This window comes from Achromobacter veterisilvae, assembly GCF_037619525.1.
Classification (GTDB): domain Bacteria; phylum Pseudomonadota; class Gammaproteobacteria; order Burkholderiales; family Burkholderiaceae_B; genus Achromobacter; species Achromobacter veterisilvae.
Map to the genome: position 1 here is coordinate 3,844,442 of NZ_CP148753.1, position 110,895 is coordinate 3,955,336.

Annotated in this window: 114 protein-coding genes (2 of these 114 only partly in view); 60 read left to right on the plus strand and 54 right to left on the minus strand. The window is 67.6% G+C overall.

From position 1 onward, the window contains the following. The 4 genes from WHX56_RS17860 to WHX56_RS17875 form a co-directional block, all read left to right on the plus strand. Positions 1-720, plus strand: the end of a protein-coding gene (locus tag WHX56_RS17860) for a methyl-accepting chemotaxis protein (RefSeq protein WP_338878539.1). Its footprint begins 1,143 nt before the window's first position; 720 of the gene's 1,863 nt are visible here — the last part of the coding sequence; the start codon falls outside the window, past its left edge; the stop codon is at positions 718-720. Between the two features lie 28 nt (positions 721-748). After that, on the plus strand, positions 749-1,216 hold the full coding sequence (locus tag WHX56_RS17865; RefSeq protein WP_129247153.1) for a hypothetical protein: 468 nt from the start codon (positions 749-751) through the stop codon (positions 1,214-1,216). 135 nt (positions 1,217-1,351) lie between these two features. Continuing rightward, a complete protein-coding gene (locus WHX56_RS17870; RefSeq protein ID WP_129247155.1) occupies positions 1,352-3,079 on the plus strand; it encodes a methyl-accepting chemotaxis protein in 1,728 nt (575 codons plus the stop codon). A 284-nt stretch (positions 3,080-3,363) separates the two neighbouring features. Then, the gene (locus WHX56_RS17875) at positions 3,364-4,959 is read left to right on the plus strand and encodes a methyl-accepting chemotaxis protein (protein WP_338878540.1); all 1,596 of its coding nucleotides are present in this window, start codon (positions 3,364-3,366) and stop codon (positions 4,957-4,959) included. Positions 4,960-5,491: 532 nt separating this feature from the next. On the opposite strand, the gene fliR is transcribed toward WHX56_RS17875, so the two are convergent. From fliR to fliF, 13 genes are all read right to left on the minus strand, one after another. Next, positions 5,492-6,280 (minus strand): flagellar biosynthetic protein FliR, encoded by a 789-nt coding sequence (gene fliR, locus WHX56_RS17880; protein WP_129247157.1) that lies wholly within the window; start codon positions 6,278-6,280, stop codon positions 5,492-5,494. Positions 6,281-6,314: 34 nt separating this feature from the next. Further along, complete coding sequence (gene fliQ / locus WHX56_RS17885) at positions 6,315-6,584, minus strand: flagellar biosynthesis protein FliQ (protein ID WP_129247159.1); 270 nt, start codon at positions 6,582-6,584, stop codon at positions 6,315-6,317. Between the two features lie 19 nt (positions 6,585-6,603). Continuing rightward, the gene (fliP, locus tag WHX56_RS17890; RefSeq protein WP_208742484.1) at positions 6,604-7,395 is read right to left on the minus strand and encodes a flagellar type III secretion system pore protein FliP; all 792 of its coding nucleotides are present in this window, start codon (positions 7,393-7,395) and stop codon (positions 6,604-6,606) included. A 27-nt stretch (positions 7,396-7,422) separates the two neighbouring features. Further along, complete coding sequence (gene fliO, locus WHX56_RS17895) at positions 7,423-7,746, minus strand: flagellar biosynthetic protein FliO (protein ID WP_287755132.1); 324 nt, start codon at positions 7,744-7,746, stop codon at positions 7,423-7,425. A gap of 13 nt (positions 7,747-7,759) precedes the next feature. Continuing rightward, positions 7,760-8,296: a flagellar motor switch protein FliN gene (gene fliN, locus WHX56_RS17900; protein WP_129247163.1), complete on the minus strand. Its 537-nt coding sequence runs from the start codon at positions 8,294-8,296 to the stop codon at positions 7,760-7,762. Beyond that, positions 8,289-9,296 (minus strand): flagellar motor switch protein FliM, encoded by a 1,008-nt coding sequence (fliM, locus tag WHX56_RS17905; RefSeq protein WP_129247165.1) that lies wholly within the window; start codon positions 9,294-9,296, stop codon positions 8,289-8,291. The genes fliN and fliM overlap by 8 nt, the downstream gene beginning before the upstream one ends. A gap of 2 nt (positions 9,297-9,298) precedes the next feature. Next, positions 9,299-9,913: a flagellar basal body-associated FliL family protein gene (locus tag WHX56_RS17910; protein WP_129247167.1), complete on the minus strand. Its 615-nt coding sequence runs from the start codon at positions 9,911-9,913 to the stop codon at positions 9,299-9,301. 170 nt (positions 9,914-10,083) lie between these two features. Further along, entirely contained in the window at positions 10,084-11,463 is a 1,380-nt protein-coding gene (locus WHX56_RS17915; RefSeq protein WP_338878541.1) for a flagellar hook-length control protein FliK, read from the minus strand. A gap of 24 nt (positions 11,464-11,487) precedes the next feature. After that, entirely contained in the window at positions 11,488-11,937 is a 450-nt protein-coding gene (fliJ, locus tag WHX56_RS17920; protein WP_129247200.1) for a flagellar export protein FliJ, read from the minus strand. Next, positions 11,930-13,408 (minus strand): flagellar protein export ATPase FliI, encoded by a 1,479-nt coding sequence (gene fliI, locus WHX56_RS17925; protein ID WP_422393599.1) that lies wholly within the window; start codon positions 13,406-13,408, stop codon positions 11,930-11,932. Before fliI ends, fliJ begins: the two co-directional genes overlap by 8 nt. Then, complete coding sequence (gene fliH / locus WHX56_RS17930) at positions 13,405-14,148, minus strand: flagellar assembly protein FliH (protein ID WP_338878542.1); 744 nt, start codon at positions 14,146-14,148, stop codon at positions 13,405-13,407. The genes fliI and fliH overlap by 4 nt, the downstream gene beginning before the upstream one ends. After that, on the minus strand, positions 14,141-15,151 hold the full coding sequence (gene fliG / locus WHX56_RS17935) for a flagellar motor switch protein FliG (RefSeq protein WP_129247204.1): 1,011 nt from the start codon (positions 15,149-15,151) through the stop codon (positions 14,141-14,143). Before fliG ends, fliH begins: the two co-directional genes overlap by 8 nt. Next, a complete protein-coding gene (gene fliF / locus WHX56_RS17940) occupies positions 15,141-16,814 on the minus strand; it encodes a flagellar basal-body MS-ring/collar protein FliF (RefSeq protein ID WP_129247206.1) in 1,674 nt (557 codons plus the stop codon). The genes fliG and fliF overlap by 11 nt, the downstream gene beginning before the upstream one ends. Positions 16,815-17,145: 331 nt before the next feature. Between fliF and fliE the strand changes: the two genes are divergently transcribed. After that, entirely contained in the window at positions 17,146-17,478 is a 333-nt protein-coding gene (fliE, locus tag WHX56_RS17945; protein WP_338878544.1) for a flagellar hook-basal body complex protein FliE, read from the plus strand. 27 nt (positions 17,479-17,505) lie between these two features. Here the strand turns inward: fliE and WHX56_RS17950 are convergent, their stop codons facing one another. The 7 genes from WHX56_RS17950 to WHX56_RS17980 form a co-directional block, all read right to left on the minus strand. Beyond that, positions 17,506-18,309 (minus strand): flagellar brake protein, encoded by an 804-nt coding sequence (locus WHX56_RS17950; protein WP_338878545.1) that lies wholly within the window; start codon positions 18,307-18,309, stop codon positions 17,506-17,508. Positions 18,310-18,333: 24 nt separating this feature from the next. After that, entirely contained in the window at positions 18,334-18,651 is a 318-nt protein-coding gene (locus WHX56_RS17955; protein WP_338878546.1) for an EscU/YscU/HrcU family type III secretion system export apparatus switch protein, read from the minus strand. Continuing rightward, positions 18,651-19,991, minus strand: a complete 1,341-nt coding sequence (locus WHX56_RS17960; protein ID WP_338878547.1) for a flagellar hook-length control protein FliK — start codon at positions 19,989-19,991, stop codon at positions 18,651-18,653. Before WHX56_RS17960 ends, WHX56_RS17955 begins: the two co-directional genes overlap by 1 nt. Continuing rightward, entirely contained in the window at positions 19,988-20,341 is a 354-nt protein-coding gene (locus WHX56_RS17965) for a flagellar protein FliT (RefSeq protein ID WP_338878548.1), read from the minus strand. Before WHX56_RS17965 ends, WHX56_RS17960 begins: the two co-directional genes overlap by 4 nt. A gap of 46 nt (positions 20,342-20,387) precedes the next feature. Beyond that, positions 20,388-20,816 carry a flagellar export chaperone FliS gene (fliS, locus tag WHX56_RS17970; RefSeq protein WP_129247186.1) on the minus strand — a complete coding sequence of 143 codons (429 nt, stop codon included), beginning with the start codon at positions 20,814-20,816 and terminating at the stop codon, positions 20,388-20,390. Between the two features lie 18 nt (positions 20,817-20,834). Next, positions 20,835-22,226 carry a flagellar filament capping protein FliD gene (gene fliD, locus WHX56_RS17975; RefSeq protein WP_338878549.1) on the minus strand — a complete coding sequence of 464 codons (1,392 nt, stop codon included), beginning with the start codon at positions 22,224-22,226 and terminating at the stop codon, positions 20,835-20,837. A gap of 142 nt (positions 22,227-22,368) precedes the next feature. Then, the gene (locus WHX56_RS17980) at positions 22,369-22,746 is read right to left on the minus strand and encodes a flagellar protein FlaG (RefSeq protein WP_287753735.1); all 378 of its coding nucleotides are present in this window, start codon (positions 22,744-22,746) and stop codon (positions 22,369-22,371) included. 143 nt (positions 22,747-22,889) lie between these two features. Here WHX56_RS17980 and WHX56_RS17985 point away from each other — a divergent pair, with 143 nt between their 5' ends. Beyond that, positions 22,890-23,627: an IclR family transcriptional regulator gene (locus WHX56_RS17985; protein ID WP_287753737.1), complete on the plus strand. Its 738-nt coding sequence runs from the start codon at positions 22,890-22,892 to the stop codon at positions 23,625-23,627. 25 nt (positions 23,628-23,652) lie between these two features. Here WHX56_RS17985 and WHX56_RS17990 read toward each other — a convergent pair whose 3' ends face one another. The 4 genes from WHX56_RS17990 to WHX56_RS18005 form a co-directional block, all read right to left on the minus strand. Further along, the gene (locus WHX56_RS17990; RefSeq protein WP_129247177.1) at positions 23,653-24,819 is read right to left on the minus strand and encodes an acyl-CoA dehydrogenase family protein; all 1,167 of its coding nucleotides are present in this window, start codon (positions 24,817-24,819) and stop codon (positions 23,653-23,655) included. Beyond that, positions 24,819-26,042, minus strand: a complete 1,224-nt coding sequence (locus tag WHX56_RS17995; RefSeq protein WP_338878550.1) for a CoA transferase — start codon at positions 26,040-26,042, stop codon at positions 24,819-24,821. Before WHX56_RS17995 ends, WHX56_RS17990 begins: the two co-directional genes overlap by 1 nt. After that, on the minus strand, positions 26,039-27,010 hold the full coding sequence (locus WHX56_RS18000) for a Bug family tripartite tricarboxylate transporter substrate binding protein (protein ID WP_129247174.1): 972 nt from the start codon (positions 27,008-27,010) through the stop codon (positions 26,039-26,041). The genes WHX56_RS17995 and WHX56_RS18000 overlap by 4 nt, the downstream gene beginning before the upstream one ends. 67 nt (positions 27,011-27,077) lie before the next feature. Next, positions 27,078-27,494 (minus strand): cupin domain-containing protein, encoded by a 417-nt coding sequence (locus WHX56_RS18005; protein WP_338878551.1) that lies wholly within the window; start codon positions 27,492-27,494, stop codon positions 27,078-27,080. Between the two features lie 165 nt (positions 27,495-27,659). Between WHX56_RS18005 and folC the strand changes: the two genes are divergently transcribed. The 4 genes from folC (at position 27,660) to purF (ending at position 31,858) form a co-directional block, all read left to right on the plus strand. After that, positions 27,660-28,970: a bifunctional tetrahydrofolate synthase/dihydrofolate synthase gene (gene folC / locus WHX56_RS18010; protein WP_338878552.1), complete on the plus strand. Its 1,311-nt coding sequence runs from the start codon at positions 27,660-27,662 to the stop codon at positions 28,968-28,970. A gap of 63 nt (positions 28,971-29,033) precedes the next feature. Continuing rightward, complete coding sequence (locus tag WHX56_RS18015) at positions 29,034-29,819, plus strand: SPOR domain-containing protein (RefSeq protein ID WP_338878553.1); 786 nt, start codon at positions 29,034-29,036, stop codon at positions 29,817-29,819. After that, entirely contained in the window at positions 29,819-30,307 is a 489-nt protein-coding gene (locus WHX56_RS18020; RefSeq protein ID WP_062684746.1) for a CvpA family protein, read from the plus strand. The genes WHX56_RS18015 and WHX56_RS18020 overlap by 1 nt, the downstream gene beginning before the upstream one ends. A 30-nt stretch (positions 30,308-30,337) precedes the next feature. Continuing rightward, positions 30,338-31,858 (plus strand): amidophosphoribosyltransferase, encoded by a 1,521-nt coding sequence (gene purF, locus WHX56_RS18025; RefSeq protein ID WP_287755935.1) that lies wholly within the window; start codon positions 30,338-30,340, stop codon positions 31,856-31,858. A gap of 124 nt (positions 31,859-31,982) precedes the next feature. Here purF and WHX56_RS18030 read toward each other — a convergent pair whose 3' ends face one another. The 8 genes from WHX56_RS18030 to map form a co-directional block, all read right to left on the minus strand. Further along, a complete protein-coding gene (locus WHX56_RS18030) occupies positions 31,983-33,491 on the minus strand; it encodes a tripartite tricarboxylate transporter permease (protein WP_338878554.1) in 1,509 nt (502 codons plus the stop codon). 12 nt (positions 33,492-33,503) lie between these two features. Next, positions 33,504-33,926, minus strand: coding sequence for a tripartite tricarboxylate transporter TctB family protein (locus tag WHX56_RS18035; RefSeq protein ID WP_129239050.1), 423 nt, complete (start codon positions 33,924-33,926; stop codon positions 33,504-33,506). A gap of 259 nt (positions 33,927-34,185) precedes the next feature. Beyond that, positions 34,186-34,704 (minus strand): YgjP-like metallopeptidase domain-containing protein, encoded by a 519-nt coding sequence (locus WHX56_RS18040; protein ID WP_129239031.1) that lies wholly within the window; start codon positions 34,702-34,704, stop codon positions 34,186-34,188. Between the two features lie 2 nt (positions 34,705-34,706). Continuing rightward, positions 34,707-35,303 (minus strand): nucleotidyltransferase family protein, encoded by a 597-nt coding sequence (locus WHX56_RS18045; RefSeq protein WP_287755931.1) that lies wholly within the window; start codon positions 35,301-35,303, stop codon positions 34,707-34,709. A gap of 5 nt (positions 35,304-35,308) precedes the next feature. Continuing rightward, the gene (locus WHX56_RS18050) at positions 35,309-35,794 is read right to left on the minus strand and encodes a disulfide bond formation protein B (protein WP_287755930.1); all 486 of its coding nucleotides are present in this window, start codon (positions 35,792-35,794) and stop codon (positions 35,309-35,311) included. A gap of 82 nt (positions 35,795-35,876) precedes the next feature. Continuing rightward, positions 35,877-36,590, minus strand: a complete 714-nt coding sequence (locus tag WHX56_RS18055; protein WP_338878555.1) for a MarC family protein — start codon at positions 36,588-36,590, stop codon at positions 35,877-35,879. 81 nt (positions 36,591-36,671) lie between these two features. After that, positions 36,672-39,278 carry a [protein-PII] uridylyltransferase gene (locus WHX56_RS18060; protein ID WP_338878556.1) on the minus strand — a complete coding sequence of 869 codons (2,607 nt, stop codon included), beginning with the start codon at positions 39,276-39,278 and terminating at the stop codon, positions 36,672-36,674. A 19-nt stretch (positions 39,279-39,297) separates the two neighbouring features. Further along, positions 39,298-40,119, minus strand: a complete 822-nt coding sequence (gene map / locus WHX56_RS18065; RefSeq protein ID WP_129239027.1) for a type I methionyl aminopeptidase — start codon at positions 40,117-40,119, stop codon at positions 39,298-39,300. Positions 40,120-41,008: 889 nt separating this feature from the next. Here map and rpsB point away from each other — a divergent pair. The 18 genes from rpsB (at position 41,009) to WHX56_RS18155 (ending at position 57,693) form a co-directional block, all read left to right on the plus strand. Beyond that, a complete protein-coding gene (gene rpsB, locus WHX56_RS18070; protein WP_062684737.1) occupies positions 41,009-41,758 on the plus strand; it encodes a 30S ribosomal protein S2 in 750 nt (249 codons plus the stop codon). A gap of 181 nt (positions 41,759-41,939) precedes the next feature. Then, a complete protein-coding gene (gene tsf / locus WHX56_RS18075) occupies positions 41,940-42,818 on the plus strand; it encodes a translation elongation factor Ts (protein ID WP_129239026.1) in 879 nt (292 codons plus the stop codon). Between the two features lie 94 nt (positions 42,819-42,912). Beyond that, positions 42,913-43,629, plus strand: coding sequence for a UMP kinase (gene pyrH, locus WHX56_RS18080; protein WP_043542852.1), 717 nt, complete (start codon positions 42,913-42,915; stop codon positions 43,627-43,629). Positions 43,630-43,644: 15 nt separating this feature from the next. Beyond that, on the plus strand, positions 43,645-44,205 hold the full coding sequence (frr, locus tag WHX56_RS18085) for a ribosome recycling factor (protein ID WP_129239025.1): 561 nt from the start codon (positions 43,645-43,647) through the stop codon (positions 44,203-44,205). A 174-nt stretch (positions 44,206-44,379) separates the two neighbouring features. Beyond that, positions 44,380-45,144: a polyprenyl diphosphate synthase gene (uppS, locus tag WHX56_RS18090; protein WP_129239024.1), complete on the plus strand. Its 765-nt coding sequence runs from the start codon at positions 44,380-44,382 to the stop codon at positions 45,142-45,144. A 57-nt stretch (positions 45,145-45,201) separates the two neighbouring features. Next, positions 45,202-46,059: a phosphatidate cytidylyltransferase gene (locus WHX56_RS18095; RefSeq protein ID WP_129239023.1), complete on the plus strand. Its 858-nt coding sequence runs from the start codon at positions 45,202-45,204 to the stop codon at positions 46,057-46,059. After that, positions 46,056-47,255: a 1-deoxy-D-xylulose-5-phosphate reductoisomerase gene (locus tag WHX56_RS18100; protein ID WP_338878557.1), complete on the plus strand. Its 1,200-nt coding sequence runs from the start codon at positions 46,056-46,058 to the stop codon at positions 47,253-47,255. The genes WHX56_RS18095 and WHX56_RS18100 overlap by 4 nt, the downstream gene beginning before the upstream one ends. Before the next feature lie 54 nt (positions 47,256-47,309). Beyond that, positions 47,310-48,641 carry an RIP metalloprotease RseP gene (gene rseP, locus WHX56_RS18105; protein WP_287755925.1) on the plus strand — a complete coding sequence of 444 codons (1,332 nt, stop codon included), beginning with the start codon at positions 47,310-47,312 and terminating at the stop codon, positions 48,639-48,641. Between the two features lie 53 nt (positions 48,642-48,694). Beyond that, positions 48,695-51,028 (plus strand): outer membrane protein assembly factor BamA, encoded by a 2,334-nt coding sequence (bamA, locus tag WHX56_RS18110; RefSeq protein WP_129239020.1) that lies wholly within the window; start codon positions 48,695-48,697, stop codon positions 51,026-51,028. Between the two features lie 107 nt (positions 51,029-51,135). Continuing rightward, positions 51,136-51,696: an OmpH family outer membrane protein gene (locus WHX56_RS18115; RefSeq protein WP_129239019.1), complete on the plus strand. Its 561-nt coding sequence runs from the start codon at positions 51,136-51,138 to the stop codon at positions 51,694-51,696. 16 nt (positions 51,697-51,712) lie between these two features. Beyond that, positions 51,713-52,810: a UDP-3-O-(3-hydroxymyristoyl)glucosamine N-acyltransferase gene (gene lpxD / locus WHX56_RS18120; protein WP_338878558.1), complete on the plus strand. Its 1,098-nt coding sequence runs from the start codon at positions 51,713-51,715 to the stop codon at positions 52,808-52,810. 67 nt (positions 52,811-52,877) lie between these two features. Continuing rightward, a complete protein-coding gene (gene fabZ / locus WHX56_RS18125) occupies positions 52,878-53,333 on the plus strand; it encodes a 3-hydroxyacyl-ACP dehydratase FabZ (RefSeq protein ID WP_129239017.1) in 456 nt (151 codons plus the stop codon). Then, positions 53,334-54,128: an acyl-ACP--UDP-N-acetylglucosamine O-acyltransferase gene (gene lpxA, locus WHX56_RS18130; RefSeq protein ID WP_338878559.1), complete on the plus strand. Its 795-nt coding sequence runs from the start codon at positions 53,334-53,336 to the stop codon at positions 54,126-54,128. Then, complete coding sequence (gene lpxB, locus WHX56_RS18135; RefSeq protein WP_338878560.1) at positions 54,125-55,321, plus strand: lipid-A-disaccharide synthase; 1,197 nt, start codon at positions 54,125-54,127, stop codon at positions 55,319-55,321. Before lpxA ends, lpxB begins: the two co-directional genes overlap by 4 nt. Then, entirely contained in the window at positions 55,308-55,916 is a 609-nt protein-coding gene (rnhB, locus tag WHX56_RS18140) for a ribonuclease HII (protein WP_422393600.1), read from the plus strand. Before lpxB ends, rnhB begins: the two co-directional genes overlap by 14 nt. Then, the gene (locus WHX56_RS18145; RefSeq protein ID WP_338878561.1) at positions 55,913-56,698 is read left to right on the plus strand and encodes an RNA methyltransferase; all 786 of its coding nucleotides are present in this window, start codon (positions 55,913-55,915) and stop codon (positions 56,696-56,698) included. Before rnhB ends, WHX56_RS18145 begins: the two co-directional genes overlap by 4 nt. Further along, on the plus strand, positions 56,695-57,087 hold the full coding sequence (locus tag WHX56_RS18150) for a hypothetical protein (protein WP_338878562.1): 393 nt from the start codon (positions 56,695-56,697) through the stop codon (positions 57,085-57,087). Before WHX56_RS18145 ends, WHX56_RS18150 begins: the two co-directional genes overlap by 4 nt. A gap of 126 nt (positions 57,088-57,213) precedes the next feature. After that, on the plus strand, positions 57,214-57,693 hold the full coding sequence (locus WHX56_RS18155; RefSeq protein ID WP_129239012.1) for a DUF2846 domain-containing protein: 480 nt from the start codon (positions 57,214-57,216) through the stop codon (positions 57,691-57,693). Between the two features lie 43 nt (positions 57,694-57,736). On the opposite strand, the gene ppsR is transcribed toward WHX56_RS18155, so the two are convergent. Continuing rightward, positions 57,737-58,564: a posphoenolpyruvate synthetase regulatory kinase/phosphorylase PpsR gene (gene ppsR, locus WHX56_RS18160; protein WP_129239011.1), complete on the minus strand. Its 828-nt coding sequence runs from the start codon at positions 58,562-58,564 to the stop codon at positions 57,737-57,739. 181 nt (positions 58,565-58,745) lie between these two features. On the opposite strand from ppsR, the gene ppsA reads away from it, so the two are divergent. Next, positions 58,746-61,112 (plus strand): phosphoenolpyruvate synthase, encoded by a 2,367-nt coding sequence (gene ppsA, locus WHX56_RS18165; protein WP_129239010.1) that lies wholly within the window; start codon positions 58,746-58,748, stop codon positions 61,110-61,112. 286 nt (positions 61,113-61,398) lie between these two features. On the opposite strand, the gene WHX56_RS18170 is transcribed toward ppsA, so the two are convergent. Both WHX56_RS18170 and WHX56_RS18175 read right to left on the minus strand, forming a co-directional pair. Beyond that, complete coding sequence (locus WHX56_RS18170; RefSeq protein ID WP_287752945.1) at positions 61,399-62,244, minus strand: bifunctional transcriptional activator/DNA repair enzyme AdaA; 846 nt, start codon at positions 62,242-62,244, stop codon at positions 61,399-61,401. A 105-nt stretch (positions 62,245-62,349) separates the two neighbouring features. Beyond that, positions 62,350-63,087 (minus strand): glutamine amidotransferase, encoded by a 738-nt coding sequence (locus WHX56_RS18175; protein ID WP_129239008.1) that lies wholly within the window; start codon positions 63,085-63,087, stop codon positions 62,350-62,352. A gap of 168 nt (positions 63,088-63,255) precedes the next feature. Here WHX56_RS18175 and WHX56_RS18180 point away from each other — a divergent pair, with 168 nt between their 5' ends. The 3 genes from WHX56_RS18180 (at position 63,256) to WHX56_RS18190 (ending at position 65,928) form a co-directional block, all read left to right on the plus strand. Continuing rightward, complete coding sequence (locus WHX56_RS18180) at positions 63,256-63,690, plus strand: NfeD family protein (protein ID WP_129239007.1); 435 nt, start codon at positions 63,256-63,258, stop codon at positions 63,688-63,690. Positions 63,691-63,787: 97 nt separating this feature from the next. After that, positions 63,788-64,714, plus strand: a complete 927-nt coding sequence (locus WHX56_RS18185) for an SPFH domain-containing protein (protein WP_129239006.1) — start codon at positions 63,788-63,790, stop codon at positions 64,712-64,714. Between the two features lie 26 nt (positions 64,715-64,740). Then, the gene (locus WHX56_RS18190; RefSeq protein ID WP_338878563.1) at positions 64,741-65,928 is read left to right on the plus strand and encodes a GGDEF domain-containing protein; all 1,188 of its coding nucleotides are present in this window, start codon (positions 64,741-64,743) and stop codon (positions 65,926-65,928) included. 1 nt (position 65,929) lies between these two features. On the opposite strand, the gene smpB is transcribed toward WHX56_RS18190, so the two are convergent. Then, positions 65,930-66,403 (minus strand): SsrA-binding protein SmpB, encoded by a 474-nt coding sequence (smpB, locus tag WHX56_RS18195; RefSeq protein ID WP_129239004.1) that lies wholly within the window; start codon positions 66,401-66,403, stop codon positions 65,930-65,932. 236 nt (positions 66,404-66,639) lie between these two features. On the opposite strand from smpB, the gene WHX56_RS18200 reads away from it, so the two are divergent. The 7 genes from WHX56_RS18200 (at position 66,640) to WHX56_RS18230 (ending at position 72,103) form a co-directional block, all read left to right on the plus strand. Continuing rightward, the gene (locus WHX56_RS18200) at positions 66,640-67,074 is read left to right on the plus strand and encodes a type II toxin-antitoxin system RatA family toxin (protein WP_129239003.1); all 435 of its coding nucleotides are present in this window, start codon (positions 66,640-66,642) and stop codon (positions 67,072-67,074) included. After that, positions 67,064-67,411: an RnfH family protein gene (locus WHX56_RS18205; protein WP_338878564.1), complete on the plus strand. Its 348-nt coding sequence runs from the start codon at positions 67,064-67,066 to the stop codon at positions 67,409-67,411. Before WHX56_RS18200 ends, WHX56_RS18205 begins: the two co-directional genes overlap by 11 nt. A 187-nt stretch (positions 67,412-67,598) precedes the next feature. Further along, a complete protein-coding gene (locus WHX56_RS18210; protein ID WP_129239001.1) occupies positions 67,599-68,753 on the plus strand; it encodes an acyl-CoA dehydrogenase family protein in 1,155 nt (384 codons plus the stop codon). Continuing rightward, complete coding sequence (locus WHX56_RS18215; protein ID WP_129239000.1) at positions 68,750-69,925, plus strand: enoyl-CoA hydratase/isomerase family protein; 1,176 nt, start codon at positions 68,750-68,752, stop codon at positions 69,923-69,925. Before WHX56_RS18210 ends, WHX56_RS18215 begins: the two co-directional genes overlap by 4 nt. Positions 69,926-70,006: 81 nt before the next feature. Beyond that, positions 70,007-70,897: a 3-hydroxyisobutyrate dehydrogenase gene (gene mmsB / locus WHX56_RS18220; RefSeq protein WP_129238999.1), complete on the plus strand. Its 891-nt coding sequence runs from the start codon at positions 70,007-70,009 to the stop codon at positions 70,895-70,897. Between the two features lies 1 nt (position 70,898). Beyond that, positions 70,899-71,336: a PaaI family thioesterase gene (locus WHX56_RS18225; RefSeq protein ID WP_129238998.1), complete on the plus strand. Its 438-nt coding sequence runs from the start codon at positions 70,899-70,901 to the stop codon at positions 71,334-71,336. 77 nt (positions 71,337-71,413) lie between these two features. Then, positions 71,414-72,103 carry a VIT family protein gene (locus tag WHX56_RS18230; protein WP_338878565.1) on the plus strand — a complete coding sequence of 230 codons (690 nt, stop codon included), beginning with the start codon at positions 71,414-71,416 and terminating at the stop codon, positions 72,101-72,103. Between the two features lie 13 nt (positions 72,104-72,116). Here WHX56_RS18230 and WHX56_RS18235 read toward each other — a convergent pair whose 3' ends face one another. Continuing rightward, a complete protein-coding gene (locus WHX56_RS18235; protein WP_338878566.1) occupies positions 72,117-73,118 on the minus strand; it encodes a folate-binding protein in 1,002 nt (333 codons plus the stop codon). Positions 73,119-73,271: 153 nt separating this feature from the next. Between WHX56_RS18235 and mltG the strand changes: the two genes are divergently transcribed. The 12 genes from mltG (at position 73,272) to WHX56_RS18295 (ending at position 84,787) form a co-directional block, all read left to right on the plus strand. Continuing rightward, on the plus strand, positions 73,272-74,327 hold the full coding sequence (gene mltG, locus WHX56_RS18240) for an endolytic transglycosylase MltG (RefSeq protein ID WP_338878567.1): 1,056 nt from the start codon (positions 73,272-73,274) through the stop codon (positions 74,325-74,327). Then, positions 74,324-74,947, plus strand: a complete 624-nt coding sequence (gene tmk, locus WHX56_RS18245) for a dTMP kinase (RefSeq protein ID WP_338878568.1) — start codon at positions 74,324-74,326, stop codon at positions 74,945-74,947. The genes mltG and tmk overlap by 4 nt, the downstream gene beginning before the upstream one ends. Positions 74,948-75,033: 86 nt before the next feature. Next, on the plus strand, positions 75,034-76,053 hold the full coding sequence (gene holB, locus WHX56_RS18250; protein WP_338878569.1) for a DNA polymerase III subunit delta': 1,020 nt from the start codon (positions 75,034-75,036) through the stop codon (positions 76,051-76,053). A gap of 68 nt (positions 76,054-76,121) precedes the next feature. Next, complete coding sequence (locus tag WHX56_RS18255) at positions 76,122-76,892, plus strand: TatD family hydrolase (RefSeq protein WP_129238992.1); 771 nt, start codon at positions 76,122-76,124, stop codon at positions 76,890-76,892. Positions 76,893-76,930: 38 nt separating this feature from the next. Continuing rightward, positions 76,931-77,794, plus strand: coding sequence for an ankyrin repeat domain-containing protein (locus WHX56_RS18260; RefSeq protein ID WP_338878570.1), 864 nt, complete (start codon positions 76,931-76,933; stop codon positions 77,792-77,794). Positions 77,795-77,980: 186 nt separating this feature from the next. Next, the gene (locus tag WHX56_RS18265) at positions 77,981-78,727 is read left to right on the plus strand and encodes an IclR family transcriptional regulator (RefSeq protein ID WP_338878571.1); all 747 of its coding nucleotides are present in this window, start codon (positions 77,981-77,983) and stop codon (positions 78,725-78,727) included. 105 nt (positions 78,728-78,832) lie between these two features. Continuing rightward, positions 78,833-79,576: a transporter substrate-binding domain-containing protein gene (locus tag WHX56_RS18270; RefSeq protein ID WP_129238989.1), complete on the plus strand. Its 744-nt coding sequence runs from the start codon at positions 78,833-78,835 to the stop codon at positions 79,574-79,576. Then, a complete protein-coding gene (locus tag WHX56_RS18275; protein WP_129238988.1) occupies positions 79,573-80,241 on the plus strand; it encodes an amino acid ABC transporter permease in 669 nt (222 codons plus the stop codon). Before WHX56_RS18270 ends, WHX56_RS18275 begins: the two co-directional genes overlap by 4 nt. Positions 80,242-80,276: 35 nt before the next feature. Continuing rightward, positions 80,277-81,038, plus strand: a complete 762-nt coding sequence (locus WHX56_RS18280; protein ID WP_165360046.1) for an amino acid ABC transporter ATP-binding protein — start codon at positions 80,277-80,279, stop codon at positions 81,036-81,038. Continuing rightward, positions 81,035-81,982, plus strand: a complete 948-nt coding sequence (gene hutG / locus WHX56_RS18285; protein ID WP_338878573.1) for a formimidoylglutamase — start codon at positions 81,035-81,037, stop codon at positions 81,980-81,982. The genes WHX56_RS18280 and hutG overlap by 4 nt, the downstream gene beginning before the upstream one ends. A 318-nt stretch (positions 81,983-82,300) precedes the next feature. After that, positions 82,301-83,218 carry a CAAX protease gene (locus WHX56_RS18290; protein WP_338878574.1) on the plus strand — a complete coding sequence of 306 codons (918 nt, stop codon included), beginning with the start codon at positions 82,301-82,303 and terminating at the stop codon, positions 83,216-83,218. A gap of 279 nt (positions 83,219-83,497) precedes the next feature. Then, entirely contained in the window at positions 83,498-84,787 is a 1,290-nt protein-coding gene (locus WHX56_RS18295; RefSeq protein ID WP_129238984.1) for a Glu/Leu/Phe/Val family dehydrogenase, read from the plus strand. A 98-nt stretch (positions 84,788-84,885) separates the two neighbouring features. Here the strand turns inward: WHX56_RS18295 and WHX56_RS18300 are convergent, their stop codons facing one another. The 6 genes from WHX56_RS18300 to WHX56_RS18325 all read right to left on the minus strand — a co-directional run bounded on the left by WHX56_RS18300 (position 84,886) and on the right by WHX56_RS18325 (position 89,033). After that, positions 84,886-85,704 (minus strand): RsiV family protein, encoded by an 819-nt coding sequence (locus tag WHX56_RS18300; protein ID WP_338878575.1) that lies wholly within the window; start codon positions 85,702-85,704, stop codon positions 84,886-84,888. A 33-nt stretch (positions 85,705-85,737) separates the two neighbouring features. Continuing rightward, positions 85,738-86,514, minus strand: coding sequence for a lipoate--protein ligase family protein (locus tag WHX56_RS18305; RefSeq protein WP_287754818.1), 777 nt, complete (start codon positions 86,512-86,514; stop codon positions 85,738-85,740). Continuing rightward, positions 86,511-86,786, minus strand: a complete 276-nt coding sequence (locus WHX56_RS18310) for a lipoate protein ligase C-terminal domain-containing protein (protein ID WP_338878576.1) — start codon at positions 86,784-86,786, stop codon at positions 86,511-86,513. The genes WHX56_RS18305 and WHX56_RS18310 overlap by 4 nt, the downstream gene beginning before the upstream one ends. A 35-nt stretch (positions 86,787-86,821) precedes the next feature. Further along, positions 86,822-87,286 carry a GNAT family N-acetyltransferase gene (locus tag WHX56_RS18315; RefSeq protein ID WP_129238980.1) on the minus strand — a complete coding sequence of 155 codons (465 nt, stop codon included), beginning with the start codon at positions 87,284-87,286 and terminating at the stop codon, positions 86,822-86,824. Between the two features lie 10 nt (positions 87,287-87,296). Next, positions 87,297-87,998, minus strand: coding sequence for a glutathione binding-like protein (locus tag WHX56_RS18320; RefSeq protein ID WP_129238979.1), 702 nt, complete (start codon positions 87,996-87,998; stop codon positions 87,297-87,299). Positions 87,999-88,127: 129 nt separating this feature from the next. After that, the gene (locus WHX56_RS18325) at positions 88,128-89,033 is read right to left on the minus strand and encodes a DMT family transporter (RefSeq protein ID WP_129238978.1); all 906 of its coding nucleotides are present in this window, start codon (positions 89,031-89,033) and stop codon (positions 88,128-88,130) included. A gap of 124 nt (positions 89,034-89,157) precedes the next feature. Here WHX56_RS18325 and WHX56_RS18330 point away from each other — a divergent pair, with 124 nt between their 5' ends. Continuing rightward, entirely contained in the window at positions 89,158-89,625 is a 468-nt protein-coding gene (locus WHX56_RS18330) for an Lrp/AsnC family transcriptional regulator (protein WP_054425764.1), read from the plus strand. A 12-nt stretch (positions 89,626-89,637) separates the two neighbouring features. On the opposite strand, the gene WHX56_RS18335 is transcribed toward WHX56_RS18330, so the two are convergent. The 4 genes from WHX56_RS18335 to WHX56_RS18350 all read right to left on the minus strand — a co-directional run bounded on the left by WHX56_RS18335 (position 89,638) and on the right by WHX56_RS18350 (position 94,274). Beyond that, positions 89,638-90,129, minus strand: coding sequence for a glutathione peroxidase (locus WHX56_RS18335; protein ID WP_287754816.1), 492 nt, complete (start codon positions 90,127-90,129; stop codon positions 89,638-89,640). 22 nt (positions 90,130-90,151) lie between these two features. Continuing rightward, a complete protein-coding gene (locus WHX56_RS18340; protein WP_338878577.1) occupies positions 90,152-91,348 on the minus strand; it encodes an MFS transporter in 1,197 nt (398 codons plus the stop codon). 143 nt (positions 91,349-91,491) lie between these two features. Continuing rightward, the gene (locus tag WHX56_RS18345; protein ID WP_338878578.1) at positions 91,492-92,688 is read right to left on the minus strand and encodes a DUF1501 domain-containing protein; all 1,197 of its coding nucleotides are present in this window, start codon (positions 92,686-92,688) and stop codon (positions 91,492-91,494) included. Between the two features lie 47 nt (positions 92,689-92,735). Then, complete coding sequence (locus tag WHX56_RS18350) at positions 92,736-94,274, minus strand: DUF1800 domain-containing protein (protein WP_422393601.1); 1,539 nt, start codon at positions 94,272-94,274, stop codon at positions 92,736-92,738. A gap of 210 nt (positions 94,275-94,484) precedes the next feature. Here WHX56_RS18350 and WHX56_RS18355 point away from each other — a divergent pair, with 210 nt between their 5' ends. Next, positions 94,485-94,811: a hypothetical protein gene (locus WHX56_RS18355; protein ID WP_338878580.1), complete on the plus strand. Its 327-nt coding sequence runs from the start codon at positions 94,485-94,487 to the stop codon at positions 94,809-94,811. A 6-nt stretch (positions 94,812-94,817) separates the two neighbouring features. Here the strand turns inward: WHX56_RS18355 and phrB are convergent, their stop codons facing one another. Further along, entirely contained in the window at positions 94,818-96,251 is a 1,434-nt protein-coding gene (phrB, locus tag WHX56_RS18360; protein ID WP_338878581.1) for a deoxyribodipyrimidine photo-lyase, read from the minus strand. A 252-nt stretch (positions 96,252-96,503) separates the two neighbouring features. On the opposite strand from phrB, the gene WHX56_RS18365 reads away from it, so the two are divergent. Beyond that, the gene (locus WHX56_RS18365) at positions 96,504-97,952 is read left to right on the plus strand and encodes a CoA transferase (RefSeq protein WP_129239047.1); all 1,449 of its coding nucleotides are present in this window, start codon (positions 96,504-96,506) and stop codon (positions 97,950-97,952) included. Positions 97,953-97,968: 16 nt separating this feature from the next. Here the strand turns inward: WHX56_RS18365 and WHX56_RS18370 are convergent, their stop codons facing one another. The 6 genes from WHX56_RS18370 to WHX56_RS18395 form a co-directional block, all read right to left on the minus strand. Next, a complete protein-coding gene (locus tag WHX56_RS18370; RefSeq protein ID WP_287754277.1) occupies positions 97,969-98,505 on the minus strand; it encodes a peroxiredoxin in 537 nt (178 codons plus the stop codon). Between the two features lie 98 nt (positions 98,506-98,603). After that, complete coding sequence (locus WHX56_RS18375) at positions 98,604-100,052, minus strand: adenylate cyclase (protein ID WP_338878582.1); 1,449 nt, start codon at positions 100,050-100,052, stop codon at positions 98,604-98,606. Between the two features lie 30 nt (positions 100,053-100,082). Next, positions 100,083-100,247 carry a hypothetical protein gene (locus tag WHX56_RS18380; RefSeq protein WP_165360038.1) on the minus strand — a complete coding sequence of 55 codons (165 nt, stop codon included), beginning with the start codon at positions 100,245-100,247 and terminating at the stop codon, positions 100,083-100,085. Positions 100,248-100,527: 280 nt separating this feature from the next. Continuing rightward, positions 100,528-100,932 carry a DoxX family protein gene (locus WHX56_RS18385; protein ID WP_338878583.1) on the minus strand — a complete coding sequence of 135 codons (405 nt, stop codon included), beginning with the start codon at positions 100,930-100,932 and terminating at the stop codon, positions 100,528-100,530. Between the two features lie 209 nt (positions 100,933-101,141). Continuing rightward, on the minus strand, positions 101,142-102,530 hold the full coding sequence (gene dbpA, locus WHX56_RS18390) for an ATP-dependent RNA helicase DbpA (RefSeq protein ID WP_129238967.1): 1,389 nt from the start codon (positions 102,528-102,530) through the stop codon (positions 101,142-101,144). Positions 102,531-102,651: 121 nt separating this feature from the next. After that, a complete protein-coding gene (locus tag WHX56_RS18395; RefSeq protein WP_129238966.1) occupies positions 102,652-103,410 on the minus strand; it encodes an IclR family transcriptional regulator in 759 nt (252 codons plus the stop codon). A gap of 161 nt (positions 103,411-103,571) precedes the next feature. Here WHX56_RS18395 and xsc point away from each other — a divergent pair, with 161 nt between their 5' ends. The 6 genes from xsc to WHX56_RS18425 all read left to right on the plus strand — a co-directional run. Next, positions 103,572-105,383 (plus strand): sulfoacetaldehyde acetyltransferase, encoded by a 1,812-nt coding sequence (gene xsc, locus WHX56_RS18400; RefSeq protein ID WP_338878584.1) that lies wholly within the window; start codon positions 103,572-103,574, stop codon positions 105,381-105,383. A gap of 81 nt (positions 105,384-105,464) precedes the next feature. Next, on the plus strand, positions 105,465-106,385 hold the full coding sequence (locus WHX56_RS18405; protein WP_338878585.1) for a bifunctional enoyl-CoA hydratase/phosphate acetyltransferase: 921 nt from the start codon (positions 105,465-105,467) through the stop codon (positions 106,383-106,385). A 137-nt stretch (positions 106,386-106,522) separates the two neighbouring features. Further along, positions 106,523-108,100, plus strand: coding sequence for an ABC transporter substrate-binding protein (locus WHX56_RS18410; RefSeq protein ID WP_338878586.1), 1,578 nt, complete (start codon positions 106,523-106,525; stop codon positions 108,098-108,100). A 9-nt stretch (positions 108,101-108,109) separates the two neighbouring features. Continuing rightward, a complete protein-coding gene (locus WHX56_RS18415; protein ID WP_129238962.1) occupies positions 108,110-109,078 on the plus strand; it encodes an ABC transporter permease in 969 nt (322 codons plus the stop codon). Then, the gene (locus WHX56_RS18420) at positions 109,075-109,977 is read left to right on the plus strand and encodes an ABC transporter permease (protein ID WP_287752341.1); all 903 of its coding nucleotides are present in this window, start codon (positions 109,075-109,077) and stop codon (positions 109,975-109,977) included. Before WHX56_RS18415 ends, WHX56_RS18420 begins: the two co-directional genes overlap by 4 nt. After that, on the plus strand, positions 109,974-110,895 hold the 5' portion of the coding sequence (locus WHX56_RS18425) for an ABC transporter ATP-binding protein (RefSeq protein ID WP_338878587.1). 80 nt of this gene lie beyond the right edge of the window; the window shows 922 of its 1,002 coding nt (coding positions 1-922); the start codon lies at positions 109,974-109,976; its stop codon lies beyond the right edge, outside the window. Before WHX56_RS18420 ends, WHX56_RS18425 begins: the two co-directional genes overlap by 4 nt.

A 110,895-nucleotide genomic window follows, 5' to 3' on the forward strand; every position in this document is an offset into this window, starting at 1 on the left:
GCCGTGGAAGCGGCGCGCGCGGGCGAGCAGGGCAAGGGCTTCGCGGTGGTGGCGGGCGAGGTTCGCTCGCTGGCGCAGCGCAGCGCGCAGGCGGCCAAGGAAATCAAGGGCCTGATCGAGGATTCGGTCACGAAGGTCGGCGCGGGTTCGCAGCAGGTGGAGCGCGCGGGCGCGACGATGCAGGAGATCGTGGCGTCGGTGAAGCGGGTGACGGACATCATGGGCGAGATCTCGGCGGCGTCCGAGGAGCAGTCCAGCGGCATCGACCAGGTGAACCGCGCGGTGTCGCAGATGGACGAAGTGACGCAGCAGAACGCGGCGCTGGTGGAAGAGGCGGCCGCGGCGGCGGGTTCGCTGCAGGAGCAGGCGCAGCGCCTGGCCGAGGCAGTCTCCGTATTCAAGATCAACGCGGGCGAAGTCATCGAAGTGCCGGCGCGCCAATTGGCGCAGCAGCGTCCGGCGCCTCGCGTGGCCGCTCCCGTGGCGGCGCGGGAAGCGCCTGCGGCGGCTGCCGCCAAGGCGGCGCCGGCCGCGCGCCTGACGCACACCGCCCGCGCCAAGCCGGCGCCGACGCCGACGACGGCGCCCGTCGAAGGGGCGACCGCGGCGCGTCCGCCGCGCCGGCCCGCGGCACGGCCGGCGGCCGCGTCCGAGGCGAAGTCCGCGCCGGCGGCCAGCCGCCGATCGCCGCCTTCGGACGACGATTGGGAATCTTTCTGACACCGGCCAGTCCGGTAAGTGGGTAGGTATGCGAGGCTATATACATCTTCTGGCGACGGCCGCTCTTGCGGTCTTTCTCGCCGGCTGCGCGGCGACGGGACACAATTTCGACCCGGGCAGGCTGTCGACCCTGACGCCCGGCCAGACGACGCTGGAAGAGGCCTCGCGGGAGCTGACGGCTCCGCCCGACAAAGTCTACCGACAGACCGACGGCTCGTTGCTGGCGCTCTGGTCCTTCAAGATCACGTTTGTCACGGACGGCTTGTACAGCCGCAAGGAAGCGCTGCTCCAGTTCGGGCCGGACGGCCGGCTGATGCGCCTCGTCGACAGCACCAATATTCTGCTGGAACCCTGGGAACGCCAGAAACTGATGGGACCCGCGCCCGCTCCCGACTTCGGTCCGGACTGGGCGCTGCCCGCAGTGGAACCCGAGGGGCAAATCATCTATATACCCGGCCCGGGTGAACCGGCCGGATCGAGGCCGCGGGGCGGGTAAGCCCTGTGTCCGGCAGAGAGCATTGCGGCGCAGATCGCAATGTACGTCGCCCTGAGTGGATCCGCTGTGTAACAGAGCGTGTCCGCAGGGTGGTTTTTCATTTGGTCAGGCAGTTCCTGAGGGATGGGGAAATTTATGGAAGCGAGTCTCGAATCCGGTGCGAAGTCCGGCAAAGTCGGAAAGAGGAAGGCGCGCGCGCCCAAGGTGAAGAAGAAGCTGCGCCTGCGCGATGCCCGCGTCGGCACGATGCTGCTATGGGTCATGGCGTTCTTCGCGGTGTTGATCGCCGCGGTCGGCGGCCTGGCCGCCTATTTCCTGCAGAGCAACTATGAGTCCATCCGCGAGGTCAACTCCCTGACCGAGCGTTCCAAGCAAGTCGAGGTGATCAACAGCGACATGCTTCGCGCCCGCGTCGCGCTGATGGTCGCCGCGCGCCACCTGCAGGAATCCGGCTGGGGCAGCGGCGAGAACTCGGCCCGCGACGCCGCGGCGGCCGTGAAGAGCGCCACGGACCTGCTGACCGGGGTGCGCAGCCGTTTTGCGGATTTCCAGAAGAACATGCTGCAGGACGACACCGGCCGCCAGTTGTCCATGAACCTGGTCCGCCGCTACCGCTCGTACATCGACGATGGCGTGGACACCATGGTCGAAGCCCTGCGCAGCGAAGATTATTCGACCTTCTACATGGTGAACAACGAGTACGGCACGCCGCGCAGCGCCGCGTTCATCGATGCGATCGGCGAGTTCGGCAAGTACATCGGCGCGCAGCAGCAAGCCACGATCGACCAGGCGGACGCCAATTTCAACCGCGCCATGGTGGCGGTGGGCGTCGCGGTCGGCCTGGCGCTGCTGCTGATGATCCTGGCCCGCATGCTGTTCGGCCGCCTGGTGGTCCGCCCCTTGGTGGAAGCCGGCCAGCATTTCGACAAGATCGCCGCCGGCGACCTGACCAGCCGGGTGGAAGTGCGTTCGCACAATGAAATCGGCCAGTTGTTCGCCGCGCTCAAGCGCATGCAGGAAAGCCTGACCCGCACGGTGTCGGCGGTGCGCCGCGGCGTGGACGAGATCACCGTGGGTTCGAGCGAGATCTCGGCCGGCAACACGGACCTGTCCAGCCGCACGGAAGAGCAGGCGGCGTCGCTGGAGGAAACGGCGGCGTCGATGGAAGAGCTGGCCTCGACCGTGAAGCAGAACGCGGACAACGCGCGCCAGGCCAATCAACTGGCGGCCAGCGCGTCGGACGTGGCCGAACGCGGCGGCTCGGCGGTGTCGGAAGTGGTCAGCACGATGCAGGGCATTTCGGCCAGCTCGCGCAAGATTTCCGAGATCGTGTCGGTGATCGACGGCATTGCGTTCCAGACGAACATTCTGGCGCTGAACGCGGCGGTGGAAGCGGCACGCGCGGGCGAGCAGGGCAAGGGCTTCGCGGTGGTGGCGGGCGAGGTTCGCTCGCTGGCGCAGCGCAGCGCGCAGGCGGCCAAGGAAATCAAGGGCCTGATCGAGGATTCGGTGACGAAGGTCGGCGCGGGCTCGCAGCAGGTGGAGCGCGCGGGCGCGACGATGCAGGAGATCGTGGCGTCGGTGAAGCGGGTGACGGACATCATGGGCGAGATCTCGGCGGCGTCCGAGGAGCAGTCCAGCGGCATCGATCAGGTCAACCGCGCGGTGTCGCAGATGGACGAGGTGACGCAGCAGAACGCGGCGCTGGTGGAAGAGGCGGCCGCGGCGGCGGGTTCGCTGCAAGAGCAGGCGCAGCGCCTGGCCGAGGCGGTTGCCGTGTTCAAGATCAACGCGGGCGAGGTCATCGAAGTGCCCGCCCACCAACTGGGCGGCTATTCCACGCCGACGCTGACCCAGGCCTGACGCCTGGCGCCTTGAGACAGGACCGCGGCCGCGCCGATGCGCGGCCGCGGTCCTGTGTCTTTTCGGGCCATGGAAATGCGCGAATCATGCGCACGTTAAGTTTTCCGGAATATTACCGTTAATAGTAATAACGCCCGATCAGGGCAATGAACAGTGTTTGACGGCCATCGCACCTGCCGGCGCAGGGCCTGACAAACCGGGCGGGGAAGTGTAGATGCGGGGCATCGGGTCCAGTTTGCTCGCCGTTATTCATTTGCTGCTTTTGATATAACCGGAGACAAGCTGTGCGCGTCAACCTACCCGTTCATAACGTGGAAACCAAGCTGCGCGAGGATCAATACCTGATCTCGCGCACCGATACCAAAGGCAGGATCGTTTACGCGAACCCCGCCTTCGTCGAAGTCAGCGGATTTTCCCGCGAGGAATTGATCGGCAAGGCCCACAATATCGTGCGCCATCCCGACATGCCCTCCGAAGCCTACGAAGACCTCTGGGAGACGCTGCAGGCCGGCGAATCGTGGCTCGGCCTGGTCAAGAACCGCCGCAAGGACGGCGGTTTCTATTGGGTGCTGGCCAACGCCACGCCCATCTTCGAAAACGGCGAGGTCGTGGCGTATTCCTCGGTGCGGGTGCGTCCGTCCGATGAACAGGTCGAAATGGCCGAAGCGCTGTATGCGCGCATGCGCGAAGGCCAGGCCAGGGGAGTCCGCATCCTGCGGGGACGGCCGGTGCCCGCCGGTTGGCGGCGCGGGCTGGACGTGCTGGCGTTTCCCTTCAGGCGCGGCGTGCGCAGCCGCATGCTGCGCCATGCGCTGCTGTCCGCGGGCATCGTGGGCGGTGCGGGCGCCTACGGGCTGCACGCCAATTGGGACCAGCTCGGCACGTTCGGGGCCGGCCTGGGCTGCGCGGCGATCGGGCTGGGCATCATCGCCATCTTCGGCATGGGCTGGCGCCTGTCGCGGTTCCTGCTGGACCCCATGGTCGACGCCGCCAACATGGCGCGCCAGGTGGCGGCGGGCAATCTCACCACGCAGATCCTGGCGGAGTCGGACGATGAAGTCGGCAGCCTGAAGTTCTCGCTCGAAGTCATGCGCAAGAGTCTGGTTGGCATCGCCCAGGACGTTTACCGCGGCATCGAAGGCACGACCCACGCCGCGGCGCATATCGCCCGCGGCAACCAGGAACTGGCCGGCCGCACCGAGGGCCAGGCTTCCTCCCTGCAGCAGACCGCCGCCAGCATGGAGCAACTGACGTCCACTGTGCGCCAGAACGCCGATAACGCGCGCCAGGCCAACCAATTGGCGGCCAGCAGCATGGACGTGGCGCGGCGCGGCGGTGTCGCCGTCGGGCAGGTAGTGGACACGATGCACGGCATTTCGGACAGTTCCCGCAAGATCGCCGATATCGTCAGCATCATCGAGGGCATCGCGTTCCAGACGAACATCCTGGCGCTCAACGCGGCCGTGGAAGCCGCCCGCGCGGGCGAGTCCGGCAAGGGCTTCGCGGTGGTGGCGGGCGAGGTCCGCAGCCTGGCGCAGAAAAGCGCGCAGGCCGCCAAGGAGGTCAAGGGCCTGATCGAGGACTCGGTGGAGCGTGTCACGGAAGGGTCGCAGCAGGCCGAACAGGCAGGCGCGACGATGCAGGAGATCGTGGCCGCGGTGCATCGCGTGACCGCCATCATCGGCGAAATCTCGAGCGCTTCGCAGGAGCAATCCAGCGGCATCGAGCAGGTGGATACGGCGGTGTCGCAGATGGACGTGATGACGGTGCAGAACACCGCGCTGGTCCAGGACCTGGGCGGCGCGGTCATGCAGTTGGGCGGCCAGTCGGGCGCGCTGCGCGAAACGATCCGGGTATTCCGGCTCACGGGGCAGCAGTAATCGCGGGCAGGAGGGCAAGGTGTCAGACACCCTTGTATCCTGGTTCCCGTAGCGCGCAGGTGTCAGACACCTGACCAACTAGGGGCTCGGTCCGGTCTTACTTCCCCGCCAGCGCATCGGAGCGCGCAGGTGTCAGACACCCGAGGAAGCGCCCGCCATATGGCCGTGTCATCCCGCGGGTGTCTGACACCGATTGGAGGATTAGCCGGGGGGGGTGTCTGACACCCTGCAGCCGCCAATGAAGATTGACGAGCGTCTCCCCAGGGTGTCAGACACCTGACCCACTAGGGGCTCGGCCCGGCCTTACTTCCCCGCCAGCGCATCGGAGCGCGCAGGTGTCAGACACCCGAGGAAGCGCCCGCCGTATGGCCGCGTCATCCCGCGGGTGTCTGACATCGATTGGAGGATTAGCCGGGGGGGGTGTCTGACACCCTGCGGACGCTAATGAAGATTGACGAGCGTCTCCCTAGGGTGTCAGACACCTGACCACGGGGGTTTCAGGCACCTGACCGCGTAGGGACTCGGCCCGGTCTTACTTCCCCGCCAGCGCGTCGGCGACGCGGCTCATGGCGGCCAGGCCGGATCCGAACAGGGATTCCAGGAACGGTCCGGCGTGGGGCAGGACGACGGCCAGCACCGTGACGCCGACGATCAGCGTGACCGGGAAGCCGATGGAGAAGACGGATAGCTGTTGGGCGGTGCGGTTCAGGATGCCCATGGCCAGGTTGATGGTCAGCAGGGCGCAGATGAGCGGCAGCGCCAGCAGCAGGCCGGAGATGAACACTGTCTTGCCCCATTCCACCACGACGCCCCAGCCGTTCTGGTGCAGTTGGATCGCGGCGACCGGCAAGGTGTCGAAGGAACGCACCAGCGCGGCCAGGACCAGCAGGTGGCCGTCCAGCGCCAGGAAGGTCAGCATCGCAATGATGTTGAAGAGCCGCGACAGCACCGCGGTGTTGGCGCCGGAACTGGGATCGAAGAACGAAGCGAACGACAGGCCCATCTGCAGGCCCACGAATTCGCCGGCCGTCTGGACGGCGGCGAATACCAGGCGCATCGTGAAACCCAGCGAGATGCCGATCAGCACCTGCTGCATTACCATCCAGAGCCCGGCGAAGGAACCCGGCGCGATCGCCGGCATGGGGTCCAGGGCGGGGCTGATGGCGACGGCCAGGATGAACGACAGTCCGATCTTGACCTTGATGGGGATGAGCGATTCCGAGAAGAGCGGCGCGGTGCCCACCAGCGCCAGGATGCGCACGAACGGCCAGAGGAACTGGCCGATCCAGCCGTTGAGCTGTTCGAGCGTGAAGGCGATCATGGCGGGAGGTCCGGAGTCCGGCGGCGGCCGCCGCTCAGGACACCAGCATGGGGATCTGGCCGATCAGTTGCCGGATGTAGTCGACCATGACGCCGATGAGCCACGGACCCAGCAGCACCAGCACGCCGCACATGGCCAGCAGCTTCGGAATGAACGACAGCGTCATTTCGTTGATCTGCGTGGCGGCCTGGAAGATGCTGATGACCAGGCCCACGAACAGCGTCACGAGCAGGAGCGGACCCGCCATCGCCAGCACGATCTTCATCGCCTGGTAGGTCATGGTCATGACGGTTTCGGCGGTCATGGCGATTCTCCTCCCGGCGTCACTGGTAGAAACTCTGGGCCAGCGAGCCCATGAGCAGGTTCCAGCCGTCGGCCAGCACGAACAGCATCAGCTTGAACGGCAGCGCCACGGTGACCGGCGGCACCATCATCATGCCCAGCGCCATCAGGACGCTGGCGATCACCAGGTCGATGATCAGGAACGGGATGAAGATGGTGAAACCGATCTGGAAGGCGGTCTTCAATTCGCTGGTGATGAACGCCGGCACCAGGATGCGCATGGGCACCTGCGCCGGATCTTCCAGGGCCGGCTGCTTGGCCAGGTTGGCGAAGAGCGACAGGTCGCTCTCGCGGGTCTGGTGCAGCATGAAGGTGCGCAAGGGCGAGGCCGCGCGCTCCACCGCGGTTTCGAACGGGATCGAGCCCTCGGACAGCGGCTTGTAGGCGTCCGCGTAGATCTTGTCGAACACCGGCGACATCGTATAGAAGGTCAGGAACAGCGCCAGGCCGATCAGCACGTGGTTGGGCGGCGACATGGCCGTGCCCATGGCGCTGCGCAGCAGGCCCAGGACGATGATGATGCGGGTGAAGCCCGTCATCATCAGCAGCGCCGCCGGCAGGAACGACAGCGAGGTCATCAGCAGCAGGGTCTGCATGCTGAGCGAATAGGTTTCGGAGCCGTTCGGCCCCGGGGTGGCCGTCAAGGCCGGCAACGTGGCCTGGGCGACGACACCGGCCGGAAAGAAGGCCAGGCCGAGCACGGCGGCCGCTGCGAACAGGGGCAGCGCGGCGGTGCGGGCGCGGGCAGGTGTCGTGCGAGAGAGCAAACTCATGGATATGGCGTGAAGCGCGGCGTGGCGCTAGCGGCGCTTGAGCGCCTGGCCCAGCTTGGCCGCGAAAGCGGCGGCGGGCAATGGGGAACCTTCCGGCAACTGGCCGGCGGGCAAGGTGTGCAGAGTATTGAGCTGGTTGGGGCCGACGCCCACCACCAGCCAGGTGTCTTCGATTTCGACCACCACGATGCTTTGGCGCGGGCCGACCGGCAGGCTGGCGACCTGCCGCAGGAGATTGCCGCCGCCGCGCTGCGTCAGCCCGGCGCGGCGGGCCAGCCAGGCCGCGGCCAGGATGGCGGCCACCACCAGCACCAGGCCGACGATGACGCGCGTGAGGGCGGATTCGGTCATGGCGGAGGCGGGGTCAGCGACGGTTGTTCAAGCGGTTGATCCGCTCGGACGGGGTGATGATGTCGGTGAGGCGGATGCCGTACTTGTCCTCGACGACCACCACTTCGCCCTGGGCGATCAGGTAGCCGTTGACGAAGATGTCCATCGGTTCGCCGGCCAGGCCGTCGAGTTCGACCACCGAGCCCTGGCCCAACTGGAGCAGGTTCTTGATGGTCAGGCGGGTGCGGCCCAGCTCGACCGTGAGCTGGACGGGGACGTCCATGATCAGGTCGATGTCCGTGCCCGCGCCGCCGGTGGCGCCGGCCAGCGGCTTGAATACCGACTGCGCCGCCGATTGCGCGGCGGGGGCGGCGGCGGGCGCAGCCGCGGGCGCGGGCGCGGCTGCCGGCGCCGGCGTGGCGGCCTGTTCGGCCATCGCGGCGGCCCAGTCGTCCTGGGGCTTCAAGCCGTCGGCCTGGGTGGGCGGGTTGGCGCGGGATTGTTCGGCGAGCGCGTCGGCCCAGTCGTCGGCCGGGGACGAGCCAGTGCCGGGCTCGTTCTTGTCAGTCATGGTCAGAGGCCTCGTTGGGTTCTGTATCGTGGGTAAACATGTTCTGTACGCGCAGGGCGTACTGGCCGTTGAAGACGCCGTAGCCGCATTCCATCAACGGCACGCCGTCGACGCTGGCGATTATGGATTCCGGAACGGTCACCGGCAGGACGTCGCCCGCCTTCAGGTGCATCAGTTCGCGGATCGAGGACGGGATGCGGGCGAATTCCGCGATGACGTCGATATCGGCGCTGCGCACCTGGCGGGAAAGCTGCTGCGACCAGCGCTGGTCCACTTCTTCGAGCGTGGTTTCCTGCAGCGGCCGCGTCAGCAGGTCGCGCACCGGCTCGATCATGGAGTAGGGCAGGCAGATGTTCAGGTCGCCGCCGGTGGCGCCGAATTCGATGTGGAAGGACGTGACGACCACCACTTCGTTGTTGCCGGTGATGCTGGCGAACTTGGTGTGCATCTCCGAGCGCACGTACTCGAATTCGATCGGATAGACCGGATCCCAGGACTTGCCGTAGCTTTCCAGGGTCAGGTTGAGCAGGCGCCGGATGATGCGCTGTTCGGTCGTGGTGAAGTCCCGGCCTTCGACGCGGGTGTGGTAGCGGCCATCGCCGCCGAACAGGCTGTCGATGACCAGGAACACCAGGTTCGGGTCGTACGTGAAGAGCGCGGTGCCGCGCAGGGGCTTCATCTGAATCATGTTCAGATTGCTCGGCACCGGCAGGTTGCGCTCGAAGTCCGCGTACTTCTGGATCTTGATGGAACCGACGGTGATGTCGGCGCTGCGGCGCATGAAGTTCAGGAGCACGTTGCGCATGTGGCGCGCAAAACGCTCGTTGATCAGCTCCAGCGTCTGCATGCGGCGGCGGACGACGCGCTCCGGCGAGCTCAGGTCATAGGCGCGCGCGCCGGTATTCTGGCCTGCCGCTTCGGTTTTGCTGTCGCTCTCGCCGGTGACGCCAGCGAGCAGCGCGTCGACCTCGTCCTGCGAAAGGAATGCCTCGTAGGCCATGCTTATTGCACCACGAACGCCGTGAAGAGCACGTCGGTGACGTACTGGCCGTCAGGCAGGGGCGAGAACGGAAGATTGACGGCCTGCTTGATCGCATTGACCATGTCGGTCTTGCCCTGCTGCGTCTGCACGCCGATGGGCGATTGCGACGACAGCACCATCAGGATGCGGCTGCGCACTTCGGGCATGTACTTTTCGAGGCGCGTGCGGGTCTGGTCGTCGCTGACGCGCAGGGTCAGGCCGACGTGCATGATGCGTTCCGTATCCGCATTCTGCAGCGTCACGGTGAAGGGTTCGAGCGGAACGAAGATCGGGGCGGGCACGGCGATCGGGCCGGCGGGCGGCGCGACGAAGGTGGTGGGCGTGGCCTGGGGGCCGTGGCCCGGCTGGCCCGCGCCGGGCTGGCCGCCCGGCACCTGGCCTACGCCGAGCTGCACGGGCGCTCCGCCTTGCGGCTGCATGCGCTGGGCGATGAACCAGGTGGCGCCGGCGCTGGCCGCGGCGACGATGAGCAGGACGATGAGCGCCAGCAGCGGGCGAAGAATGCGGCCCAGGCCGCCCGAGCGGGGGATGGGTGCGCCGCGCGCAGGCAGGGGTGTGGATTTGGAAGTCGCCATCTCGGTGTCGATGCGTGTTTTGCCGCTGATGAAAACGGGTTCTTAGTGGATGAAAGCATTCTGCCCCAAATCCCGCCTCGGCTTGGAGGCGAAAAACAGGGCGAAAGCCGCGTATCTCAAGCTATTGCTGCACCGCCCGCAAGCCATGCCGGACGCGGGGCGCGGACCGGTCAGGCAAACGTGTCCACCAGTGCGTTGGCGTTGCGCGCCACCGTCACGGCGACAGGCGCTTCGGCCACGCCGTCGGTTCCCGCCAGGGCGCCGCCGGACTGCCGTTGCGAGCCGTTGCCGCCCTGTTGCGCGAACTCCTGCTGGGCGGTCTGTTCGCCCACGCTGGTCTGGCCCAGCGAGATGCCGGCCTGCGCCAGCGCCTGCTGCAACTGCGGAATGGCGGTTTCGATCGCCTGGCGCACGGAGGCGTGGGCCGAGACGAAGGACGCGCTGGCGACGCCGTCGGCCAGGTTCAGGCTGACGCGCAGCGGACCCAGGTCCGGCGGATCCAGGCGCAGTTCGGCGGTCTGCATGCCCTGGCGCGCGTTGTGGCTCATCATGACCACTTGCTGGCCGAGTTCGGTGCCCCAATGCGTGCCGCCCACCGGGGTGGCGACTTGCAGCACCAGGGGAACGGCGGGCGCCGCGATGGCGGCCGGGTTGGCGATCGGCGCGGGCTGGCGTTGCGCGGCGGCGGCAGCCAGCGCCGACGCCAGGACGTCGTGGGCCGGCGCGTTGTGCTGCGGCGCCTGGAATTGCTGTTCGGCGCCCGGCAGCGCGGCCGCGGACTCCGGTTCGTCGCGGGCCGCCAGGGTGGGCGCGGCGTCGGCGCGCGGGTGGCTGGCGGCGCGGGGCAGCGCGGCTTCGGGAGCAAGGCGCGTCGTCTCGGCCTTGGCCGTGGCCGCGGCGGCGGGCGCGGCCGGCGCTTGCGCGGGAGCCTGGTTGTTGCCGGGCTTGACGGCCTCGGTGACGACCGGCAGCGCGGCTTCGGCGTCGCGAACGGCGAGCGCGGCGGCGGCTTCCGCTTGCTGCGCGGTGGCCGCGACGGGCGTGCCCACGGTAACGGCCGCGTCGGCGGCGCCCAGCGCCGCGGTGAGCACGGCGGCGCCGGTGCTCATGGCAGTGGCCGTGGCCGCGGCATTGCTGCGCGCAAGCTGCACCTGTTCCGCCGCCTGGGCGGCGATTTCCAGCGCCTGCTGCGGCAGCACGACGGCCGGCTGGGCCGCCGCGACGGCCAGCGCGCCGGCTTCGGCCTGCGCGGCCGCCTGGGCGGCCTCGTCGATGGCGCCGGCGGCGGCGCCTTCCGCGCGGGCGGCGGGATCGTCCGAGCCCTGCTGGCCCTTGGCGGGCGCCTTCGCCGCGGCGTCCGCGGGGCGGGAGCCGGCGGCCTGATCCGGACGCTGCTGAGTGGGGCGTTGCTGGGCAGGGCGTTGCTGGGCCAGCACATCGGAGAAGCTGGGACCCTTCTTGTTCGCGGGCGCCGGCTTGGCGCCGAGCGCGTCGGCGATCGAGGCCGGGGCGGCGGGCGCGATGGTGGGCAAGGGCAGGGGAGCGGTCATCTGGGGCTTCCTGTTAGGTATCGCTTAATGCATGCCGGCCTGGCGCTGGACCAGGCGGGCGGAGTATTCGTCGTTGGCGCGCTGTTCGCGGCGGGATTCCACCACGGCCTGGGCGCGCAGTTCGCGTTGCGCCAGGGCGTCGTAGGAATTGAGCTTGCGTTTTTCCTGCTGCCAGTACTGGCGTCCCTTGGCGAGGTTCTCGTCGGCCTGGCGCAGCACGGTCTGCTGCTGGCCGATCGCGTCGTCCAGGGTGCCGATGAAGCGCTGGTAGTTGTGGCAGTCGCTGGCCGACATGCCGTTCGTCATCGCCTGCTGCAGACGTTCCAGATAGTCCTGGCGGTAGTCGTGCAGCATGCCGAGCTGGCGCTCGGCGTTGCCGCGTTCGGCGTTGAGCCGGCCCAGCAGGCGCGCGGCTTCGTCCGTGCTTTCCTTGGCCAGGTCGATCAGCATGTCCAGGGGCAATTGGCTAGGCATAGGTGTCTCTCAATTCGAAACTGGCGCGCAACTGGCCGACGGCATCCGCGTAGCCGATGTTCTCGCCGATGTCCTGCTGCAGGAAGGCTTCCAGGCGCGGATAGCGCGCGATGGCGTCGTCGAGCTGCGGGTCGTTGCCGGCGGCGTAGGCGCCCACCGCGATCAGGTCGCGGTTGCGCTGGTAGCGCGACAGGCATTGCTTGAAGCGCCGCACCACGGCGAATTGCTCCGGCGGGATCAGCGAGGTCATGGCGCGCGAGATCGACGCTTCGATGTCGATGGCCGGGTAATGGCCCGCTTCGGCCAGGTGCCGCGACAGCACGACGTGGCCGTCCAGGATGGCGCGCGCCGAGTCGGCGATGGGGTCCTGCTGGTCGTCGCCTTCGGCCAGCACGGTGTAGAACGCCGTGATGGAGCCGGCCTTGCCCGACGGGCCGGGCGCGCCCATCCCGGCGCGCTCGACCAGCATCGGCAGCTTGGCGAATACCGAGGGCGGGTAGCCCTTCGTGGCGGGCGGCTCGCCGATGGCCAGCGCGATCTCGCGCTGCGCCATGGCGTAGCGGGTCAGCGAGTCCATGATCAGCAGCACGTCCAGGCCCTGGTCGCGGAAGTGTTCCGCCAGGCGGGTGGCGTAGGCGGCGCCTTGCAGGCGCAGCAGGGCGGATACGTCGGCGGGCGCGGCCACCACGACCGAACGGGCCAGGCCGTCGGGGCCCAGGTTGTGTTCGATGAATTCCTTGACTTCGCGGCCGCGTTCGCCGATCAGGCCCACGACGATCACGTCGGCCTTGGTGTAGCGGGCCATCATGCCCAGCAGCACGCTCTTGCCGACGCCGGAGCCGGCGAACAGGCCCATGCGCTGGCCGCGGCCCACGGTGAGCAGGCCGTTGATCGCGCGCACGCCCGTGTCGAGCACGGTATCGATGGGCGCGCGCGACAAGGGGTTGATCGGCTGGGCGGACAGGGGCGCGAGTTCGGCGCCCGTCAGCGGGCCCAGGCCGTCGAGCGGCCGTCCGGCGCCGTCCAGCACCCGGCCCAGCAGGGCATTGCCCACCGGCAGGTGGCGGCCGAGCTGCGGCTTGGCGTTGCCGTTGAGTTCGGCCTTGCGCGGCAGGGGGATCTGGCGCTGGACAGGGGGTTCGCCAGGCACGACGCGCGCGCCGGGCGGCAGGCCGGAGATGTCCGCCTGCGGCATCAGGTACAGCGTGTGGCCGTCGAAGCCGACGACTTCGGCGTCCGCCCAATGGTCGTGGCCGCGGGCGATTTCGATGCGAGCGGCCGCGCCCACCGGCAGGCGCAGGCCGGTGGCATGCAGCACCAGGCCCGTGGCGCGCGTGATCTTGCCGCTGACCAGCCAGGGGTCGGTCGACGCGGCCCGGATCGAACCGATCTGCAACTGGGTCTGCCAGCGGTCGATGATGGGCACGGCCGGGTTAGGCACGGCCGTCGAGGGCGCCGGTTTGCCGGTCACTCGGGGTCCTCCCAGGACACGTTGCGGCCCAGCGAGGCCGCGACGCGGCGCCAGCGCGTCTGCAAGGTGGCGTCGATATCGCCGAACGGCGTCTCGGCGCGGCAGCCGCCGCGCGCGATGGATTCATCGGCGAGCACGCGCCAATGGCCTTCCTTGAGTTCGTCGGCCAGGTGCAGGCGGATCAGTTCGATGTCCGCCGGATTCGCCCACAGGCGCATTTGGCCGCCGGCGGACGGATTGATGTGCAGCACTTCGCGCACCGCGCCGGCCACGGTTTCGGGCTGTTCGGCGAGGGTGGTGCGCACGACCTGCTGGGCGATGTCCAGGGCCAGCGTGAGCAGGCCCTGGCCCATTTTTTCTTCCAGCGAGCCCAGCGATACGGCGCAGGCCTGCACCAGCGCATGCAGATGCTGCGCTTCGGCCGCGCCCTGTTCGCGCGCCTGGGCCAGGCCCTCGGCGTAGCCTTGTTCGCGTCCGGCGGCCAGGCCGGCCTCGTGGCCCGCCTGGCGGCCGGCTTCGAAGCCGGCGGCGTGGCCTTCGGCGTGCCCCTTCGCGCGGCCTTCCGCCCGCGCCTGGGCGCGCAACTGGGCCATGACGACCTCGGGGTCCGGCCCGGGATCGGGTTCCGGTTCGGGCTCGGCCTCGACGGGCGCCGGCTCGTCGAACGACAGCATCTGCCAGCGCCGCCAGGCGGCGCTGCGCGAGCTGAGCGTCGTCGCGCCGCTGTCCGCTTCAGACATACGTGTCGTCTCCCTGGTTGCCCAGGACGATCTGGCCGCTTTCGGCCAGGCGGCGCGCGATCTGCAGGATCTTCTTCTGTTCGGTCTCGACCTTGGACATGCGGATGGGGCCCTGGGCTTCCAGGTCCTCGCGCAGCATTTCCGCCGCGCGGCTGGACATGTTGCGCAGGAACTTGGCGCGCAGCTCCTCCGGGGCGCCCTTGAGCGCGACCATGAGGGTGTCGTTGTCGATTTCCTTGAGGATGAGCTGGATGGCGCGGTCCTCGACGTCGAGCAGGTTGTCGAAGACGAACATTTCGTCGATGATCTTCTGCGCCAGGTCGTTGTCGCGTTCGCGCAGGCTGGCGACGACGGTTTCCTCTTCGGCGGAATTCATCATGTTCAGGATCTCGGCCGCGGTGCGCACGCCGCCCATCTTGCTGCGCTTGGCGCCCTGGCCGGCCAGCACGGAATTCAGCACTTCGGTCAGTTCGGACAGAGCGGCGGGCTGCACGCCGCCGAACGTGGCGATCCGCAGCATCACGTCGTTGCGCAGGCGGTCGGTCAGCAGCGCCAGCACGCCCGCGGCGCGGTCGCGCTCCAGGTGCACCAGGATGGTCGCGATGATCTGCGGGTGTTCGTCGCCGATCAGCTCGGCCACCGTGTTCGGATCCAGCCAGTTCAGCGCGTCGATGCCGCTGCCGCCTTCGCCGGCTTCCAGGATGTCCTCGATCAGGCCGGCCGCGCGGTCGCTGCCCAGCGCCTTGGTCAGCACGGTGCGGATGTAGTCGTCCGACCCCAGGGTGACGGCCATGAACTGGTCGGCCTCCTGGCGGAACTCTTCCAGCACCACCGCCACGTCGTTGCGGGTGACCTGCTTCAGGCTGGCCATGGCGCCGCCGACCTGCTGGACTTCACGGGCGCTGAGATACTTGAAGACCTCGGCCGCCGCGTCTTCGCCCAGCGACATCATCAGGACGGCGCTGCGCGTCATGCCGTCCAGCGGAAGGGAATCATTTTTCATCTTTGCTCATCCAAGTGCGCAGAACCATCGCGACCGCGCGCGGATCCTTGCTGGCCATCGTGCGGGCACGCTCCAGGTTGTCCTGATAGCGGTCCACTTCCTTGGCGCGGGCCGTTTCCTGGGCTTCGCGCGCCGCCTCGATGCGATCGGCCTCGGCCTGCTCGGGATCGACCGGCGGGTACAGGTATTCGCCCACCGTGCGGCGCAGCAGGCGATACAGCCACAGCGCCAGCACGCCACCGACCAGCCACGCCAGGATCGTCTTGAACAGCGTGATCATTTCCGGATCGCGCCAGAGCGGCACCGGCGGCGGGCCATCGTTGAACTGGCTGTTGACCAGGTTCAGCGAGTCGCCGCGCGTTTCCGAGTAGCCCATGGCTTCGCGGACCAGATTGGTGAGCTTGCTCAGTTCTTCGGGCGGCAGGGCCTGCGGCTCGCCGTCCTTGTCGCGGATGTAGTTGACGACCACGGCGACCGACAGGCGCTTGAGCGCGCCCACCGGCTGCTTGATGTGGCTGATGGTGCGGTCCACTTCATAGTTCGTGGTCGCGTCGCGGCGTTCGTTCAGGTTGGAGGCCGGCGTCTGGGTGCCGGTCTGCTGCTGTTGTTGCTGCTGGGCGTTGGCCGGCTGCTGCGGCTGGCCCGGGCGGGGCGGCTGCGGCTGGGGTGGGTTGGCGATCGGCGCCTGCGCGTTGGTCGGCGCCTGGTTCGACAGCGCGCCGGGGACGCCTTGCGCGGGGTTGACGCCGCGCTGGGTGGAATCGCTGGTCTGCTGGCTGCGCACCGCGGCCTGCCCGGGTTCCTGGTTCGGACGATAGATTTCCGACGTTTCCTCGCGGCGGGAGAAGTCGACGTCCGCGCTCGCCTGGGCATGGACGTTGCCCGGACCCACCAGCGGGTTCAGGATGGTGAGGATGCGCTCGACCGTGCGTTGTTCCATCTCGCGCACGAAGCGCATCTGGTCGGCGTCCATGCCGCGGCCTTCGCCCAGCGGCGCGGACAGCAGGCGGCCGTTCTGGTCCACGATGGACACGTTTTCCGCGGTCAGCTCGGGGACGCTCGACGCCACCAGCCAGGAGATCGCGGAGACCTGGGCGTCGCTCAGGCTGCGGCCCGGGTAGACGTTCAGCAATACCGAGGCGGTGGGGGCCTGGCGCTCGCGCACGAACAGCGATTGGCGCGGCATGGCCAGGTGCACGCGGGCATGCTGCACGGTGTGCATGGCTTCGATCGAACGGGCCAGCTCGCCTTCCAGGCCGCGCTGGTAGTTGATCTGCTCGGCGAACTGGCTTGCGCCGAAGCGGGCGTTGTCCATCAGTTCGAAGCCGACGGAGCCGCCGCGCGGCAGGCCCTGGGACGCCAACTGCAGCCGGGCGTCGTACACGCGGTCGGCCGGAACCAGCAGGGCGGTGCCGGTATCGTTGTAGCGATAGGGCACGTTCATCGTTCCCAGCGCCGTCACGATGGCGCCGCCATCGCGGTCGTCCAGGTTCGAGAACAGGACCTTGTAGTTGGGTTCGCTGCTCCACATCGCGACGGCGACGATCGCCGCGACGACGGCTGCCGCCGCGCCGAGCAGGACGGGCTTGGGCAGCGCGCGCACCTTCTCCAGCACGGGGAACTTCGCCAGCAGCGACGAGCTCAGGGTGGCCTGCTGATTCATCGACGGCTCCCGCAGGCTGCGCGGAGCTGGGAATGGAGCTTCATGTCTTGGTAGGGCAGATTACACATGCAACGTGCTTCTGGTCTGGGGAGAGCGTGGATTATTGCCCCTGAGACGACAATCCCAATCGTTGAAAACAGCCGGTTTTTGGCGTTACTTATCCCCTATGTCGCCAGGAAGGCGCGCGGGTCCGCCGCGGCCCTGGCCGAAGGCGGCCGCATTCGAGGAAATGTCGGGGTTTTTGGCGGTTCTTGTCGGCTATGGCCGGGCGCGACAGGCGTTACGCTTCATGCAACTTTGGCGTAATCCCCACCAGCAAGGAATCAGAGTAATGGCCGTATCAGGCTTGTCCGGTATCGAAAGCATGCTCCAGCAGATGCGCGCGGTCGTCAGCAAGGCGGAGACGGGCAACCTCGCCGCGGGCGAAGTGGCCGTCCAGCCGGACGGCTTCGCCGCCGAACTGCAGCGTTCCATCCGCCGCGTCACGGCCGCCCAGAACGCGGCCACGGCCCAGGCCAAGGCCTTCGAACTGGGCGCGCCGGACATCTCGCTCAATGACGTCATGATCGACATGCAGAAAGCCAGCATCGGCTTCCAGACGGCGGTGCAGGTGCGCAACAAGCTGGTCGCGGCCTACAAGGAAATCTCCTCGATGGCCATCTGATCGCGGCGCGGGGGCCTGGCCCCCGGGTCAGTTGCGCTGCGCGCCTCGCTCGAGGCGCCACACCACCTGCTGCAGCCAGTTTTCCTGGCGCGCGTCCAGGTTCAGGAATACCGCTCCCAGATGGCTCACCGGCGGCTCGCCGGTGAGCGAGACGTGCCGCGGCGCGGCCTCGCTTGGGTTGGCGCCCTGCATCATCGGCTGGCCCGAAACGGGATAGACGTTGCGCACTTCCAGGTTGGCGCTGATCCTGCCCAGTTCGCCGAAGTCCAGTTGCACGTTCTCCATGATGGCGCCGCGCTGGGGCAGGGCGCCCACCTCCACCGCGGCGCGCAGGCCCACGCCATCCACGGAAATGTCGCGCACGGTGAAGCTGCACGGCTTTTCCTGGGGCGAGGCCTGCCAGGTCGCGTGGCAGCGGCTGGCGCTGGCGATCAGCGACGCGCGGAACATCTTGCGGCGCTGGATCCGGGCCAGGCGTTCCGGGAAGGGCGACATCAGGGCGGCGCTGCCGTCGTCGAAATGGATCACCTCGGGCCGCTGCACGCGGAAGCGGATCTGCACGCCGCCGTAGGCCGTGGCGTTGAAATAGAAGGTGGTGCCGCTCAGCAGGCCCATGCTGTCGGAGTGTTCGAAGTCCGCGCCGGCATAGTCGCGGGGCCGCCAGAAGAACTGGCGAGTCTCCTTGTCCGCGCCGAGGATGAGCACGGCCATCTCGCGGTCCGCGGCGTCGCGCACCAGGATGTGGCTGTCGGGGTGCGTCAGCTCGAACAGGGCTGCGCGCATGTCTTCCGGCCGAGTCAGCAGGAATTCCGGGTCGCTGGCGTCCAACACGATGGTCGTCCTCAATCAGTAGGGTCAGGCGGGGGGCGTGGTTTCGGGCAGCTCGCGCGATTCCAGGCGGTATAGCCAAGCCAGCAATTCTGCCACTGCTACGTAGAGTTGGGGCGGGATATGCGCATCCAGGTCCACCTGCATGAGCAATCCGACCAATTCACGGGATTCGTGGACATAGAGGCCGTTCTCTTCGGCGGCCCGGACGATGGTGTCCGCCAGTTGGCCGTAGCCCTTGGCCACCACGCGCGGCGCGCCGTCTTTTTCCTCATAGGAGATGGCGACCGCCGCGTTGCGGTTGGCGTTCGGGCCGGTGTCGGGGGAATGGGAGGGCGTGCTCATCAGATGTCGGCCGGGATGACGGGACGCGGTTCCACCACGTTGACCGACAGATTGCTCAGGGTCAGTCCCGCGGCCAGCAGGCGAGAGCGCAGCGTGTCCGAGGCTTCATGGATCTCGGCCGCGCTGTGGGGGGCGATGACCTGCAGCACGAGCTGGTCGCCCGCCAGGTTCAGCCGGGCGTCGACCAGGCCCAGGCGCGGAAGGTCCAGTTTCAGCCGGGTGGCCCAGGTGGGCACCGCGGAATCGGGGTCGCCGCCGTAGGGGTCGCGCTCCACTTCCCATTCCATGGGCGTTCCGGGCCAGGCTTCGCCCTGCCAGGTCAGGGCCTGGTTGGCCAGCACGTCGAGCTGCTGGCGGACGAGCACGGTCAGGTCCTGGTGGATGCCGGCGATGGGCGTGCCGGGCGCGGCGGACGAGCCCGAGGAGCCCGAGGCGGACGGCGCGTCGGCGCTGGAACGGGCGGCGGCGGTGGGTTCGGACCGCGCCCGGGCGGGCGCCGCGTTCTGGGGTTCGGCGTTCTTGTCCAGCCGGGCCTGGGGTTCGTCCCGCAATTGAGAGGGATTGGTCCGGCCGAAGACCATGTCGGTCAGGTGGGACTCATAGAACAGGCCGCTGGTTTGCAGCGCCTGGCGCAGGGCCTGCCCCAGCGCGCGCGCCGGAGGGCCGCCGGCGGCAAGCGCCGCGCGGGCCGCGGCGTCGGCTCCCCTGGCCGCGGTGGGGGTATCGGCTTGCGTTGCGGGGCTTCCCGGCTTGCCGGCCGTGGTCGCCGGGCCCTCCTGGGCGAGGGCGGCCGCGGGATTGGGGGGCAGGGCCGCCGCCTGGGGCGCGGGCGCTTGCGGCGCGGCCGCGGCCGGCTGTCCCGGCTGTCCCGCCTGGCCGGCGGGCGCCTGCGCCTGCGCGGGCGCGCCGCCCGTCTGGCCTGCGGCAGGGCTGGCGCTCCAGAGCGGCGCGCGGCCCTGGAGGGCGGGCGCGGCCTCGGGATACTGGGCCAGCAGGGCGAGAATCGTGCGCGCGGTCGTGCCCAGCGTGGTCGGGGCCGAGGCCGTGGTGTCGCTGCTGGTGACCAGCCCGCGGGCCGCCAGCGCCAGGGCGGCGGCGGTCTTGGCGTCGATGACAGTATTCTGGCGGTCGCCTCGGGCGCCGCCAGTCTGTATGCCTTGCCGGGGATCGCGGGCCGAGCCGTCCGACGGCCCGGGCCTTTCCAGGCTGCCGGGCTGGCTGACCGCGTCCGGCCGGGCGCCGGAGGCAAGATTCGCGTTGGCGGCGGACATCGTCGTGCCAAGCACGGCGTCCAGCCGCTGCACCAGGACGTTGCCGAGTGCGGCGGGACCTACGCTCATTCTTCAGGCGCCTGATTGCCGTATGTGGACAAAAGCGTCTGCTGGCGTTTCATGCGTCCCAGCAATTCCCCCAGCCGCGCCAATTGCGGCAAAGCCAGGTCCCGCGTCTGCGCATCGTTTTCCAGGATGCGCACGAGCAGGTCGTACTTGACGGCGCGGCCGGCTTCGTCCAGCGGCTTTGCATGCTCGACCTGGCGCAGGCGTTCCACCCGTTCGCAGTATTGCTGGCCATGGACCATCGCCCCGTCCCAGTCGCCGACCTGGGCGGCCGCTAGCATTTCTCCCGTGATGAGAGCGATCTCCTGGTAGTGTTCCAGGATAGGAGAGGTGTACTGGGTAATGGACGTCATGGAAATCTCGGGCGTTCGATGGCTGGGCTATGCGTATGCCGGGCCTTCAAGGCTGCATGCCGCCGACGGCGCGATCTATGGAGGTCTGCCAGGCCTCGGCCAGGTCCGCCAGCAGGCGGTCGGCGGTTTCGAGTGCTTCCGCGTCCGCGCGCAGGTTCGCCAACAACAGCGTGCGGACGATGTAGTCGTACAGACGGGCGAGATTCGCGGCGATTTCGCCGCCCGCTTCCATGTTCAATCCGGTCTTCAGGCCTTCATCGACGATCTTGATCGCCTTCGAGATAGCGACGCCGCGCTCTACTGCCCTGCCTTCCTGGAGGTGGAGGCGGGCCTGCCCGATCGCCGCCCGGGCTCCCATGTACAGCAGCGAAATCAGCCTTTCCGGGCTGGCGCCCAGAACCTGGGTTTCCAGGCCGATATCGGCGTAGGAACGCACGGAATAGGAGCCGGTCGGACGGCGGGCGGCGTAAGTCATTAATGCATCTTCTATAAATTACTGGGATTTGGTCAAGGCCGCGAACTGCTGGGTCAGGTAGTTGGCCGTGACAGTCTGCTGCGACACGAACTTGTCCAGCGCGATGAACTGGGCGCGCATGGCATCCATGGATGCCGTGCTGGAGGCCTTGGCGCGGGTGAGCTGGTCCTTGACGTCCTTGATGGATTCGTTCAGGCCGTCCTGGCTGAGCTTGATGGAACCGTTGCTGCCCAGGGCCGCCTTGGCCGCGGCGTCGAACTTGGCGGCAAGGCCGTCGGTCGACATCATGATGCGCTTGACGTCGGCGGGGTTGGCGGTCAGCGCCTTGTCCAGTTCCTTTTGATCCAGCTTCAGTTGGCCGGTCTTGGGGTCCAGCGTGATGCCGAGATCGGCCAGCGAACGCACCGAGCCCTCGGAGGTGACGACCTGCAAGGCGCTGGACATGGACGACTGGATACCGCGCGTCGTGCTGTCGCCGGTCAGGGCCTGGTTCGTGGCGGCCGCCACGTCGAAAGCCGTCAGCTTCGTGATCGTGCTTTGCAGCGAGTTGTAGGCATTGACGAAATCCTGGACGGCCTTGCTGGCCACGCTGGTGTCGCTTTGCAGCTTGAGGGTGACGACCTTGTCGTTCCCGGTCACGGCGTCGGTGCCGGTGAGGGCGGTCAGGTTCAGCGTGATGCCGTCGATGGCGGTCGAAATGTTGTTGCTGCCGCTCTTGACGGTAATGCCGTTGATCTCGATTTCCGAGTCCGCCGCCGCGGTCTGTTGGGTCAGTTCCGTGTCGGCCCCGGAGTTGTAGCTGAGGATGTTCTTCAGCTTGTCGTCGCCCGTCACCGTGATGGACTTGACCGATGCCTGCACGCCCGTGTCCTTGGCGCTGAGCATCAGGTAGCTGCCCTCTTCGTTGGTGATGATCGTGGCGCGCACGCCGGCCTTGTCGTCGCTGTTGATGGCTTGGGCAATCCCGTTGAGCGAGGTGTCGCCCTTCAGCTCGACGGTGTGCTTGTCGCCGCTGGTCAACTCGATTTCAAACGAACCGTCGGCGCCATTGGAGGCCGTGCGGCTCCCGACGTTGCCCGATTGCAGGGTCTGGGCGGCGGCCAGGCTCTTCACCTTGATGGCGTACTCGCCCATCGTGGCGCCGTTCTCGCCGATGGTCGCGGTCAGCCCTTCGCCGACCACGTTGGCCTTGACGGCGTCCAGCGTCGACGACTTGCCCAGCGCCAAAGCGGCTTTTTGCAGGGCTTCCACTGCGCTTTGGACCTGGCCATAGGCGCTCACCCGGGCCTCGTAGCTGGCCTGGCGATTGGTGTACAGGCTCAGCTTCTTGTCCTCTGCCGCCTGAAGCTTCGTGAGGATGTCTTCCAGCGGGAGTCCGGTGGTCGAGCCGAGATTGGTAATAGAAGCCATGTGAAATCCTTCCTAGCGATGCGATTCTGTCAAAAATTCGGAGCCGGCGATTGGCCGGGTAAGGGCATAAGGCATGCCTAATTCAGTGCTTCTGCGGCGGATTGGCGCCGAAAATACGTAAAACGGCGTTTTAATCCGCGCATCAGGCAGTCGTCTTGATGCCGTTGCCCTGCATGTTCACGATCATTTTGGCGATTCTCAGCACGGCCTCGCTGGGGATGGTGCGCACGACATCGCCCGATTCGGCGTCCACGACCGACACCACCACCTGGTGCACGTCGGGGTCGATTTCGAACTGGAGCTGGGTGGACCAGGCTTTCATCTGGTCGTTGATCTCTTCCAGCGCCTTGTCCAGGGGCAGCTTTTGCGAATCGGATTGGCCCGACGTGGCGTTGCCGGAGGCCCCGCTGTTCGTCGCGGTTGCGGCGGGCGTGACGCTTATGGCGGGATCCGCCACGACAGGGGCGGCCGCGACCGGCGCGGGGGCGAACGAAACAGGGGCTAGCGGGGTTACGGCCATGATCACTCCAACGGCGATGTGGGCGTCTCGGAGGAACGCGCTGTTTTCAGGGAATTCTCAGCTACCATTACGGCAGGCCCGCAGGGAAACTTTAGCCTTCGGCGCGCCAGATGTTTCACACGCTAAATGGTTTGGATGGGGCAATGAGTGTCAAGACGGCGCTGCGAGTTATCGAAATCATCGAAACCTATGCCCGCGAGAAGCGCGCCTTGCCGCTGTCGGACCTGGCCCGGCTGCTGGACGTCCCGGTATCCAGTTGCCTGGCGCTGATACGCACCCTGACCGGGCTGGGCTATCTCTATGAAACCGGCCGGCGCCAGGGCTACTACCCGACGGGCCGCCTGCTGGCCATGGCGCAGCGCATCGCGCGCGCCGATCCGGTGCTGGACCGGGTCTATCCCAGCCTGACGGAACTGCGGGACGCCACCCGCGAAACCGTCGTCTTCGCCAAGCTGAGCCAGGACGGCCGGGTCGTCTACCTGGACGTCCTGGATTCTCCGCATACGATCCGATACGCGCCGGTTGCCGGCGAGTTCAAGGACGTACACGCAAATTCGCTGGGAAAAGCGCTTTTGTCGCTGCTGGCGGAGCCGGCTCGGGACGCCCTCCTGGCGGGCATGTCCATGACCCGCCACAACGAGCGCACGCTGATCACCCGCGAGGCCTTGCTGGCCGATATCCAGCTATCGCGCCAGCGCGGCTGGTTCATGAACAGCGGGGAATCCATTCCGGACGTGGGCGCCATCGCCTGGCCGGTGACGCTGTCGGGCGAGCACTACGCCATTTCCGTGGGCGGCCCGATCTACCGGATCGAGCCGCAACAGGAAAACTACGCCCGCATCCTGCGGGCGGCGTGCACGGGGCTCGAACAGCAGGCCTGAAGCGTGGCCCGGCTGCCCGCGGGCCTCAATAGGACTTGGGCAGCCCCAGGACTTTTTCGGCGATGAAGCACATGATCAACTGCGGGCTGACGGGCGCGATGCGGGGAATGAAGCTTTCCCGCAACAGCCGCTCCACGTGGTATTCCTTTGCGTAGCCCATGCCGCCCAGCGTCATGACCGCGGTCTGACAGGCGTTGTAGCCGGCCTCCGCCGCCAGGTATTTGGCCGAATTGGCGTAGGGGCCGCAGGGCTTGCCCGCGTCGTACAGGCTGGCCGCCTTGAACACCATCAGGTCCGCCGCCTCCAGTTGCATCCAGGCCTGGGCCAGCGGATGCTGGATGCCCTGGTTCTGGCCTATCGGGCGGCCGAACACGGTGCGTTCGCCGGCGTACTTCACCGCCCGGTCCAGCGCGGCGCGGCCGATGCCCACCGCTTCGGCGGCGATCAGGATGCGCTCCGGATTCAGTCCGTGCAGGATGTACTCGAACCCCCGGCCTTCCTCGCCGATGCGGTCGGCCACCGGAATGCGCAGGCCGTCGATGAACAGCATGTTCGAATCGACGGCCTTGCGGCCCATTTTCTCGATTTCGCGGACCTCGATCCGCTCGCGGTCCAGGTCCGTATAAAACAGCGACAGGCCCTGCGTGGGTTTTTCCACCTCGGACAGCGGGGTGGTGCGCGCCAGCAGCAGCATCTTGTTGGCGACCTGGGCCGTCGAGATCCAGATCTTGCGGCCGTGCACCACGTATTCGTCGCCCTGGCGGACCGCGCGGGTGCTGAGCTTGGTCGTGTCCAGGCCGGCGTCCGGCTCGGTCACCGCGAAGCAGGCCTTTTCCCGGCCGGCGATCAGCGGTTCCAGCCAGCGGGCGCGCTGCTCGTCGGTGCCGAACACCACGACGGGGTTCAGCCCGAAGATGTTCATGTGCACGGCCGACGCGCCGGTGAAGCCCGCCCCGGAGGCGGCGATGGTCTGCATCATCAGGGCGGCCTCGGTCATGCCCAGGCCGGCGCCGCCGTATTCCTGGGGCATGGCGATGCCCAGCCAGCCGTCGCGCGCCAGGTCGGCGTGCAGCGGTTCCGGGAAGCCGCCTTCGCGGTCGCGTTCCAGCCAGTACTCGTCGGGATAGCGGTCGCAGATGCGGGAGACGGCGTCGCGCAACGCCAATTGCTCGGGAGTGAATTCAAAGTCCATCAGTCGTTTCCATCTCGGGTGATGCCACGGGCGGCCATGGCGTTGATCCGTTCGGCGGCGTAGCCGGCTTCCTCCAGTACTTCGCGGCTGTGCTGGCCCAGCGTGGGGGCGGGCCGGCGCAGCGACGTCGGGGTGCCTTCGTACCGGCCCAGCGGCGCGGTCGTGCGTATCGGGCCTTCGCTGGGGTGGTCCAGGCGGCGGATGAAGCCGGTCGCGGCCAGGTGTTCGTCTTCCAGCAGGCCGTCCACCGTATAGAGTTGCGACGCGGGGATGTCCGCCCGCGCCAGGTCCTCCAGCCAGTCCTGGCTGGGGCGCGTGGCGACCACATCGGCGACGAAGGCGTAGACCTCGCCGATGTGGGCGGCCCGGGCGCCGTGCGAACAGAAGCGCGGATCCTGCGACAGTTCGGGCCGGCCGATCAGGCCGAAGAAATTGCGCCAGTGCTTGTCGTTGTAGATCAGCAGGCAGATATAGCCGTCGGCGGTGGCGTAGGGGCGGCGGTGCGGCGCCAGCAGGCGCGCGTAGCCGGTCGGCCCCAGCGGCGGTTCGAACGTGGCGCCGCCCAGGTGGTCTCCCAGCACCAGGTGGGCCATGCCTTCGAACATGGGGATCTCGACCTGCTGGCCGCGCCCGGCGGCCCGGGCGTGCAGCACCGCGGACACCAGCGCGATGCCCACGTGCAGGCCGACGGCGCGGTCGGCCAGGGTCAGCGGGGCGTAGCGCGGCAGTTCGCCGCTTTGCCGGGCGTACAGGGCGGCGATGCCGGTCTGGCCCTGGATCAAGTCGTCGTAGGCGGGCCGGCCTGCATAGGGGCCGGCTTCGCCGAAACCGTAGGCGCCCAGGTACACGATGCGGGGATTGCGCGCGGCCACGGCTTCATAGGACAGGCCCAGCCGGGCCATGGCCTGGGGCCGGATGTTATAGAGCAGGGCGTCGCAGCTTTCGGCCAGCTTCAGGCAGGCCTCCAGCCCCTCGGGCGTTTTCAGGTCCAGCACGACCGAGCGTTTGTTGCGGTTCAGGTGCAGGTAGAGATGGCCCATGCCGGGGTTGCGCATGGGGCCGACGGCCCGCAGGTTGTCGCCCGCGGGGGGCTCCACCTTGATGACGTCGGCGCCCAGGTCGCCCAGGACCTGCGTGGCATAAGGGCCCATCACGACCGAACTGAGGTCCAGGATGCGCACGCCGGCCAGGGGGCCGGCGGCCGGGGCGGGCTGTCCGGTCATTGCTGCTCGATCCCCGCGTCGCGGATCAGCTTGCCCCAGAGGTCGCGCTGTTCGCTCACGAACTGGCCGAAGGCTTCCGGGGTGCTGGAGAAGGCGTCGAAGCCCAGGTCCGCCAGGCGTTTCTTGACGTCGGGCTTGGCGACCACCTGGTTGATCGCCGCGTTGAGCCTGGCGACGACTTCCGGCGGCAGACCCGCCGGACCGAAATAGCCGTTCCAGGAGTTCAGGTCGAAATCCGGCACGCCGGCTTCGGCCATGGACGGCAGGTCCGGCACGATGGCGCTGCGTTCGGCGGTGGACACGGCCAGGGCCCGCAATTGGCCCGACTGCACGAAGGGCAGGCCCGAGGCCAGGTCCGTGAACATGAAGTCCACCTGGCCGCCGACCACGTCGGTCATGCTCTGGGGCGTGCCTTTGTAGGGCACGTGCAGGATGTCGATCTTGGCGCGGTTGGCCAGGGTGGCGCCGGCGACGATGCCGGTGCTGTTGCCGCTGGCATAGGTGATGCGTCCGGGACGCTGGCGCGCGTCGGCGATCAGGTCGCCGACGGTTTTCCACGGGCGTTTCGGGTTGACGACCAGGATGAACGGCAGGTTGCCGCCGCGGGCGATGGGCGTGAAGTCCTTGACCGGATCGTAGGGCACGTTCTTCATCAGCCAGGGGGCGGCGGAATGCGAGGTGTTGGTGGTGACGAACAAGGTATAGCCGTCCGGCTTGGCGCGCGCCACGTAGCTGGCCGCGATCGTGGCGTTGGCGCCGGGCTTGTTTTCAACCACGATCTGCTGGCCCAGGATCGCCGACAGCTCGGAGCCGAAAATGCGGCCGACGGCGTCGGTGCCGGAGCCGGCGGGGAAGGGAACGACCAGCGTAATGGGCTTGGCGGGGTAGTCGGCGGCCTGGGCGGCGGGGGCGGCCGCCAAGGTTGCGCCACTGACCAGCGCGGCGCCCAGCAGGGTGGGGAATTTCATGGGTTTGTCTCCTGTTTTGTCGGTCCGGGGCGAGGCTTCTGCGGCCGTCGTTCCCGGCTGCGCCGCTTCAAGCGGCGGTGAGTGGTGCCGGAAAGCCGCGGATCACGCGGTCGGGGGATTCTTCATAGGGGGGCGTATAGATCACCAGCAGACGGGCCGGCTCGTCGCTGGTGACGGTGAACACATGGGGCACGTCGGGCGGAAAATAGCAGCAGTCTCCCGGGCCCATGTCGGCCCATTCGTCCTGCACCTGCGCGCGCGCCGTGCCCGAGATCAGGTAGCAGACCTGCTCGATGCCGGGGTGGGCGTGCGGCAGGGCGCCCTTGCCCTTGTCGATGACGCCCAGCAGCACTTCCACGCCGCGGGCACCGACGGTGTCCGGACCGATCAGCCGCCGGTTGAGAGTGCCGGTGTGATTGGCGGGGTGGTAGCCGGGGACGTCGGCCTCCCGGACCAGCCAGCCGGGCGTTGCGCGTTGAGTCATGTGTCTCTCTTGGAAATTCTCATATGTGAATTCATTTTTACGTATGAGAAAAATAACGGCAAGCGGTTTTTCGGCCCGGATACCGTGCCGCGCCCTAGGGGATTAGGGAAAACACCGGGCCCGGACTGCTAAAATCCAGGGCTGATTCCACTTCACGGCCCCGCCATGTCTTCTGTCCGCACGCCTGACGCTTCCGCCACCCTGTCCGATTGGCTGCGGTACCTGGAATCCATCCACGCCACCGCGATCGACATGGGCCTGGACCGGGTGCGGGACGTGGCGGCGCGCATGGGGCTGGAGCTTTCCGCCATCAAGTTCGTCGTCGGCGGCACCAACGGCAAGGGTTCCACCTGTGCCATGCTGGAAGCCATCCTGCTGGCGGCCGGCTACAAGGTCGGGCTGTACACGTCCCCGCACCTGATCGATTTCAACGAGCGCGCCCGCATCAACGGCCAGATCGCCACGGACGACGCCTTGATCGCCCAGTTCCAGGCCGTCGAGGCGGCGCGGGGCGACGTTTCCCTCACGTACTTCGAATTCACCACCCTGGCCATCCTGCGGCTGTTCTCGCAATCCCGCCTGGACGCCGTGGTGCTGGAAGTCGGCCTGGGCGGCCGCCTGGACGCCGTCAATATCGTCGATGCCGATTGCGCCATCGTCACCAGCGTGGACCTGGACCACACCGATTGGCTGGGCGATACCCGCGAGAAAATCGGCTTCGAAAAAGCCCACATCTACCGCGCCGGCCGGCCCGCCATCTGCAGCGATCCGGTGCCTCCGCAGTCGCTGCTGGACTACGTTCAGGAAATCGGCGCCGACCTGTGGCTGTTCGGCCGCGACTACAACTATTCGGGCGACCGCCAGCAGTGGGCCTACGGCGGGCGCGACCAGCGCCGCAATTCGCTGGCCTATCCGGCGCTGCGCGGCGCCAACCAGTTGCTGAACGCCTCGGCCGCGCTGGCCGCGCTGGAATCCGTGCGCGACCGCCTGCCGGTGCAGCAGCAGGCCGTGCGCCTGGGGCTGCTGCAGGCGTCGCTGCCCGGCCGGTTCCAGATCCTGCCCGGCCAGCCCGCGGTCATCCTGGACGTGGCCCACAATCCGCATGCCGCGGCCGTGCTGGCCCAGAACCTGGACAACATGGGCTTCCACCCCTATACCCACGCGGTGTTCGGCATGCTCAACGACAAGGACCTGGCCGGCGTCGTGGCCAAGCTCGGCACCCGCGTCGACCACTGGTATTGCGCCGGCCTGCCCGGCCCGCGGGGCACGTCCGGGCAGGCGCTGGCCGAACAGGTCGCCGCGGCGCTGCCGCCGGTGCCGGCGGGGGGCGAAAGCCCGGGCATCGCGTCCTATCCGGACCCGGCCCAGGCCTTTGCGGCGGCGCGCGAACGGGCGGGGGAGAATGATAGAATCGTGGTGTTCGGATCGTTTCTCACCGTAGCCTCGGTTTTGCAGGCTCTGGGTCGCAAGGCATAGGCAAGAACGGGTCAGACGCTCCAGGGCGGCCCGCCGCCATATAGCCGCAAGGAATTCTCCTCCATGGGTTTTTTCAAACGCAAAGATCCTGCCGACCAGGCGCAGTCCTCCAAAAGGGCGGCTGTGCCTAGCGAGGTCCAGGCAGCGGAGTTGCGCGGCCGCGCGCGGCGCAGGCTGGCGGGCGCCATCGCGCTCGTCCTGGCCGCCGTCATCGTCCTGCCCATGGTGCTCGATTCCCAGCCCGTGCCGGTGGCCGACAATATTCCCATCAAGGTGCCGGAACGCAATACGCCGTTCCAGCCGCAAGTCAGCGAGCCCCAGGCCGCCGCGCCGGAAACGCCGGCGCCGGGTGCCGCGCCTGCCGAGCCTTCGTCGGTGCCCACGCCGCCGCCGGTCACGTCCGTGCAGCCGCCGCCCCTCGCCGCCGCGCCGGCGACGCCGCCGGCCGCGCAGCCCGCGGCGCCGCCCAAACCGGCGGCGCCCAAGCCCGAAGCCAAGCCGGCGACGCCGCCCAAGCCGGACACGCGTTCCGACGACGGCGCGCGCGCCCTGGCGCTGCTGGAAGGGCGCGCGGCGCCCGCCGCGCCCGCTCCCGCGCCCAAGCCGGCCGCCAAGGGCAATTTCGTGCTCCAGATCGCCGCCTACACGACCTCGGAAGACGCCCAGTCGCGCCGCAGCAAGCTGCACCAGGCCGGCGTGACGAACGCATTCGTCGAACAGGCCACGATCGGTGGCAAGCAGCAGTACCGTCTGCGGGTGGGGCCGTTCCCCTCGCGCGAGGCGGCGCAGGCGGCCCAGGCGCGTTTACGCACCTTGGGCTATGACAATGGTTTCATCGCCGCGCAATAGTGACCGGCTTCGATTTCGTCGTGCTGGCCATCCTGGCGGTCTCGGGTGTGCTGGGCCTGGTGCGCGGCCTGCTCAAAGAGGTGCTGTCGCTGGTCGCCTATCTGCTGGCTTTCGTGGCCGCGATATGGTGGGGCCCCACGGTCTACGCCTGGCTGGAGCCCTATATTGAAACGACGCTGTTGCGCATGGGAGTCTCATACGCGGCGGTATTCATCATCGTGCTGCTTGGCGTGGGGTTGGTCAACATGACGCTTGCCGCCTTGATCCGCAGTACCGGCCTGAGCCCGGCCGACCACGGCCTGGGCGGCATGTTCGGCCTGGCGCGGGGCCTGCTGATCGTGCTGGCGCTGGTCGCCGCCGCGGGCTACACGCCGCTGCCGGAAGAGCCATGGTGGAAGGACGCCATGTTTTCGCATTCGGCCATCGAGGCCATCAAACATATCAAGACGTGGCTGCCGCCATCCCTGGCGACGTGGCTGCCGTATTGATCTGCTTCAAATCAACCAGGAAATCTCACCATGTGTGGAATCGTAGGGGTCATCGGGCGCGGGCCGGTCAACCAGCTACTCTATGACAGCTTGCTGCTGTTGCAGCATCGCGGGCAGGACGCCGCGGGCATCGCGACGTCGCAAGGCAACCAATTCAATATGTACAAGGCTCATGGCCTGGTGCGCGACGTCTTCCGTACGCGCAACATGCGTGCGCTGCCGGGTACGTCTGGCATCGGCCAGGTCCGCTATCCCACCGCGGGCTCCAGCGCCAGCGAGGAAGAGGCCCAGCCGTTCTACGTGAATGCGCCGTTCGGCATCATGTTCGCCCACAACGGCAACCTGACCAACTGGCGCGAACTGCGCGAATCCCTGTACCGCGTCGACCGCCGCCACATCAACACCAATTCCGATTCGGAAGTGCTGCTGAACGTGCTGGCGCACGAACTGCAATCGGCGGCCAACGGCGTCTCGCTGGATGACGACGCGATATTCCGCGCCGTGTCGGCGGTGCACAAGCGCGTGCGCGGCGCCTATGCCGTCGTGGCCCAGATCTCGGGCTACGGCCTGCTGGCCTTCCGCGACCCCAACGGTATCCGTCCGCTTTGCATCGGCCGCCAGGAAACCGAAGAGGGCGTGGAATGGATGGTCGCCTCGGAATCGGTGGCGCTGGAAGGCAGCGGCTTCGCCTTCGTGCGCGACGTCGAGCCGGGCGAAGCGGTGTTCGTCGACCTGGACGGCCGCTTCGTCAGCCGCCAGTGCGCCGACAATCCCCAATTGGTGCCCTGCATTTTCGAGTACGTGTACTTCGCGCGCCCGGATTCGCTGATCGACGGCGTGTCGGTCTACGACGCGCGCCTGCGCATGGGTGAATACCTGGCCGACAAGGTGGCGCGCACCATGCGCCTGGGCGACATCGACGTGGTCATGCCGATTCCGGACTCTTCGCGTCCGGCCGCCATGCAACTGGCCGCCCGCCTGAACCTGGACTACCGCGAAGGCCTGATCAAGAACCGCTACGTGGGCCGCACGTTCATCATGCCGGGCCAGGCGGTGCGCCGCAAGTCCGTGCGCCAGAAGCTCAACGCCATCGGCATGGAGTTCAAGGGCAAGAACGTGCTGCTGGTCGACGACTCCATCGTGCGCGGCACCACCAGCCGCGAGATCGTGGACATGGCCCGCGCCGCCGGCGCCAACAAGGTGTATTTCGCCTCCGCCGCGCCTCCGGTCCGCTTTCCCAACGTCTACGGCATCGACATGCCCACGCAGAGCGAACTGATCGCCACCGGCCGCAGCGATGAAGAAATCGCCCGCGCGATCGGCGCCGACAACCTGGTCTACCAGGATCTGCACGACATGCAGCAATCGGTCCGGGACCTCAACCCGAGACTGTCGCGCTTCGAAGCGTCCTGCTTCGACGGCGAGTACGTCACGGGCGACATCACGGCCGAGTACCTGGCCCGCCTGGGCCAGTCCCGCGGCGAAGCCGGCGAAGAAGGAACCGCCAGCGGCCTGCAGTTCAATATGGGCTACGCCGCCAACGACGCCTGATCGATAGCGCGCTTCGCGCGGCAGGAAACCCCTCCGAGGGGTACTGCGAGTCAGCCAAGCGCTGACGGGCAGTACCAATCGCGAGGGGTTTTTCCATTGGCGGGCGTCCCGAGCCCATCCCGCGTCAGGACGACGAGGCGGCGCCGACCGCCCTGGGCTGCCGCAAGGACCGGACGAACGCAGCCAGTTTCCAGGCAACCGCCAGCGCGATCACGCCCAGCAGCGTGGCGCTGATCGGCCGGGAGACGAACACGTCGAACGAACCTCTGCTCAACAGCATGGCGCGGCGGAAATTCTCTTCCAGCATCGGGCCCAGGATGAAGCCGAGCATCAGCGGCGCCGCTCCCATGCCGAGCCGCAGGAAGGCATAGCCCATCAGGCCGAACGTCGCGGTGATGTAGATGTCGTGCAGGCTGTTGTTGATGCTGAACGTTCCGATGATGCAGAAGAACAGAATCGACGGAAACAGCACGGTGTACGGGATCTTGAACACCGTGAGCCAGTAGCGCACCAGCGGCACGTTCAGGAGCAGCAGGAAGCAGTTCCCGATCCACATGCTGGCGACCAGGCCCCAGAACAGGTCCGGGTGGGTGCCGATCATGTTGGGGCCGGGCTGCACGCCCTTGATGATGAATGCCGCCAGCATCAGGGCCATGACCGCGTTCTCGGGTATGCCGATGGCCATGAGGGGAATGAAGCTGGTGCGGGCGGCGGCCTCGTCGGCGGCGGCTTGTCCGGCAACGCCTTCGATCGCGCCGTTGCCCATTTCATGCTTGTGCTTGCTGAACCGCTTGTCCGCGGCATAGGCCGCGAACTGGGCGATGGTCGGGCCGCCGCCGGGCAGGATGCCCAATGCCGAGCCGATCACGCTGCCCCGCAAGGCGCTCGGAATGATCCGCTTGAACTCGGCCCAGGTGGGCATGAGCTTGATCTTGCCGTTGAAGGGCGTCAGCACGTTGCGGTTGTCGAGATTCTTCACGATTTCGGCAATGCCGAAGCACCCCAGCGCAATGCTGATCAAACCGATGCCGTCCTGCAGGAAGGCGTAGTCCAACGTGAAGCGCGCCATGCCGCTGTTGACGTCCGTGCCGATCGACGCCAGCAGCACGCCGACGATGGCCATCGCCAGGCCCGTCAGCATATTGCCGCTGCTCACGAAGCTGACGCAGAAGAATCCCATCAGCATCAGCGCGGTGTAGTCGGCCGGTCCGAACAGGAAGGCGGCTTCGCCGAGTATCGGCGTCATGGTCGACAAGACCACGATGGCCACCGTCCCGCCGATGAAGCTGGAAACGCCGGCAGTGAACAATGCCAGCCCGGTCTTGCCGTTCAGGTTCATCTGATAGCCGTCTATGCACGCGACGATACTGCTTGCGTGCGGGATTTTCATCGTGATCGCGCTGACGCTGTCGCCGTATTGCGCGCCGTAGTAAATCCCCGCCAGCATGATCAGCGCGCTGCTGGTGGGAATGGAATAGGTCAGGGGAAGCAGCAGGCTGATGGTGGACAAGGGCCCGAGTCCGGGTAGCAGCCCTACGAGCGTGCCGATCACGCATCCGGCCGCGCAATAAAGAAGGTTCTGCCAGGTCAGCGCGTGCTCGAAACCGAGCGCGAGGTTATTCAGAGTTTCCATCGCATGCTCCGTTCAAAGCAAGGGGAGGCTGAGGCCGAGCAGGTTCTTGAACCCGAACGCCACGGCGATCAGCCCGGCCGATATCTTCACGTTCCTCAGCGTGGAATATGAGGTGGCCGCCAGCGACGAGCAGAACACCAGAAAAACAATGCCCGCGATCATATTGACGATGCCGGATATCGCCGCGCATCCCACCAGGCTCAGCATGATGATGGCGATGTTCTTCACGCTGTGGCTCATCGGTTCCGGTTCGACGAAAAACGAATATGCCGTGGCGATCGCGCCGATCACGAATAATGCGGCGCTTGCCATCAGGGGGAAAAGCCCCGGGCCGCCCCTGGAGAAACTGCCGATCGGATATCGCAGCGATGCGATGCCGAAAAGCAGCGCGAACGCCATGATGAACACGCCCCTGACGAAATTCTGGTTGCTCATGCATGCGCGGATCCCACCGCCGCGCAGGCTGCCGCCGTCGTTGAACATTTGTCTTCTCCTCGTTGTGGTGGCGTTCCGGGAGAGGCAAGTCCGCCGCTCCCTTACAAACGCCTGAGGGAGTCTAGTGACGGCTTCTGTCAGTCCGCTTTCGATCTTTGGCCGGGATCTTCCGTTTTCGCTATCGTTAACCCTAGCGGGCTTGTTTCTCGGAAGAAAAGACTCTTTTCTGTTCAGTTTCCATTCAGAAAAAACGCGGAATTCAGCCTTGATTCCACAATGCTTCCCGCGTGGCTTCCAGGTGCGTCAGGTACAGGCGCAGGTCGAATTCGTACTGGTGGTACTGCGGCTCCATGTGCAGGCACAGGTTGTAGAAGGCCCGGTTGTGGTCCTTTTCCTTGAGATGGGCCAGCTCATGGACGGCGATCATCTTCAGGAATTCCGCCGGCACGGTCTTGAACAGCGTCGCCACGCGGATCTCGTGCTTGGCCTTGAGCTTGCCGCCCTGCACGCGCGAGACGTAGGTGTGCTGGCCGAGCGCGTGCTGGATCACGTGGATCTTGCTGTCGAAGGCGACCTTGTTGATCTGGTCGCCGTTGCGCATATAGGTGTTCTTCAGGTCCGTCACGTACTGGTAGAGCGCGCGGTCCGTGCGCACGCCATGCGCGCCCGCCGGATAGCGCGACAGCAAGGCCGCGCCCAGCTTGCCCTGGTCGAGCAGCTTGCGGGTCTGGAGCAGCAGGGGTTCCGGGTATCCGGTCAGGTATTTCAGGGCAGGCACGGTCAGGGTAGAGCAGGAGCGATGACGGTCAGGCGCGGCCAGGTTTCGGGATGGCGCTTCGCGGCAAGCCGCTGCGCATAGGCGTGGAGGTCGGCGCCGGGGCTGGGCCGCAGAACAAGCGCGAACAGATCGTCCAGCCCATGCGGGGCGACGATGCGCACGTGGTCGTCGCGCGTCAGCCCCACGCCCACGCAGGTGGCCGTTTCGGGCCAGGACGCGATGCCGGCGGCGAGCGACGCGGCCGGGGGCGGCGCGTCTCCGTGGCGGTTCCGGCGCCACAAGTGCACCCGCGCCTGGTTCACTATTTCCCAGGGGGCGTCGGGGGCGGCCTCGCGCAGGCGGCGGGCGACGCTTGCCTCGTGGCCGGGGGTAAGGTCCGAGGGATCGTAGTAGACGAAATCGACGTCGGCGGACGGATGGCTGCCCGCCGGGTAACCGTGCAGGTGATTCCAGACCAGCGACCGGATCGCGCCTGCCGCGATACAGCCGCCGGCCGGCCCGTGGTCGCGCGCGGCGCGCAGCCAGCGCATCAGCGGCGCATGGGCCAGGACCAGCGCGCGCAGCGCGGCTGCTTGCGGCGCTTCCGCCGGGGTCCGCACCGCGCTTACAGCGCGCGGCCGCGCCTGAAGACGACGGGCAGCGCCATGAAGAACAGGATGACGAAGAGCGCCAGGCTCCAGAGCGCGTACTCGACGCCCAGGACGGACACCATGGCATCCATGCAGGTGGCGTAGATGCCGAACAGCCACGGCACGCCGCCGTCCAGCCCGATGCCCGTCATGAAGCGGTCGGCGAAGGTCTGGTCGCAGGACAGCATCTTGGCCGCCACGCTGTACTGGTACCAGGCGGCGGCCACGCCGCAAGCGGCGAGCAGGGCGGCCAGGACGCCGCAGGCGCGGGTCAGGGCGCGGCCCCCGCCAAACCCGCCCACCAGCGCGACCGCGCCGATCACCAGGTAGATCAGGCGTTGCATGACGCACCAGGCGCAGGGAGGCATGTCGAAGACGTGCTGGGAAACCAGGGCGACGCCGACGGCGCCGAAGCAGAAAAGGGCGATCAGGCGGAGCAGGCGTTCGGAACGTGAAGTCATTGTTCTGCGGTAAGGGTTGTGAGGGGCCGGGCGTCCGGCGACGCAGGGGCCTCGCGCGAGGCGCCCTTTTGGCGCGAACTGCTTAGGCCGTGGGAACCGGAATTGGTTGCATCACTTGCTGCAGGACGCCCAGCAACAGTTCGCGCGAGCCTTCCCAGAAGATCTGCACCCCCAGGCACAGCATGATGAAGGCCGACAGGCGCATGAACACGGCGGTGCCATTATCGCCCAGCCGGTGCAGCATCTGCGCGGCGAAGCGCAGGCAGACATAGAGCGTGACGGAGACGACGATGATGCCGGGGATGGATCCGCCCAGGCGCACCAGGCTCAGCACGTGGTTCTGGTCGCGCAGCGACACCCCGACGGTGATGGCGGCGGCGATGGAGCCCGGGCCGCAACTGATGGGGAAGGTCAGCGGATAGAAGGCGCGGGCCTTGGCCATTTCAGGGGTGAACGATTCCGCCATGCGCGCCACGCGCTCGGTGTCGGCGTCGGGCGAATTCACCAGCCGCCAGGCGCTGGCGATCACCAGCATGCCGCCGCCGACCCGCACGATGGACAGCGAAATGCCGAAGAAGCTCAGCAGCACGTTGCCGGCGACCATGGCCACGATCAGCATCAGGCAGACGTTGACGGCGACCCGCTGGGCCAGCACCACCCGCGTCGAGGACGACGCCCCTTCGGTCAGCGACAGGAAGATCGGCGCGATCGCGGGCGGATTCAGGAAAGGCAGCAGGGTCGCCAGCGCAAAGAAAAAACTGCTCCCGAAAACGCGCAGATAGTCATTGAGCTGCATAGGAACGGACGCCGCGTGGCCGAAAACCGGGATTGTATGCCGTCCGCGCGGCGCTGGCGACGGCGGGAAAGCCCGCCGCGTTCAGGCGGCCTGCTGCCCGGCTTCCTCGCCCGCCAGCGCGTCCAGGACGTCGCGCTCGAACTGCATCTGGCTGCGCGGCCGGGCCAGCGCGGAGCCGTCCACGATGAACACGTCCTCGACCCGGTCGCCCAGCGTCATGATCTTGGCCATGACCAGGTTCACTTCGTGGCGGGCGAAGACGCGCGCCAGGGCGTGCAGCAGGCCGGGCCGGTCGGTGGCCGTCACGGACAGGCGCCAGGACGTGCTGCGCTCGTCGGGCTGCAGTTCCGCCTGCGGCATGACCGGGAACACCCGCGAGACGCGGGACTGGCGGCCGCGGCCGTAATAGCCGCCGCGGGAGTGCTGCGGCTGGGCCGCGGCCTGCGGATCCTTCAGCCGTTCGGCCAGCTCGTGTTCGACCAGGGTGGCCTGGGCGCGCAGGTCGCTGGCGCCTTCCGGCAGCAGCACGATGAAGCTGTCCAGCGCCCAGCCGTGGCGCGTGGTGTGGATGCGGGCGTCCTGGATGGACAGGGACTTGGCGTCGAAATAGCCGCAGATGGCCACGAACAGGTCGGGCGCGTCGCGGGTGTACACCATGATCTGCAGGCCTTCGCCGTGTTCGGTGGGGCGGGCCTTGACCACTGCCTGCGCCGGCTCGACCTGGTGGTACAGGTGGCGCGTGTGCCAGGCGATGTCCGAGGCGTCGTGGCGCAGGAAGTACGCCACGTCCAACTGGTTCCAGAAGGCTTCGCGGGCGTCGTCGCGCAGCCCCGCCAGCCGGGTCAGGCGGGCGGCTTCCTCCTTGCGCTCCGTCAGCACGGTGTGCGCGTCGGCGTGCGCGCCGCCCAGGGCGGCCAGGGTCAGCTTGTACAGGTCTTCGAGCAGCTTGCCCTTCCAGGCGTTCCAGACCTTGGGGCTGGTGCCGCGGATATCGGCCACCGTCAGCAGGTAGAGGGCGGTCAGGTGGCGCTCGTCCTTCACGGTGGCCGCGAAGTCCTGCACCACGGCCGGGTCGGACAGGTCGCGCTTCTGCGCCACGGCCGACATCAGCAGATGCTGGCGGACCAGGAACTCGACCAGCGCCGTGTCTTCGGGCTCCATGCCGTGGTCCTGGGCGAACTTGCGGACTTCGCGCGCGCCGAGTTCGGAGTGGTCGCCGCCGCGGCCCTTGGCGATGTCGTGGAACAGCGCCGCCACGTACAGCAGCCAGTGCCGGTCCAGCCCGGCGATCAACTGGCTGGCCAGCGGATATTCCTGGGCGTGTTCGGGCATGGTGAAGCGGCGCAGGTTGCGCACGACCGCCAGCGTGTGCTGGTCCACGGTATACGCGTGGAACAGGTCGTGCTGCATCTGGCCCACGATGCGGCGGAAGACCGGCAGGTAGCGCGGCAGGATGTTCAGCATGGTCATGCGCCGCAGCTCGTGCACGATGCCGCGCGGCTGCTGCAGGATCTGCAGGAACAGCTTGCGGTTGACCGGGTTGCGGCGGAACTGCGCGTCGATGCGGTGCCGCGAATGCCAGATGGCGCGCAGGGTGCGGGCCGACATGCCGGTCAGTTCCGGGTGCTGCTGCATCACCAGGAAGGCGCGCAGCAGCAACGTGGGATTGCGTTCGAAGCCGTCGTCGCGAATGATGTCGAGACGGTCACGCAGGTTGCGGAAATCGTCGTCGATGTCGCGGGCATCGCTGTCGGGACGCGGAAACAGCCGCTCCTCGATGTTCTGCACCAGGATCCCGTTCAACTGCGTCACCAGCCGCGCGGCCCAGTAGTAGCGCTGCATCAGCAGTTCGCTGCCGCGGCGCGTGGCGGTGGCGTGGATGCCGTAGACCTCGGCCAGCGCGGGCTGCAGGTCGAACAGCACGCGGTCCTCGCGGCGATTGGCCAGCAGGTGCAGTTCGATGCGCAGCCGCTTGAACGCCTGTTCCGCCTTGCGCAGGTCGCGCGCCTCGGACGAGGTCAGCAGGCCGGCCTGCGCCACCGAGCGCCAGCTATCGCCGAAGCCGGCCGCCCTCGCCATCCACAGGATGACCTGCAGGTCGCGCAGGCCGCCGGGGGATTCCTTGCAGTTCGGCTCCAGCGCGTAGGGCGTGTCATGGTAGCGGGCGTGGCGCTGCTGCATTTCGACGCGCTTGGCGCGGAAGAAGGCGCGCGGGTCCAGGCGGGACTTGGTCGCGGCCTCGAACTTCTTCATCAGCGCGCGGCTGCCGGCCAGCCAGCGGGATTCCAGCAGGGCCGTTTCCACCGTGATGTCGGCATCGGCCTCGCGTTCGCAGTCCTCGATGGTGCGCACGCTGTGGCCGGGTTCCAGGCCCAGGTCCCACAGCGAGGCCACCAGCCGCTCGATGGCCGCCTCGTCCTCGCGCGTGGGGACGTGCGGCAGCAGGATGAGCAGGTCGACGTCCGAATGGGGGTAGAGTTCGCCGCGCCCGTAGCCGCCCACGGCCGCCAGCGTGGCGCCGGCTGGCAGCGGGCAGTGCTTGACCAGGTCGCGCAGCGCGGCGTCCACGATGCGGCGCAGTTCGGACAGCAGGGTGTCCGGACGTTCGTGCCCGCGGAACTGGGCCACTGCCGTCCGCTGGGATTGCTGGATGCGTTCGCGCAGGGCGCTGAGGGTGTCGGCGGTCATGGCGGCGGGCGGCGGGGCTTCAGACGGCGGGGATGACGATGGGTTCGGCGATGAAGGCCGGCGGCTGGGGCATGCCGGGCGACAGGGTCAGGACTTCGCAACCGGTCTCGGTCACGCAGACAGCATGCTCCCATTGGGCGGACAGGCTGTGGTCCCGGGTGACGACCGTCCAGCCGTCGGACAACTGGCGGATCTCGCGGCGGCCGGCATTGATCATCGGTTCGATGGTGAACAGCATGCCCGTCGTCAGCGGCACGCCCGTGCCCGGCTTGCCGTAGTGCAGCACCTGCGGGTCTTCATGGAAGCGCTGGCCGATGCCGTGGCCGCAGAATTCGCGCACCACGGAGAAGCCGTTGGCCTCGGCGTGCTTCTGGATCGCGTTGCCCACGTCGCCGAGCGTGGCGCCGTTCTTCACCTGCTGGATGCCTTTCCACATGCACTCGAAGGTGATTTCGCTGAGGCGGCGCGACAGGATGGACTGTTCGCCCACGGCGTACATGCGGCTGGTGTCGCCGAACCAGCCGTCCTTGATGATGGTGACGTCGATGTTCAATGAGTCCCCGTTTTTCAGCACCTTGTCGCCGGGGATGCCGTGGCAGACCTGATGGTTCACCGAGGTACAGATGGCGCCGGGGAAGGGCGGGTAGCCCGGGGGCGCGTAGCCCACCGTGGCGGATTTCACGCGCAGCTCGTCGGTGAGGTATTCCAGGCACAGGCGGTCCAGCTCGCCGGTGGTGACGCCCGGCTTGACGTGGGGGGTGATGAAATCGAGGATCTTGGCGGCGTCCTGGCAGGCCGCGCGCATCTTGGCCAAGTCGGCTTGATTGGTAATGGTGCCCATGGAGTAGCTTGACTAAAGTCGCTTGAATGTCTGCTTGAAAGGATAGTAGAATTATAGGCTTCCCTAAATTTTTAGGGATGCATAGTAGGTAGTGGTAAGCAATACAGGCAGTACAACTACTGGGTAACGGCAAGAGCCGATCCCGGCGGGTGTTGGCAGGTGGCGTTGGCGCCAGTCTGTTGCAAGCCCGGCAGGTATTCCAGTTGTGCGGATCCAGTCATTGGGATCGGCGGCAGGCCCCGAAGTTTCACCGCAAGCGAAGGTTGTGGAGCGAAATCGGGCAGGCCGCGGGTGCCCGGGGGCGGGAAGCGCGCAGCGGATGCGGGCCGGGAGGCGCGGGCGGCGGCGGTTCCATGGCTGGCACGAACCGGGGCGCGGCGTGCTTGCAAGCCTGGTCATGTTTTAGAGCGGCGATGCAGGTTCAGGATCTGCGCTCGGTATGGATGTCGGATTAAGTTCTTGAAAACACTCGTGTTTTCTTAAGAAATGCCCCGATGGTCCGATGCGCGGTCGAGTGGGGCCGGATTTTGGTCCCGTGCCCGAACGCGAAGAGCTGGATTTTCCAGAGCTGGATTTCGCCGCCAACAAAACAGGTCCGGGTGCGTCTCGAAGAAACTTCCAGGAAATTCCTGGCGGGTCGGGAGACGCGATGCAGCATGCGGCGCAAGGTTCTCGTCGTGGCGGCCGTCTGGGTTTATCGCGGCAGCGTAGTAAGGGGCGTCCAGGGCGAACTTGCCTGAAACGCCGGAGTTATTGCGGCAGTGATCGGCCGGCCCGGTTAAAATTTTGTCATCCCGCATGTCGCGGGAAATCGCGCGCAACACCACCCAGGGTGTCAGCCAGAGGCTGATGCAGGTGCGGCGCAAGAAACCAACCCTTGGAGAAAGTTATGTCTTTGATGCGCGAAATGCTGGAAGCGGGTGTCCACTTCGGTCACCAGACCCGTTACTGGAACCCCAAGATGGCCCCGTATATCTTCGGCCATCGCAACAAGATTCACATCATCAACCTCGAAAAGACGGTTGATAAGTACCAGGAAGCCACCAAGTTCGTGAAGCAGTTGGCTGCTCGCGGTGGCAACATCCTGTTCGTCGGCACCAAGCGCGCCGCGCGCGAACTGGTCGCCGCCGAAGCCGCCCGTTGCGGCATGCCCTTCGTCGACGCCCGCTGGCTCGGCGGCATGCTGACCAACTTCAAGACGGTCAAGACCTCGGTCAAGCGCCTGAAGGACATGGAAGCCGTGGTCGCCGAAGGCGGCGCCGAGCGCATGATCAAGAAGGAAGGCCTGCTGTTCCAGCGCGAACTGGACAAGCTGAACAAGTCGATCGGCGGCATCAAGGACATGAACGGCCTGCCCGACGCCATGTTCGTGATCGACGTCGGCTACCACAAGATCGCCATCGCCGAAGCCAAGACGCTGGGCATCCCGGTGGTGGCCGTGGTTGACACCAACCACTCGCCCGACGGCATCGACTACGTCATCCCCGGCAACGACGACTCGGCCAAGGCCATCGCGCTGTACGCCAAGGGCATCGCCGACGCCGTGCTGGAAGGCCGCGAACAGAACCTGAACGGCCTGGTCGAAGAACTGGGCGAAGGCCAGGAAGAGTTCGTCGAAGTGCAGGACAACCAGGCCTAAGCCAGTTGTCATGTCCGGCGGTTAGCGTCTGGGAGCGGTCCGGGATTCCGGCCTGCTCCCGCCTCGCCGGCACAGCGAAGGTGGGCTCCCATCTTCCCGATCCGCGAATCGCGGATGTCCCATCGAATCACACCACTGTCCCGGCCCGCCGGGGCAAGTCTCTAGCAAAATTGGAGCAAACATGGCTGAAATTACCGCTGCCCTGGTCAAGGAACTGCGCGAAAAGACCGACGCCCCCATGATGGAGTGCAAGAAGGCCTTGACGGAAGCCGAGGGCGATCTGGCCCGCGCCGAGGAAATCCTGCGCGTCAAGCTGGGCAACAAGGCCAGCAAGGCCGCCGCCCGCGTGACCGCTGAAGGCCTGATCGGCCTGTTCATCTCCGCCGACGCCAAGCAGGGCGCCGTCATCGAAGTCAACTGCGAAACCGACTTCGTCGCCAAGAACGACGACTTCGTCGGCTTCGTGAACAAGCTGGCCGAACTGGTCGCCACGCAGAACCCGGCCGACGTGGCCGCCCTGTCGGCGCTGCCCTTCGGCGAAGGCACGATCGAAACCACCCGCACCGCCCTGATCGGCAAGATCGGCGAAAACATCTCGATCCGCCGCTTCGAGCGCATCGAGACCCCGAACGCGCTGGCCAGCTACGTGCACGGCGGCAAGATCGGCGTGCTGGTCGAGTACACCGGCTCGGAAGAAGTGGGCAAGGACCTGGCGATGCACATCGCCGCGACCAAGCCGAAGGCCCTGAACGCCGATGGCGTGAACCCGGCCGACATCGCCGCCGAGCGTTCGGTCGCCGAACAGAAGGCCGCCGAATCGGGCAAGCCCGCTGAAATCGTCGCCAAGATGGTCGAAGGTTCGGTCGCGAAGTTCCTGAAGGAAGTCACCCTGCTGTCGCAGCCGTTCGTCAAGAGCGACAAGCACACCGTCGAGCAGATGCTCAAGGAAAAGGGCGCTTCGATCAGCAAGTTCGTGCTGTTCGTCGTCGGCGAAGGTATCGAGAAGAAGACCAGCGATTTCGCCGCCGAGGTTGCCGCCGCCGCCGCCGGCCGCGCCTGATCGGTAGTTTGCTTAGAGGCCGGCACTGACTAAAATCAGGCCGGCCTATTTCTTGTCTTACACTTTCGTCGGATTGTTCTTCGGGATATCACCTATGAGCAGCAGATCATACAAACGGGTTCTTCTCAAACTTTCCGGCGAGGCGCTGATGGGCGAAGATGCATTCGGCATCAATCGCTCCACCATCGTCCGCATGACCGATGAGATCGCCGAAGTCGCCGCCACCGGCGTGGAACTGGCCATCGTCATCGGCGGTGGCAACATCTTCCGTGGCGTCGCCCCGGGCGCGCAGGGCATGGACCGCGCGACCGCCGACTACATGGGCATGATGGCCACCATCATGAACGCGCTTGCCCTGCAGGACGCGCTCAAGCACAAGGGTATCGACACCCGCGTACAATCGGCCCTGAACATCGATCAGGTCGTCGAGCCCTACATCCGCCCGAAGGCCCTGCGCTACCTCGAAGAGGGCAAGGTCGTCATCTTCGCGGCGGGCACCGGCAACCCCTTCTTCACCACCGACACCGCCGCCGCCCTGCGCGGCGCCGAGATCGGCGCGGAGATCGTGTTGAAGGCCACCAAGGTGGACGGCATCTACAGCGCGGATCCCAACAAGGATCCCACCGCCACGCGTTACGCGCGCATCAGCTTCGACGAAGCGATCGTGCGCCGTCTGGAAGTCATGGACGCCACCGCGTTCGCGCTGTGCCGTGACCAGAAACTGCCGATCAAAGTGTTTTCGATCAATAAGTCCGGTGCCCTCAAGCGGGTGGTCAGCGGCGAAGACGAAGGCACCTTGGTACACGTTTAAAGAAAAGGAAATTCCATGAGCGCCGCAGAAATCCGCAAATCCGCCGAAGCCAGGATGGCCAAGTCGCTTGACACGCTCAAGACCAACCTGGCCAAGATCCGCACGGGCCGCGCCCACACCGGCATCCTGGACCACGTGCAGGTCGAGTACTACGGTTCGCCCGTGCCGATCAGCCAGGTCGGCAACGTGAACCTCGTGGATGCCCGTACCATCAGCGTGCAGCCTTACGAGAAGCAAATGGCCGGCCCGATCGAAAAGGCCATCCGCGAATCGGACCTGGGCCTGAACCCCATCTCGATGGGCGACACCATCCGCGTGCCGATGCCCGCCCTGACCGAAGAGCGCCGCCGCGACCTGACCAAAGTGGTCCGCAGCGAAGGCGAAGACGCCAAGGTGGCCGTGCGCAACCTGCGCCGCGAAGCCAACGAAGCGCTGAAGAAACTGGTCAAGGACAAGGAAATCTCCGAGGACGACGAACGCCGTTCGCAGGACGAAGTCCAGAAGCTGACCGACCGCAGCGTGGCCGACATCGACAAGATGGTGGCTCAGAAAGAAGCGGAAATCATGACCGTATAATTCCTGCACGCCCCGGGCGCGGCCGCCAATGGCCGCGCCCGGGCCCAGGATTTCTTGCCTGCGCGCCGTCCTGTCCATTGTTTCGCAGTATTTCTACGTAGCGATGGAACGACGGCGCAGGTTTTTCCCCGTATTTCCGTTTTTCGCCGGCTCTCCGCGCGCAGCACCAGACCCATGGCAACCAGTTCGACCCAGGCGGTTCCCGATACCCGCGACATTCCCGAGCACGTGGCCATCATCATGGATGGCAACGGCCGGTGGGCGACGCGGCGGCTGCTGCCTCGCACGGCGGGCCATGCCAAGGGCGTGCAGGCGGTGCGGCGCGTGGTCGAGGCCTGCGGCCGCGCCGGCGTGCGCTACCTGACGCTTTTCGCCTTCAGCTCGGAGAACTGGCGCCGTCCCGCCGAGGAAGTGTCGCTTCTGATGCGCCTGTTCGTGCAGGCCCTGGAGCGCGAGGTCGGCAAGCTGGAAGAGCAGGGCGTGCGGCTGCACGTCATCGGCGACCTGAGCGCGTTTGAGCCCCGCTTGCAGGAGCTCATCTTCGCCGCCCAGGAGCGCACCGCCCACAACGACCGCCTGCACCTGACCGTCGCGGCCAACTACGGCGGCCGCTGGGACATCCTGCAGGCCACCCGCGCCATGCTGGCGGCCGAGCCCGGGCTGGCGGCGCAGCCGCAACGGGTGGACGAAGAGCGCCTGTCCCGGCACCTTTCCATGGCCTGGGCGCCGGAGCCCGACCTGTTCATCCGCACGGGCGGCGAACAACGCATTTCCAATTTCCTGATCTGGCAGATGGCCTACGCGGAGTTCTACTTCACGGACCGCTTCTGGCCGGATTTCGGCGCCGCGGAACTCCAGGCCGCTTTCGACTGGTACCGCACGCGCGAACGCCGTTTCGGCCGCACCAGCGCGCAGCTCGGCGAAGACGGCGCGCAGTAAGTAAACCGGACGGCGACAAGCGCGTCTTTCCAGAGCCGTACACGAGGAGACCGTCACATGTTGGGCCAGCGTATCGTTACCGCCGTCATCCTGTTGGCCGTCCTGGCCGCCGCGATGATCAGCGCGAATCCCTGGTGGTTCGTCGCCTTGCTGGCCCTGGCGGCCGCTTGCGCCAATTGGGAGTGGCTGCGCCTGACGCTGCCGCAACCGCCTTCCCCCCTGATTTCCGTCGGCGTCGCCGCGCTGCTGTTCGCCGGCATGCTGGCCCTGGCCTCCGCCTGGCTGGCCGGCGATCGCGGCGGCGTGGCCGATCCGGCCTGGGTGCTGCGCTACCTGGTGCCCGCCGTGGCCGCCGTCTGGCTGTTCTTCGGCGTGGCGGCGGTCGTGCGCGGCCGTTCCGACGCACCCCCGGCCAGCCTGGGCTGGTCCCTGTTTTCCATTCCCGCGGCCTTCACCGCCTGGGCCGTGCTGGCGCAGATGTTCGTGGCGCATGGGGCCGGCTTCGTGGTGTCGTTGCTGGCGCTCGTCTGGGTGGCCGACATCGCGGCGTATTTTGCGGGCCGGGCGTTCGGCAGGCGTAAACTGGCGCCGCGGGTCAGCCCGGGCAAGACGATCGAAGGCGCCATCGCCGGCGTGCTGGGCGCGGTGGTCTGGATCGGCCTGTCCAGCCTGTGGGGCGGCACGTTCGGCCATGCCCTGGTGGAACGCTGGACGTTCTGGCTGGCGCTGCCGATCGCCGCGCTGCTGGGGGTGGTGTCCATCGTGGGCGACCTGTTCGAATCGCTGCTCAAGCGCCGCGCGGGCCGCAAGGATTCCAGCACGCTGCTGCCCGGCCATGGCGGCGTGTATGACCGCATCGACGCGATCCTTCCCGTCGCGCCGTTCGCGCTACTTTTGTCTGGAGTGTTGTTTTGACGGCTTTTCAACGCGTCGTGGTGCTGGGATCGACCGGTTCGGTCGGTGAAAGCACGCTGGATGTGATTGCCCGCCACCCCGAGCGGTTGGCGGTTTATGCCTTGTCCGCATACAGCCGGATGGAGCGTCTGGCCGAGCAGGCCCTGGCCAGCCGCGCGGCCGTGGTGGTGGTGCCCGATGCCGCCGCCTGCCGCAAGTTCGCCGCCGCCTGGAACGGCTCGCGGCCCATGCCCGAGATCCGGGTGGGCGCGCAGGCGCTGGCCGATACCGCGGCCGACCCGCAATGCGACTCGGTCATGGCCGCCATCGTCGGCGCGGCGGGGTTGCCCGCCGCCCTGGCGGCCGCGCGCAGCGGCAAGCGCGTGCTGCTGGCCAACAAAGAGGCGCTGGTCGCCGCCGGCTCGCTCTTCATGCGGGCTATCCGCGACAACGGCGCCGAACTGCTGCCTATCGACAGCGAACACAACGCGATTTTCCAATGTCTGCCCAAGGGCGTCCGAGCCGTGGCCCCGGACGCCTCCGCGCCGGGAGTGCGGCGCCTGCTGTTGACGGCTTCCGGCGGCCCGTTCCGGAGCCGGGACCTGGAAGACCTGCACGACGTCACGCCGGCCCAGGCCTGCGCCCATCCCAACTGGAGCATGGGCCGCAAGATTTCGGTGGATTCCGCCACCATGCTCAACAAGGGCCTGGAAGTGATCGAGGCGCACTGGCTGTTCGCGATGCCGGCCGACCGCATCGAGGTCGTGGTGCATCCTCAAAGCGTGGTGCACTCCATGGTGGAGTACGACGACGGATCCGTGCTGGCGCAGCTTGGGCAGCCCGACATGCGCACGCCGATCGCCTACGGCCTGGGTTTCCCGGAACGCCTGGAAAGCGGCGTGGGCCCGCTGGACCTGACGCGCGTGGGGCGGCTGGACTTCGAAAAGCCCGACCTGGCCCGTTTCCCGTGCCTGGCCCTGTCCTTCGCGGCCTTGAGGGCCGGACAGGGGGCCTGCGTGGCCCTGAACGCCGCCAATGAGGTCGCCGTCGAAGCGTTCCTGGCCGGCCGGCTGCCTTATACCTGGATTCCGAGGGTGATCGAGGCCTCCCTGGAGTGGCAGGCGCGGCAAGCATCTGTTACGCTCAACAGTCTTGACGACATACTTGCGCTTGACGCCGCCGCGCGCGTATACGCTGGCAACCTGGGCCTAGCCTGACGGCGGCCATTGCCGCGGCTGCCCGCGACCGATTCCCTAGATCTTCCGAATCCAATGCTTTTCACCCTGCTGGCCTTTGCGGTTGCGCTTGGCACCCTGATCATCTTCCATGAACTGGGGCACTATTGGGTGGCTCGCCTGTGCGGCGTGAGGGTCCTGCGTTTTTCGGTCGGATTCGGCAAGGTCGTCCTGCGCCGCACCGACAGGCACGGCACGGAATGGGCGGTCTCCGCGCTGCCCCTGGGCGGCTACGTCAAAATGCAGGACGACCCGCCAGCCGGCGCCAGCGCCGAGGAAGCGGCGGGGGCCTTCAACAGCAAGCCGGTAGGCCAGCGCATCGCCATCGTCGCGGCCGGCCCGATTTTCAACCTGATCCTCGCGGTCTTCCTCTATGCCGGGCTGAACATGGCCGGCACCCAGGAACCGGTGGCCGTCATCGCCCAGCCCGCGGCCGACACGCCCGCCGCGCACGCCGGCCTGTCGCCGGGCGACCGCATCCTGGCCATCGACGGCGAGGAAATCGCGTCGTGGTCCGACGCCCGCTGGCGCCTGATGGACGTGATGTCCACGGGCGGAAACGCGCGGATCGAGGTCCGGACCGCCGGCGGCGCGGTGCAGCAGCGCGAATTGGTGCTTCCCTCCAATACGATGGATCCCGCGGGCGGAGACCCGCTGGCGGCGGCCGGCATCCGGCTGGCGCAGCCCAAGCCCGTCGTGCGGGTGGTCAACGACGGCGGGGAAGGGCAGGCGGCCGGCCTGCGCGCGGGCGACCTGATCGTGGCGGTGAATGGCGACCCCACGCCCGACACCGGCGCCCTGGTCCAGCAGATCCAGGACAGCGCCGGCAAGACGCTGGCGCTGACCCTGCTGCGCGACGCCGCCCCGGTTTCCCTGAACGTCACGCCGCGGGCCGAAATGGTCAACGGCCAGGAGATCGGCCGCCTGGGCGTGCAACTGGGCGGCGACGTCCCCATGGTGACGGTGCGCTACGGCGTGTTCGAAAGCCTGTGGCGCGGCGCCGTCCGCACCTGGGATACCGCCTGGTTTTCGCTGCGCATGATGGGCCGCATGGTGACGGGCGACGTATCCTGGCGCAACGTCAGCGGCCCCGTGACCATCGCCGACTACGCCGGACAGACCGCCAGAATCGGAATTGTTGCGTACATCGCGTATATCGCCTTGATAAGCATCAGTCTCGGCGTTCTAAATTTGCTCCCGATTCCTATGCTGGATGGCGGCCATCTGCTGTACTATCTCGTCGAAATTGTGCGGGGCAGCCCGCCGCCAGCCAGGTGGATCGATATCGGACAGCGCGCCGGAATAGGTTTGTTGGCAGGCCTGATGGGGCTTGCGCTGTTCAATGATTTCACGCGTTTGTTCACTTAAGCGCGATTTAGCATAAAATCCCCCGCCATTTGCACGACCGAGGATACTCAAGGATGTCTTTTCGCCGGATGTTTCATCACAAAAAGGGTGTACTGCCGGGTTTGATCGCCGCACTGCTGGTACCGGCCATCGCCCACGCCTTCGACCCTTTTGTCGTGCGGGATATCCGCGTAGAGGGTATTCAACGAACCGACGCCGGCACGGTCTTCGGGTATCTGCCCGTCAAGGTCGGCGAACAGTTCACTGAAGAAGAAGCCACCGAAGCCATCCGCCGCCTGTACGGCACGGGCTTTTTCTCCGACGTGCAGATCCAGACCGACAACAATGTCGTCGTGGTGGTCGTGCAGGAACGTCCGACGATCGCCTCGGTGAACTTCAACGGCATGCGCGAGTTCGACTCCAAGGCCATCACCACCTCGCTGGGGCAGGTGGGTTTCGCCGAAGGCCGCATTTTCGACCGCTCCATGCTCGAGCGCGCCGAATACGAACTGAAGCAGCAGTACCTGTCCAAGGGCAAGTACGGCGTCGAAGTGACGTCCACGGTGACGCCGCTGCCCCGCAACCGCGTGGGCGTGAGCTTCGACGTGTTCGAAGGCTCGGTCGCCCGCATCGAGGAAATCCGTTTCGTCGGCAACAAGGCCTTTTCCGAAGGCGACCTGATGGACGTGTTCCAGTTGACCACGCCGGGCTGGCTGACCTGGTACACCGACACCGACAAGTATTCGCGCGAAAAGCTCGAGGGCGACCTGGAGCGCCTGCGTTCGTTCTACCTGGACCAGGGCTATCTCGAGTTCTCGGTCGAGCCGCCGCAGGTCACGATTTCGCCGGACCGCAAGGACATCCGCATCACGATCACCGTGCACGAGGGCGAGCCCTACAAGGTGCGCAGCGTGAAGCTGGCGGGCAACCTGCTGGGCCTGGACAAGGAAATCAACGAGCTGCTGCAGGTCAAGCCCGACGAGACTTTCTCGGCCGCCAAGGCCAACGATTCGGCCAAGGCCATCACCGACTACCTGGGCGAGCTGGGCTACGCGTTCGCCAACGTCAACCCCAACCCGCAACTGGACCGTGCCAAGCACGAGGCCGACCTGACGTTCTACGTCGATCCCAGCCGCCGCGTGTACGTGCGCCGCATCCAGATCGGCGGCAACACCCGCACCCGCGACGAAGTGGTGCGCCGTGAAATGCGCCAGCAGGAAGCGGCCTGGTACGACGCCAAGGACATCAAGACCTCGCGCGACCGCGTCGACCGCCTGGGCTACTTCAGCGACGTCAACGTCAAGACCGATCCGGTCCCGGGCTCTCCCGACCAGGTCGACGTGAACGTCGACGTCAAGGAAAAGCCCACCGGCATGATCAACCTGGGCGTGGGCTACGGCTCGTCGGAAAAGGCCATCCTGTCGGCGGGCATCAGCGAAGACAACGTCTTCGGCAGCGGCACCAACCTGACCCTGCAACTGAACACCAGCAAGACCAACCGCGCGATCGTGCTGTCGCACACCGATCCGTACTGGACCAAGGACGGCATCAGCCGCACTTCGTCGGCGTACTACCGCGTGACCGAGCCCTGGAACAACAACGACGGCGATTACCGCGTCAAGGCCATGGGCCTGGGCATGAACTTCGGCGTGCCGATTTCGGAATACGACCGGATCTTCCTGGGCGCCAACTTCGAACGCAACCAGATCGAGCTGTACAACAACTCGCCGGCCGCGTACGAGAAATTCGTCGACGACTACGGCGATTCGACCAACTCGGTCATCTTCAGCGCCGGCTGGTCCAAGGACACGCGCGACAGCGCGCTGGCGCCGACCAAGGGTTCGTACACCCGCCTGAAGGCCGACTTGTCGACCATCGACCTGAAGTACACGATGCTGACTGCCCAGCAGCAGTACTTCGTGCCCCTGGGCGGCTCCTACACGCTGGCCCTGAACGGCATGATGGACTGGGGCCAGAGCTACGGCGGCAAGGACTATCCGGTCATCAAGAACGTCTACGCGGGCGGTATCGGCACCGTGCGCGGCTACGAAGGCTCGTCGCTGGGTCCGCGCGACACGAAGACGGGCGACTACCTGGGCGGCACGCGCCGCATCGTGGCGAACGCCCAGTTGTACCTGCCGTTCCCGGGCGCGTCCAAGGACCGCACGCTGCGCTGGTTCGTTTTCTCGGACGCCGGCCAGGTGGCTTCCGGCAGCGGCCTGTCTTGCACGGGCGGCAAGCCGGGCAGCGAGGTGGAAGATCCTTGCGGCTGGCGCTTCTCGGCCGGTATCGGCCTGTCGTGGCAGTCGCCGATGGGGCCGTTGCAGTTGTCCTACGCCCGTCCGCTGAATTCGAAGGCAGGCGACGACAAGCAGAGCTTCCAGTTCCAGATCGGGACTGGTTTCTAAGCGCCGTTACGCTTGAAAACAAGGGAGGAGACCGGCGGGCCGGCTCCTTTGCTGTTTAGTGGCACAATACACACTTTGGCTTTGCCTTACTGGAAGGTGAGATTTTCATGATGTCTGATTCCGCACTTAAAACATCGAATTCGCTGGGTGCCAAGCGCCGCGGCAAGCTGGGCGGTACCATTGCCCTGGTGGGTGCGCTCATTCTCGGTTCGGCTGCGGCGATTCCCGCCCAGGCACAAGGCACCAAGATCGGTTTCGTGAACACCGAGCGGATCCTGCGCGAGTCGGGCCCGGCCAAGGCCGCCCAAAGCAAGATCGAAGCCGAATTCAAGAAGCGCGACGATGAACTCCAGCGCCTGAACAACAACCTGCGCTCGCAGGCCGAGAAGTTCGACAAGGACGCGCCCGTCCTGTCGGAATCCGACCGCGTCAAGCGCCAGCGCGAGCTGTCCAACCTGGATACCGACCTGCAGCGCAAGCGCCGCGAGTTCCAGGAAGACTTCAACCGCCGCCGCAACGAAGAATTCTCGGGCATCGTGACGAAGGCCAACGAGGCCATCAAGCGCATCGCCGAGCAGGAAAGCTACGACCTGATCATCCAGGACGCCGTGACGGTCAACCCGCGCATCGACATCACCGACAAGGTGATCCAGAGCCTGGGCAAGTAAGCAGTATCTGTCAGCCATGCCGGTTTTACTGGATCTTGTCCGCGCGCCGACGCTTGAAGCACTGTTGAGCGCCGCCAATACCCAGGGATTGGACTGGCGCATCAGCGCGGCGCCGGGCGCAGACCCCTTGCGGGTCTGCGGCATCGGAACCCTGTCATCGGCGGGGCCCCAGGAAATCTCCTTCCTGGCCAATCCGCGCTACCAGAGCCAGCTCGGCGCCACCAGGGCGGCGGCGGTCATCGTCTCGAACGACGTGGCCGAGGCCCTGGAGGCCGAAGGCAGCCCCCGGCCGCCGTTCGCGCTGGTCGTCTGCAAACATCCCTACCTGCTTTACGCCCGCGTGGCGCAGTGGTTCGACGCCGCGAGGCGGCCCGAACTGCCCGCGTGCGCGCATCCGTCCGCGGTGGTGGCCGACGACGCCACGATCGAGGCCGGTGTGCGCATCGGCCCGCATTGCGTCGTGGAATCCGGCGCCCGCATCGGCCGGGACACGGTGCTCGGGCCGGGCTGCGTCATCGGCGCGGGTTCGTCCGTGGGCCCGGGCAGCCGCCTGCACGCCCACGTCACCCTGTACGAAGGCGTCACCATCGGCGCCCGGGCGATCATCCACAGCGGCGCCGTGCTGGGCGCGGACGGATTCGGCTTCGCGCCGGATCCTTCGCTGGGCAAGGGCGCCTGGGGCAAGATTCCCCAACTGGGCGGCGTCACCATCGGCGACGACGTTGAAATCGGCGCGAACACCACGATCGACCGCGGCGCGCTCGAAGACACCCTCGTGTCCGACGGCGTGAAGCTGGACAACCAGATCATGGTGGGCCACAACTGCCGCATCGGCGCGCATACCGCGATGGCCGCCTGCGTCGGCGTGGCGGGGTCGACCACCATCGGCGAACGCTGCACTATCGGCGGGGCGGCGATGCTGTCGGGGCACCTGACGCTGGGCGACGACGTGCACATTTCGGGCGGCACGGCGGTGACGTCCAATATTTCGAAGCCTGGCCGCTATACGGGCGTGTTCCCGTATGCGGAGCATGGAGATTGGCAGCGCAACGCCGCCGTCATACAGCAGTTGGCGCAATTGCGCCGCCGCGTGCGGACGCTGGAAAAAGAGTAGGGCGCGGTTGCCGCCCCGGCGCGTCCGCGCCGCGAAATTATTTCACTTTGCAGGAAAGCATAGAAAAATGGAACTCGACATCAAGGGGATCATGGAGAGGTTGCCGCATCGTTACCCGATGCTGCTGATTGACCGCGTCGTCGAAATGGTGCCCGGCAAGTCCATCGTGGCCATCAAGAACGTCTCGATCAATGAACCGTTTTTCAATGGCCACTTCCCGCATCACCCGGTGATGCCTGGCGTGCTCATCGTGGAAGCCATGGCCCAGGCCGCGGCCCTGTTCTCGTTCACGGACGAGGACGGCGGACTGAAGTGCGAAGGCTCCAAGACGGCGTACTACCTGGTCGGCATCGACGGCGCGCGTTTCCGCCGCCCCGTGGTGCCGGGCGACCAGTTGCGCATCGAGGCGGAGGCCGAGCGTTTGAGCCGCAGCATCTGTAAATACAATGCGCGCGCGACGGTGGACGGCCAGGAAGTCGCCTCGGCCAAGCTGATGTGCGCGATTCGCAGTCTGGAAGAGTAAATGGCAGGGAACATTCACCCCACCGCTGTCGTCGATCCGGCGGCAAGAATCGACCCGACCGTGGTTGTCGGGCCCTATGCGACGATCGGTCCCGGCGTGACCATCGGCGCGGGCACCGAGATCGGCCCATATTGCATGGTGGACGGGGTGACGACCATCGGGCGCGACAACCGCTTCTACCGGTACTGCTCGATCGGCGGCATGCCGCAGGACAAGAAGTACAAGGGTGAACCGACCCGCCTCGAGATCGGCGACCGCAACACCGTGCGTGAGTTCGTGACGCTGAACACGGGCACCATGCAGGACGGCGGGGCCACCACGCTGGGCGACGACAACTGGATCATGGCGTACGTGCACGTGGCGCACGACTGCCACGTCGGCAGCAACACCATCCTGGCCAATTCCGTGCAACTGGGCGGCCACGTCCACGTGGGCGACTGGGCCATCGTGGGCGGCCTGACCGGGGTGCACCAGTTCGCGCGCATCGGCGCCCACAGCATGACGGGCGGCAACAGCTCGCTGATGCAGGACACGCCGCCGTTCGTGCTGGCCGCCGGTAACCCCTGCCGTCCGGTGGGCATCAACGTCGAAGGCCTGAAGCGCCGCGGATTCACCGCCGCCGAAATTTCGGCGCTGCGCGACGCCTACAAGATCATCTATCGCCGCGGGCTGCCCCTGGACGCGGCGCGGGCCGAAATGCGCGCCCGCCAGCAAGAGGAACCGGCGGTCGCCCGCCATCTGCAGACCCTGCTCGATTTCCTGGACGTCGCCAGCCGCGGCATCATCCGGCCATGAATACGCGGATCGGCATGGTGGCTGGCGAGCCTTCGGGCGACTTGCTGGCCGGTCGCATCATTGCCGGTCTGCAAGCGCGCGACGCCGGCATCCGCTGCGAAGGCATCGGCGGGCCGCAGATGCAGGCCCGCGACTTCGACGCCTGGCATCCCATGCATGCCTTGACCGTGTTCGGCTACGTCGATGCGCTCAAGCGGCTGCCCAGCCTGCTGGGCACCTATGGCGACGTGAAGCGCCGCTGGCTGGCCGAGCCGCCCGCGGTCTTCGTCGGCATCGACGCGCCGGATTTCAACCTGCGTCTGGAACACAAGCTGCGGCAGGCCGGCACGCCCACCGTGCACTTCGTCGGGCCGTCGATCTGGGCCTGGCGCTACGAACGCATCAACAAGATCCGCGAAGCCGTGTCGCACATGCTGGTCCTGTTCCCGTTCGAGGAAGAGATCTACCGCAAGGAAGGCATTCCGGTCACCTACGTGGGCCACCCGCTGGCCGGGGCGGTGCCGATGCAGCCGGACCGCGCCGCGGCGCGCGCGCGGCTGGGCATAGACCAGGACGCGCGCGTGCTGGCGATCCTGCCCGGTAGCCGTTCGTCCGAGATTCGCCTGCTGGCGCCGCGCTTTCTCCAGGCCGCGCAGTTGTTGCAGAAAAAGGACCCGGCCCTCCAGTGCGTGGTGCCCATGGTCAACGACCAGCGGCGCGCCGAATTCCAGGACATCCTGGCCCAGTATCCGGTGCCGGGGCTGCGCTGCGTGACCGCGCAGGACCTGCACGGCGAGGGCGGCGACCGCCAGTCGCCGGTGGCGTGGTCCGTCATGGAAGCGGCCACGGCGGTGCTGGTGGCCAGCGGCACCGCCACGCTCGAGACGGCGCTGTACAAGCGGCCCATGGTGATCTCCTACGTGCTGTCGCCCTGGATGCGCCGCATCATGGCCTGGAAGTCCGGCCAGCAGCGTCCCTACCTGCCGTGGGTCGGCCTGCCGAACGTGCTGCTGCGCGATTTCGCCGTGCCCGAACTGCTGCAGGACGACGCCACGCCCGAAAAACTGGCCGAGGCGACCTGGGCCGCGCTGACCGACGAGGCGCTAACGGCGCGGGTCGAGGCCCGCTTCACCGCCTTGCACCAGGAACTGTTGCGCGATACGCCGGCGCTGGCCGCGCAGGCGATCCTGGAGGTGGCCGGTGGAGCAGCCTGACCTGTTCGCCGCGCCTGAGCAGCCCGCCATGGTGACGGCCGGCGTCGACGAGGCCGGCCGCGGCCCGCTTGCCGGCGCGGTCTACGCGGCGGCCGTCATCCTGGATCCCGCCCGCCCCATCGACGGGCTGGCGGACTCCAAGGTGCTGAAGGCGGCCACGCGCGAAGCCCTGGCGCTGGAGATCCAGGAGCGCTCGCTGGCCTGGTTCGTCGCCAGCGCCAGCGTCGCCGAGATCGACAGCCTGAACATCCTGCGCGCCACGATGCTGGCCATGCAGAGGGCGGTGCAGGGCCTGTCCGTCCTGCCGCAACTGGCCCTCGTGGACGGCAACCAGGCGCCCAAGCTCGGCTGCACCGTGCAAACGGTCATCAAGGGCGATGCGCTGGTGCCCGCCATTTCCGCGGCCTCCATCCTGGCCAAGACCGCCCGCGACGCCGATCTGCTGCGGCTGCATGGCCTGTATCCCCAATACGCGTTCGACCAGCACAAGGGCTACGGCACGGCGCTGCATCTGCAAATGCTGCGCGAACACGGCCCTTGCGCCGAGCACCGCCGCAGCTTCGCGCCCATCAAGGCTTTCAGCCTGACGCCATGAAACACATCAGTTCCCGCGACAACCCCGCGGTCAAGGCGCTGGCCAGGCTGGCCGGCACGGCGGGCAAGCGCGGCGCGCCGGTGCTGCTGGACGGCGTGCACCTGTGCCAGGCCTGGCTGCAGCAGTATGGCGCGCCCGATCAGGCGGTATTCGACGTGGAGCGCCTGTCGCAGCCCGATATCGCCGCGCTGGCCGCCGCCGTGCCCGACAGGGACTGCCTGGCGCTGGACGCGCGGCTGATGCATTCCCTGGCCAGCGTGGAAAGCGGGCAGGGCGTGGCTTTCCTGGTCACGCCGCCGGCGGCGGACCTGCCCGGCGCGGTGGACGAGAACTGCGTCCTGTTCGACCGCATCCAGGACCCGGGCAACGTCGGCACCCTGTTGCGCACCTGCGCGGCCGCCGGCGTCAAGCGGGTCTTCCTCGCGACCGGCACGGCCGCGGCCTGGTCGGCCAAGGTGCTGCGCAGCGGGCAGGGCGCCCATTTCGCGCTGGCGATCCATGAACACGTCGATCTCGCAGCCCTGTTGCCGCGCTTGCGGGTGCCCCTGGTGGCGACCGCCCTCGACGGCGCGCAGGACCTGTACGAAGGACGCTTGCCGTCCCGCTGCGCCTGGGTCTTCGGGCACGAGGGCCAGGGCGTGGCGCCCGACCTGCTGGCGGCGGCGGGGTTGAAACTGCGGATTCCGCACGATGCCGGCGCGGTCGAGTCCCTGAACGTGGGCGCGGCCGCCGCGATCTGCCTGTTCGAGCAGCGGCGCCAGGCGAGGGCGGGCGCGGCGTGAGGCCGGCGCTGACCCTGGCCGCGATGGCCTGCGTTGCCGCGGCGCTGGGCGCCTGCGCGTCCGATTCGCCGGTCCGGGCCATGTACGTGCCGGTCGTGGCGGGCGACGCCGCGGGCATTTCGCAGTTGTCCCGCGACGTGGCGGTGGCGTTCTCGGACGGAACTGCCTACACGCTGCCGGACGGCTCGCGGTGGCGCCGGATCGGCGCCCTGGTGCAGGGCGACGTCTACCGCCCCTTGGACGAGCCGCTGAGGCTGGGCAAGGGAGGGGGCGCCGAGGCCTATCTGGTCGCGTCCTCAGGCAGGCTGCTGGGCTTCTATCTGCCCGCAGGCAGCCTGTTCCAGCCGCTGCCCAAGCCCGTCCCGCTGCCGTTTTCGCAGCGGCGGTGACCGCGGCCCCGGTGTCCGGCCGATACGGTCCGGTTTAGCCGTTTTTCTACGGATTGAAGGGCCCGTCCCTTGCTTATACTGCCTCGTTTGCGCAAGGCGCGCGCGCAGTTTGAACGAGGACGAGGCATGAAAAACTGGATCAAATCGGGGATGGCCGCGCTGGGCGTGGCGGTGTTGCTGTCCGGCTGCGGCGGCCCCCGGTACAAGGACGTCGCGAACTCCGTCCCGGTCATGGCGCCGGACGCGGGACGCATCTACTTCTACCAGCCGCCGGCACCTGCTGGCGTGGTGTCCAATCAGCCCTATCTGCGTGTAAACGGCGTGAAGGTCGGCCGGTCCAAGCCGGGCAGTTTTTTCTATGTGAACCGTCCGGCGGGCAATTATGAAGTCGATACCCTGCGCGATGGCGAAGCGCTGTCGTTCACGCTGGCTCCGGGCCAGACGCGGTATGTGCGCGTGAGCATCGAGGGTGTGAGCGGCAATTCGTCCAGCGTGGGCCGGCAGGAAATGCGGCTCGAGGAGTCCGAGGCGGCCGCGAGGCAAGAAATGGAGCCGCTCAGGTACTGGGGGGCGGGATCTCGCGAACGCGTGAAGCTGAGCCCCTGAAACAGAGCCGCAAGGGCGCGCCGACGGCGCGCCCTTGCGGCTTTCAGCCCCGGTCCAGCCCGACTTCCTGCAGCACCGTGGTCGCGATCTCTTCGATGGATTTGGTGGTGCTGGACAGCCAGGAAATGCCCTCGCGGCGCATCATGCGCTCGGCCTCGGCCACTTCGTAGCGGCATTGCTCCAGCTTGGCGTAGCGGCTGTTGGGCCGGCGTTCATTGCGGACCTCGGCCAGGCGCTCGGGCTGGATCGACAGGCCGAAGAGCTTGCCGCGGTGCGGAGCGATGGTCGAGGGCAGGGTGCCGCGCTCGAAATCGTCGGGCGTTAGGGGGAAATTGGCCGCCTTGATGGCGTATTGCATGGCCAGGTACAGGCTGGTGGGGGTTTTGCCGCAGCGGGAGACGCCCACCAGGATCACGTCCGCCTGGTCGAGCTGGTTCACGAACTGGCCGTCGTCGTGCGCCAGGCTGAAATTGATCGCGTCGATCCGGTTGCGGTACTTTTCCGAATTGGCCTGCATGTGCGAGCGGCCGATGGAATGGCTGGACTTCAGCCCCAGCGCCTGCTCGATGTGGCTCACGAAGGTGCCGAAGAGGTCCAGGAATATTCCGTTCGCCTGTCGAACACGGGCCAGCATGTCGGGATTGACCAGGGTGCTGAAAACGATGGGAGGAACGCCCGCTTCCTGGGCGCTGCGGTCGATCCGCATGGCGACTTCCGCCGCTTTCTCCAGGGTGTCGACGAAGGGCAGCCGCACCGGCTTGAAATCGACTCCCTCGAACTGCGAAAGCACTGACTGGCTGAAGGTTTCTGCGGTGATGCCGGTACTGTCGGAAACGATGTATACCGTGCGTGCGATCGGGGTAGATGTCATGTGTAAAAAATTCCAACCAGGCGGATGGCCGGACGTACTCCACCGAGTACAATCAGGCCCCTATAAGTCACCCCAAGGGCGGTCCAAGGCCAGTTTGGTCAGCGCGTAGGGGCAGGGTGAAAACCCGGCTTTCTATGCATTGACCAAACTCGCTTTCATTCCATTGTAAAAGGTGACTTCAATGTCGTATGTTGTTTTGTTCGAGCAGCTCCGCATGACGGACGTGGACTCGGTAGGAGGCAAGAACGCATCACTAGGCGAAATGATCAGCCAACTGTCTGGCGCGGGTGTCCGCGTGCCGGGCGGCTTCGCCACGACCGCGGATGCCTTCCGCGACTTCCTGCAGGCCTCGGGCCTGGACAAGCGCATCGCTGAGCGCTTGAGCACGCTGAACCCCGAAGACGTCCGCGAGCTGGCCAATGCCGGCGCGCAGATCCGCCAATGGATCGTCGAGGCGCCGTTCTCGGCCGAATTCGAAAAACAGATCCGCGACGCCTTCGCCAAGCTCGACGCCGACGGCAAGGGCTCGTTCGCCGTGCGTTCGTCCGCCACGGCCGAAGACCTGCCCGACGCCTCGTTCGCCGGCCAGCAGGAAACCTTCCTGAACGTCGTCGGCATCGACGACGTGCTCGACAAGATCCGCCACGTGTTCGCGTCGCTGTACAACGACCGCGCCATTTCCTACCGCGTGCACAAGGGCTACGCCCACGCCGACGTCGCCTTGTCGGCCGGCATCCAGCGCATGGTGCGTTCCGACAAGGGCAGCGCCGGCGTCATGTTCACCATCGACACCGAATCGGGCTTCCAGGACGTGGTGTTCATCACCTCGTCCTACGGCTTGGGCGAAACCGTGGTGCAGGGCGCGGTGAACCCCGACGAGTTCTACGTCTTCAAGCCGACGCTGGCCCAGGGCCATTTCCCGATCGTGGGCCGCCGCATCGGTTCCAAGCTGATCAAGATGGAGTTCGACCCGGAGCGTCCCGAAGGCCGCGCCGTGCGCACGGTGGACGTGCCCGTGTCCGAGCGCAACCGCTACTCGCTGACCGACGACGAGGTCAATGAACTGGCTCGCTACGCCGTCATCATCGAAAAGCACTACCAGCGCCCGATGGACATCGAATGGGGCCGCGATGGCGTGGACGGCAAGATCTACATCCTGCAGGCGCGCCCGGAAACGGTGAAGTCGCAGCAGGGCGCCTCCGACGTCCAGCAGCGCTACCGCCTGAAGGCCACCGGCCAGGTCCTGATCACCGGCCGCGCGATCGGCCAGAAGATTGGCTCGGGCCCGGTGCGCGTGGTCGGCGACATCTCCGACATGGACAAGGTCCAGCCGGGCGACGTGCTGGTCACCGACATGACGGACCCCAACTGGGAACCCGTGATGAAGCGCGCTTCCGCGATCGTGACGAACCGCGGCGGCCGTACCTGCCACGCGGCCATCATCGCGCGCGAACTGGGCATTCCGGCGGTGGTGGGCTGCGGCAACGCGACCGACGTGCTGAAGGAAGGCCAGGCCGTGACCGTGTCCTGCGCCGAAGGCGACGAAGGCCGCATCTATGACGGCCTGATCGAGACCGAAGTCGAGGAAGTGCGCCGCGGCGAAATGCCCGCCATCGATCTGAAGATCATGATGAACGTGGGCAATCCGCAACTGGCGTTCGACTTCGCCCAGATCCCGAACGGCGGCGTCGGCCTGGCGCGCCTGGAATTCATCATCAACAACAACATCGGCATCCACCCGAAGGCGGTGCTGGACTATCCGAACGTCGACGGCGAACTGAAGAAGGCCGTGGAATCGGCGGCCCGCGGGCACGCCAGCCCGCGCGCGTTCTTCGTCGAGAAGATGGCCGAAGGCGTGGCCACCATCGCCGCCGCCTTCTATCCGAAGCCCGTCATCGTGCGCATGTCGGACTTCAAGTCCAACGAGTACCGCAAGCTGGTCGGCGGTTCGCGCTACGAGCCCGAGGAAGAGAACCCCATGCTGGGCTTCCGCGGCGCGTCGCGCTACATCGCCGAGGACTTCGCCGAGTGCTTCCGCATGGAATGCGAAGCGCTGAAGAAGGTGCGCGATGAAATGGGCCTGACCAACGTCGAGATCATGGTGCCTTTCGTGCGCACCCTGGGACAGGCGGAGAAGGTGGTGAACCTGCTGGCCAAGCACGGCCTGGCCCGCGGCGAAAATGGCCTGAAGCTCATCATGATGTGCGAAGTGCCGTCCAACGCCATCCTGGCCGACGAATTCCTGCAGTACTTCGACGGCTTCTCGATCGGTTCGAACGACATGACCCAACTGACGCTGGGCCTGGACCGCGATTCGGGCATGGAACTGCTGGCGGCCGATTTCGACGAACGCGACGAGGCCGTGAAGTTCATGCTGCGCCGCGCGATCAAGGCTTGCCTGGCCGCCAACAAGTACGTGGGCATCTGCGGCCAGGGCCCCAGCGACCACCCCGACTTCGCGCAGTGGCTGAAGGACGAGGGCATCCTGTCGATGTCGCTCAACCCGGACACCGTTGTCGATACGTGGCAGCGTTTGGCCAAGAACTGATCGGGTTTCCGATTTGAAAACCCCGCGTCCGGGAGGGCGCGGGGTTTTTTTTGCTCAATGAGCCTTTTTTTTGCGGGGGTGTCTGACACCCGGGGAGGTCCTGCTTGGGCGGACGAGCATCGCGTACGGGTGTCAGACACTGGCAGCGTGAACTAGGCGCGTATGGGTGTCAGACACTGAGTGTCCCTCCCGCGCGTGAACCAGGTGTCTGACACCCGTACGAGACGCCGTCTCGGTTGAAGCAGGTCTTGCCGGGTGTCAGACACCCCCACGCAAACAACCCCCCCTACGCCGCCAACGCCTCCCGCGCAATCAATTCCCGCTTGCGGTCTATTCCCCAGCGGTAGCCGGCCAGCGAGCCGTCGGTGCGCACCACGCGGTGGCAGGGGATGGCCAGGGCGATGTTGTTGGTGGCGCAGGCGCGGGCCACGGCGCGCACGGCCCGGGGCGAGCCGATGCGTTCGGCGATGTCGGTGTAGGTGGCCGTCGCGCCCACGGGAATCTCGCGCAGCGCTTCCCAGACCCGGCGCTGGAAGGCCGTGCCGCGCACGTCCAGGGGCAGGTCCAGGCCGCGCTTGGGGTCTTCGACGAAGCCCACGACGGCCGCCACCCAGCTTTCGAACTGCGCGTCGGCGCCGATCAGGCGCGCGGCCTTGAAGCGGTCCTGCAGGTCGCGGACGAGCTGCTCCGGATCTTCGTGCAAGGCGATCTCGCAGATGCCCGTGCCGCTGGCGGCCACCAGCAGGGCGCCCAGGGAGCATTGGGCGACGGCGAAGCGGATGTCCACGCCCGCGCCGTTCTTGCGGAAGGCGGTGGGCGTCATGCCCAGGATGGCGGGCGCGGCTTCGTAGAAGCGGCCGCTGGAATTGAAGCCGGCGTCGTACATGGCGTCGGTGACGCTGGCGCTCTGCCCGAGGCGCTGCCGCGCGCGGTTGGCGCGCAAGGCGGTGGCATAGGCCTTGGGGGTGATGCCCGTGGCCGCCTTGAATACGCGGTGGAAGTGGAAGCGGCTCATGCCCGCCTGTTCGGCCAGCGTGGCGAGGTCGGGCGGCTGCTCGGACTCCAGTGCGCGGCAGGCGCGCTCGACGGCGGCGGCGTGCTGTTTGCTCAAAGAGGCGGCGGCGTGGCTCATAAGGGACTCCTGGCGGGTGCGCGGACTTGCGCGCTTGACCGTATCGTCTCAAGGCCCGCCGTCGGCCGCACTCCGGTTGTTGCGCGGGCCGGGCTGGAAGCGGCGCTAGGCGGAAGCGTAGGCATCCAGGAAGCGGCGCAGCAGGCCGCCCGCCACGGGGGTGGCGCGCACATTGGCGGACAGGCCCGGCACGTCCAGGTTCTCGGCGGCGTAGCGGCGGCCGAAACGCTCGAGGTGGGCGCGGATGAAATCGGGACCGAATTCAGGGTGGAACTGGGTGGAGAACACGTTGCGGCCGACCCGGATCATCTGGTGCTCGTCCAGGTCAGACCGCGCCAGCACGGCCGAGCCCGGCGGCGGTTGCAGCACGGTCTGCGCGTGCAGCATCTGGGCCGGGAAGGTGGGCGGGAGGCCGGCCAGCAGCCTGTCGCCGGCGGCGGGGGGCAGCAATTCCACCGTTTGCGTGCCGACCTCGCGGCCGGCCGGGTTGTAGCCCACCTTGCCGCCCAGCGCATGCGCCAGCAACTGGTGGCCGTAGCAGACGCCGAACATGGGCAGTTCCGCCGCGGCGGCTTCGCGCAGCCAGGCGGCGGTGTCCTCGCTCCAGGGCTCTTTGTCGGTCACCATGGCGGGCGACCCCGTGATCAGCGCGGCGCGATAGCTGGCCGGAGAGCGCGGCCGACGGCCTTCGTGCACGGCCACGATTTCCATGGCGTCGGGCGTCAGGCCGGCGGCCTGGGCGAGTTGGTCGGCATAGCCGCCGAACAGGCTTTTGAGCGTGTCGTCGGGGTCGCCGGTATGCAGGATCAGGACGGGAAGGGCGGAAGGAATTGCAGCGGTCATTGGGGGCTTTGCGTAAGAGGGGCGGGCGCCGGGTCCTGATGGATCTCCACCGCCAGCGCACATCATAATCCAGCGCTATTGTCCTTGAGGCACGCCGCCCTTACCGTTCCGTCCCGGAAATACGTACAATCCGGCACAGGAACTCATCCTTACGGGCGAACAAAGACTATGTGGATATGGCTGGGACTGGCCGCGCTGGCCTTGATCGGCGAATTGGCGACGGGTACGTTCTATTTGCTGCTGGTGGCCCTGGGACTGGCGGCGGGGGGCGTGGCCGCATGGTTCGGCGCCGGCCTCGAATGGGAACTGGTGGCCTGCGGCGTGGTGCTGCTGCTGGGCCTGCTGGTGCTGCGCAAGACCCGCGTCCTGAAGAAGCGCGAGGTCGATTCGGCCAGCAACGCCGACGTCAACCTGGACATCGGCCAGACGGTCTCGGTAGAGGCCTGGTCCGACAGCGGCACCGCGCGCGTCTGGTACCGGGGCGCGCACTGGCAGGCCGAACTGGCCCAGGGGCAGGCGCCGCTGGCCGGCGAACAGACGATTACCGAAATGCGCGGTTCGATCCTGGTGCTGACTCCCAAGGGCACGCCCGGCTCGGCATGAGCAGAACCGGCCCGCCGCGGGCGCGGCCGGCAGCAGCCGCCCTCGCCGTCCTGGCGGGCGCTGCGAACGTACTTACCAGAAGGAGAGGCTCCGAATCATGATCGACACTTCCACCATCGTCCTGCTCGTCATCGTCGCGCTGGCGATACTGATCGTCATCAAGGCGATCGCCATCGTGCCCCAGCAGCACGCCTGGGTGGTCGAGCGCCTGGGCAAGTTCGACCGGGTCCTCTCGCCGGGCGCGGGCTTCGTGATTCCGTTCATCGAGCGCGTTTCGTACAAGCATTCGCTGAAAGAAATCCCGCTGGACGTGCCCAGCCAGGTCTGCATCACGCGCGACAACACGCAACTGCAGGTGGACGGCGTCCTGTACTTCCAGGTGACGGACCCCATGCGCGCCTCCTACGGTTCGTCCAACTACATCTCCGCCATCACGCAGCTCGCCCAGACGACGCTGCGCTCCGTCATCGGCAAGATGGAACTGGACCGCACCTTCGAAGAGCGCGACTCCATCAACAGCAACATCGTCTCGTCCCTGGACGAGGCCGCGCTGAACTGGGGCGTGAAGGTCCTGCGCTACGAGATCAAGGACTTGACGCCGCCCAATGAAATCCTGCGTTCGATGCAGGCGCAGATCACCGCCGAACGGGAAAAGCGCGCCTTGATCGCGGCATCCGAAGGCCGCCGCCAGGAACAGATCAATATCGCCACGGGCGAACGCGAAGCCGCGATCGCCCGTTCGGAAGGCGAGAAGCAGGCGCAGATCAACCAGGCCCAGGGCGAGGCCGCGGCGGTGCTGGCGATCGCCGAGGCCACCGCCAAGGCCATCACGCAGGTCGCCGACGCGGTGCGCCAGCCGGGCGGCATGGAAGCCGTGAACCTCAAGGTGGCCGAGCGCTACGTCGAGGCGTTCGGCAACGTGGCCAAGGAAGGCAATACGCTGATCCTGCCGGCGAACCTGTCTGACGTGGGCGGCATGATCGCCTCCGCCATGACCATCGTGAAGTCCACCCGGAATAGCTGACAACCGCGCCGGCCGGCGCACCGACGATGATCGCTCCCGTTAACTTGCTTTTGGTAGCAGCGCTGGCGGGAGTGCTTGCGCTGTGCGTGCTCGGGTCCCTGGCCCGCAGCGGCATGGCCGGCATCAAAGAGGCGATACGCGCCAATCTGCTGACGCTGGTGGCGTTCGGCGCCTTTGCCTTCCAGGCCTCCGACGCGCCCTTGTTCCTGTCGGTGATCCTGGCCAATACGGCCGTCGCCCTGGCGCTGTGCGCGTACTATGCGGGCCTGTGCAGGCTGGTCGGCCGGCCCGTCCCGAAGCATCTGATGGGGCTGGCCTCCGGCGCGACGCTGCTGGTGCTGGCGGCCTACACCTACATCGATCCGCGGGTGGGAGCCCGCATGGTGGCGATGTCGGTGCTGATGGCCGGCTTCATGCTGGCCGTCGCCGTGACCGTGGGCCATGGCATGCCGATGAACCGTTCGCGCTACAGCTACCATTTCGTCCGCGTGGTGGCGCTCGTGTCCGCCGCGGTGTGCGCCGGGCGGGCCGTGGTCTATCTGCTGGACATCGCGCAGCCGCAGGCGCTGCTGCTGCCCACTGCCTGGAACGTCGCGTTCATGACGCTGGGCGTGCTGACCATGCCCTGTCTGACCCTGGGCACCATCATGATCATCCACGACCGGATGCTGGCGGACCGCGAACACGAGGCGAACACCGATTTCCTGACCGGCCTGATGTCGCGCAAGGCGTGGTGGCTGCAGGCCGAGCGCTATTGCGCGCAGGCGCTGCGCACGCGCAGGCCGCTGGCGATGCTGCTGCTGGACATCGACCACTTCAAGCGCCTCAACGATACCCACGGCCATGCGGCGGGCGACGCCGTGCTGCGGCATTTCGGCCTGCTGGCCACCGCCACGCTGCGCACGGGCGACCACGTGGGCCGCGTGGGCGGGGAGGAATTCGCCGTGCTGTTTCCCGACATGCGCAGCGATGCGGTATTGGAGGTGGCGGGACGCCTGCTGGATTCGGTGCGGCGCACGCCGTGCGCGCACGGCGGCAGCACCGTTTCCTACACGTTCAGCGCAGGAGTGGCGGACTGGATACCCGGCGAGAGCCTGCAGGCGTTTTTCGAGCGGGCCGACCGCAAGCTCTATGCCGCGAAGGAGGCGGGGCGCAACCGCATCGTGGGGCCGGGCGCCGACCTGGAGCGCCAGCCGCTGCCCGCGGCGGCGTGAATCAGTCTTCCTTGCTCCGGCGCGGGGCGCGGGTGTCGTGCTTCATCATGCGCTCTTTCTCGCGCTGCCAGTCCTTTTCGCGCGCGGTATCGCGCTTGTCGAACAGCTTCTTGCCGCGGCCCAGCGCGAAGTCCAGCTTGATGCGCCCGTTCTTGTAGTGCAGGTTGAGCGGGACCAGCGTATAGCCGCGCTGCTCGACCTTGCCGATGAGCTTGCTGATTTCCTCGGCCTTGAGCAGCAGCTTGCGCGTGCGCATGGCGTCGGGGTGGATGTGCGTGGATGCCGTGGGCAGCGGGCTGACGTGCATGCCCAGCAGGTAGAGTTCGCCGTCGCGCACGATGACGTAGCTTTCCTTGAGTTGCACGCGGCCGTCGCGGATCGCCTTGACTTCCCAGCCTTGCAGCACCAGGCCGGCCTCGTAGCGGTCTTCGATGAAATAGTCGTGCGTGGCCTTGCGGTTGTCGATAATGCTCATAAAGCCTGTTCTGTACGTGTCGTCGGAGCCTGCCAGCGGTTGATTTTCGGACGGGCTTCTGAGTAAATGCCGCGTGGCCGCCAGCATGGACCCACACATGGGGCCGCGCGGATCCGGCCTTGCCAGTCCGCCAGCGGCGCCCCCTTGAGGGGGAAGCGCGCAGCGCTTCGGGGGTGGGGCATGCCCGCCTGTGCCTATTGGTAAAATCCTGCCATTCTAGCCATTTGCGATAGCCGATGCACAAAGTACAACGATCCGTCCTGGTGCCCTATAGCGCCGCCCAGATGTTCGACCTGGTCGCCGACGTGGAGAAGTACCCCGAGTTCATGCCCTGGTGCGGCGGCGCCGAGGTGCAGAGCCGGAACGAGCACGGCATGCAGGCTTCGATTCTGATCAGTTTCGCGGGGATGAAGCAGCGCTTCACCACGCGCAACACCCATGCCTATCCCGACCGGATCGACCTGGAACTGGTGGACGGCCCGTTCTCCAGCCTGGTCGGGCACTGGGAATTCCAGGCGCTGGCCGAGGACGCCTGCAAGGTGCTGTTCACCATGGAATACGCGTTCTCCAACCGGGCGCTCGAGATGGTGGTCGGTCCGGTGTTCAACCGCATCGCCACCAGCTTCATCGACTCCTTCACCAAGCGCGCGCAGGCCAAGTATGGCGAATGAGCCGTCTCCGGCGGGGCAAGTGCGCGTCAGCGTGTGCTACGCCTTGCCGGGCCACGTCTGGATGCGGGAACTGAGCCTGCCCGAGGGCGCCACGGTGGCGGACGCGCTGACCGCCAGCGGCTTCGCCGACGCCTTTCCGGTCGTGCAGCCCTGGGAGCGCGGCGTGGGCATTTTCGGGCGCGCCGCCGAGCCGCAGGCCCGGCTGGCCGACGGGGACCGCGTGGAAATCTACCGCGGCCTGAGTTTCGACCCCAAGGAATCGCGCCGCCGCCGCGCGGAGCACCGCCGCGCCAGGACGGCCAGGAACGGGCGCGTCCGTCCGGCCGGCCTGCTATAGGTCCGCCTCGGGAAGACCCGGGGACACATTGTCGCGAGTAGGACAAATCACGCCGGCGCTTCCGGCGTAACATAAACGTCGGTACGCACTTACGTTTACGTCAACGTCATGTCAAAATCGACAGGCCGACGTTCATGAGACGGCGGCGGCGCCGACAGACAATACCGACTACAACAGGAGACAGGCTGTGGACTTGGAACTGACCGACGAACAGCGCGCTTTCGCGCAGGCCGCGCGCGACTACGCGGAGGGCGAACTGGCCCCGCACGCCGCGCACTGGGACGCCGAGGGCATCTTCCCGCGCGAGGCCTTCGCCCGGGCGGGCGAGATGGGCTTTTGCGCCATCTACGCCAGCGAAGACATCGGCGGCCTGGGGCTGCCGCGGCTGGACGCCACCCTGGTGTTCGAGGAAATGGCGGCGGTCGACCCGTCCACCACGGCGTTCCTGACGATCCACAACATGGCCACCTGGATGGTGGGCAAGTGGGGGCAGCCCGGGCTGCGCGAGGCCTGGGGGCCGTTGCTGGCCAGCGGCCAGAAGCTGGCCTCGTACTGCCTGACCGAGCCGGGCGCGGGTTCCGACGCCGCCTCCCTGTCCACGCGGGCGCAGCGCCAGGGCGACGACTACATCGTCAACGGCGCCAAGGCGTTCATCTCGGGCGGCGGCGACACCGACCTGCTGGTGGTCATGGCGCGCACCGGGGGCGAGGGCCCCAGCGGCATCAGCGCGTTCGCCATCCCCGCCGACAGCGAGGGCATCTCCTACGGGCGCAAGGAAGAGAAGATGGGCTGGAACAGCCAGTCCACGCGGCCCATCGTGTTCGAGAACGTCCGCGTGCCGGCCGCCAACATGCTGGGCCAGGAAGGCGAAGGCTTCAAGATCGCGATGAAGGGCCTGGACGGCGGCCGCATCAACATCGGCACCTGCTCGGTCGGCGCGGCGCAAGGCGCGCTGGACGCCGCCCGGCGCTACATGGACGAGCGCAGGCAGTTCAACCGGCGCCTGGCCGAGTTCCAGGCGCTGCAATTCAAGCTGGCCGACATGGCCACCCACCTGGTGGCGGCCCGCCAGATGGTGCGCCTGGCGGCGTGCAAGCTGGATGGGGGCGCGCCCGACGCGGCGACCTACTGCGCCATGGCCAAGCGCTTCGCCACCGACATGGGTTTCCAGATTTGCCTGGATGCGCAGCAGATCCATGGCGGCTATGGCTACTTGCGGGACTATCCCTTGGAGCGCTTGGTGCGCGATACTCGCGTTCATCAGATTCTGGAGGGAACCAACGAGATCATGCGAGTGATCATTTCCCGCCAATTGTTGGAAAAAGGAGCCGACATAAGATGAATGCACCGGTGCTGTTCGAAGAAAAAACCGCTGCCAATGGAATGCGCTTCGGGATCGCGACGCTGAATTCGCCGCAGACCCTGAACGGCCTGTCGCTGGAAATGGTGGACCTGCTGGCCGCCCGGCTGGATGCCTGGGCGAGCGATCCCGGCGTGGTCCTGGTGGTCCTGCAGGGCGCCGGCGAAAAGGCGTTCTGCGCCGGCGGCGACCTGCACGGGCTGTACCGCAGCATGCGCGAGAACGCCGGCGGGTCCGGCTGGAGCAACGCCTACGCGCGGCGCTTCTTCGAGCACGAGTACCGGCTGGACTACCGCATCCACACCTATCCCAAGCCCGTGCTGTGCTGGGGCCACGGCATCGTCATGGGCGGCGGTATCGGCCTGATGATGGGGGCCAGCCACCGGGTGGTCAGCGAGACGTCCCGCCTGGCGATGCCGGAAGTCACGATCGGCCTGTTCCCGGACGTGGGCGGCAGTTGGCTGCTCAACCGCATGCCGGGCCGGACCGGACTGTTCCTGGCGCTGACGGGCGCGCCGATGAACACGTCCGACGCGTTCTTCGCCGGCCTGGCGGATTTCCGCTTGAATCACGCGGACTGGCCCAGGCTGCTGGCCTCGCTCGAAGAACAGCCCTGGGCCGGCCAGCCACAGGGCGCGGCCGAAGGCACCATTCCCCCGCGCTCGATCAACGACGGCCTGCTGCGCCGCGCCCTGGCGGCGCTGGAGCCGCAGACGCCGCTCGATCCGGGCCCGCTGCGCCAGCACTCGTTCCTGATCAATAGCCTGTGCAGCGGCAACCGGCTGGACGACATCCATGAAGAACTGGCCGCCCTGAAAGACCACGAGGACCCCTGGCTGGCGCGCGCGGCGGCGACGATGCTGGCGGGCTCGCCGGGTTCGGTGCGCCTGTCGTTCGCGCTACAGCAGCGCATGCGCCTGCGTTCGCTCGACGACGTGTTCCGGGCCGAGTACATCGCGGCCCTGGCATGTACCGCGCATGGCGATTTCGCCGAAGGCATCCGCGCGCTGCTGATCGACAAGGACAAGAAGCCGCGCTGGAATCCCGCGGTCATGGACATGGCGACCGACGCCTGGGTGCAGAAGTTCTTCGAGGAACCGTGGCCCGAAGGCGAGCCCCATCCGCTCGAAGACCTGGGCAAGGAAGGGCGGTAGCCCCGCGGCGGCGGCCGGCGCCCATTACGCAGTACACGATGATTCCATACCTACAGCAATGGCAACAGGAGACAAGACATCATGAGCAGCATCGCGTTTATCGGATTGGGCAACATGGGCGCGCCCATGGCATTGAACCTGGTCAAGGCCGGCCATAGCCTGACGGTCTTCGACCTGGTGCCGGCGGCCGTGAAAGGGCTGACCGACGCCGGCGCCAAGGCGGCCGCGTCCGCCGCCGAGGCGGTCAAGGGCGCCGAGGTGGTGATCTCGATGCTCCCGGCCAGCAAGCACGTGGAGGGGCTGTACCTGGACGAGGACCTGCTGGGCAAGATTCCGTCCTCCGCGCTGGTCATCGAATGCAGCACCATCGCGCCGGATTCGGCGCGCAAGGTGGCCCTGGCCGCCGAGGTCCGCGGCATCGCCATGATCGACGCGCCGGTGTCGGGCGGCACGGGCGGAGCGGTCGCCGGCACGCTGACGTTCATCGTCGGCGGCCAGGCCGCGGCGCTGGAGCGCGCCCGTCCGGTCCTGGAGAAAATGGGCAAGAACATCTTCCACGCCGGCCCGGCGGGCGCGGGCCAGGTGGCCAAGATCTGCAACAACATGCTGCTCGGCATCCTGATGGCCGGCACCTCCGAAGCGCTGGCCCTGGGCGTGGCCAACGGGCTGGATCCCAAGGTGCTGTCGGACATCATCGCCAAGAGCTCGGGCCGCAACTGGGCGACCGAACTCTACAACCCCTGGCCCGGCGTGATGGACCATGCCCCGGCGTCCAAGGGCTACGCGGGCGGCTTCGGCGTGGATCTGATGCTGAAGGACCTGGGCCTGGCGGCCGAGGCGGCCCTGTCGGCGCGGGCCTCGATCCCGCTGGGCGAACTGGCGCGCAATCTCTATTCCCTGCACAGCGCGGGCGGGTCGGGCAAGCTGGACTTCTCCAGCATCGTCAACCTGGTCAAGCGCGAGCAGGACTGACATGGCGCAACCCCAGGCATCGGCGGACCCGGCGTCGCGGGTCAGGGCCAGCTTCGGCCAGCAAAGCATCATGGTCCTGCTGGGGGCGGGGCTGGACGTGGTGGAACCGGGCCGGGTGGACATCGTCCTGCCGTACCGGGCCGACCTCTGCCAGCAGAACGGTTTCCTGCATGCGGGCATTTCCACCACGATCGCGGACAGCGCCGGCGGCTATGCCGCGTACACGCTGTTCGAGCCGGGCGAGGACGTGCTGACCTCGGAGTTCAAGATGAACTTCCTGGCGCCCGCCAAGGGCGACCGCTACGTCGCCAGTGGCCGCGTGGTCAAGCCCGGCAAGCGCCTGTCGATCTGCCAGGTCGAAGTGCATGCGTACGAGGGCGAGCAGGCCACGCTTTGCGTGATAGGCTTGCTTACCGCGGTGCGCGTGACGCCGCGCTGAACTCCGCGCGCGGCGGACCCGTCCATGGGGGCGGGCCCCGCCGCGCGGCCTGTCGCGCGTTGCATGGGTAGCTGGCAATGCCTCCTAGAGAACATCATCGGATTTTTCGCAGCAACTGGCTGCGCGCAGCAGTGCTGGGCGCGAATGACGGCATCGTGTCCACGGCCAGCCTGATCACCGGCGTCGCGGCCGCGCAGGCCACGCACGAGGCCATTCTTACCTCGGGGGTGGCCGGGCTGGTGGCCGGGGCGCTGTCGATGGCGGCGGGCGAATACGTCTCGGTGCGGTCTCAGGCGGACACCGAGGCCGCGGACCTGCGCCTGGAACAGCACTCGCTCAAGCGCAACTCCAGCGAAGAACTGGCCGAACTCATCGATATCTATGTGCAGCGCGGGCTGACCCGCGACCTGGCGGCGCAGGTCGCGCACCAGTTGACCCGCCACGATGCGCTCGACGCGCATGCCCGCGACGAACTGGGCATTTCCATCCACAACCGCGCGCGGCCGGTGCAGGCGGCAGCGGCGTCGGCCGCGTCGTTCGCCGCGGGCGCGGCGCTGCCGCTGCTGATGGCTACCCTGGCGCCCCTGCCGCAACTGATCGGCTGGGTCATCGGCGCGTCCGTGGCCTGTCTGGCCGGCCTGGGGGCCCTGGCCGCGAGGGCCGGGGGGGCGCCCAAAGGGCCGGCCGCGCTGCGCGTGACGGTCCTGGGCGCCTTGGCGATGGGGGCTACCGCCGCGGTGGGCGCGCTGTTCGGCGTGGCGATCTAGGGCCTGTCCGGCCCTACGGCGAGATGGAATAGGGCAGCGGGGCGGCGGAAATGCGCGGGCCGTCGGCGGCGCCCAGCCGCAGGTCGCCTTCCGGCAGCGCGGCCAGGGCGGTTTCGAACAGCACCGACACCACGCCCGGCTCGCTGGCGGCGTCCACGATGCGGCCGGTGGGTTCGCCGGGCCGGGCGGCGTCGTATACGTCCACGCCGGCCAGCGCCGCGCCTTGCGCGGCCGCGTCGGCAATGGTGCCGTAGGCCATGCGCCGCTTGACCGTGCCGCGGTAGTGGCTGCGCGCCACGACTTCCTGGCCGGGATAACAGCCCTTGGTGAAGCTGACGCCCTGGATCAGGTCCAGGTTGACCGTCTGCGGAATGAAAACGTCCTGGGTGGCCGCGGCGATCCAGGGGATGCCCGCGGCCAGGTCGGCGGCATGCCATTGCGCGGCGGGCGCGAGCCCGAGCGCGCCCGACAGCGCGGCCGCCTGTTCCAGTTGCGCGTCCGAGGCGATCCACCACCAGCGCAGGCGCGCATCGGCGGAAGGGGCCGCGATCCAGGTGCCCGAGGGCAGGTCGGCGCGCTGCCAGGGCGCGCGCGGAAGCGGGCCGGCCGCCGCTTCCAGCGCGTCGGCCTGTTCGGCCGTGGCCAGCACGCCCGCCACATGCAGCGGCGTGGCCGCCAGCTTGGCCTTGGCGCGCAGCACGAACATCGACAGGCGCTTGATCAGGGCCTGGGCGAGATCCTGGCGGACCAGGCCGTAGAGTTGGGGCGCGTCGTCCGCGTCGGAGGGGGCCGCGCGCCACATCACCAGGGTGGCCAGCAGGCGGCCCTTGGCGGTGCAGTAGCCCGCCAGCCGGGCGGCGTCGGCGGGCAGGCCGGTGACGTCCTGCGTCAACTGGCCGTGCAGGAAGGCCAGGGCGTCCGCGCCGGACGCGGAGAAGACCAGGAAATCCTCCAGCGGCGCGCATTGCGCGCAACCTTCGGCGCGCGCGGGAATCGAAGAATGGAAAGCATGCATGGCGGCGGCGTTATCGCGTCATCAAAGAGCAGATGATAGCCGCGTTCCCCGCCCGGCAGGGCCATGCCCCCGCCGTGCAAAGGGGCGCGCGGCGCGCTCCGGCCCCTCTTTCGGCGCGGCAGGCCCGCGCGATCAATTAAACTTCGAATACTTATGAAGAAGCGACTCCGTTTTTACGTCTTGTGGTCTTTCCTGCTCATCGTGCTGGCCGCCGCCGCGGCGGTGGGCGCCGCCTGGCACTGGATGCACAGCCCCATGCAGTTGTCGGCCGACAAGATCGATTTCGTGGTGGATCCGGGCAGCAGCCCGCGCACGGTCGCGCGCGCGCTGAACGAGGCCGGCGTGCCCATGTGGGAACCCGGTTTCGTCTGGATGGCGCGCCTGTCCGAACTGGACAAGCAGATGAAGGCCGGCGGCTACCAGGCGATCAACGGCGATACGCCCTGGCGGCTGCTGGAGCGGCTGGCCCGCGGCGACATGACGCAGCGGCAGATCACCTTCCTGGAAGGCTGGACCTACCGGCAGATCCGCCAGGCGCTGCGCGCCAATCCCGACGTCAAGCAGACGCTGGGCGACACCACGGACGAGGCGCTCATGGAGCGCCTGGGGTCCGATATCCAGCACCCGGAAGGGCTGTTCTTCCCGGATACCTACATCTTCACGCCGGGCAGCACCGATTTCGACCTGCTGCGCCGCGCCTACCAGGAAGGCCAGCGCATCCTGCGCGACACCTGGGCCCAGCGCCAGCCGGACATCCCGGTGAGCACCCCCTATGAAGCCCTGGTGCTGGCCTCCATCATCGAGAAGGAGACCGGCCACGGCCCCGACCGCCGCCGCGTGTCCGGCGTGTTCACCAACCGCCTGAAGGTCGGGATGCTGCTGCAGACCGATCCGACCGTGATCTACGGCATGGGCGACGCCTACCAGGGGCGGATCCGCAAGCGCGACCTGCAGACGGACACCCCCTGGAACACCTATACGAGGCCGGGCCTGCCCCCCACGCCCATCGCGGCGGCCGGCCGGGCGGCGCTGCTGGCGGCGGTGCAGCCCGAGCAGCACAAGTTCCTCTTCTTCGTGTCGCGGGGCAACGGCACCAGCGAATTCTCGGTCAACCTGTCCGAGCACAACCGCAACGTGTCTCGCTACATCCTGGGGCAGGGACAGAATCCGGCCGCGCCGCAAGTACAAGCACAAGGACAAGACCAATGACCTCGCGTGGACGTTTCATTACGCTGGAGGGCGTGGACGGCGCGGGCAAGAGCACGCATACCGTCTGGATCGCCGATTTCCTGCGCGCGCGGGGCCTGGACGTGGTGTCCACCCGCGAGCCCGGCGGCACGCCGCTGGGCGAAAAGCTGCGCGCCCTGGTGCTGGCCGACCCGATGGGGCTGGATACCGAGACCCTGCTGATGTTCGCCGCCCGCTGCGAACATGCGCGGCTAGTGATCGAGCCGGCGCTGGCGCGCGGGGCCTGGGTCGTGTGCGACCGCTACACGGACGCCACCTACGCCTACCAGGGCGGGGGTCGCGGCCTGGGCGCCGAACGCATCGCCGTGCTGGAGGACTGGATGCGGGCGGGCCAGCCCGACCGCACCTGGCTTTTCGACGTGCCGCTGGAAGTGGCGCGGGCGCGGCTGGCCGATGCGCGCCAACCCGACCGGTTCGAGCGCGAGGGCGCGGCTTTCTTCGAACGCACCCGCGCGGCCTATCATGCGCGCGCCGCCGCCAATCCGGATCGTATCCGCATCGTCGATTCCACGCGGTCCATCGCCGAGGTCCGCGCCGCGCTCGAAGCGGGGCTGCGCGACCTCCTGGAGCAGGGCGCATGAGCGCGCCGGGCCGCCCCAAGGGCGAAGACCGGAGTGCGCAGCATGAAGGTAATCCAGTAAGCGCGCCGCAATTCCTTCCCTGGCAGATGGAGACAGCGCGGGCCTGGCTGGGCAACCGCGACCGGTTCGCGCACGCCTGGCTGGTGCACGGCCTGGCCGGCATCGGCAAGCTGGATTTCGCGGTCGCCGCCGCCGCCAGCCTGCTGTGCGAAACGCCTGAAAACGGCCTGGCCTGCGGGCGCTGCGCCGCTTGCGGCTGGTTCGCCAGCGGCAATCACCCCGATCTGCGCCGTATCCGGCCCGAAGCCGTGGCCGTGCAGGAAGGGGCGGACGCGGCCGAACCGGCGGAGGACGCCGAGCCGGCCGCCGGCGCCGCCAAGCGCGCGCCGTCCAAGGAAATACGCATCGACCAGATCCGTTCGCTGGAGTCCTGGTTCAACACCGCCACGCACCGCGGCGGCTGGCGCGTGGCGCTGCTGTACCCGGCCCACGCCCTGAACGTGGTGTCGTCCAACGCCTTGCTCAAGGTGCTGGAAGAGCCGCCGCCCCACACCGTTTTCCTGCTGGTGGCGGATGCGCCCGACCGCCTGCTGCCGACGCTGGTGTCGCGTTGCCGGCGCCTGCCGCTGCCGGCGCCCGATCCGGAAACCGCGCTGCGGTGGCTGCGGGAGCAGAATGTCGAGCCCGCGCGCGAGTGGCTGGCGGCCGCCGGCGGGGCGCCGCTGGCGGCGCTGCGCCTGGCGCAGTCGGGCGAGGCCGCCTGCCCGCCCTGGCTGGCGCAATTGGTCGGGCCGCTCGCGAACGGGCAGGCGCCCGACGTGGGCACGCTGGCGGAAGCCCTGGAAAAGGTGGCGGCCAGCGAATGGATCGATGCCTTGCAGCGGCTGTATACGGACCTGATGCTGGCCGGCGCGGGCGCGCCCCCGCGCTATTTTCCGGCGCTGGCCGGCGGCGTCGCGCAAGTCGCCGCGCGCATGAATCCGGCCCGGGTGGCCGAGTCCGCGCGCTGGCTCACGCGCCAGCGCGCGCTGGCCACCCATCCCCTCAACGCCAAGCTGTTCGCCCACGCCACCTTGCAACGCGTGGTGCTATCCTGCCAGGCGTAAGCCTTTGATCCGACGGCGCTTTGCCCGCGAGCGGGCGGGGCGCCGCGGCACTTTCACCCAGATTCACCATGTACGTCGATTCTCACTGCCACTTGAATTTCCCGGAGCTTGCCGCCGATCTGCCAGCCATTCTTGAGCGGATGGCCGCCAACCAGGTGACGCACGCGCTGGTCGTCAGCGTCAACATGCCGGAATGGCCGTCGCTGATGTCCCTCGTCGAACCGCAGGCGAACCTGTGGGCCTCGGTCGGCGTGCACCCCGACTACGAAGACACGCCGGATCCCTCGGAACAAGAACTGGCGCGCCTGTCGGAGCATCCGAAGGTCGTGGCCATCGGCGAGACCGGGCTGGATTACTACCGCCTGTCGGAACCGCTGGACTGGCAGCGCGAGCGTTTCCGCCGCCATATCCGCGCCGCCCGCGACACGGGCCTGCCGCTGATCGTGCATACGCGCGCGTCCGCCGAGGACACCGTGCGCATGCTGCGCGAAGAAAAGGCGGCCGAGGCCGGCGGCGTGATGCACTGTTTCACCGAAAGCTGGGAGGTCGCGCAGGCCGCGCTGGACCAGAACTTCTATATTTCGCTGTCGGGCATCGTCACGTTCAAGAACGCGCAGCTCGTGCATGAAGTGGCCGCCAAAGTGCCCCTGGACCGGCTGCTGATCGAAACCGATTCGCCGTATCTGGCTCCCGTGCCGTACCGGGGCAAGCTGAACGACCCGTCCAAGGTGATCCACGTGGCCGAAAAGATCGCGGACCTGCGGGGTATTCCCGTGGCGGATGTGGCGCGAGCATCAACCGATAATTTCTTCCGTCTTTTCAATAAGATAAAGAAGTAATCGAATCTATTTTATTTAAAGTCAATTCTAGGATATCCATGGCTATCAGCGTCGCGTTCGCCCACAGGGCCGTGTTGTCGTGCTGCCGGGGAGCGCTGCTGGCGCTGGCGGTCGGATTGGCCGCGCCGGCGGCGCAGGCCGCCAATCCGGCGGACTGGTGGGTCTACGTCGCCAACGACTATCCGGACGACATTCGCGACTTGCTCAAGCAAGGGGCGGATCCCAACGTGCGTTACAAGAACGGCCAGCCGGCGCTGATGCGCGCGGTCGTCGACGGCGCCTGGAAGGTGTTCGACGTGATCGCCGCCGACAAGCGCACCGACGTGAACGCGGCGAATCCCGCGGGCGAAACGCCGCTGATGTATCTGGCGATCGCCGGGCAGACCGAAAGGGCGAAGAAACTGATCGCGCGCGGCGCGCAGGTCAACCGCCTGGGCTGGACGCCGCTGCACTACGCCGCTTCGAAGGGGCAATTGGAGATGGCGCGCCTGCTGCTGGCGCAGCACGCCATGCCCAACGCGCCCGCGCCCAACGGCGAGACGCCCCTGATGATGGCGGCGCTGTCGGGCCGCCAGCCCATGGTGGAGCTGCTGCTGAAGTCGGGCGCGGACGTGGGCACGCGCGACACCAAGGGCCAGACCGCCGCGGATTGGGCGCGCACGGGCAAGTCGACGGCGCTGGCGGCGCAACTGGACACGCTGATCGCGCAGCAGGACGAAGCGCGCCGCAAGCGCCGCGCCGGCGGCCCGGCGGGCGTGGCGCCCGCTGCGGCGGCTCCGGCTGCGGCCCCGGCCGCGGCGCAAGCCCCGGCGCCCGCCAAGGCCGAAGCGCCAGCGCCGTCTACCGCCGTCAAGGGCGTGTCGGGCGTGAAACTGAATAATTACGACGAGCCCGCGCGCTGAGCGCGGGTGCGCGGCGGCCGTACCGGACGCCGCGCATCTCGCCGCCGCAGGAATTCCTCAGCGCCTTCGGGCGCTTTTTTTTCGTCCCGTTTTCGGGGTTTTCCCGAATTATTCTCAATATTCGGGAATAGAAATCTTGAATAACACCATTAATTGATAATCTGCGCTCCATTAGCTTGGAGCCAAATGTTGAAAGCGGATCAATCAGTCGGGGCGGGCGCGGATCGCGTGCTCTATGTGCTGGCCACCCTGGCCCGGCACGACGGTCCGCTCAGCATCGCCGCGCTGGCCGAAGAGACCGGCCTGGCGCAGAGCACCCTGTACCGGCAGGTGGCGCTCCTCAAGCGCTGGGGATTCGTCGCCGAGCATGACGGCGAGTACGGGCCCGGGCCGCTGTGCGTGCAACTGGCCTGGGGCTTCGACCAGTCCTCCTTCCTGATCCACGAGGCGCAGCCCGACATGGCGGCGCTGGCCGCCGCGTCCGGCGAAACCATCGGCCTGCTGGTCGCGGTCAAGGACCAGGCCGTGTGCCTGGACATGGTCGAAAGCCAGCATCCGCTGCGCTGTTCCTTCACGAAAGGGCGCGGCCTGCCGCTGGCGCGCGGCGCTTCCGCCAAATCGCTGCTGGCCTTCATGCCGCTGGCCCGCCTGCAGGCCGCGCTGGCCTATCTGGCGGCCGAGGCGGGGGTGGACGCCGCCAGGCTGGGCAAGGAACTGGACGCCATCCGCGAGCAGGGCTACGCGGTGACGGACAGCGAGGTCGACGCCGGCGTCTGGGGGGTGAGCGTGCCGATCTTCCAGCGCGCCCACCAGGCAGTGGCGTCGATCACCCTGATGGCCCCGTCCACGCGGGCCGCGCAGCGGCCCGACGCCTTGATCGAGATGACCGTGGCGGCCGCCCGGCGCATCACCTCGAAATTGCAGGTTCATTGACGCCGCGAGCCGCGGCCGTTCACGCCGTTCCCTGATTTCCACGCTGTACCCGCACCCAACCGATCGCAGTAACCACCGCCGTAATCACTTTCCATAGGACCCACCATGACCACTCGCCGCACACTGCTGACCGCCGCCCTCACGCTGGGCCTGGCCTGGAGCGCCGGTTCCGCGCACGCCCAGGAAACCATCCGCGCCGTCACCGATGCCACGTTCCCGCCGATGGAGTTCGTCAAGGACGGCAAGCGCACGGGCTTCGACATCGAACTGGTCGAGGCCCTGGCCGGCGCGATGGGCAAGAAGGTCGAATGGATCGACATCGACTTCAAGGGCCTGATTCCCGCCCTGCAGGCCGGCCGCGCCGACATCGCGGTGTCCGCCATCTACATCACGCCCGAGCGCGCCAAGGTCGTGGACTTCACCGATCCCTACTACGCGGGTGGCCTGGTCGTCATGACGAAGAAGGACGGCCCGGTCAAGACGCTGAAGGACCTGGACGGCCGCAAGGTGTCGGTGCAGGTCGGCACGAAGTCCGTCAACTACCTGAAGGAACACTATCCGTCGGTGCAGCGCGTGGAAGTCGAGAAGAACCAGGAGATGTTCAACCTGGTCCAGATCGGCCGCGCCGAAGCCGCCGTGACGGGCAAGCCGGCGGCCAAGCTGTTCGCGCAAAGCACGTCTGACCTGACCGTGCTGGGCGAGCAGATCACCACCGAGGACTACGGTATCGCCGTGCCGAAGAACAAGCCCGAACTGACCCGCGACCTGAACGCCGCGCTGCAGAAGCTGAAGGCCGACGGCAGCTACCAGGCCATCGTGAACAAGTGGTTCGAGGCGCCCGCGAAATGAACCTGGATTTCTCTCCTGTCTTCGCCGACTTCGGCGCGCTGATGAACGGCGCCGCGGTCACCGTCGAGGTGACCGCGGGGGCCTTGCTGCTGGCATGCGTCATCGGCCTGCTGGTGGGCGTGGGCCGGCTCAACCCGCGGCGCTACGTCATCTACAACCTGTGCAGCCTTTACCTGCTGCTGTTCCGCGGCACGCCCTTGCTGGTGCAGTTGTTCATCTGGTTCTTCGGGCTGCCGCATTTCGGGGTGACGCTGCCGGCGTTCGCCTGCGGCGTGCTGGGCCTGGGCATGTATTCGGGCGCCTACGTGTCGGAAATCGTGCGCGGCGCGATCCAGTCGGTGGACCGCGGCCAGACGGAGGCGGCCCGCTCGCTGGGCATGTCCTCCGGTCAGGCCATGCGCATCATCGTGCTGCCGCAGGCCGTCGTGCGCATGATCCCGCCGCTGGGCAACGAGTTCATCGCGTTGATCAAGAACTCGGCCCTGGTGTCGCTCTTGACCATCCATGACCTGATGCACGAAGGGCAGAAAATCATCAGCGTGTCGTATCGCTCGCTGGAAACGTATCTGGTGGTGGCGCTGATCTATCTGGTCCTGACCACGGTCACCATGGTGGTGTTGCGCAAGGTGGAACATCGCCTGCGCGCGGGAGGGATGGTGCAATGAACGCCGCGACGAACCGGGCCGCGGGCCCGCAAGAAATGATCCGCATCCGCGGCCTGCGCAAATCCTACGGCGACCACGCCGTCCTGCGCGGGATCGATTTCGACGTGCTGCCGTCCCAGGTGGTGGTGGTGATCGGGCCCAGCGGTTCGGGCAAGAGCACCTTGCTGCGCTGCTGCAACGGGCTGGAAGTGGCGCAGGCCGGCACTGTGGACATCTGCGGCCAGACCCTGCTGGACCACGGCAAGCTGCTGCCCGAGGCGGAGTTGAACCACCTGCGCATGCAGGTGGGCATGGTGTTCCAGGGCTTCAACCTGTTCCCGCACCTGTCGGTGCTGGAGAACGTGACGGTCGGTCCGCGCAAGCTGCGCGGCATGGGCCGCGAGGAAGCCGACGCGCTGGCGGAGGACCTGCTGAAGAAGGTCGGCCTGGCGCAGAAGATGTCGGCCATGCCGGCCAGCCTGTCCGGCGGCCAGAAGCAGCGCGTGGCCATCGCCCGCGCCCTGGCCATGCAGCCCAAGGTCATGCTGTTCGACGAGCCGACCTCGGCGCTGGATCCGGAGCTGGTGGGCGAAGTGCTGCAGGTCATGAAGCTGCTGGCCCGCGAGGGCATGACCATGATGGTGGTGACGCACGAAATGGGCTTCGCCCGCGACGTGGCCGACGTGGTCGCCGTGATGGACGGCGGGGTGATCCTGGAGTCCGGCTCGCCGGAGGTGATCTTCAGCCAGCCGCGCGAGCCGCGCACCCGCGAATTCCTCCAGGCGGTGCTGAACGCGTCGCCGGGAGGGGCGGCATGACTGCGGCGCAATTGGACAAGAGCCTCTGGAAGGCTCGCGACGACAGCGCGGAGCAGGGCGATACGCGCCGCCTGGCGCACATCGTCGAGCCGGCCGCCGGCCAGGTCCGGGCGGGCGAGGCGGTGCTGCTGGGCTTTGCCTGCGACGCCGGGGTGGCCCGCAACCAGGGCCGCGTCGGCGCCGCAGGCGGTCCCGCGGGGATCCGGAAATTCCTGGCGGGCCTGCCCGCGCACGGCCTGGTCCGCCTGCTGGACGCGGGCGACGTGGCGTGCGAGGGCGACCGGCTCGAAGAGGCCCAGGAACGCCTGGGCCTGCGCGTGGCCGAACTGATGGAGCAGGGCGCCCGTCCGGTGGTGCTGGGCGGCGGCCACGAAATCGCCTGGGGCAGCTTCCAGGGCCTGGCACGCTGGCTGCGGGCGTGCGGGGACGCGGGCCGCGTGCTGGTGCTGAACCTGGATGCCCATTTCGACCTGCGCACCGGGCGGCCCGGCAGCTCGGGCACGCCGTTCGACCAGATCGCCCGCGACTGCGGGGAACGCGGCCAGCCCCTGCAATACGCCTGCCTGGGCGTGTCGCGGCTGGCCAATACGCCCGCGCTGTACGCCCGCGCCGCCGAGATCGGGGCCTTCTGGGCGGAAGACCGCGACATGCAGGAGCGCCACCTGGAGGCCCGCCTGGCCGACGTGGACGCCTTGCTGGAAGGCGCGGCCCACGTCTATCTGACGATAGATCTGGACGTGCTGCCCGCGGCGGTCATGCCCGGGGTGTCGGCGCCGGCGCCTTACGGGGTGCCGCTGGCGGTGATCGAGGAAATCGTCCTGCGGGTCAAGGCCAGCGGCAAGCTGCGCCTGGCCGACATGGCGGAGTACAACCCCGGTTTCGACGTGGACGGCCACGGCGCCCGCGCCGCCGCGCGCCTGGCCTGGCAACTGATCGCAAACTGACCGGCGGGCCGGCAGGGCGGATGAGGGGCGGCTTCCTGCCGGGAAGCCGCCTTTTTTCATCGCAGGGCCGTCTCACGATAAAAACGCCCCTGTGGGGCAGCCCGGCTGGAGGTCCGAAAGGAAACAGCCTTGGCGTGAAGTTTTCCGGGCTTGAAAACAAAAGCCCCGGCTCTGGGCCGGGGTGGGAATCAGGTCTTACATGATGGGTCGTAGGCTTGCGCCCATTGGAAGCCATCACCAACCTTGAGGGGAGTGTAGGTTTTCCCGCCGGCCGCCGTCAACCTCGGCGGCTGCCCCCAGCTTTCCAGGTTCGGCAACATGCCCCATACATTGCAATACCGTCCGGTGCTGATCGATGCCCTCATCAGCAATGAGCGCATCAATAGCTATCAAAGCGTATTCCACCCGGCCAACGACGTGGAGCTGATGGGCGTATACCTTTGGAACGCGCACGTCTGCGGCGCACTGTACCCGCTGATGGGGGCGGTGGAGATTACCTTGCGCAATGCCATCGACCAAGCGCTTGTCGCCGGCCTGGGGCGGTTCTGGTGGGCGGGCGGCAAGCTGCGTTATCGCTCCTTCGCGTCCGGCGTGGATGCGCCGCGTCCGGTGCAGGCCGTGCGCGACAACTTCGCCAAGGCTACCCGGAATTATGCCGCCGAGCAGCGCCGTCGCCATGGGGCGCGCGGCAACGTGGCGCCTCACCATCATGGTGTCATCGCCAAGACGGAATTCTCGACTTGGGAGTTCTTGCTGGACGCGGAGTTCATGGGGCGTGGGCTGATCTGGCCCAAGCATCTGTCCCGTGTGTTTCGCGGGCCTTGGCCGGTGCATCAGGCCGGCGCGATGCAGGCCCATGCGCATGATCTGGTTGCCACGCTGCGGGACGTCCGCAACCGCTTATTCCATCACGAACCGGCATGGAAGCGGTACGGCGTGCTGACCGAGGCGGACGCCTTGCAGCACTTGCGGGAGAAGATTGGCAAGGCGGAAAGCCTGCTGGCGCTGATACACCCGGAGAGCCTGCGGCTGTTGCAGGCCAATGGCCTGCTGCGGGATGCGCACCGGGCCTGCACGTCGGCCGAGATCCGGCGCTTTCAGCATCTGGCGCAGACGCATCGTATCGACTCGCTGGACGTGTTGGGTGGGCTGGTGGCGCAATGCGCGCAGGAGAACAGCGTTTTGGCCGCCCGGCTGTGTCAGGGCGAGCATCGCTTCCTGATATACGCCTCCTGATTCTGCCACCACGGCCCGCCTGTTTCTCCAGTCTGGCACCAAAAGCAACTTGCCAGGAGGCATTTTTTCTTGGGGCAGAGAGGGGGGGGGCGCATTCGGGCAATGGGCTGGACGCGTGCGGGCCGGCGGCTTAGGATAGGACCAACTGTAGGGCCGGGCTTGCGACCCGTTCAGTGTCCGCAACATTTATATGTCCCCATTTAAATATTTTTCTTTTAAATTGGGGACGCGATATTTTTCGCGGATAAAATGGCGCAACTTAGTCAGGAGAGCATGCTCATGTCTCAAACTCCCACCCATGCCTTGCCGTCGTATCTGAACGCCGATGACCTCGGCCCCTGGGGTAATTACCTGCAACAAGTCGATCGGGTGACCCCGTATCTCGGTTCTCTGGCGCGGTGGGTCGAAACCCTGAAGCGTCCGAAGCGTTCGCTGATCGTCGACGTGCCGATCGAACTCGACAACGGCAGCATCGCGCACTTCGAGGGCTACCGCGTCCAGCACAACACCTCGCGCGGCCCCGGCAAGGGCGGGGTGCGTTTCCACCAGGACGTCACGCTGTCCGAAGTGATGGCGCTGGCGGCCTGGATGTCGATCAAGAACGCCGCGGTGAACCTGCCCTACGGCGGCGCCAAGGGCGGCGTCCGCGTCGATCCGCGCAAGCTGTCGCAATCCGAGCTCGAGCGCATGACGCGCCGCTACACCTCGGAGATCGGCGTCATCATCGGTCCCGCGAAGGACATCCCCGCTCCCGACGTGAACACCAACGCCCAGACCATGGCCTGGATGATGGACACGTACTCCATGAACGAAGGCGCCACCGCCACCGGCGTGGTCACCGGCAAGCCGATAGCGCTGGGCGGCAGCCTGGGCCGGGTCGAAGCCACGGGCCGCGGCGTGTTCGTCGTGGGCTGCGAGGCCGCCCGCGACCTGAACATCGACGTGTCGAAGGCGCGCGTGGTCGTGCAGGGCTTCGGCAACGTGGGCGGCACCGCCGCCCGCCTGTTCCACGAAGCCGGCGCCAAGGTCATCGCCGCGCAGGACCACACCGGCACCGTGCACAACGCCGAAGGCCTGGACGTGCACAAGCTGCTGTCGTACGTGTCGCAGCACGGCGGCGTGGGCGGCTTCTCCGGCGGCCAGGCCATGGACAAGAACGAGTTCTGGACCCTGGAAACCGAATTCCTGATCCCCGCCGCCCTGGAAAGCCAGATCACCGCGGAAAACGCGGCCAAGGTGCGCACGAAGATCGTGGTGGAAGGCGCCAACGGTCCGACGACGCCGGAAGCGGACGACATCCTGGCCGAACACGGCGTCTACGTGGTGCCGGACGTGCTGGCCAACGCCGGCGGCGTGACGGTCAGCTACTTCGAATGGGTGCAGGACTTCTCCAGCTTCTTCTGGAGCGAGGACGAGATCAACCAGCGCCTGGAACGCCTCATGCGCGAAGCCTACGCGGCGGTGTCGCAGGTGGCCCGCGAGCACAAGGTCACGCTGCGCACGGCGGCATTCATCGTCGCTTGCACGCGGATCCTGCAAGCGCGCCAGGTGCGCGGCCTGTATCCCTGATATCCGACGCGGCGGCGCGTTTCCCGACGCGCCGCCGGGAAGGGCAGGCAAAATGACAATCGCCCCTTATGGGGCGATTGTCATTGGCGGCGGCAGGTTCAAGGCTGGGGCAGCAGTTCCGGCTTGAGTATCCCGCGCAGGTCCGCATAGGAAATGCTCAGTTCCGGTTCGCCATGGGAGTACGGCGCGATGGAATAGGCGTCGTACTTGACCACGATGCCTTCGCGCGTCAGCGCGAAGTTGTCGCTTTCCTGGAACGGCCACATTTTGCCGTAGGCCGCCGGGTCGCGGCGGGCGTCCGGGTTCTGCTCCAGCCACTTGGCGTGCGCGTGCTGAAGGGCGGCGACGTATTGCGCGCGCCGGCCCGGGATCAGGGCTTCGTCCAGGCTCATGACGCGGCCGCGGCTGCGCTCCCAGTTCAGGTACTGGGTGGCCGGAATGCCATGCGCGGCGCCGGTCAGGAACTGTTCGGTATGCAGCTCAATGGACACGACGTCGCCCACCGTGTCCTTCACGCCCGCCTTGAAGTACGTGGCGTCGCGCGGGCGGGCGGTGGACCAGAAGTACTGCGTGTATTCGGACAGCGTGTCGTAGGGGCCGCGGCGGTTGGCGTCGGTGCCGGTCATGTAGGCCAGCACGTGGTCCACCAGGGCCGTCAGCTTGGGGATGTCCGGGAACGCCACGCTGTCGATTTCGATGCGGGGGCAATCGCCCTCGCAGCCGGGCTTGTTCGATGCCCACTTGATGCGTTCGGTGGACAGGTCGCCCACCTTCTCGGGCGTGGAGGCCGCGGGCGAGGATTGCGGGGCGAGGGTGATGTCCGCCGGCGGCGCGCTGCCGCAGCCGGCAAGCGCCAGCGCGGCAGCGCCCAGGATGAAACCGCCAATCGCGCCTTGCGGCCTGAACGTGCGACGCATTGAACTACCTCCAGAGAATCAGGGCATGGCAGGTCAGGGGACGACGCCCGTCCACTCGGGCGTGGAGAACTTGTCGGCGGCCTGCGCCTGCGCGAGCGCCAGCGTGCCGCTGCCCACCTGTCCGGAGGTAAGACGATGCAGCCCGGCAAAAGTTTCCACCATGCGGTCGATGATGGCTTCCCGCGCCAGCCCCGTCTGGGTGCGCAAGGGATCGACGCGTTTCTTCGCGCTGGTGGTGCCTTTGTCGGACAGCTTCTCGCGGCCGATGCGCAGCACTTCCACCATTTTATCGGCGTCGATGTCGTAGGACATCGTCACGTGGTGCAGCACAGCGCCCGAGCGGCGGGCCTGCGCCGCGCCGCCGATCTTGCCGATGTCCGAGGCGATGTCGTTCAGGGGCTGGTACCAGGCCTTGATCCCCAGCCCTTGCAGGGCCGTCAGCACCCAGGCGTCCAGGAACGCATAGGATTCCTGGAAGCTCATGCCGTGCACCAGCGCCTGGGGAACGCTGAGCGAATAGGTGATGGAGTTGCCGGGTTCGATGAACATGGCGCCGCCGCCGCTGACGCGGCGCACGACCTCGATGCCGTGGCGGCGCGCGCCGTCGGGATCGACTTCGTTCTTCAGGGACTGGAAGCGGCCGATCACCACGGCCGGCGCGGACCATTCCCAGATGCGCAGGGTGGGCGCGCGCCGGCCGGCGCCGACCTCGTCGGTGATGATGGCGTCCAGCGCCATGTGCAGCGCGGGCGGCTGCGGGCCTTCGTGGATCAGTTCCCAGTCGTAGTCGTTCCAGTCGGTGCGCGTCATGCCAGCGCCCTCCGCAGCACCACGGCGACGGCCTCCGCCGAGAAGCCGAACATCTCGGCGCCGGTGGGCAGGGCCGATTGCACGGCCACGGCCAGTTCAAGTTCGCCGGAATCGGCGGGCATGCCGTTCAGGCCGCGGTTGATGGCTTCGAGCGCTTCGGGGGGCTCGAGAAAGAAGTCGCCGCTGATGCGCACATCGGTCAGGCGGCCGTCGCGCACTTCCAGATCCGCGACGACCAGTTTGCCGCCGGGGACTTTGTATTCGCCATGCATGGGCGCTCCTTGCTGAATCAGAATCGGTAAAAGGACTACAGGCTGAGCTTCATGCCGTCGTGGCTGGCCTTGAAGCCCAGGCTTTCATAGAACCGGCGCGCGTCGGGACGGGCGCGGTCCGTGGTCAACTGCACCAGGCCGCAACCCTGGATGCGGCATTGCTCGATCGCCCATTCGAACATGGCGCGTCCCAGGCCGGCGCCGCGCGACGACGAGGCGATGCGCACGCTCTCGATCTGTCCGCGCCACTGGCCCAGCCGCGACAGGCCGGGTATGAACGATAACTGCAAACAGCCGACCAGGCGCGAATCCTGTTCGACCACCGCCAGGTATTGGTTGGAATCCTGCGCGATGGCGGCGAAGGCGGCGGTGTAGCGCGGATCGAGAGGAAGGGAGGGATTCTCGCGCGTCGCGCCCAGTTCGTCGTCGGCCAACAGCGCGACGATGCCGGGCAGGTCTCCGAGGCGCGCGCGGCGGAACACCAGTTGCGGGTCGGGCATGGCGGTTCCTTCAGCGGGAGACGGTCTGGGCGGTCTGGCCGAACAGGATGCGGCGCGAGGCCTCGTCGCTGACGGACGGGGCCGTGTTGACGGTGTCGGCCAGCGCGTAGGCGCGCTGGGTGGCGGGCCGGGCGGCGATCGCGTCGAACCAGCGCTTCAGGTGCGGGAAGTCGTTCAGGTCCTGGCCCTGCTTGGCATGCGGCACGATCCAGGGGTAGGCCGCCATGTCCGCGATCGAGTAGTCGCCGGCCACGAATTCGCGATCCGCCAGGCGCTTGTTCAGCACGCCGTACAGGCGGTTGGTTTCCTTGACGTAGCGGTCGATGGCGTAGGGGATGCGTTCGGGCGCGTAGCCCGAGAAATGGTGGTTCTGGCCGGCCATGGGGCCCAGGCCGCCCATCTGCCAGAAGAGCCACTGGGAGACTTCCGCGCGGCCCCGCAAGTCCGAGGGCAGGAAGCGGCCGGTCTTCTCGGCGAGATAGAGCAGGATGGCGCCCGATTCGAACAGCGGGACCGGCGCGCCGCCGTCGGCCGGCGCCTGGTCCACGATGGCGGGGATGCGGTTGTTCGGCGCGATGGCAAGGAATTCGGGTTTGAACTGGTCGCCGCGTCCGATGTTCACCGGGTGGATCTTGTAGGGCAGGCCGGTTTCTTCGAGGAACAGCGTGATCTTGTGGCCGTTGGGGGTGGTCCAGTAATAGAGATCGATCATGGGGGTGTCCTGGTCATGGCGCCGGCGATGGCCGGCGGACGGAACGGCCATGATAGCGGGCCGGCGCCGGCGGCAGCCTGAATAACCGGGGACCGGGTACGGGTTTGGTCCGCGCCCGGCCCGGCGGTTTCAGGCGGGGCCAGGACGGGCGCGGCCCGGCAGCCTCCAGGTCCAGTTCAGGCTGACGCCGGCGGCCGCCAGGAAGATCATGGCCACGCCGGCGATCTGCGAGGCGTCCATGCGGTGCCCGTAGACCACGAAATCCAGCATGATGGCGACTGCGGGATAGATGAAGCTGAGCGCGGCGGTGGAGGTCGTGGGCAGCTTCTGGATGGCCGAATACATCAGGATGTACATCAGGCAGGTATGGACCAGTCCCAGGGCCACCAGGCAGCCCCATTGCAGGGGCGCGGCGGGCAGGGCGCCGAAGTCCGCCATGGGCAGGAGCATGGCCGCGCCCAGGGTGACCTGCACGAGCGCGAGCACCTGGGGCGGGATGCCCTTGAGCCGCTTGACGATGATGGCGGTCACGCCGTAGAGCGCCGCCGCGCCCAGGCCCAGCAGCAGCCCGGACAGATAGGCGCCGCCGCCCGCGCCGCCGGCATGGAACAGGCGCAGCACCAGCATCAGGCCGGCGAAGGCGATGACGGACCAGGCCAGCTTGCCCCGCGTCGGGCGTTCGCCCAGGAACAGGACGCCCAGGCCGATGAGGAAGAAAGGCTGTACGTTGTAGACGGCGGTGGCCAGCGAGATGGAGGCCAGCCGGTAGGCGGAAAACAGCAGGACCCAGTTCAGCACCAGCGCGGCGCCCGCGGCCAGCGCCAGCGCCAGTGTCCTGGCGGTGAACAGCCCCGGCCTGAGCAGGCCGCGGGCCCAGCAGTACAGGAACAGGGACAAGGCGCCGAAGACGCAGCGGAAGAAGACGACGTTCCAGGCGCTTTGGCCGGATTCCAGCACGAAGACGCCCAGTGTGCCGGACAGGGTCATCGCGGCGGCCATTTGCGCCAGGCCGAGGCGTTCTGATGAGGGATTCATGAGGATTCTCCGGGAGGCGCCGCGGCCTCGAAATTCGATGGAGAAATTATCCCAGGCGGATAAAGCTGGTTATATGATGTTGATGCGGTCAATAGATGATGAAACCTTTGTTTAGGTGGAATTTATGCAAAACGACCTAAAAAATGAAAACCCGGTTTTGGACGGTATCGACCGCCGCCTGGTCGAGACGCTTTCGGCCAATGCGCGCACCACGACGGCCGACCTCGCGCGCCAGGTGGGGATGTCCGCGCCCAGCGTGGCGGACCGCCTGAGGCGGCTGGAGGAGTCGGGGGTGATCCGGGCCTATACCCTCGACGTGGATCCGGTGGCGCTGGGATACACGCTGGAGGCCATCGTGCGCATCCGGCCCCTGCCCGGGCAGTTGCGCCACGTCGAGGGGCTGATCCAGGAGATCCCGGAATTCGTCGAATGCGACAAAGTGACGGGCGACGACTGCTTCATCGCCCGGGTGGTGCTGCGCTCGATCTCGCACCTGGACGGCATCCTGGAGCGGGTGACGGAATTCGCCGAGACGAACACGGCGATCGTGAAGGCGCACACCGTGCGCCGCCGCCTGCCGCCGCTGCGTTAGCGCCCGTCCGGTTCAGACGGGCGCCGAAAGCGCCTTTTCGATGTCTTCCTTGAGGCTCTCGGGCGTGTCGGTGGGCGCGTAGCGCTTGATCACCCGGCCGTCGCGGCCGACCAGGAACTTGGTGAAGTTCCACTTGATGCCCTCGGTGCCGAACACGCCGGGCTTTTCTCCCTTGAGCCAGCGGTACAGCGGGTGGGCGCCGCTGCCGTTGACCTCGATCTTGGCGTACAGCGGGAACGTGATGTCGTACTGCATGCTGCAGAAATCGCGGATCTCGGCTTCGTCGCCGGGTTCCTGGTGGCCGAACTGGTCGCAGGGAAAACCCAGCACGGCCAGCCCGTCGTCGCGGTACGAGCGGTACAGCGTTTCCAGGCCCGAGTACTGGGGCGTGAAGCCGCACTTGGACGCCACGTTCACCACCAGCAGCACGCGGCCGCGATAGGTGTCCAGGGATTGTTCCGCGCCGTCGATGCCGCGGGCGGAGAAATCGTAGATCGTGCTCATGCGGGCTCCTGCCGGTCAGGCGTCAGAACGCGAGGGCGTCAGCGCGCCGGCTTGTTCCGCGAGTGTAGCCCCGGCGTGGCGGCCGTAGTAGCGTGTTCCCCACAGCGTCAGCAACAGCACGGCGAGAGTGATGCCGGCCGACATCCAAGGGCAGGTCCGTCAGCGGCAGGCCCCGGCCCAGCGCCAGGCTGCCCAGCCAGGCGCCGCCGGCGTTGCCCAGGTTGAACGCGCCCTGGTTCAGGGTGGACGCAAGGTTGGGCGCCTCGGCCGCCTGGTCCACGATCAGCGTCTGCAGCAGCGGCACCACGGCAAAGCCCAGCACGCCCCAGACGAAGGTCGTGAGCAGCATGGGCGCGAGCGAGTGGATGGCCTGGCTCAGCGCCAGGAAGACCAGCAGCAGGCCGACGAAGATGCGGCGCAGCGAGGTTTCCAGATTGCGGTCCCCCAGCTTGCCGCCCAAGGTGCTGCCGACGGTCAGCGCCACGCCGAAGAGCAGCAGCACGCCGGTGACGCCGCGTTCGGACACGCCGGTCACTTCGCGCAGCAGCGGCGCGATATAGGTCAGCACGCAGAACAGCGCGGCCGACGCCAGCACGCTGGCGGCCAGCGGCCACACCACGCGCGCGTCGCGCAGCACCTTGAACTCGCGCAGAATATTGCCGGGCTGCATCGGGATGCGGGACGGCAGCCACGCCGCCAGCGCGGCCACGGCGGCCAGGCCGATGCCGCTGACCACCCAGAACGTGGACCGCCATCCCGCCACCTGGCCCAGCGCGGTGCCCAGGGGCACGCCCAGCACGTTGGCGAGGGTCAGCCCGGTGAACATCAGCGCGATGGCGCTGGCGCGCTGGTTGCGCGGCACGAGGTCCGCCGCCACCACCGCGCCCAGGCCGAAGAACGCGCCGTGGCAGAACGCGGTGAACACGCGCGCCGCCATCAGCAGCCCGTAGCTGGGCGCCAGGGCGCAGAGCAGGTTGCCCAGCACGAAGGTGCTGGCCAGGCCGATCAGCGCGGCCTTGCGCGGCAGCTTCGCGGTGACGATGGCCATGATGGGGGCGCCGATGACGACGCCCATGGCGTAGCCGGTGATCAGCAGGCCCGCGATGTCGATCCCGACGTGGAGGTCTTCGGCGACATTGGGCAGCAGGCCCATGATGACGAACTCGCTGGTGCCGATGCCGAAAGCGGCGGCGGCCAGCGCAATGAGGTGCAGGGGCATGGAAGGCAGGGGCGGGCCGGGCGGCGGGAAGCGGCGCGCCGGCGCATGAAAGGCAAGGGCGGAATTCTAGGGCAGCGCGGTGGCGGCGGGCCGGAAAGGCCCTGTTGGAATTAAGGGTATACCCGTATTTTTGTGCGCCCAGGCTACACCAGCTTCAAATCCACCGGCGACACGCCGGGAAACACGCGGGCCAGGCGCGTTCCGTCCAGCCCGTACAGCCGCGCGAACAGGCCGGCGAACACCGAGCGGTATTCGTTGAGCACGGGATAGTCGCGGTCCTGGAACAGCGTATCGCGCTTGACCGCCACCTGGCGGCCCGCGATGCGTCCGCCCCGCACGTTGCCGCCCATGACCCAGTACACGGTGCCATGGCCGTGGTCGGTGCCCTTGTTGCCGTTTTCGCGGAAGGTGCGGCCGAACTCGCTGATGACCACCACGGTGGTCTGGCTCCATGCCGGCCCCATGGCGTCGGCATAGGCCGCCAGCGCGCGGCCCAGTTGGCCCAGCCGGTTCGACAGCACGCCGCTGGCGGCGCCCTGGCCGACGTGCGTGTCCCAGCCGCTGACGTCGACGAAGCCCAGGTTGTAGCGGTCGATCATGAAGCGGGCGATGCGGCGCACTTCCTGTTCCAGCTTGTCGGCGGAGACGGCATTGCCGCTGGCCGCCTGCATCTCGGCCTCGATTTCCTCGCGCGCCGCGCCCAGGATGCGCTGCCCTTCCGCGACCGAGGCGTGCAGATCGGTGTCCTGGTACATGGATTCGATGGCGCGGTTGTCGTCGGGGCTCAGGCGCGACTTGCGGCCGGCGCCGATCAGGTCGATGTTGGGCACGCGCGTGCCGCCCCGGAATATCTGGGGCACGTCCGAGGTGAACGCGGCCGCCTGCGCATCCCGGGCGCCCAGGTCCGCCGCGAGGCGGTTGAGGAAGCCCGAGCGGTAGTCGCCGCCGGGGGCGGCGCCGCGCCCCAGTTCGATGCCGTTCTGGGTTTCGAAATGGCTGCGGCTGGTGTCCTCGGTGCCGGCGAAGGGCACGAACGCAAGCTGGCGGCGCTCGTAGAAGGGCAGCAGGCTTTCCGCCAGCGCCGGATGCAGGGCCCAGCCGTCGTCCAGGGGCAGGGCGGCGCCCGGCCCGCTGCCCGGACGCGCGATGGCGATGTTGGGCCGGGATTCGTAATAGAAGTCGCTGGAGGCCGGCACGAGCAGGCTGGCGGCGTCATAGGCGCCGCGCATGAAGACCACCAGCAGGCGGTTGCCGGAGGCCGCGGGGGCGGCGTAGAGGCGGCTGTTTGCCCATGCCAGCGGGGCGGCGGCCATCAGTTGTAGCAGGCGGCGGCGATCCATGGTGTTCTCCTGGGGCCCGTGCAAGGCTCCTTTGCTGTCAACAGGCCCTAACGGCGCATGAATTCCGGCGAGGCCAACAGGTAGATGTTGGCGTTCCGGGTCGATTTGGCTTGCTCGATCGCCTCCCGCGTGGCGGGCGACAGCCCCGCGAACAGGCCATTGCCGGCGTTGGCTTTCAGCAGGCCGGGCAGACGCGGCAGCTCGACCGGGCCGCTGTCGCCGTCCTCCTTGTAGAACCGCTGGGGCGCGCCGGCGATGACGCTGGCGACCTCGAAGCGCGCCGTCATCTGCCCGGATCCGGCCCAGTCGGACTGGCTCATGGGATAGCCGTCCGGCGTGAGGCGCTGGTTCAGGGGCTGGCCGAGCTGCTTCAGCATGCCGATGCCCGGCTTGGGATTCCGGATGGGCGGCATGCCGTCATAGGCAAGCCGCAGCGAGGAATAGACGTAATGCACCGGATCCTTGAACACCCCCTTTTGCAGGGACGCCGAGAACTCCGGCGAATCGAACAGCGTCCCGAGCGTGGCGGCGATGTCGCCGTCCGTCGCCAGGAATGTCTTGCTCATTTTCTCGACGAGCGCGGCCGGGGGCGAGTCGCCCGTGAAGTACACGGCCAATTTCCGGCTGATGTGCCGGGCCGTCGCCGGATTGCTCGCCAGGAGGCGGGCGGCCTCGTCGACCTCCGGCATGCCGGTTCCCGCGATGCGATGGCCCAGGAACTGCTTTTCGCCGAAATCGTGGCGCGCCGGATTGAAGAGGAACAGCCCCTCCTGCACGACCTTCGCGCGCCATTCGGGCCTGACCTTCGGCGGTTCGGTCTGCTGGCCGACGCCCAGCCCCGTGAGGATGCGGGCCAGCTCCTGGACGTCGGCCTGCGAGTAGCCGCCATCGACGCCCAGCGTGTGCAGTTCCATCAGTTCGCGCGCGTAGTTTTCATTGATCCGGCCGGCGGCGTTGCGGGTGTTGTCCAGGTAGATCAGCATCGCCGGGGCGCGCATCGTGGCGGACAGCAGGTCGCGGAACTTGCCCAGCGCGTGCGGACGGATGGCGCGGTCTTCGTACTGCGACAGGAAAACGCCCGCGTCCCCCTTGCCCAGGTCCACGTTGAAGTGGTTCATCCAGAACCAGGCCATCTGGTCCTGCAACTGGTTGGCCGAATAGAGCGCGCGCCACAGGGCCCGGTCGCTGACTTCCGAGGCCCGCCGGATCGAGAACTGGCGCGCTTCGCGCATGGCCTTCAGCTTTTGGTCCGGGGGCAGTTTTTCCGCCTTTTGCCGCATGCCGAGCTGCGTGGCCCGCGCCGCTTCATCGGATACGCGCGAGATCGACAGCGCATCGATCCGCTGCTGCACTTCGGCCGGCAGCGCGTCCTGCGCGGAGGGATGCAATTGCGCCCGCAGATAGCGTTCGGCGCCCATCTGCCGGATGCGGGCAAGCTCGGAAGGCGTGGCGCCCCAGGTCACGCGGTCGACCAGCGCGGCGTCGCGCGCCTTGGCGCCGGCGTCCGGCTGCGCCAGGGCGCCGGCGGACAGGAATAGCAACAGCGGGGGGGCGGCGAGGCGAAGGCGGAGACACGACAGCGGCATGCGGCGGAGACCTTCCTTGGGGCAATTCGAGGTGAGACAGGATAATCGCCGGGGGATTCCCCGCCGGGCGCGTCTTGAAACGCAAGGAAACGGATCGCATCCGGTTTTCGCCTATGCCCGGGCACGGCGCGGGGCCATTGGCGGGGCCCGGCCGCGGCCGTCCTATCATGAGGCAGGCAGGGACACGCAAGCGCCTGAAGGAGGGCGGCAATGGAAGGGATGATCGAGCGCCTGGAAGCGATGCTGGCCAAGGGAACGGACAACATGCTGTTGCGATTTTCCTTGGGGAAGGCCTACGCGGAACAGGATTGTTTCCGCGAGGCCGAGGAACACCTGCGCGCGTCGCTGGCGTTCGATCCCGCCTATTCCGTCGCCTGGAAGTGGCTGGGCAAGGCCTGCCTGGGACGGGGCGACAAAGCGGGCGCGCGAGCCGCCTGGGAGGCCGGCCTGAAGGCCGCGCACGACCGCGGCGACCAGCAGGTGGTGAAGGAATTGCAGGTGTTTCTCAAGCGCCTGGACAAGGCCGCCGGCGCCTGAGGCGCGTCATGCGTTGCCGGCGGGCGGGCGCGGCAGCCCGCCGAACGCCTCCAGCGCGCGCAACCGGCTTTGCGCCAGATCCACGATGGGCAGGGGGTAGCCGGCAGCGGCGCGCTCCATGGGGCTGGGGTCGTGGATGGCGCGCGCCTCCAGGTGCGCCAGTTCCGGCAGCCATTCGCGCAGGAACGCGCCGTCGGGATCGAACCGGCGCGATTGCGACAGCGGATTGAAGACGCGGAAGTAGGGCACCGCGTCGGCGCCGGTGGACGCGCTCCACTGCCAGCCCCCATTGTTGGAGGCCAGGTCTCCATCCACCAGGTGCGACATGAACCAGGCTTCGCCCTCGCGCCAATCGATGAGCAGGTTCTTCGACAGGAACATGGCGGCCACCATGCGCAGGCGGTTGTGCATCCAGCCCAGCGCCAGCAACTGGCGCATGGCGGCGTCGACGATGGGAATGCCGGTCCGGCCTTGCTGCCAGGCGCGCAGGTCCTCGGGCGCCTGGCGCCAGGGCACGGCGGCGGTCTCGGGTTTCATGGGCTGGCGCATGGACAGGGCGGGATGGGCGGCCAGCAGGTGCTGGTAGAACTCGCGCCACAGCAGTTCGCCGATCCACGCGGCGGCCCCGGCCTTGCCGCTGTCCAATTCGCCGTGGTTGGCCGCCAGCGCCGCGCGCAGGGCCTGGCCGGGCGACAGCACGCCCGCCGCCAGATAGGGCGACAGGCAACTGGTGGCGGGCAGCGACGGGAAGTCGCGCTGTTCGCGGTACGCGTCGATGACGCCGTCGGCGAAGGCCGCCAGCCGCTCGCCGGCGGCGGCCTCGCCCGCGGGCCACAGGGCGCGGACGGCGTCGTCCGGGGCGTTGAAACCTTCGAAGGCGGCGGGCAGGGGATCGGCCCGCCAGGCGGGCGGGGCCTGCGGGCGCGGGGCGGGCAAGGCCCGCGGCGGCGCCGTGCGCAGCCGTTCGCGGCAGGCGCGCGCATAGGGAGTGAAAACGCGGTAGCAATCGCCTTTGCCCGTCAGCACCGTGCCCGGCCGCAACAGCGAGGCGCCGTGGTGCAAGGTCCAGTCCACGCCCATGGCCCGCAGGCCGCTGGCCACCGCCTCATCGCGGCGGCGTTCATTGACGGCCCATTCGGCGTTGGCATGGACGTGGCCGATGGCGTGGGCCCGGCAGAAACCGGCCAGCGCGTCGGGCGCCTCGCTCCAGTCCCGCACCGTCAGCAGCTTGAGCGGTATGCCCAGCCGGCCGAGTTCGCGCGAAAGCTCGCGCAGGTTGCGCAGCCAGAAATCCACCTTGGCCGGCGCGTCGCCATGCCGGCGCCACTGGCCCGGCGCGGCCAGGAACAGCGCGGTCGCGGCGCCGCCTTCGGCGGCGGCCGCCAGGGCGGGATTGTCGTGCGCGCGCAGGTCGGTGCGCAGCCAGAGCAGGGTATTCATGGCGTTCCAGGGCGGGCGGTTCGCGGCCGATGCTTGCGGGCGAGGCTGGCATTCTATATTGCGGGGAGGCGGGGACGCCGGCCCCCCGGGGGCTTGGAAGACGATGTAAAAGCTACGAGTAGATGTGTCCAGCCGGGCGCGGGGGGGCCGCGCGGCCGTCAAACCATGAAACACGCTGGCGCTCCGTACGTATTGACGCCGCCCGGGCCCCGCCATGTAATCGAAGGTAAAACGACTAGAGACATGAACGCTATGGGAAATCTGATGGACCTCCGCCCGTCCTTTCTGAGGGGTCGCGCGCCCGCCGGCAAGACATCGCTCGACGTGTTGCAGAAGCTCTGGCGCTCGGTCGATCTGCCGGACGAGTCCCTGAGCCACGTCGTGCTGACAGGCGCGGATCCGGTTCTTCCCTCGTCTTTCGCGGTTGGCGCGGCGGCGCAGGCCAGCATGGCCGCGGCCGCCCTGGCCGCCGCCGAAATCTGGCACCTGCGCGGCGGCGCGAGGCAGCAGGTCAGCGTCGACATGCTGCACGCGGCGCAGGAATGCCGCAGCTATTTCAAGATCAACGGGGTCGCGCCGAATCCCTGGGATCCCATCACCGGCCTGTACCGTTGCGGCGACGGCAACTGGGTCCGCATCCATGCCAATTTCGCGCATCATCGCGATGGCGCGCTGGCGCTGCTGGGCTGTCCCCCGGGCGACGGCGCGACGCGAGCGGCGGTGGAAAGCGCGCTGGGCCGCTGGAATGCGCTGGATTTCGAGCAGGTGGCCGCCGACGCGGGCCTGGCGGTGGCCGCCATGCGCAGCTTCGACGAATGGGACCGCCACCCCCAGGGCCAGGCGGTGGCCGCACAGCCCCTGCTGACGATCGAACGCATCGGCGAAGCCGACCCGCGGCCCTTGCCCAAGTATGGGCACGACGCCCGCCCGCTCAGGGACATCCGCGTGCTCGACCTCACCCGCATCATCGCGGGGCCGGTCTGCGGCCGGGCGCTGGCCGCCTACGGCGCCGACGTGATGCTGGTCAATTCCCCGCAATTGCCCAATATCGACAACATCATCGACACCAGCCGGGGCAAGCTCTCGGTCCTGGCGGATCTGGACACGGCCGACGGCCGCATCGCCCTGGGCAACCTGCTGCGCAGCGCGCACGTGTTCGTGCAGGGTTACCGGCCCGGCGGCCTGGCCGCGCTGGGGTTCGGCCCCCAGGATGCGGCGCGCATCCGTCCGGGCATCGTCTACGTTTCCCTGTCCGCCTACGGCAATGCGGGGCCCTGGGCCAACCGGCGCGGTTTCGATTCGCTGGTGCAGACGGCCACCGGCTTCAACCATGCCGAAGCGCAGGCGGCGGGCCAGGAAGCGCCCAAGCCGCTGCCCATGCAGATCCTGGACCATGCCTCCGGCTACCTGATGGCGTTCGGCGCGCAGGCGGCGCTGGCGCGCCAGGCGACGGAAGGCGGTAGCTGGCATGTGCGGGTATCGCTGGCGCAGACCGCGCACTGGCTGCGCGGCCTGGGCCGCGTGGAAGGCGGGCTGGCCTGTCCGATGCCCGGCTTCGAAGGCCTGCTGGAGACCGGGCCCTCGGGCTTCGGCGAACTGGTCGCGCTGCGGCACGCCGCGCAGTTTTCGGCCACGCCCGCCCGGTGGACCCGTCCGTCCAGCCCGCCGGGCACCCACCCCACGGTCTGGCCGTTCAACTAGGCGGGCATCGTCCGCGCTATTGCGCCGCCTTCCATGCGCGCAAGGCGCGCATGGTGTTGGCGACGTGGGACTCGGGGCTCATGTCCGTGAATTCATAGAGGATCTTGCCCTGCGGCGAGATGACGTACGAGATGCGCTGCGCGTACTCCGGCCGCTTGTCATGGACCGCGTCGTAGGCTTTCATGATCTTGCCGTCGCCATCGGCGGCCACCGCGAACTTGCTGCGGCATTCGCTGACCGAGAACTTGTTCAGGGTTTCGATATTGTCCGTCGACACGCCGATGACGGTGGCGCCCAGGGACTTGTATTCGTCGGTGGCTTCGGCGAAGTTGTGCGCTTCGATCGTGCAGCCTTGCGTGAAGGCCGCCGGGAAGAAATACAGGACGACGGGGCCTTGCTTGAGCGCTTCGTCCAGCTTGAACGTGAAAACGTTGCCGCCCAGCGAAGCCTGGGCGCTGAAGTCCGGCGCGGGGGCGCCCACCTTGAGCGCGGCGTGGGCGGACGCGCCGGCCAGCAGGCCGCACAGCAATAACCAGGTGGCAGTGCGCTTCATGGCAATCTCCTTCAGTCTCTTGGGCCGCGCGGCGGCGTTCTTCCTACTGTAGCCGGGTGGATGGCGGGGGTCCAGGGCGGTTCGACGCCCCGGCGGCGTCAGTCGCGTCCGGACGGGCCCCGGCTATTGCCGTCCCCGCGCGGCTGGTCGCGCTGCTGTTGCTGCTGGCGGGCCTGCTGCTGGGCGCGGTCACGTTGTTGCTGCTGGCGGGCCTGTTGCTGGGCCTGGTCGCGTTGCTGTTGCTGGCGGACCTGCTGCTGGGCCTGGTCGCGTTGCTGCTGCTGGCGGGCCTGTTGTTGGGCCTGGTCGCGTTGCTGCTGCTGGCGGGCCTGTTGCTGGGCCTGGTCGCGTTGCTGCTGCTGGCGGGCTTGCTGCTGGGCCTGGTCGCGTTGTTGTTGCTGGCGGGCCTGCTGCTGGGCCTGGTCGCGTTGTTGTTGCTGGCGGGCTTGCTGCTGAGCCTGGTCGCGTTGTTGCTGCTGGCGGGCTTGCTGCTGAGCCTGGTCGCGTTGTTGCTGCTGGCGGGCTTGCTGCTGGGTCTGGTCGCGTTGTTGTTGCTGGCGGACCTGCTGCTGGGCCTGGTCGCGTTGCTGTTGCTGGCGGGCTTGCTGAGCCTGCTGGTCGCGCTGCTGCCGCTGACGGTCCTGTTGCTGGACCTGCGGCGATTGGGGGCGGCCGGGCTGGGCTGGCGATCCGTCCCGGGGGCCGCCTCCTTGGGCGTGGTCCCGGCCGCCGCGTCCGTTGTCCGGCCCGTTTCCTGGTCGCTCATCGCTGCCGGGACGCCGGCCTTCGGGCCGGTGATCCACGGAGGCCTGGGGCGGACGCCCCTTGTTCTGGTCGTAGAACTGGGCGCGGTTGTTGCCGGCGTCGCGGACGTAGCCGCGCTGTGCCTGGGTGGGCGGGGCATGGCGTTCGTTGCGCGCGGCCAGTTCGCGAGGATCGGCCCGGCGCTGGATGCCGGACGGGCCGCCGTGGTAGCTGACGCGGCGGTTGTCGACGTTGTTGACCACCACGTTGCGGTTGTAGACGTTGGTGACGTGCGTGATGTTCACGTTCGTGACGGCCCGGTTGTAGTAGAAGCGGTCGCGTTTCCAGTAACCGCCCGCATAGCCCAGGCCGGTGTAGCCGAAGCCGTAGTTGATGCCTCCATAGAAGCCCACGTGGGGGCCCCAATAGCCGGCGTTCCAGAGGTACAGGCCGTTCACGAAACCCCAGTAGCCCGGGGTCCAGAGCGCGCCGGCGTAGGGCGCGAGCACCCAGGCGCCAGGCACCCAGAAGAAACCGTAGCGGTTGCGGCTCCAATAGCCCGGCACCCAGAGGTAGCCGTCCGAGGGCGCCGGCGGCTGGACGTAGACCGGCAGGGGCGGCGGAGGTTCGGGACTGCGGTCCACCAGGGCCAGATTGGCGTCCGCCGGGTCGCCGCCGTCATAGGCCGGAGCCGGGGGCGCGGGCGGCGGTTCGTAGGTCTGCGCCGCGGCGCTGGCGCAGGCGGCCAGCAGGATGGCGGCGGCAATGGGCCGTGAACGGAAGATCCGGGAGCGGGAGGTCATGGTTTTTCCTTTGCGCAACGGGCGCGCGGATCAGTAGCCACGATAGTAGTAATGTGGGGCGGGGTAGGCCGGATAGTAATAATGCGGCGTGTAATAGACCGGAGCCGGGCGATAGTACGCCGGCCGGGCCGGCACCACGACGCATCCGGTCAAGGCGCTGGACACCGCCAGCATCAGCAACAGACTCTTTTTCATCTGGCAACTCCTGCCAAGCGCCAGGCGCGGCTTGCGCCCTGGTTGCGCTTGTAAGGATTAGGCCATAGGCCTGTGCGAGGAGTTCTGGTCTGTAATCGTTCCGAAACAGCTTTCGGGTGACGGATGTTTGCGCCCGCGTGACCGTCGATGTCGTTCGTATCAGGATGGAGCCCCCCACGCCGCGCACGCTTGTTGCCCTTACGCTGCCCACCATCGGCGCTTGGCAAAAAAAACAGGGGCCGCCTGAGCGACCCCTGGTGCTTGCCGTGCGCGGCGGGCTTCAGTTCCAGCGGCCGCCGTTGCCCGCGAGGCTGAAACGGCCGGCGCCCATGAAGGCGATGGCCAGGCCGGTGAACAGGAACATGCCTTGCAGTTCCAGCGCCCAGCCGCCGTTGTTGGTCAGGCTGCCGAGCTGGCCGGTGTGGGCCAGCAGGATGGCGACGACCATGTTGATGGCGATCAGCAGGCCGCCCAGGCGGGTGTAGATGCCGACGATGATCAGGATGGGGGCGAGGATTTCGCCGACGTAGGCGCCATAGGCCAGGAAGCCGGGCAAACCATGCGAGGACAGCATGCCGCCGATGCCGCCGACGCCGCCGGTCAGTTTGAACAGGCCGTGCAGGAGTATCAGGATGCCGAGGGTCAGGCGCAGGATCAGTTTGCCGGTGTCATCGGACTTGATCATGGTGGGTTCTCTTCTAATGGTTGAACGGGACAGCGGCCGTTGGAGCGCGTTGCGAGCCTTTGGTTCCGCGCCCCGGGGCATCTCGCAAGGCAAGGGCGCGAACCGGGGACGGGCTGGGCCATTATGGCAAAACCCGAGCAAAACCATCAAGCATTTGTCGTGGCGCCGCGACGCTTTTTCAACAAATGCTTACGGATGCCGGGAGGCGCTCAGAACTCCTCCAGGAAGCGCATGCGGAAGCGGCGTCCCTTGATATTGCTGTTGGACAGGCGCGAGAAGGCCTGCTTGGCGATCTGGCGGTCCAGCGCGACGTAGGAGACGAACTCGGAGATATTGATCTTGCCGACCTGTTCGAACGCCAGGCCGCCGTCGCCCGTCAGGGCGCCCAGCAGGTCGCCGGGGCGCAGCTTGTCCTTTTTGCCGCCCTGGATGCACAGGGTGATCATCGGCGCGCGCAGCGGGCGGTCCGCCTTGGGCCGCAGCGACTTGATGTCGGCCCAGACCAGCGGCGCGCCCTGGTATTGCTCGATCAGGTTCGCCCAGCGCATTTCGTCGGGCGAGCACAGGCTGAGCGCCAGGCCTTTCTGTTCGCCGCGGCCGCTGCGGCCGATGCGGTGCACGTGGACTTCGGTGTCCTTCGTCACGTCCACGTTGATGACGGCGCCCAGGTTCTGGATGTCCAGGCCGCGGGCCGCCACGTCGGTGGCGACCAGCACGGCGCAGCTCTGGTTGGCGAACTGGATCAGGATTTCATCGCGCTCGCGCTGTTCCAGGTCGCCATTGAGCGCCTGGGCGCTGATGCCTTCGGCCTGCAGGCGTTCGACCAGGTCGTGGCTGCGCACCTTGGTGTTGCAGAACGCCAGCGTGGAGGCCGGCCGGAAATGCGCCAGCAGGCGCGCCACCGCGTCCAGCCTGTCGCGGTCGTCGATTTCGTAGAAGATCTGTTCGATGCGGCTGGCGTCGTGCTGGGATTCCGCCTTGACCTCGGCGGGGTTGCGCAGAAAGCGCGCGGCGAGCTTGCGGATGTTGTCGGGGTAGGTGGCCGAGAACAGCAGGGTCTGGCGCTTGGCCGGGCAATGCGAGGCGATGGCGACGATGTCGTCGTAGAAGCCCATGTCGACCATGCGGTCGGCCTCGTCCAGCACCAGGGTGTTCAGGCCGGACAGGTCCAGGCTGCCGCGCGCCAGGTGGTCCTGGATCCGGCCGGGCGTGCCCACGACCAGGTGCGTGCCGCGGGCCAGCGATTCGGCCTGGGGACGCGCGGCGGCGCCGCCGCACAGGGTCAGGATCTTGATGTTGGCGATCTGCCGGGCCAGCCGGCGCAATTCCTGCGCGACCTGGTCGGCCAGTTCGCGCGTGGGGCACAGCACCAGCGCCTGGGGCGCGAGGCGGGCGGGGTCCAGCTTCTGCAGCACTCCCAGGCCGAACGCCGCGGTCTTGCCGCTGCCGGTCTTGGCTTGCGCGATGAGGTCGCGGCCTTCCAGGATCAAGGGCAGGCTTTGCGCCTGGATGGGCGTCATTTGCTCGAAGCCCAGGCTTTGCAGATTGCCGAGCAGGGCGGGCAAGAGGGGCAGGGAGGTGAAGGAGCTGTTGGTCACAATAAGGGGAAAAAGGCGCTTTTCGCCGGGCGGGGCGCGCGGCGGGGACGGAATGTCCGGTGCGTCCCAGAGTGTACCGCTTGGGCAGGCGTAGCCCGCGGCGGACACGAGCCGCCGCCGGCTATGCCTGCGGCTCGTAGGTGCCGGCCAGCTTGCGGGCGGCCTCCTGCATGCGCGGCAGCCAGGCGCGCGCGCCGTCGATCGACAGCCGGGCCACCGGCGCGTGCAGCGCCACGGCGGCAATGGCGCGCGTGCCGTGCAGGATGGGCACCGCCATGCAGACGATGCCGAGCAGGAATTCCTCGCGGTCGAAGCTGGCGCCTTCTTTCTTGATGGCGCGCAATTCGCGCTCCAGCGTGGCCACGTCGCAAAGCGTATTGGGCGTGTAGCGCGGCAGCGGCGCGGCGGCCAGCAGGCGTTCGCGCGCTTCCCGCCGCATATGCGCCAGGAACAGCTTGCCGCTGGCCGAGCAGTGCAGCGGCACCCGCGAGCCCGATTGCAGGTTGACCCGCAGCGGCCAGGCGGTTTCGACGCGGTCCAGGTAGATGACCTCGTCGCCGTCCAGCATGGTGCAGTTGCAGGTTTCGCCGATTTCGTCGACCAGGCTGTCCAGGATCCGGTGGCGTTCGCCCCGCAGCGGCGAATTGAGCAGGGTGTCGCGGGCCAGCGCGCTCAGCCGGGGGCCGCTGACGTAGCTTTTGCCGGCGGGTTCGCGCAGCAGCATGCCGGCATCGACCAGGCGCGACAGGATGCGCAGGACGGACGGCTTGGGCAGGCCCGTGGCCTCGGTGAGCGCCGCCAGCGATACCGGATGCCCGGCCCGGGCGACCTGTTCCAGCAGGGCCAGCGCGCGCAGCGCCGCGGAGGATTCGTCTTTCATCTTTCAATAATTGAAGATTCGGCGGTGTGAGCCCTATCCTCGCACGGATTTTGCAGAAAATGAAACGCCATGGGGTGGGATCGGCGGGCGTTCTGCTGCAGTATCGGATCACGCCGGCCAATATGCAATCCGACACGCGCCGGCCTGCCAGGAGAGAGACCATGAGCAGCAAGCAACACATGACCCCCAGCGAAGCGTTTGTCGAAACGCTGGTCGCCCAGGGCGTCAAGGACGTATTCGGCATCGTCGGCTCGGCCTTCATGGACGCGCTGGACCTGTTCCCGGCCGCGGGCATCCGCTTCGTGCCGACGGTGCACGAGCAGGGCGCCGCGCACATGGCCGACGGCTATTCGCGCGTGACCGGCCGCCACGGCGTGTGCATCGCGCAGAACGGCCCGGGCATCACCAACTTCGTCACCGGCGTGGCCGCCGCCTACTGGGCGCACAGCCCGGTGGTGGCGATCACGCCGGAGACCGGCACCTCGGGCATGGGCCTGGGCGGTTTCCAGGAAACCGAGCAGTTGCCGATCTTTTCGCGCATCACCAAGTACCAGGCGCACGTGAACCGGCCCGACCGCATGGCCGAATTCACGGCCAAGGCCTTCGACAATGCGCTGGCCGAACGCGGGCCGACGCAACTGAACATCCCGCGCGATTACTTCTACGGCGAGATCGACGTGGCCATTCCCGAGCCGCGCCGCGTCCGCCGCGGCCCGGGCGCCGAAGAGGACCTGGAGGCGGCGGCGGCGCTGCTGGCGCAGGCCAAGTTCCCCGTCATCGTCGCGGGCGGCGGCGTGCTGTTTTCCGACGGGCAGGCCGAATGCGTGGCGCTGGCCGAACTGCTGGGCGCGCCCGTGGTGACGAGCTACCTGCACAACGACGCCTTCCCGGCCAGCCATCCGCTGTGGTGCGGCCCGCTGGGCTACCAGGGCGCCAAGGCCGGCATGAAGCTGCTGTCGCAGGCCGACGTGGTGCTGGCGCTGGGCACGCGGCTGGGGCCTTTCGGCACCTTGCCGCAACACGGGCTGGACTATTGGCCGCAGGGCGCGCGCATCATCCAGGTCGACGCCGACCACCGCATGCTGGGCCTGGTGCGTCCGGTTTCGGTGGGCATCTGCGGCGACGCCAAGCCCGCGGCCGCCGCGCTGACCGCCAAGCTGAAGGGGCGCGACGTGGCCAGCGCGCGCACCAAGGCGGCGCGCGGCGAACAGATCGCGGCGCAGAAGGCCGAGTGGGAAAAGGAACTGGACAGTTGGTCGCACGAGCGCGACGACTGGAGCCTGGACATCATCGAGCACGGCGGCGGCCGCATGCATCCGCGCCGCATGCTGCGCGAACTCGAGCGCGCCATGCCCAAGCACGTGATGGTGTCCACCGACATCGGCAACATCTGCTCGGTGTCCAACAGCTATCTGCGCTTCGACGAGCCGAATTCGATGCTGGCCGCGATGAGCTTCGGCAACTGCGGCTATGCGCTGCCGGCGCTGATCGGCGCCAAGCTGGGCCGGCCCGACCGGCCGGCGGTGGCCTATGTGGGCGACGGCGCCTGGTGCATGAGCTTCCAGGAACTGCTGACCTGCGTGCGCGAACAGATCCCGGTGACGGCCGTGGTGTTCCACAACGGCCAATGGGGCGCCGAGAAGAAGAACCAGGTGGACTTCTACGGGCGCCGCTTCGTCGGCAGCAACCTGAAGAATCCGAACTTCTCCGAACTGGCGCGGGCCATGGGCGCGGAAGGCATCCGCGTGGAGCATGCCGACCAGGTGGGCGCGGCGCTGCAGGCCGCCTGCCGGGCGCAGTCCGAGGGCAAGACCACCGTGCTGGAGATGATGGTGAGCCAGGAACTGGGCGACCCGTTCCGGCGCGACGCCCTCAAGCAGCCGGTGCGCTTCCTGGACAAGTACAAGCCCTACGTGAACCAGCCGTTCAGTCCGGGCGAGGTGCCGCTGCCGATCGATCCCGTCAGGGGCTGACCGCGACAGGCCCGGCGCGGCGCCGTCCGCGCCGGGATTCCCCCGCCAGTCCTTGCGGCTCGTCCGCGGCAGGAGCAACACATGGAAAGCGATCGATTGTTCGAGCCGCTGCGCAGCGCCGCGCTGTCGGCCGGACGCCTGCGCACGGCGGTGGCCTATCCGCTGTGCCCCACGAGTCTGGGCGCCGCCGTCCAGGCGCGCGACGCCGGCTATATCGAGCCGGTGCTGGTGGGGCCGGCGCGCCGGCTGTACGCCCTGATGGCGGAGGCGGGCCTGGCCGAAGACGCACTGGAAGTAGTCGATACGCCGGACGACGAGAAGCTGGCGGCCTGCGCGGCCGCCGCCCTGGCGCGCGACGGCGCGGTGCGCATGCTGATGAAGGGCAGCCTGCACACCGATCACTTCATGTCGGCCGTGGTGGCGCGCGACGCCGGGCTGCGCACCGACAGGCGCATCAGCCACGCGTTCGTGATGGCGGTGGCGGCGTATCCGAAGCTCTTCATCCTGACCGACGCGGCGGTGAACATCGCGCCCACCTTGCAGGAAAAGGCGGACATCGCGCAGAACGCCATCGACCTGGCGCGCGCGCTGGGCGTGGAGCGGCCCAAGCTCGCGGTGCTGTGCGCCACCGAGTCGGTCAATCCGTCGATGCCGGCGACGCTGGACGCCGCGGCCCTGTCGAAGATGGCCGACCGCCAGCAGATCCGCGGCGGAGATATCGACGGCCCGCTGGCGTTCGACAACGCCATCTCGCGCGTGGCGGCGGACCAGAAGGGCATCGTCTCGCGCGTGGCGGGCGACGCCGACATCCTGCTGGTGCCGGACATCGAGGCCGGCAACATGCTCTACAAGGAACTGACCTGGCTGGCCGGCGCGGGCACGGCCGGGCTGGTGCTGGGCACGCGCGTGCCGGTGCTGCTGACCAGCCGCTCCGATTCCATGCTGGCCCGCGTGAACAGTTGCGCGGTGGCCGCGCTCTATGCGCGCGCGCTCGCCGCCTGACCGCCGCGGGTCCGGGATGGCGCCTGGCTCCAAAAAGTCCGGCGGTTTGGTACTAAGCCCTGACCCGCTGGCTCGCTACGCTACTTCCAAGGCCATCCGTTGAATGGTTCAAGACACAGAACGCCAAGGGGTAGAACATGCGCAGCGCAAGAAAATGCTTGACCACGATGCTGGCCGCGTTGGCCATGGCCGGCGCGGCCGTGGCGGCGGACGCTCCCAAGCCGGGCGGCACGCTGGTTATCGGTTCGACGCAGGTGCCGCGGCACCTGAACGGCGCGGTGCAGTCTGGCACCGCGACCGCGCTGCCCAGCGCGCAACTGTTCGCCAGCCCGCTGCGCTACGACGCCGACTGGAAGCCGCAGCCCTACCTGGCGCAATCCTGGGAGCTTGCGCCGGACGGCAAGTCGTTGACGCTGCACCTGCGCAAGGACGCCCTGTTCCACGACGGCAAGCCGGTGACCTCGGCCGACGTGGCGTTCTCGGTCATGGCGGTCAAGAACAACCATCCGTTCCAGACCATGTTCGCGCCCGTCGAGGCCGTCGATACGCCGGATCCCTACACGGCCGTGCTGCGCATGAGCAAGCCGCACCCGGCGATCCTGCTGGCGCTGTCGCCGGCCCTGATGCCGGTGCTGCCCAAGCACATCTACGACGACGGCCAGGACCTCAAGACGCATCCGCGCAATTCGGCCAACGTGATCGGCTCCGGGCCGTTCAAGTTCAAGGAATTCAAGCCGGGCCAGGAAATCGTGCTGGAGAAATTCGACAAGTTCTTCCTGCCGGGCAAGCCCTACCTGGACCGGATCGTCGTGAAGATCAACCCGGACGCCACCAACCTGCTGATCGGGCTGGAGCGCGGGGATATCGCCGCCTTGCCGTTCATGACCGAGCCGACCATCCTGCGGCGCGCCAAGGACAACACGGCCCTCACCATGACCAGCAAGGGCTATGAAGGCATCGGCGCGCTGAGCTGGCTGGCCTTCAACACGGCGCGCAAGCCGCTGAACGACCTGCGGGTGCGCCAGGCCATCGCCTACGCGGTCGACAAGGGCTTCATCACCAAGGCGCTCAACGCGGGCTTCGCCAAGCCCGCCGACGGCCCCATCATCGGCACGAGTCCGTTCGCCACGCAGGACGTCGTGAAGTATCCGCTGGACCTGAAGAAGTCCGAGCAACTGCTGGAAGAGGCGGGCTTCAAGAAGGACGGCAAGGGTGAGCGCCTGGCGCTCACCGTGGATTACATGCCGGGCTCCGACGTGCAGGGCAAGAACGTGGCGGAGTACCTGCGCAGCCAGTTGAAGAAGGTGGGCATCGCCGTGCAGGTGCGCGCGTCGCCGGACTTCCCGACCTGGGCCAAGCGCATCGCCAGCCACGATTTCGACATGACCACCGACATCGTCTTCAACTGGGGCGATCCGGTCATCGGCGTGCACCGGACCTATCTGTCCAGCAATATCCGCGACATCATCTGGACCAATACGCAGTCCTACGCCAACCCGAAGGTCGACGCCCTGCTGGAGCAGGCGGGCACCGAGACCGACGTGGACAAGCGCCGGGCGCTGTACGGCGAATTCCAGCGCATCGTCACCGAAGACCTGCCCATCGATTTCCTGACCGTCATCCCATACCATACGCTCGCGTCCAAGAAAGTGCACGCCTTGCCCGACGGGATCTGGGGCGTCATGTCGCCCATGGACGACACCTACTTGCAGTAGGGGGCCGCCATGACGCGCTATCTCCTGCGCCGCCTCGCCTACGCGCTGGTGCTGCTGCTGGCCGTGGTGACGCTGAACTTCCTGTTGATCCATATCTCGCCTGGGGATCCGGTCGAGACGATCGCCGGATCGATGGGCGGCATCAGCGAAGAACTGCGCGCGCAACTGCGCGCGCAGTACGGGCTGGACAAGCCTTTCGCGGTGCAACTGGGCCTGTACCTGTCGCAGGTGCTGCGCGGCGACCTGGGCTATTCCTACTTCTTCAACGTGCCCGTGGCCCAGTTGATCTGGGAGCGCGTGCCCGCCACGCTGCTGCTGGTGGTGACTTCGGTGCTGGGCGCGTTCGTGGCCGGCACGCTGCTGGGCACGCTGGCCGCGCGCAAGCCCAACGGGCCGCTGTCGCAGGGCATCACGCTGCTGTCGGTCGTGGGCTATTCCGCGCCGGTGTTCTGGACCGGGATCATCCTCATCCTCCTGTTCGCGTCGGTCCTGCCGGTGTTCCCGGTGTCCGACATGCGTTCCGCCGGCGGGCCGCAGGACGGGTGGGCGGGCGTGCTGGACGTGCTGCACCACCTGGTGCTGCCGGCCTTCACGCTGGCCTTCGTGTACCTGGCGCAGTACAGCCGGCTGGCGCGCGCCAGCGTCATGGAGGCCCTGTCGGCCGACTACATCCGGACCGCGCGGGCCAAGGGCCTGCCGGAACGGTCGGTGCTGTACAAGCACGCGCTGCGCAACGGCGTGCTGCCGGTGGTGACCATGCTGGGCCTCCAGTTCGGCAATGTGCTGGCGGGCGCCATCCTGGTGGAGACGGTCTTCAACTGGCCCGGGCTGGGACGCCTGGCGTTCGATTCCGTGCTCAGGCGCGACTACCCCACGCTGCTGGGGATTCTGCTGTTCGCATCGCTGCTCGTGGTGGTGATGAACCAGCTTACCGATCTGGCCTATCGCCTGATCGATCCCAGGATCAAGACGACATGAGCCAGGTTCCTCCCGCCGTTCCCATCGCCGCTCCCGCGGGCGCGGCAACGCGGCCGCCGGCGCGGCAATCCTACGAAGCCCTGCGGGTGTTCGCGCGCAATCCCTCGGCGGTGGCCGGCGTGCTGCTGCTGGCCGCCATTCTTGCGGTCACGATCTTCGGGCCCATGGCGATGGAGGCGGACCCCTTCGAAATCGCCGGGGCGCCGATGAGCCCGCCGGGCGCGGACGCGCTGCTGGGCACCGACTACCTGGGACGCGACGTGCTGACCGGCATGGTGTACGGCGGCCGCGCCACCTTGCTGGTGGGCGTGGTGGCGGCCGTGCTGTCCATGGCCATCGGCCTGACCGTCGGGGCGCTGGCGGGCTATTACGGCGGCTGGGTCGACGAAACCCTGATGCGCATCACCGAGTTCTTCCAGGTGCTGCCCACCTTGCTGTTCGCCATGGTGCTGGTGACGCTGTTCTCGCCGTCGCTGGCGACCATCGCGGTCGCGATCGGCGTGGTCAGTTGGACGGGCACGGCGCGGCTGGCGCGCGGCGAGTTCCTGCGGCTGAAGCGGCGGGAATACGTGCTGGCGGAGCGGGTGATCGGCGCGGGCGACGCGCGGATCATCTGGCGGGTGATCCTGCCCAACGCGCTGGCGCCGCTGATCGTGTCCGCCACGCTGGCCATCGGCATGGCGATCCTGTTCGAGGCCGGCCTGTCGTTCCTGGGGCTGGGCGACCCGAACATCATGAGCTGGGGGCTCATGATAGGCAGCAACCGGCCCTACATCCTGACCGCCTGGTGGGCCGTGACCCTGCCGGGAGCGGCCATTTTCCTGACGGTGCTGGCGGTCAGCCTGATCGGCGACGGCCTGAACGACGCGCTGAATCCGAACTCGCGGGGACGCTCATGAACGCGGTGGAACAGCCGCCCGTGCTCGAGGTGGACCGCCTGAGCCTGGAGTTCCGGGCGCGGGGGCGCGTGGCCGAGGTGCTGAGCGCGGTCAGCTTCGAACTGCGTCCGGGCGAAACGCTCTGCCTGGTGGGCGAGTCCGGCTGCGGCAAGAGCATGACGGCGCTGGCCATCATGCGGCTGATTCCGCCGCTGGGCCGGATCGGCGCCGGCAGCGTGCGCCTGCGCGGCGACAACCTGGCCGGCCACGACGAGGAGGCCATGCGCCGGGTGCGGGGCAACAAGATATCCATGATCTTCCAGGAGCCCATGACCGCGCTGAACCCGGTGTACACGGTGGGCGACCAGATCGCGGAACCGCTGCGGCTGCACCAGGGGCTGGGCAAGGCCCAGGCGCGCGAACGCGCCATCGACATGCTGAAGTCCGTCGGGATCCCCTTGCCGGAGCGGCGCGTGGACGACTATCCGCACCAGATGTCCGGCGGCATGCGCCAGCGGGTGATGATCGCCATCGCGCTGGCCTGCGACCCCGACGTGCTGATCGCCGACGAGCCCACCACCGCGCTGGACGTGACGGTGCAGGCGCAGATCTTCGACCTGCTGCGCGAACAGCAGGCGCGGCGCGGCACCGCGGTGCTGCTGATCACGCACGACATGGGCGCGGTGTCGGAAATGGCGGACCGCGTCGTGGTCATGTACGGCGGGCGGGTGGTGGAGCAGGGCGGCGTCCGTGAAATCCTGGCGCATCCGCGCCACCCCTATACCCGCGGGCTGATCGCCTGCCTGCCCGAACTGGACCGCGAGCCCAGCGATATCCGTCCGGACCTGCCGGAGATTCCCGGTGTGGTGCCGTCGGTCTGGGAGCGCGGCGCGGGCTGTCCGTTCCTGGAGCGCTGCGGCCAGGCGATGCCCCGCTGCC

Bases quoted from the DNA above. Each gene is read 5' to 3' on its own strand.
- WHX56_RS17865 (WP_129247153.1), top strand. From the start codon at position 749: ATGCGAGGCTATATACATCTTCTGGCGACGGCCGCTCTTGCGGTCTTT.
- WHX56_RS17870 (WP_129247155.1), top strand. From the start codon at position 1,352: ATGGAAGCGAGTCTCGAATCCGGTGCGAAGTCCGGCAAAGTCGGAAAG.
- fliR (WP_129247157.1), bottom strand. From the start codon at position 6,280: ATGATCGCCTTCACGCTCGAACAGCTCAACGGCTGGATCGGCCAGTTC.
- fliQ (WP_129247159.1), bottom strand. From the start codon at position 6,584: ATGACCGCCGAAACCGTCATGACCATGACCTACCAGGCGATGAAGATC.
- fliP (WP_208742484.1), bottom strand. From the start codon at position 7,395: ATGAGTTTGCTCTCTCGCACGACACCTGCCCGCGCCCGCACCGCCGCG.
- fliO (WP_287755132.1), bottom strand. From the start codon at position 7,746: ATGACCGAATCCGCCCTCACGCGCGTCATCGTCGGCCTGGTGCTGGTG.
- fliN (WP_129247163.1), bottom strand. From the start codon at position 8,296: ATGACTGACAAGAACGAGCCCGGCACTGGCTCGTCCCCGGCCGACGAC.
- fliM (WP_129247165.1), bottom strand. From the start codon at position 9,296: ATGGCCTACGAGGCATTCCTTTCGCAGGACGAGGTCGACGCGCTGCTC.
- WHX56_RS17910 (WP_129247167.1), bottom strand. From the start codon at position 9,913: ATGGCGACTTCCAAATCCACACCCCTGCCTGCGCGCGGCGCACCCATC.
- WHX56_RS17915 (WP_338878541.1), bottom strand. From the start codon at position 11,463: ATGACCGCTCCCCTGCCCTTGCCCACCATCGCGCCCGCCGCCCCGGCC.
- fliJ (WP_129247200.1), bottom strand. From the start codon at position 11,937: ATGCCTAGCCAATTGCCCCTGGACATGCTGATCGACCTGGCCAAGGAA.
- fliH (WP_338878542.1), bottom strand. From the start codon at position 14,148: ATGTCTGAAGCGGACAGCGGCGCGACGACGCTCAGCTCGCGCAGCGCC.
- fliG (WP_129247204.1), bottom strand. From the start codon at position 15,151: ATGAAAAATGATTCCCTTCCGCTGGACGGCATGACGCGCAGCGCCGTC.
- fliF (WP_129247206.1), bottom strand. From the start codon at position 16,814: ATGAATCAGCAGGCCACCCTGAGCTCGTCGCTGCTGGCGAAGTTCCCC.
- fliE (WP_338878544.1), top strand. From the start codon at position 17,146: ATGGCCGTATCAGGCTTGTCCGGTATCGAAAGCATGCTCCAGCAGATG.
- WHX56_RS17955 (WP_338878546.1), bottom strand. From the start codon at position 18,651: ATGAGCACGCCCTCCCATTCCCCCGACACCGGCCCGAACGCCAACCGC.
- WHX56_RS17960 (WP_338878547.1), bottom strand. From the start codon at position 19,991: ATGAGCGTAGGTCCCGCCGCACTCGGCAACGTCCTGGTGCAGCGGCTG.
- WHX56_RS17965 (WP_338878548.1), bottom strand. From the start codon at position 20,341: ATGACGTCCATTACCCAGTACACCTCTCCTATCCTGGAACACTACCAG.
- fliS (WP_129247186.1), bottom strand. From the start codon at position 20,816: ATGACTTACGCCGCCCGCCGTCCGACCGGCTCCTATTCCGTGCGTTCC.
- fliD (WP_338878549.1), bottom strand. From the start codon at position 22,226: ATGGCTTCTATTACCAATCTCGGCTCGACCACCGGACTCCCGCTGGAA.
- WHX56_RS17980 (WP_287753735.1), bottom strand. From the start codon at position 22,746: ATGGCCGTAACCCCGCTAGCCCCTGTTTCGTTCGCCCCCGCGCCGGTC.
- WHX56_RS17985 (WP_287753737.1), top strand. From the start codon at position 22,890: ATGAGTGTCAAGACGGCGCTGCGAGTTATCGAAATCATCGAAACCTAT.
- WHX56_RS17990 (WP_129247177.1), bottom strand. From the start codon at position 24,819: ATGGACTTTGAATTCACTCCCGAGCAATTGGCGTTGCGCGACGCCGTC.
- WHX56_RS17995 (WP_338878550.1), bottom strand. From the start codon at position 26,042: ATGACCGGACAGCCCGCCCCGGCCGCCGGCCCCCTGGCCGGCGTGCGC.
- WHX56_RS18000 (WP_129247174.1), bottom strand. From the start codon at position 27,010: ATGAAATTCCCCACCCTGCTGGGCGCCGCGCTGGTCAGTGGCGCAACC.
- WHX56_RS18005 (WP_338878551.1), bottom strand. From the start codon at position 27,494: ATGACTCAACGCGCAACGCCCGGCTGGCTGGTCCGGGAGGCCGACGTC.
- folC (WP_338878552.1), top strand. From the start codon at position 27,660: ATGTCTTCTGTCCGCACGCCTGACGCTTCCGCCACCCTGTCCGATTGG.
- WHX56_RS18015 (WP_338878553.1), top strand. From the start codon at position 29,034: ATGGGTTTTTTCAAACGCAAAGATCCTGCCGACCAGGCGCAGTCCTCC.
- purF (WP_287755935.1), top strand. From the start codon at position 30,338: ATGTGTGGAATCGTAGGGGTCATCGGGCGCGGGCCGGTCAACCAGCTA.
- WHX56_RS18030 (WP_338878554.1), bottom strand. From the start codon at position 33,491: ATGGAAACTCTGAATAACCTCGCGCTCGGTTTCGAGCACGCGCTGACC.
- WHX56_RS18035 (WP_129239050.1), bottom strand. From the start codon at position 33,926: ATGAGCAACCAGAATTTCGTCAGGGGCGTGTTCATCATGGCGTTCGCG.
- WHX56_RS18050 (WP_287755930.1), bottom strand. From the start codon at position 35,794: ATGACTTCACGTTCCGAACGCCTGCTCCGCCTGATCGCCCTTTTCTGC.
- WHX56_RS18055 (WP_338878555.1), bottom strand. From the start codon at position 36,590: ATGCAGCTCAATGACTATCTGCGCGTTTTCGGGAGCAGTTTTTTCTTT.
- WHX56_RS18060 (WP_338878556.1), bottom strand. From the start codon at position 39,278: ATGACCGCCGACACCCTCAGCGCCCTGCGCGAACGCATCCAGCAATCC.
- map (WP_129239027.1), bottom strand. From the start codon at position 40,119: ATGGGCACCATTACCAATCAAGCCGACTTGGCCAAGATGCGCGCGGCC.
- rpsB (WP_062684737.1), top strand. From the start codon at position 41,009: ATGTCTTTGATGCGCGAAATGCTGGAAGCGGGTGTCCACTTCGGTCAC.
- tsf (WP_129239026.1), top strand. From the start codon at position 41,940: ATGGCTGAAATTACCGCTGCCCTGGTCAAGGAACTGCGCGAAAAGACC.
- pyrH (WP_043542852.1), top strand. From the start codon at position 42,913: ATGAGCAGCAGATCATACAAACGGGTTCTTCTCAAACTTTCCGGCGAG.
- frr (WP_129239025.1), top strand. From the start codon at position 43,645: ATGAGCGCCGCAGAAATCCGCAAATCCGCCGAAGCCAGGATGGCCAAG.
- uppS (WP_129239024.1), top strand. From the start codon at position 44,380: ATGGCAACCAGTTCGACCCAGGCGGTTCCCGATACCCGCGACATTCCC.
- WHX56_RS18095 (WP_129239023.1), top strand. From the start codon at position 45,202: ATGTTGGGCCAGCGTATCGTTACCGCCGTCATCCTGTTGGCCGTCCTG.
- rseP (WP_287755925.1), top strand. From the start codon at position 47,310: ATGCTTTTCACCCTGCTGGCCTTTGCGGTTGCGCTTGGCACCCTGATC.
- bamA (WP_129239020.1), top strand. From the start codon at position 48,695: ATGTCTTTTCGCCGGATGTTTCATCACAAAAAGGGTGTACTGCCGGGT.
- WHX56_RS18115 (WP_129239019.1), top strand. From the start codon at position 51,136: ATGATGTCTGATTCCGCACTTAAAACATCGAATTCGCTGGGTGCCAAG.
- lpxD (WP_338878558.1), top strand. From the start codon at position 51,713: ATGCCGGTTTTACTGGATCTTGTCCGCGCGCCGACGCTTGAAGCACTG.
- fabZ (WP_129239017.1), top strand. From the start codon at position 52,878: ATGGAACTCGACATCAAGGGGATCATGGAGAGGTTGCCGCATCGTTAC.
- lpxA (WP_338878559.1), top strand. From the start codon at position 53,334: ATGGCAGGGAACATTCACCCCACCGCTGTCGTCGATCCGGCGGCAAGA.
- lpxB (WP_338878560.1), top strand. From the start codon at position 54,125: ATGAATACGCGGATCGGCATGGTGGCTGGCGAGCCTTCGGGCGACTTG.
- WHX56_RS18145 (WP_338878561.1), top strand. From the start codon at position 55,913: ATGAAACACATCAGTTCCCGCGACAACCCCGCGGTCAAGGCGCTGGCC.
- WHX56_RS18155 (WP_129239012.1), top strand. From the start codon at position 57,214: ATGAAAAACTGGATCAAATCGGGGATGGCCGCGCTGGGCGTGGCGGTG.
- ppsR (WP_129239011.1), bottom strand. From the start codon at position 58,564: ATGACATCTACCCCGATCGCACGCACGGTATACATCGTTTCCGACAGT.
- ppsA (WP_129239010.1), top strand. From the start codon at position 58,746: ATGTCGTATGTTGTTTTGTTCGAGCAGCTCCGCATGACGGACGTGGAC.
- WHX56_RS18170 (WP_287752945.1), bottom strand. From the start codon at position 62,244: ATGAGCCACGCCGCCGCCTCTTTGAGCAAACAGCACGCCGCCGCCGTC.
- WHX56_RS18175 (WP_129239008.1), bottom strand. From the start codon at position 63,087: ATGACCGCTGCAATTCCTTCCGCCCTTCCCGTCCTGATCCTGCATACC.
- WHX56_RS18180 (WP_129239007.1), top strand. From the start codon at position 63,256: ATGTGGATATGGCTGGGACTGGCCGCGCTGGCCTTGATCGGCGAATTG.
- WHX56_RS18185 (WP_129239006.1), top strand. From the start codon at position 63,788: ATGATCGACACTTCCACCATCGTCCTGCTCGTCATCGTCGCGCTGGCG.
- WHX56_RS18190 (WP_338878563.1), top strand. From the start codon at position 64,741: ATGATCGCTCCCGTTAACTTGCTTTTGGTAGCAGCGCTGGCGGGAGTG.
- smpB (WP_129239004.1), bottom strand. From the start codon at position 66,403: ATGAGCATTATCGACAACCGCAAGGCCACGCACGACTATTTCATCGAA.
- WHX56_RS18200 (WP_129239003.1), top strand. From the start codon at position 66,640: ATGCACAAAGTACAACGATCCGTCCTGGTGCCCTATAGCGCCGCCCAG.
- WHX56_RS18205 (WP_338878564.1), top strand. From the start codon at position 67,064: ATGGCGAATGAGCCGTCTCCGGCGGGGCAAGTGCGCGTCAGCGTGTGC.
- WHX56_RS18215 (WP_129239000.1), top strand. From the start codon at position 68,750: ATGAATGCACCGGTGCTGTTCGAAGAAAAAACCGCTGCCAATGGAATG.
- mmsB (WP_129238999.1), top strand. From the start codon at position 70,007: ATGAGCAGCATCGCGTTTATCGGATTGGGCAACATGGGCGCGCCCATG.
- WHX56_RS18225 (WP_129238998.1), top strand. From the start codon at position 70,899: ATGGCGCAACCCCAGGCATCGGCGGACCCGGCGTCGCGGGTCAGGGCC.
- WHX56_RS18230 (WP_338878565.1), top strand. From the start codon at position 71,414: ATGCCTCCTAGAGAACATCATCGGATTTTTCGCAGCAACTGGCTGCGC.
- WHX56_RS18235 (WP_338878566.1), bottom strand. From the start codon at position 73,118: ATGCATGCTTTCCATTCTTCGATTCCCGCGCGCGCCGAAGGTTGCGCG.
- mltG (WP_338878567.1), top strand. From the start codon at position 73,272: ATGAAGAAGCGACTCCGTTTTTACGTCTTGTGGTCTTTCCTGCTCATC.
- tmk (WP_338878568.1), top strand. From the start codon at position 74,324: ATGACCTCGCGTGGACGTTTCATTACGCTGGAGGGCGTGGACGGCGCG.
- holB (WP_338878569.1), top strand. From the start codon at position 75,034: ATGGAGACAGCGCGGGCCTGGCTGGGCAACCGCGACCGGTTCGCGCAC.
- WHX56_RS18255 (WP_129238992.1), top strand. From the start codon at position 76,122: ATGTACGTCGATTCTCACTGCCACTTGAATTTCCCGGAGCTTGCCGCC.
- WHX56_RS18260 (WP_338878570.1), top strand. From the start codon at position 76,931: ATGGCTATCAGCGTCGCGTTCGCCCACAGGGCCGTGTTGTCGTGCTGC.
- WHX56_RS18265 (WP_338878571.1), top strand. From the start codon at position 77,981: ATGTTGAAAGCGGATCAATCAGTCGGGGCGGGCGCGGATCGCGTGCTC.
- WHX56_RS18270 (WP_129238989.1), top strand. From the start codon at position 78,833: ATGACCACTCGCCGCACACTGCTGACCGCCGCCCTCACGCTGGGCCTG.
- WHX56_RS18275 (WP_129238988.1), top strand. From the start codon at position 79,573: ATGAACCTGGATTTCTCTCCTGTCTTCGCCGACTTCGGCGCGCTGATG.
- WHX56_RS18280 (WP_165360046.1), top strand. From the start codon at position 80,277: ATGATCCGCATCCGCGGCCTGCGCAAATCCTACGGCGACCACGCCGTC.
- hutG (WP_338878573.1), top strand. From the start codon at position 81,035: ATGACTGCGGCGCAATTGGACAAGAGCCTCTGGAAGGCTCGCGACGAC.
- WHX56_RS18290 (WP_338878574.1), top strand. From the start codon at position 82,301: ATGCCCCATACATTGCAATACCGTCCGGTGCTGATCGATGCCCTCATC.
- WHX56_RS18295 (WP_129238984.1), top strand. From the start codon at position 83,498: ATGTCTCAAACTCCCACCCATGCCTTGCCGTCGTATCTGAACGCCGAT.
- WHX56_RS18300 (WP_338878575.1), bottom strand. From the start codon at position 85,704: ATGCGTCGCACGTTCAGGCCGCAAGGCGCGATTGGCGGTTTCATCCTG.
- WHX56_RS18305 (WP_287754818.1), bottom strand. From the start codon at position 86,514: ATGACGCGCACCGACTGGAACGACTACGACTGGGAACTGATCCACGAA.
- WHX56_RS18310 (WP_338878576.1), bottom strand. From the start codon at position 86,786: ATGCATGGCGAATACAAAGTCCCCGGCGGCAAACTGGTCGTCGCGGAT.
- WHX56_RS18315 (WP_129238980.1), bottom strand. From the start codon at position 87,286: ATGCCCGACCCGCAACTGGTGTTCCGCCGCGCGCGCCTCGGAGACCTG.
- WHX56_RS18320 (WP_129238979.1), bottom strand. From the start codon at position 87,998: ATGATCGATCTCTATTACTGGACCACCCCCAACGGCCACAAGATCACG.
- WHX56_RS18325 (WP_129238978.1), bottom strand. From the start codon at position 89,033: ATGAATCCCTCATCAGAACGCCTCGGCCTGGCGCAAATGGCCGCCGCG.
- WHX56_RS18330 (WP_054425764.1), top strand. From the start codon at position 89,158: ATGCAAAACGACCTAAAAAATGAAAACCCGGTTTTGGACGGTATCGAC.
- WHX56_RS18335 (WP_287754816.1), bottom strand. From the start codon at position 90,129: ATGAGCACGATCTACGATTTCTCCGCCCGCGGCATCGACGGCGCGGAA.
- WHX56_RS18340 (WP_338878577.1), bottom strand. From the start codon at position 91,348: ATGCCCCTGCACCTCATTGCGCTGGCCGCCGCCGCTTTCGGCATCGGC.
- WHX56_RS18345 (WP_338878578.1), bottom strand. From the start codon at position 92,688: ATGGATCGCCGCCGCCTGCTACAACTGATGGCCGCCGCCCCGCTGGCA.
- WHX56_RS18350 (WP_422393601.1), bottom strand. From the start codon at position 94,274: ATGCCGCTGTCGTGTCTCCGCCTTCGCCTCGCCGCCCCCCCGCTGTTG.
- WHX56_RS18355 (WP_338878580.1), top strand. From the start codon at position 94,485: ATGGAAGGGATGATCGAGCGCCTGGAAGCGATGCTGGCCAAGGGAACG.
- phrB (WP_338878581.1), bottom strand. From the start codon at position 96,251: ATGAATACCCTGCTCTGGCTGCGCACCGACCTGCGCGCGCACGACAAT.
- WHX56_RS18365 (WP_129239047.1), top strand. From the start codon at position 96,504: ATGGGAAATCTGATGGACCTCCGCCCGTCCTTTCTGAGGGGTCGCGCG.
- WHX56_RS18370 (WP_287754277.1), bottom strand. From the start codon at position 98,505: ATGAAGCGCACTGCCACCTGGTTATTGCTGTGCGGCCTGCTGGCCGGC.
- WHX56_RS18375 (WP_338878582.1), bottom strand. From the start codon at position 100,052: ATGACCTCCCGCTCCCGGATCTTCCGTTCACGGCCCATTGCCGCCGCC.
- WHX56_RS18380 (WP_165360038.1), bottom strand. From the start codon at position 100,247: ATGAAAAAGAGTCTGTTGCTGATGCTGGCGGTGTCCAGCGCCTTGACC.
- WHX56_RS18385 (WP_338878583.1), bottom strand. From the start codon at position 100,932: ATGATCAAGTCCGATGACACCGGCAAACTGATCCTGCGCCTGACCCTC.
- WHX56_RS18395 (WP_129238966.1), bottom strand. From the start codon at position 103,410: ATGAAAGACGAATCCTCCGCGGCGCTGCGCGCGCTGGCCCTGCTGGAA.
- xsc (WP_338878584.1), top strand. From the start codon at position 103,572: ATGAGCAGCAAGCAACACATGACCCCCAGCGAAGCGTTTGTCGAAACG.
- WHX56_RS18405 (WP_338878585.1), top strand. From the start codon at position 105,465: ATGGAAAGCGATCGATTGTTCGAGCCGCTGCGCAGCGCCGCGCTGTCG.
- WHX56_RS18410 (WP_338878586.1), top strand. From the start codon at position 106,523: ATGCGCAGCGCAAGAAAATGCTTGACCACGATGCTGGCCGCGTTGGCC.
- WHX56_RS18415 (WP_129238962.1), top strand. From the start codon at position 108,110: ATGACGCGCTATCTCCTGCGCCGCCTCGCCTACGCGCTGGTGCTGCTG.
- WHX56_RS18420 (WP_287752341.1), top strand. From the start codon at position 109,075: ATGAGCCAGGTTCCTCCCGCCGTTCCCATCGCCGCTCCCGCGGGCGCG.